The sequence below is a fragment of the Providencia sp. PROV182 genome, assembly GCF_028480325.1.
Lineage (GTDB): Bacteria > Pseudomonadota > Gammaproteobacteria > Enterobacterales > Enterobacteriaceae > Providencia > Providencia hangzhouensis.
In genome coordinates, this window is sequence record NZ_JAMPOL010000024.1 from 57672 (window position 1) to 173014 (window position 115343).

103 protein-coding genes, 1 tRNA gene and 5 pseudogenes (2 of these 109 cut by a window edge) are annotated in these 115343 nt (G+C 39.1%); 44 read left to right on the forward strand and 65 right to left on the reverse strand.

The window, feature by feature from the left end:
- The 22 genes and pseudogenes from PR834_RS16795 to PR834_RS16905 all read right to left on the reverse strand — a co-directional run.
- Positions 1–133, reverse strand: the 5' end (the start) of a protein-coding gene (locus PR834_RS16795; RefSeq protein ID WP_140171948.1) for a nucleoside hydrolase. 842 nt of this gene lie to the left of the window's left edge; only the first 133 of its 975 coding nucleotides appear in the window; its start codon is at positions 131–133; its stop codon lies off the left edge, out of view.
- Between the two features lie 24 nt (positions 134–157).
- Positions 158–1159: a LacI family DNA-binding transcriptional regulator gene (locus PR834_RS16800; RefSeq protein ID WP_272536795.1), complete on the reverse strand. Its 1002-nt coding sequence runs from the start codon at positions 1157–1159 to the stop codon at positions 158–160.
- Between the two features lie 76 nt (positions 1160–1235).
- The gene (locus tag PR834_RS16805; RefSeq protein WP_004262975.1) at positions 1236–2621 is read right to left on the reverse strand and encodes an MFS transporter; all 1386 of its coding nucleotides are present in this window, start codon (positions 2619–2621) and stop codon (positions 1236–1238) included.
- Positions 2622–2852: 231 nt separating this feature from the next.
- Positions 2853–3104: an acyl carrier protein gene (locus PR834_RS16810; protein ID WP_164454824.1), complete on the reverse strand. Its 252-nt coding sequence runs from the start codon at positions 3102–3104 to the stop codon at positions 2853–2855.
- Position 3105: 1 nt separating this feature from the next.
- On the reverse strand, positions 3106–4695 hold the full coding sequence (locus tag PR834_RS16815) for a hypothetical protein (protein WP_262960607.1): 1590 nt from the start codon (positions 4693–4695) through the stop codon (positions 3106–3108).
- 47 nt (positions 4696–4742) lie between these two features.
- The gene (locus PR834_RS16820) at positions 4743–5846 is read right to left on the reverse strand and encodes an IpaD/SipD/SspD family type III secretion system needle tip protein (RefSeq protein ID WP_272525051.1); all 1104 of its coding nucleotides are present in this window, start codon (positions 5844–5846) and stop codon (positions 4743–4745) included.
- A gap of 2 nt (positions 5847–5848) precedes the next feature.
- Positions 5849–7009: a hypothetical protein gene (locus PR834_RS16825; protein ID WP_272525052.1), complete on the reverse strand. Its 1161-nt coding sequence runs from the start codon at positions 7007–7009 to the stop codon at positions 5849–5851.
- Between the two features lie 18 nt (positions 7010–7027).
- On the reverse strand, positions 7028–9061 hold the full coding sequence (sctE, locus tag PR834_RS16830; protein WP_272525053.1) for a type III secretion system translocon subunit SctE: 2034 nt from the start codon (positions 9059–9061) through the stop codon (positions 7028–7030).
- Between the two features lie 12 nt (positions 9062–9073).
- On the reverse strand, positions 9074–9574 hold the full coding sequence (sicA, locus tag PR834_RS16835; RefSeq protein WP_272536796.1) for a type III secretion system translocator chaperone SicA: 501 nt from the start codon (positions 9572–9574) through the stop codon (positions 9074–9076).
- A gap of 92 nt (positions 9575–9666) precedes the next feature.
- A pseudogene (locus tag PR834_RS16840) lies at positions 9667–10787 on the reverse strand (EscU/YscU/HrcU family type III secretion system export apparatus switch protein).
- Between the two features lie 20 nt (positions 10788–10807).
- A complete protein-coding gene (sctT, locus tag PR834_RS16850; protein ID WP_094960861.1) occupies positions 10808–11602 on the reverse strand; it encodes a type III secretion system export apparatus subunit SctT in 795 nt (264 codons plus the stop codon).
- A complete protein-coding gene (gene sctS, locus PR834_RS16855; RefSeq protein WP_004262998.1) occupies positions 11599–11871 on the reverse strand; it encodes a type III secretion system export apparatus subunit SctS in 273 nt (90 codons plus the stop codon). Before sctS ends, sctT begins: the two co-directional genes overlap by 4 nt.
- A gap of 13 nt (positions 11872–11884) precedes the next feature.
- On the reverse strand, positions 11885–12541 hold the full coding sequence (locus PR834_RS16860; RefSeq protein WP_172412213.1) for an EscR/YscR/HrcR family type III secretion system export apparatus protein: 657 nt from the start codon (positions 12539–12541) through the stop codon (positions 11885–11887).
- A gap of 10 nt (positions 12542–12551) precedes the next feature.
- On the reverse strand, positions 12552–13484 hold the full coding sequence (locus PR834_RS16865) for a FliM/FliN family flagellar motor switch protein (RefSeq protein WP_110592719.1): 933 nt from the start codon (positions 13482–13484) through the stop codon (positions 12552–12554).
- 2 nt (positions 13485–13486) lie between these two features.
- A complete protein-coding gene (locus PR834_RS16870; protein ID WP_272536799.1) occupies positions 13487–15313 on the reverse strand; it encodes a SpaN/EivJ family type III secretion system needle length determinant in 1827 nt (608 codons plus the stop codon).
- Positions 15285–15740, reverse strand: a complete 456-nt coding sequence (locus tag PR834_RS16875; protein WP_047756416.1) for a hypothetical protein — start codon at positions 15738–15740, stop codon at positions 15285–15287. Before PR834_RS16875 ends, PR834_RS16870 begins: the two co-directional genes overlap by 29 nt.
- Entirely contained in the window at positions 15740–17032 is a 1293-nt protein-coding gene (gene sctN / locus PR834_RS16880; protein ID WP_110592721.1) for a type III secretion system ATPase SctN, read from the reverse strand. Before sctN ends, PR834_RS16875 begins: the two co-directional genes overlap by 1 nt.
- A 6-nt stretch (positions 17033–17038) precedes the next feature.
- Positions 17039–17443 carry a type III secretion system protein gene (locus PR834_RS16885; RefSeq protein WP_110592722.1) on the reverse strand — a complete coding sequence of 135 codons (405 nt, stop codon included), beginning with the start codon at positions 17441–17443 and terminating at the stop codon, positions 17039–17041.
- A gap of 95 nt (positions 17444–17538) precedes the next feature.
- On the reverse strand, positions 17539–19605 hold the full coding sequence (locus PR834_RS16890; RefSeq protein WP_196724716.1) for an EscV/YscV/HrcV family type III secretion system export apparatus protein: 2067 nt from the start codon (positions 19603–19605) through the stop codon (positions 17539–17541).
- Between the two features lie 21 nt (positions 19606–19626).
- Complete coding sequence (gene sctW, locus PR834_RS16895; RefSeq protein ID WP_110592724.1) at positions 19627–20727, reverse strand: type III secretion system gatekeeper subunit SctW; 1101 nt, start codon at positions 20725–20727, stop codon at positions 19627–19629.
- Entirely contained in the window at positions 20718–22421 is a 1704-nt protein-coding gene (gene sctC / locus PR834_RS16900) for a type III secretion system outer membrane ring subunit SctC (RefSeq protein ID WP_272525056.1), read from the reverse strand. The genes sctW and sctC overlap by 10 nt, the downstream gene beginning before the upstream one ends.
- The gene (locus PR834_RS16905) at positions 22411–23190 is read right to left on the reverse strand and encodes a helix-turn-helix domain-containing protein (RefSeq protein ID WP_112308009.1); all 780 of its coding nucleotides are present in this window, start codon (positions 23188–23190) and stop codon (positions 22411–22413) included. Before PR834_RS16905 ends, sctC begins: the two co-directional genes overlap by 11 nt.
- A 227-nt stretch (positions 23191–23417) precedes the next feature.
- Between PR834_RS16905 and PR834_RS16910 the strand changes: the two genes are divergently transcribed.
- The 9 genes from PR834_RS16910 (at position 23418) to PR834_RS16950 (ending at position 28954) form a co-directional block, all read left to right on the forward strand.
- Positions 23418–24626, forward strand: coding sequence for a PrgH/EprH family type III secretion apparatus protein (locus PR834_RS16910; protein ID WP_272525058.1), 1209 nt, complete (start codon positions 23418–23420; stop codon positions 24624–24626).
- A 46-nt stretch (positions 24627–24672) separates the two neighbouring features.
- Positions 24673–24999, forward strand: coding sequence for an EscF/YscF/HrpA family type III secretion system needle major subunit (locus tag PR834_RS16915; RefSeq protein ID WP_272525059.1), 327 nt, complete (start codon positions 24673–24675; stop codon positions 24997–24999).
- A 53-nt stretch (positions 25000–25052) separates the two neighbouring features.
- Positions 25053–25349 carry a type III secretion system inner rod subunit SctI gene (gene sctI / locus PR834_RS16920; protein ID WP_153673293.1) on the forward strand — a complete coding sequence of 99 codons (297 nt, stop codon included), beginning with the start codon at positions 25053–25055 and terminating at the stop codon, positions 25347–25349.
- Positions 25350–25352: 3 nt separating this feature from the next.
- The gene (gene sctJ, locus PR834_RS16925; protein ID WP_094960872.1) at positions 25353–26102 is read left to right on the forward strand and encodes a type III secretion system inner membrane ring lipoprotein SctJ; all 750 of its coding nucleotides are present in this window, start codon (positions 25353–25355) and stop codon (positions 26100–26102) included.
- Positions 26086–26643: a hypothetical protein gene (locus PR834_RS16930; RefSeq protein ID WP_110592728.1), complete on the forward strand. Its 558-nt coding sequence runs from the start codon at positions 26086–26088 to the stop codon at positions 26641–26643. The genes sctJ and PR834_RS16930 overlap by 17 nt, the downstream gene beginning before the upstream one ends.
- On the forward strand, positions 26615–27265 hold the full coding sequence (locus PR834_RS16935) for a hypothetical protein (protein WP_196724713.1): 651 nt from the start codon (positions 26615–26617) through the stop codon (positions 27263–27265). The genes PR834_RS16930 and PR834_RS16935 overlap by 29 nt, the downstream gene beginning before the upstream one ends.
- Positions 27255–27734: a hypothetical protein gene (locus tag PR834_RS16940; RefSeq protein ID WP_110592730.1), complete on the forward strand. Its 480-nt coding sequence runs from the start codon at positions 27255–27257 to the stop codon at positions 27732–27734. Before PR834_RS16935 ends, PR834_RS16940 begins: the two co-directional genes overlap by 11 nt.
- Before the next feature lie 318 nt (positions 27735–28052).
- Entirely contained in the window at positions 28053–28481 is a 429-nt protein-coding gene (locus PR834_RS16945) for a winged helix-turn-helix domain-containing protein (RefSeq protein ID WP_036958633.1), read from the forward strand.
- Between the two features lie 26 nt (positions 28482–28507).
- Complete coding sequence (locus tag PR834_RS16950) at positions 28508–28954, forward strand: YbaY family lipoprotein (protein WP_004263072.1); 447 nt, start codon at positions 28508–28510, stop codon at positions 28952–28954.
- A 117-nt stretch (positions 28955–29071) separates the two neighbouring features.
- Here PR834_RS16950 and PR834_RS16955 read toward each other — a convergent pair whose 3' ends face one another.
- Positions 29072–29533, reverse strand: coding sequence for a MarR family winged helix-turn-helix transcriptional regulator (locus PR834_RS16955; protein WP_196724711.1), 462 nt, complete (start codon positions 29531–29533; stop codon positions 29072–29074).
- 108 nt (positions 29534–29641) lie between these two features.
- Here PR834_RS16955 and PR834_RS16960 point away from each other — a divergent pair, with 108 nt between their 5' ends.
- Complete coding sequence (locus PR834_RS16960; protein ID WP_112308014.1) at positions 29642–31462, forward strand: FUSC family protein; 1821 nt, start codon at positions 29642–29644, stop codon at positions 31460–31462.
- Positions 31463–31512: 50 nt separating this feature from the next.
- Here the strand turns inward: PR834_RS16960 and norR are convergent, their stop codons facing one another.
- Positions 31513–33027 (reverse strand): nitric oxide reductase transcriptional regulator NorR, encoded by a 1515-nt coding sequence (gene norR, locus PR834_RS16965; RefSeq protein WP_272536800.1) that lies wholly within the window; start codon positions 33025–33027, stop codon positions 31513–31515.
- A 181-nt stretch (positions 33028–33208) separates the two neighbouring features.
- Between norR and norV the strand changes: the two are divergent.
- Together norV and ytfE are read left to right on the forward strand one after the other, a co-directional pair.
- Positions 33209–34402 (forward strand): annotated as a pseudogene (gene norV / locus PR834_RS16970) (anaerobic nitric oxide reductase flavorubredoxin); the annotation flags it as partial.
- Positions 34403–34464: 62 nt separating this feature from the next.
- Complete coding sequence (gene ytfE, locus PR834_RS16975; protein ID WP_180312277.1) at positions 34465–35127, forward strand: iron-sulfur cluster repair protein YtfE; 663 nt, start codon at positions 34465–34467, stop codon at positions 35125–35127.
- Positions 35128–35198: 71 nt separating this feature from the next.
- Here ytfE and PR834_RS16980 read toward each other — a convergent pair whose 3' ends face one another.
- From PR834_RS16980 to PR834_RS16995, 4 genes are all read right to left on the reverse strand, one after another.
- Positions 35199–36569 (reverse strand): class-II fumarase/aspartase family protein, encoded by a 1371-nt coding sequence (locus PR834_RS16980; RefSeq protein ID WP_004263087.1) that lies wholly within the window; start codon positions 36567–36569, stop codon positions 35199–35201.
- Positions 36570–36583: 14 nt separating this feature from the next.
- A complete protein-coding gene (locus PR834_RS16985; RefSeq protein ID WP_004263090.1) occupies positions 36584–38140 on the reverse strand; it encodes a PTS transporter subunit EIIC in 1557 nt (518 codons plus the stop codon).
- A 193-nt stretch (positions 38141–38333) separates the two neighbouring features.
- Positions 38334–39074 carry a MurR/RpiR family transcriptional regulator gene (locus tag PR834_RS16990; protein WP_004263096.1) on the reverse strand — a complete coding sequence of 247 codons (741 nt, stop codon included), beginning with the start codon at positions 39072–39074 and terminating at the stop codon, positions 38334–38336.
- Positions 39075–39184: 110 nt separating this feature from the next.
- Complete coding sequence (locus tag PR834_RS16995; RefSeq protein WP_004263097.1) at positions 39185–39667, reverse strand: cold-shock protein; 483 nt, start codon at positions 39665–39667, stop codon at positions 39185–39187.
- 182 nt (positions 39668–39849) lie between these two features.
- Here PR834_RS16995 and PR834_RS17000 point away from each other — a divergent pair, with 182 nt between their 5' ends.
- The gene (locus tag PR834_RS17000; protein ID WP_196724710.1) at positions 39850–40548 is read left to right on the forward strand and encodes an RluA family pseudouridine synthase; all 699 of its coding nucleotides are present in this window, start codon (positions 39850–39852) and stop codon (positions 40546–40548) included.
- A 32-nt stretch (positions 40549–40580) separates the two neighbouring features.
- Here PR834_RS17000 and PR834_RS17005 read toward each other — a convergent pair whose 3' ends face one another.
- The 10 genes from PR834_RS17005 to PR834_RS17050 form a co-directional block, all read right to left on the reverse strand.
- Positions 40581–41120 carry a DUF2058 domain-containing protein gene (locus PR834_RS17005; protein WP_004263100.1) on the reverse strand — a complete coding sequence of 180 codons (540 nt, stop codon included), beginning with the start codon at positions 41118–41120 and terminating at the stop codon, positions 40581–40583.
- A 296-nt stretch (positions 41121–41416) separates the two neighbouring features.
- The gene (locus PR834_RS17010) at positions 41417–42418 is read right to left on the reverse strand and encodes a fimbrial protein (RefSeq protein WP_228677335.1); all 1002 of its coding nucleotides are present in this window, start codon (positions 42416–42418) and stop codon (positions 41417–41419) included.
- 13 nt (positions 42419–42431) lie between these two features.
- Positions 42432–42998, reverse strand: coding sequence for a fimbrial protein (locus tag PR834_RS17015; RefSeq protein ID WP_094960885.1), 567 nt, complete (start codon positions 42996–42998; stop codon positions 42432–42434).
- A gap of 39 nt (positions 42999–43037) precedes the next feature.
- Entirely contained in the window at positions 43038–43655 is a 618-nt protein-coding gene (locus tag PR834_RS17020) for a fimbrial protein (RefSeq protein ID WP_196724709.1), read from the reverse strand.
- A gap of 8 nt (positions 43656–43663) precedes the next feature.
- Entirely contained in the window at positions 43664–44413 is a 750-nt protein-coding gene (locus PR834_RS17025; RefSeq protein WP_004263108.1) for a fimbria/pilus periplasmic chaperone, read from the reverse strand.
- Positions 44414–44426: 13 nt separating this feature from the next.
- Complete coding sequence (locus PR834_RS17030; RefSeq protein ID WP_004263112.1) at positions 44427–46958, reverse strand: outer membrane usher protein; 2532 nt, start codon at positions 46956–46958, stop codon at positions 44427–44429.
- A 29-nt stretch (positions 46959–46987) separates the two neighbouring features.
- Positions 46988–47515, reverse strand: a complete 528-nt coding sequence (locus tag PR834_RS17035; RefSeq protein WP_272536801.1) for a fimbrial protein — start codon at positions 47513–47515, stop codon at positions 46988–46990.
- An 84-nt stretch (positions 47516–47599) separates the two neighbouring features.
- Positions 47600–48163, reverse strand: coding sequence for a fimbrial protein (locus tag PR834_RS17040; protein ID WP_004263117.1), 564 nt, complete (start codon positions 48161–48163; stop codon positions 47600–47602).
- An 82-nt stretch (positions 48164–48245) separates the two neighbouring features.
- A complete protein-coding gene (locus PR834_RS17045; protein WP_004263121.1) occupies positions 48246–48635 on the reverse strand; it encodes a helix-turn-helix domain-containing protein in 390 nt (129 codons plus the stop codon).
- A 940-nt stretch (positions 48636–49575) separates the two neighbouring features.
- The gene (locus PR834_RS17050; RefSeq protein WP_004263124.1) at positions 49576–50133 is read right to left on the reverse strand and encodes a tyrosine-type DNA invertase; all 558 of its coding nucleotides are present in this window, start codon (positions 50131–50133) and stop codon (positions 49576–49578) included.
- Between the two features lie 338 nt (positions 50134–50471).
- Here PR834_RS17050 and PR834_RS17055 point away from each other — a divergent pair, with 338 nt between their 5' ends.
- Entirely contained in the window at positions 50472–50834 is a 363-nt protein-coding gene (locus tag PR834_RS17055) for a YibL family ribosome-associated protein (protein ID WP_036958636.1), read from the forward strand.
- A 95-nt stretch (positions 50835–50929) separates the two neighbouring features.
- On the opposite strand, the pseudogene rhuM (PR834_RS17060) reads toward PR834_RS17055, so the two are convergent.
- From rhuM (PR834_RS17060) to PR834_RS17075, 4 genes and pseudogenes are all read right to left on the reverse strand, one after another.
- Positions 50930–51046, reverse strand: a pseudogene (gene rhuM, locus PR834_RS17060) (RhuM family protein); the annotation flags it as partial.
- A 33-nt stretch (positions 51047–51079) separates the two neighbouring features.
- Entirely contained in the window at positions 51080–52195 is a 1116-nt protein-coding gene (locus PR834_RS17065) for an alpha/beta hydrolase (protein WP_112308020.1), read from the reverse strand.
- A 6-nt stretch (positions 52196–52201) separates the two neighbouring features.
- On the reverse strand, positions 52202–52678 hold the full coding sequence (locus PR834_RS17070) for a cyclophilin-like fold protein (protein ID WP_272536802.1): 477 nt from the start codon (positions 52676–52678) through the stop codon (positions 52202–52204).
- A 1-nt stretch (position 52679) separates the two neighbouring features.
- The gene (locus PR834_RS17075; RefSeq protein WP_272536803.1) at positions 52680–53882 is read right to left on the reverse strand and encodes an MFS transporter; all 1203 of its coding nucleotides are present in this window, start codon (positions 53880–53882) and stop codon (positions 52680–52682) included.
- Between the two features lie 111 nt (positions 53883–53993).
- Between PR834_RS17075 and PR834_RS17080 the strand changes: the two genes are divergently transcribed.
- Positions 53994–54890, forward strand: coding sequence for a LysR family transcriptional regulator (locus PR834_RS17080; RefSeq protein ID WP_153673300.1), 897 nt, complete (start codon positions 53994–53996; stop codon positions 54888–54890).
- Between the two features lie 68 nt (positions 54891–54958).
- Here the strand turns inward: PR834_RS17080 and rhuM (PR834_RS17085) are convergent.
- The 7 genes and pseudogenes from rhuM (PR834_RS17085) to PR834_RS17115 all read right to left on the reverse strand — a co-directional run.
- Positions 54959–55222: pseudogene (gene rhuM / locus PR834_RS17085) on the reverse strand (RhuM family protein); the annotation flags it as partial.
- A gap of 155 nt (positions 55223–55377) precedes the next feature.
- Positions 55378–56469 (reverse strand): nucleotidyl transferase AbiEii/AbiGii toxin family protein, encoded by a 1092-nt coding sequence (locus tag PR834_RS17090; protein WP_272536804.1) that lies wholly within the window; start codon positions 56467–56469, stop codon positions 55378–55380.
- The gene (locus PR834_RS17095; RefSeq protein WP_272525064.1) at positions 56438–56857 is read right to left on the reverse strand and encodes a DUF6088 family protein; all 420 of its coding nucleotides are present in this window, start codon (positions 56855–56857) and stop codon (positions 56438–56440) included. The genes PR834_RS17090 and PR834_RS17095 overlap by 32 nt, the downstream gene beginning before the upstream one ends.
- 204 nt (positions 56858–57061) lie before the next feature.
- Complete coding sequence (locus tag PR834_RS17100; protein ID WP_196724704.1) at positions 57062–57253, reverse strand: hypothetical protein; 192 nt, start codon at positions 57251–57253, stop codon at positions 57062–57064.
- 746 nt (positions 57254–57999) lie between these two features.
- The gene (locus PR834_RS17105; protein ID WP_272525065.1) at positions 58000–58761 is read right to left on the reverse strand and encodes a hypothetical protein; all 762 of its coding nucleotides are present in this window, start codon (positions 58759–58761) and stop codon (positions 58000–58002) included.
- Positions 58762–58764: 3 nt separating this feature from the next.
- On the reverse strand, positions 58765–59991 hold the full coding sequence (locus PR834_RS17110) for an AAA family ATPase (RefSeq protein ID WP_196724702.1): 1227 nt from the start codon (positions 59989–59991) through the stop codon (positions 58765–58767).
- Positions 59992–60548: 557 nt separating this feature from the next.
- Positions 60549–62771 (reverse strand): primase-helicase zinc-binding domain-containing protein, encoded by a 2223-nt coding sequence (locus tag PR834_RS17115; protein WP_272536805.1) that lies wholly within the window; start codon positions 62769–62771, stop codon positions 60549–60551.
- A 256-nt stretch (positions 62772–63027) separates the two neighbouring features.
- Here PR834_RS17115 and PR834_RS17120 point away from each other — a divergent pair, with 256 nt between their 5' ends.
- Together PR834_RS17120 and PR834_RS17125 are read left to right on the forward strand one after the other, a co-directional pair.
- Entirely contained in the window at positions 63028–63351 is a 324-nt protein-coding gene (locus PR834_RS17120) for a type II toxin-antitoxin system RelE/ParE family toxin (RefSeq protein ID WP_262960592.1), read from the forward strand.
- Positions 63344–63508 (forward strand): hypothetical protein, encoded by a 165-nt coding sequence (locus PR834_RS17125; RefSeq protein ID WP_272525068.1) that lies wholly within the window; start codon positions 63344–63346, stop codon positions 63506–63508. The genes PR834_RS17120 and PR834_RS17125 overlap by 8 nt, the downstream gene beginning before the upstream one ends.
- Positions 63509–63867: 359 nt before the next feature.
- Here the strand turns inward: PR834_RS17125 and PR834_RS17130 are convergent, their stop codons facing one another.
- The 4 genes from PR834_RS17130 to PR834_RS17145 all read right to left on the reverse strand — a co-directional run bounded on the left by PR834_RS17130 (position 63868) and on the right by PR834_RS17145 (position 67504).
- On the reverse strand, positions 63868–64704 hold the full coding sequence (locus PR834_RS17130; RefSeq protein ID WP_272536806.1) for a DUF932 domain-containing protein: 837 nt from the start codon (positions 64702–64704) through the stop codon (positions 63868–63870).
- 89 nt (positions 64705–64793) lie between these two features.
- Positions 64794–65222 carry an antirestriction protein gene (locus tag PR834_RS17135; RefSeq protein ID WP_272536807.1) on the reverse strand — a complete coding sequence of 143 codons (429 nt, stop codon included), beginning with the start codon at positions 65220–65222 and terminating at the stop codon, positions 64794–64796.
- A 68-nt stretch (positions 65223–65290) separates the two neighbouring features.
- Positions 65291–66178: a GTPase family protein gene (locus tag PR834_RS17140; protein ID WP_272536808.1), complete on the reverse strand. Its 888-nt coding sequence runs from the start codon at positions 66176–66178 to the stop codon at positions 65291–65293.
- Between the two features lie 117 nt (positions 66179–66295).
- A complete protein-coding gene (locus PR834_RS17145; protein WP_272536809.1) occupies positions 66296–67504 on the reverse strand; it encodes a hypothetical protein in 1209 nt (402 codons plus the stop codon).
- Positions 67505–68506: 1002 nt separating this feature from the next.
- On the opposite strand from PR834_RS17145, the gene PR834_RS17150 reads away from it, so the two are divergent.
- From PR834_RS17150 to PR834_RS17180, 7 genes are all read left to right on the forward strand, one after another.
- Positions 68507–69106, forward strand: a complete 600-nt coding sequence (locus PR834_RS17150; protein WP_272536810.1) for an inovirus-type Gp2 protein — start codon at positions 68507–68509, stop codon at positions 69104–69106.
- Positions 69107–69336: 230 nt separating this feature from the next.
- Positions 69337–69573, forward strand: a complete 237-nt coding sequence (locus tag PR834_RS17155; protein WP_272536811.1) for a helix-turn-helix transcriptional regulator — start codon at positions 69337–69339, stop codon at positions 69571–69573.
- A gap of 475 nt (positions 69574–70048) precedes the next feature.
- Positions 70049–70219 carry a ribbon-helix-helix protein, CopG family gene (locus PR834_RS17160; RefSeq protein WP_272536812.1) on the forward strand — a complete coding sequence of 57 codons (171 nt, stop codon included), beginning with the start codon at positions 70049–70051 and terminating at the stop codon, positions 70217–70219.
- 16 nt (positions 70220–70235) lie between these two features.
- Positions 70236–73361 (forward strand): anti-phage-associated DUF499 domain-containing protein, encoded by a 3126-nt coding sequence (locus tag PR834_RS17165; RefSeq protein ID WP_272536813.1) that lies wholly within the window; start codon positions 70236–70238, stop codon positions 73359–73361.
- Between the two features lie 81 nt (positions 73362–73442).
- Positions 73443–74489, forward strand: a complete 1047-nt coding sequence (locus tag PR834_RS17170; RefSeq protein WP_272536814.1) for an anti-phage-associated DUF3780 domain-containing protein — start codon at positions 73443–73445, stop codon at positions 74487–74489.
- 119 nt (positions 74490–74608) lie between these two features.
- A complete protein-coding gene (locus tag PR834_RS17175) occupies positions 74609–77629 on the forward strand; it encodes an anti-phage-associated DUF1156 domain-containing protein (protein WP_272536815.1) in 3021 nt (1006 codons plus the stop codon).
- Between the two features lie 100 nt (positions 77630–77729).
- Positions 77730–80480 carry a phospholipase D-like domain-containing anti-phage protein gene (locus PR834_RS17180; RefSeq protein WP_272536816.1) on the forward strand — a complete coding sequence of 917 codons (2751 nt, stop codon included), beginning with the start codon at positions 77730–77732 and terminating at the stop codon, positions 80478–80480.
- A gap of 186 nt (positions 80481–80666) precedes the next feature.
- On the opposite strand, the pseudogene PR834_RS17185 reads toward PR834_RS17180, so the two are convergent.
- Together PR834_RS17185 and PR834_RS17190 are read right to left on the reverse strand one after the other, a co-directional pair.
- Positions 80667–80831: pseudogene (locus tag PR834_RS17185) on the reverse strand (Arm DNA-binding domain-containing protein); the annotation flags it as partial.
- A gap of 209 nt (positions 80832–81040) precedes the next feature.
- Positions 81041–81135, reverse strand: a tRNA-Sec gene (locus PR834_RS17190).
- Between the two features lie 309 nt (positions 81136–81444).
- Here PR834_RS17190 and prlC point away from each other — a divergent pair.
- Together prlC and rsmJ are read left to right on the forward strand one after the other, a co-directional pair.
- Positions 81445–83487: an oligopeptidase A gene (gene prlC, locus PR834_RS17195; RefSeq protein ID WP_196724700.1), complete on the forward strand. Its 2043-nt coding sequence runs from the start codon at positions 81445–81447 to the stop codon at positions 83485–83487.
- Complete coding sequence (gene rsmJ, locus PR834_RS17200) at positions 83480–84250, forward strand: 16S rRNA (guanine(1516)-N(2))-methyltransferase RsmJ (RefSeq protein WP_196724699.1); 771 nt, start codon at positions 83480–83482, stop codon at positions 84248–84250. Before prlC ends, rsmJ begins: the two co-directional genes overlap by 8 nt.
- 83 nt (positions 84251–84333) lie before the next feature.
- Here rsmJ and gdhA read toward each other — a convergent pair whose 3' ends face one another.
- Together gdhA and uspA are read right to left on the reverse strand one after the other, a co-directional pair.
- The gene (gene gdhA / locus PR834_RS17205; protein ID WP_004263145.1) at positions 84334–85668 is read right to left on the reverse strand and encodes an NADP-specific glutamate dehydrogenase; all 1335 of its coding nucleotides are present in this window, start codon (positions 85666–85668) and stop codon (positions 84334–84336) included.
- Positions 85669–85934: 266 nt separating this feature from the next.
- The gene (gene uspA, locus PR834_RS17210) at positions 85935–86369 is read right to left on the reverse strand and encodes a universal stress protein UspA (RefSeq protein WP_004263149.1); all 435 of its coding nucleotides are present in this window, start codon (positions 86367–86369) and stop codon (positions 85935–85937) included.
- A gap of 450 nt (positions 86370–86819) precedes the next feature.
- Between uspA and uspB the strand changes: the two genes are divergently transcribed.
- Positions 86820–87155 carry a universal stress protein UspB gene (uspB, locus tag PR834_RS17215; protein WP_004263154.1) on the forward strand — a complete coding sequence of 112 codons (336 nt, stop codon included), beginning with the start codon at positions 86820–86822 and terminating at the stop codon, positions 87153–87155.
- 132 nt (positions 87156–87287) lie between these two features.
- On the opposite strand, the gene pitA is transcribed toward uspB, so the two are convergent.
- Positions 87288–88778 carry an inorganic phosphate transporter PitA gene (gene pitA / locus PR834_RS17220; protein ID WP_004263157.1) on the reverse strand — a complete coding sequence of 497 codons (1491 nt, stop codon included), beginning with the start codon at positions 88776–88778 and terminating at the stop codon, positions 87288–87290.
- Between the two features lie 375 nt (positions 88779–89153).
- Between pitA and PR834_RS17225 the strand changes: the two genes are divergently transcribed.
- Together PR834_RS17225 and PR834_RS17230 are read left to right on the forward strand one after the other, a co-directional pair.
- Positions 89154–90362, forward strand: a complete 1209-nt coding sequence (locus PR834_RS17225; protein ID WP_272536817.1) for an NAD(P)/FAD-dependent oxidoreductase — start codon at positions 89154–89156, stop codon at positions 90360–90362.
- A gap of 478 nt (positions 90363–90840) precedes the next feature.
- Positions 90841–91539 (forward strand): pirin family protein, encoded by a 699-nt coding sequence (locus tag PR834_RS17230; RefSeq protein WP_094962883.1) that lies wholly within the window; start codon positions 90841–90843, stop codon positions 91537–91539.
- Between the two features lie 67 nt (positions 91540–91606).
- On the opposite strand, the gene pckA is transcribed toward PR834_RS17230, so the two are convergent.
- The 4 genes from pckA to PR834_RS17250 all read right to left on the reverse strand — a co-directional run bounded on the left by pckA (position 91607) and on the right by PR834_RS17250 (position 96910).
- Entirely contained in the window at positions 91607–93226 is a 1620-nt protein-coding gene (gene pckA, locus PR834_RS17235; protein ID WP_004263163.1) for a phosphoenolpyruvate carboxykinase (ATP), read from the reverse strand.
- A gap of 203 nt (positions 93227–93429) precedes the next feature.
- The gene (hslO, locus tag PR834_RS17240) at positions 93430–94302 is read right to left on the reverse strand and encodes an Hsp33 family molecular chaperone HslO (protein ID WP_272536818.1); all 873 of its coding nucleotides are present in this window, start codon (positions 94300–94302) and stop codon (positions 93430–93432) included.
- Between the two features lie 39 nt (positions 94303–94341).
- Positions 94342–94752, reverse strand: a complete 411-nt coding sequence (gene hslR, locus PR834_RS17245) for a ribosome-associated heat shock protein Hsp15 (protein ID WP_004263168.1) — start codon at positions 94750–94752, stop codon at positions 94342–94344.
- A gap of 64 nt (positions 94753–94816) precedes the next feature.
- Entirely contained in the window at positions 94817–96910 is a 2094-nt protein-coding gene (locus tag PR834_RS17250) for an IgaA/UmoB family intracellular growth attenuator (RefSeq protein ID WP_004263171.1), read from the reverse strand.
- A gap of 325 nt (positions 96911–97235) precedes the next feature.
- Between PR834_RS17250 and nudE the strand changes: the two genes are divergently transcribed.
- The gene (gene nudE, locus PR834_RS17255) at positions 97236–97787 is read left to right on the forward strand and encodes an ADP compounds hydrolase NudE (RefSeq protein WP_094962884.1); all 552 of its coding nucleotides are present in this window, start codon (positions 97236–97238) and stop codon (positions 97785–97787) included.
- A 156-nt stretch (positions 97788–97943) separates the two neighbouring features.
- Here nudE and mrcA read toward each other — a convergent pair whose 3' ends face one another.
- Positions 97944–100460 (reverse strand): peptidoglycan glycosyltransferase/peptidoglycan DD-transpeptidase MrcA, encoded by a 2517-nt coding sequence (gene mrcA / locus PR834_RS17260; protein ID WP_140171901.1) that lies wholly within the window; start codon positions 100458–100460, stop codon positions 97944–97946.
- Between the two features lie 116 nt (positions 100461–100576).
- Here mrcA and PR834_RS17265 point away from each other — a divergent pair, with 116 nt between their 5' ends.
- The 11 genes from PR834_RS17265 (at position 100577) to trpS (ending at position 110305) form a co-directional block, all read left to right on the forward strand.
- The gene (locus tag PR834_RS17265; protein WP_036958620.1) at positions 100577–101407 is read left to right on the forward strand and encodes a hypothetical protein; all 831 of its coding nucleotides are present in this window, start codon (positions 100577–100579) and stop codon (positions 101405–101407) included.
- A 3-nt stretch (positions 101408–101410) separates the two neighbouring features.
- On the forward strand, positions 101411–101956 hold the full coding sequence (locus PR834_RS17270) for a PilN domain-containing protein (RefSeq protein ID WP_004263186.1): 546 nt from the start codon (positions 101411–101413) through the stop codon (positions 101954–101956).
- The gene (locus tag PR834_RS17275) at positions 101949–102497 is read left to right on the forward strand and encodes a hypothetical protein (protein WP_110592746.1); all 549 of its coding nucleotides are present in this window, start codon (positions 101949–101951) and stop codon (positions 102495–102497) included. Before PR834_RS17270 ends, PR834_RS17275 begins: the two co-directional genes overlap by 8 nt.
- The gene (locus PR834_RS17280; protein ID WP_442959649.1) at positions 102490–103554 is read left to right on the forward strand and encodes a transporter; all 1065 of its coding nucleotides are present in this window, start codon (positions 102490–102492) and stop codon (positions 103552–103554) included. Before PR834_RS17275 ends, PR834_RS17280 begins: the two co-directional genes overlap by 8 nt.
- A 507-nt stretch (positions 103555–104061) precedes the next feature.
- Positions 104062–104583: a shikimate kinase AroK gene (gene aroK / locus PR834_RS17285; RefSeq protein ID WP_004263200.1), complete on the forward strand. Its 522-nt coding sequence runs from the start codon at positions 104062–104064 to the stop codon at positions 104581–104583.
- 45 nt (positions 104584–104628) lie between these two features.
- Positions 104629–105717 carry a 3-dehydroquinate synthase gene (gene aroB, locus PR834_RS17290; protein ID WP_004263201.1) on the forward strand — a complete coding sequence of 363 codons (1089 nt, stop codon included), beginning with the start codon at positions 104629–104631 and terminating at the stop codon, positions 105715–105717.
- A 261-nt stretch (positions 105718–105978) separates the two neighbouring features.
- Positions 105979–106884 carry an SPOR domain-containing protein gene (locus PR834_RS17295; RefSeq protein WP_096863477.1) on the forward strand — a complete coding sequence of 302 codons (906 nt, stop codon included), beginning with the start codon at positions 105979–105981 and terminating at the stop codon, positions 106882–106884.
- An 82-nt stretch (positions 106885–106966) separates the two neighbouring features.
- Positions 106967–107869: an adenine-specific DNA-methyltransferase gene (gene dam, locus PR834_RS17300; protein WP_004263205.1), complete on the forward strand. Its 903-nt coding sequence runs from the start codon at positions 106967–106969 to the stop codon at positions 107867–107869.
- 15 nt (positions 107870–107884) lie between these two features.
- The gene (gene rpe / locus PR834_RS17305; RefSeq protein ID WP_004263207.1) at positions 107885–108559 is read left to right on the forward strand and encodes a ribulose-phosphate 3-epimerase; all 675 of its coding nucleotides are present in this window, start codon (positions 107885–107887) and stop codon (positions 108557–108559) included.
- Positions 108556–109248: a phosphoglycolate phosphatase gene (locus PR834_RS17310; RefSeq protein WP_140171897.1), complete on the forward strand. Its 693-nt coding sequence runs from the start codon at positions 108556–108558 to the stop codon at positions 109246–109248. Before rpe ends, PR834_RS17310 begins: the two co-directional genes overlap by 4 nt.
- Before the next feature lie 16 nt (positions 109249–109264).
- Positions 109265–110305, forward strand: coding sequence for a tryptophan--tRNA ligase (gene trpS, locus PR834_RS17315; RefSeq protein ID WP_272536819.1), 1041 nt, complete (start codon positions 109265–109267; stop codon positions 110303–110305).
- Positions 110306–110401: 96 nt separating this feature from the next.
- Here the strand turns inward: trpS and PR834_RS17320 are convergent, their stop codons facing one another.
- Positions 110402–111079 carry a hydrolase gene (locus tag PR834_RS17320; protein WP_004263214.1) on the reverse strand — a complete coding sequence of 226 codons (678 nt, stop codon included), beginning with the start codon at positions 111077–111079 and terminating at the stop codon, positions 110402–110404.
- Between the two features lie 266 nt (positions 111080–111345).
- Between PR834_RS17320 and PR834_RS17325 the strand changes: the two genes are divergently transcribed.
- Entirely contained in the window at positions 111346–112221 is an 876-nt protein-coding gene (locus PR834_RS17325; RefSeq protein ID WP_272536820.1) for a pirin family protein, read from the forward strand.
- A 44-nt stretch (positions 112222–112265) separates the two neighbouring features.
- Here PR834_RS17325 and PR834_RS17330 read toward each other — a convergent pair whose 3' ends face one another.
- On the reverse strand, positions 112266–113171 hold the full coding sequence (locus tag PR834_RS17330) for a LysR substrate-binding domain-containing protein (RefSeq protein WP_004263222.1): 906 nt from the start codon (positions 113169–113171) through the stop codon (positions 112266–112268).
- Between the two features lie 186 nt (positions 113172–113357).
- Between PR834_RS17330 and PR834_RS17335 the strand changes: the two genes are divergently transcribed.
- Together PR834_RS17335 and PR834_RS17340 are read left to right on the forward strand one after the other, a co-directional pair.
- Positions 113358–115043, forward strand: coding sequence for an ABC transporter ATP-binding protein (locus PR834_RS17335; protein ID WP_272536821.1), 1686 nt, complete (start codon positions 113358–113360; stop codon positions 115041–115043).
- Positions 115036–115343: the 5' portion of an ATP-binding cassette domain-containing protein gene (locus PR834_RS17340; RefSeq protein ID WP_272536822.1), read on the forward strand. 1327 nt of this gene lie beyond the right edge of the window; the window shows 308 of its 1635 coding nt (coding positions 1–308); it begins with the start codon at positions 115036–115038; its stop codon lies beyond the right edge, outside the window. The genes PR834_RS17335 and PR834_RS17340 overlap by 8 nt, the downstream gene beginning before the upstream one ends.

Genomic DNA, 115343 nt, shown 5'->3' on the forward strand with positions numbered 1-115343 from the left:
TATTACCCGAAACTGTGGTGATCATTTCCAATTTGATTTCAGGTGCAGCGATAGCCAGCGCAAGTGCTAGGCCATCATCAACATTCGCACCAACGACCCCATTACCGGGGTCGCAATCTATAATCACACGCATAAATTTCCCTGAAACAATAAATAATCAGCACCCACATGAGTGCCCGATTTGTAATTCAAATTCCACTTCACAAATGGCTTCTTTTTGCGGCCAATTTTGTAAGATGTGTATCGCTTTTTGCGCTATTTTATCAACAGGCTGGCGAACAGTTGTGAGAGTTGGAACAGTATATTCTGATTGCACTGTACCGTTAAAACATACCAGTGCAATGTCTTCTGGTACGCGTAATTTTAATTCTGCTAAGGCTTTTAAACAGCCAAAAGCTTGCAATTCATTCGTGGCAAAAATAGCTTCGGGGAATCCCTCTTCCCGCATCTGATAGATAGCTTGGTAACCCCAATCACGGGTGTATTCCCCTGATAAAATCCATTTTTGTTGTATCGTTAAGTCAGCTTCTGTGAGTGCAGCTTTCCAACCATTTAAGCGGTCTTGGGTATTGAGCATCTCATTCGGGCCACAAATAATGCCAATATTTTGATAGCCATGCTTAATGAGATGACGAGTAATTTTATAGGCTGCGAGCTTCTCATTCACTTGAATGGTACTGATCCCTTCTGTGGCTTCAATCCTATCAAGCATCACACAAGGCGTGCCTGATGACTGAATTAAATCAACATAGGGATGCCGGTCAACACTGGTATAAATTAACCCTTCCACCTGCCTTAACAGCAGGTTATTAATCAGCTCTTTTTCACGAACCCGAGAATCCCCCGCATCCCCCAGTAACAAAACATGCCCATGTTTAAACGCTTCACGCTGCAAAGCATGCGCAATAGAGGCTAAAAAGGGGTTAGAAATATCGGGGATCACTAGCCCATAAGTTTGCGTGCTCCCCGAAGCTAGGGCTTTTGCAATACCATTTGGCCGATACCCCGTTTTTTTGATTGCTGCTAACACCTTTTGCCGCGTTGCCTCTGCAACAGGACGAGGGCCATTGTTAATCACATAACTGACTACCGCAACCGAGGTTCCGGCTTCGCGGGCAACATCTACCCGCGTCACTTTACGGTCATTTGTATCTGACACCCAGCAATTCCTTTTTCTAACATGACGTTGCCAAAGAATAGCAGCCACTCTGACTTTTATATACAGCCATGCTTACTTATATCGCATCTTCTGGCAGATTTAGGTCACGGCCTCGCGTTTCTGGTGCAAAGAATGTGGTTACTAAACCAATACATGCCATCGCAATAAAATAAACGGCTATCGGCCACCAATGCCCTGTCCATGATAGTAATGCAGATGCCACCAGCGGCGCAGTGCCACCAGATAAAATAGAACCAAGCTCTTTAGCGAAAGCCATTTTAGTATAACGATTACGTACACCAAATAACTCCACGCCCCAAGCTGCTTGTACGCCAAAAATCCCTAGTGATGCTAACCCCATCCCAATAACAATGGTTGGAATAACAATCATTGGCTCTCGGGAGTCTAATAACATGAAAGCGGGCACGGCATACAACATCAGTAAAAAACAGAACCAGCGATAAACAATCCGACGCCCAAATTTATCTGATAACCACCCGGCAAATGGAATGATGGCAAAACCAAGAATTGACGCTATCAAAACCGCCGTTGTTGGCACAGATTTATCAACCAACAATATTTTGGTGACATAACCGATAATAAAGCCTTGAGCAAGATAAGATGGGCCGTTTTCACCAATACGTAACCCGACCATGGTCCAAAACGCACGCGTTTTTTGCCAAAATGAACGGTTATCTACAGGGTGAGCGACAGCATCAGATTCCAATGCGAGGCGGCGTTCTTCAGCAAGCTGTTCTTTTTGCCGCTCAAAAACTGGCGTCTCACGCATATGTTGACGAATAAATAATGCCGCCAATGCAATCAAAATACTGCCAAGGAAAGGAATCCGCCATCCCCATGACATCAAACTTTCTTTGTCCATTTGTAACACTATCAGCCAAATCATTGAGGCCAGTAATGTTCCACTGTTGGAGCCTAATGCAATAATCGAAGAAACTAAACCACGGCGTTTTACTGGCGCATATTCACCTAGCATCACAGTACCACCGGATAGCTCAGCTCCCGCCCCTAAGCCTTGAGCAAACCTTAGGATCACCAAACAAACAGGCGCCCAAACACCAATTTGTGCATGGCTGGGTATCGCACCAATGAGTGTGGTGGATAGCCCCATCAATGCAATCGTGATGACCATAACCATTTTTCGGCCATGTTTATCACCTAGCCAACCAAAAAATAACGCGCCAATCGGACGTGCAATAAACCCGACTGAATAGGCTGCAAAACTGGATAACAGCGCCATAATAGGCGTTGCATCAGGGAAGAAAACATCACCGAAAATAATACCTGCCGCTAAACCATAGAGAGCAAAGTCTGCATATTCCATGGTTGTGCCCAACCAACAAGAAAAAATCGCACGCCGAAAATCTTTCTTTCCTTCTGGTGTACTTAACCGTTCTTGCGCAGCTTGTTGGTTCGCCTCGATGTTTAATTGTGTAGCCATAGTGATAAACCCTTGGTGTTGGCGCGAAGCCTATTAATCAAAAAATCTAACTGGCGTTTTTTATTTACTTAAAGGATAGTCTACGCGCGTAGAATTAAGCAAACGAGGGTATGCTATTTTGTGAGCGTTATCACTTGATGACAAAAATATGAATTTTAGATGACTGAAATAACACGATAGGAAATAAATAAACAAAAGCCATGCTCGAATAAATACCATGGCTTTCTGTTTTTATTTGACACTCAATAGATACTCGACAATATCCTGTAAATTATACCATTTCATCCAAATTTCATCCTGAATAGGGACTTTAGTATATTGCTCAATGGCTGCTATCAACTCTAACATTTCCAAAGAATCAATATGCACATCCGCAATTAATGCCGAATCAAGAGTAAAATCATTTGTAATGCCGGAATAGGTTCGAATTAAATGAATTTGGTCGAATAACCACTGCCAATGAATTTCTGTCGATGAAGTCATTTTATTCACCTTGAGACTGCTTCGCATAATCTAATTTTTCATTTAAATTACGTGTCATTAGCCCTTCTGCAGACAATACAACTTTAGCACTACCATCAATATAAGATGTTCTATAGTGAGAGGCATTTTTAATGGCCAAAAACGATTCTGTCTCTGCCGGTTTGGTTGATTTCTCCTTTACTAGCTCTCTATTATTGCTGAGTTTCACACCTTCAGGAACTTTTTTGTCGATTAAGTAACTACCGTAGTGACTACCCAGTTTAGGCGTGATATTCAGTGGTTGCTTACTCTGACTCGCTAATTTAACAGAAGATTCAAACTGGTCTTCAATCGATTTCAATATTTGCTTTTTCTTCTCAGCTAAAGAGCCTTCGTTGCTTGGTTCGATAAAGAGTTCCGGTTCAATAGTTGCAACCTCTTGGTCATTTTTAGCATCACGATTAAGAGACTCATGATCTGGTAAAGGTTCTTTCTCTGTTGTATTTAATATCCCCTGTAATACTACGCTTTTTTGTGATATAGGCTCATTGTCATCTAATGGTTTATCACTTTCATGGGCATTTGATAAATTAATTTCTTGATCTGTCTTACTCTCATGCTTTTGATGAGAAATATACTCAGAATTTGCACTTAATGGTGAATTAGCATAATTACTTAATAAAGTTGTTTTATAATTATTTGAAATAATCCCAGGTAAATCCGTTCCTAATTGGCTGGCCAAACCATCAACCTCATCGCTCGATGATTCATTGTCAGGGTTTTCTTGTTTCACAGATTCCGTTAAATTCATTTTGACTTTTAACGGCATAATGATGCCTATTTTTTTTTCTATACTACGGAATATATTATTCAATTGCTGATACTTATCGCCATACTGATTAGCGGGAACTTTATTATATTCCATTATTAATTTAGAAATATCACTGTCTAACTGATCATTTGCTTCCGTGACTAAAAATTTATCTACTGAGTGGCTTTGAATTTCATTATCAGGGAAATATGCAGTTAATTGCTGTTTAATAGCTGGGGAAACATACTTCTCTTGGTAACGCATTACCAAGTCATTATTCCCTTTAGTTAATAAAAAATTAGCGAGTTGCGTATCTACCTTTTCTTGTTGACCATTTAAAATATCTTTAACATTTTTTTCTTTACTTAAATTTGTTGTATTTATACTTTTAACTAACTCTGTCGCTGCAGAAAGTAAAGCTCGTGGTATTTCTTGGGGCTCAAATAACGTCAATACTACCAGTGCACTTTCAGGTCTATGATTTATCTCCTGCTGCACAGTACAGCCATGATCCCCTGCATTTAATACCTTTTTAACCATCTCATGAGTAATATGACTGTCAGAAGAACTAAGTAGTTGTGTAATTTTTTCTATTTGTTGTAGATGGTTACTAGCATGTAATTCATTGACATCGCCAGAAATGTTAATTTCATTTTTAATATTATTCTTAGGTAATAAACTTTCTGTTCCCGAGGGGATAATTTTATTTATTTGATTAACAAATTCACCACGACTTTTTTGGTTATGGTTAATATTATTAATGCTAGCCTTGTATGAACTACCAATGGGTGATGTTGGCATCAAAGGTTATCCTTATAATAAAAAATTATTAATTTCTTTCATACATGTTAAATATTAACTAAACCGTTATTATATTGGTTGAGTTCTTGAATTAACTTTATCAGTAATTGAGTTAGCGTATCAAAATGACTATTATCTTGGCGGAAAGTCTCTAATAAACGAGAAACCGAACTATTAACTGCATTTTTTTGAGCATCAATTGCCGTTTGCAAGCTTTGTACAGTCTGAGCCATTAAATCCACGCCTGCAGTTTTCCAGCCGTCGTCCGTATCCTCAACATCATAAATTGTCTTCATAATTTCCCGAAGTGGGTTAAGGTCTGGGTAAATACGAATAACTTTTTTACCGTTTGGTGTTCTTGTGTCTACAACAAACCCTTGACCATCAAGTTTTTTTTTCCAAAATGCAAAAGCGGAATCACTATATTCCATTTCATATAAGTCCCAGGCACTATTTTCAGCTTTAGACCAATTCTTATAGTAATCTCTATTATTATCATTAGGCTCTGTGGTCAGAGGTTTATTTTTTCTTAGCTCTTTTTCTCTTACCTCTTTATGGTCTGTGTAATTGACAAAAAGTTCATCGAGTCGATGTAATAACTTGACCCGTTCAAAATTTATTTTTCCATCATTCCCTGCCTTAATATATTCGGATATTTTACCAAGAGCAGTATTAACATCCTGCATATATTTTGTTGCCGATTTTATGATGTTACCGAAATCTTTTTGGTATCCAGAATTAATATTATCTATTATTTTAGAAATTTCGCCAATATGACTTCGACCGTCATCAATCGGCTGAGAACGAAAAAAATGAGTTGCCGCACCACTGGGTAATGTCGCGAACTCTTCAGATAACTTTATTAATACTCTAGAGGTGTTGTCCCCTGATATTTTCAATTCTCGGATTAAAGCGTTTGCCTGTTCAGAAATATCATTTAGCTGATCAAAAACAATATTAGTTCGTTCTATAGGTTTGGCTATTTCATCACATAATTGCTCATAATAACTGACGACTTGTTGATAGATATCCAAATTAGGATCAATCAAAACACCTTCCCCGACAGGGGAAGGATTGTTATCAATTAAACCGACATTATTTACGCGTGAAAGCTGAATATTTGCTAATAGGTTCAATGATGTTGTACTCATTATTACCCTCGTATTGCAGCTTGGAATGTGCGCGTTTTAGAATCACAAATATCCCTTAAAGCTTCATCCATTTTCTTCAACAACTCAGTACTTTCACTCATCGTTTTCTCTGTATTTTCAGAGACTTTACGTGCTGCTGATGACGTTTCCTGCTCTATCATCCCTCTAGCACTTTCTGCTTTAGCCTCAGCTTGTGATGCCGACCCTGCCATATTCCCTGCGCTATCGGATAAGCGAGCCCCTTGTTCTGCTACACCACGTTTCACACTCTCTTTGGTGACGATATTGTTATGATCATTAAGCTGATTTTGGCCGTGAGCTTTCGTGCTATCCGCTGCATTTTGCATATTTTTCGCAACTAACGTTTTCTGCCCCGCAGTTGCTTGGTCAACCAACTCAATAGTACTACCGTCCTTACCTTTTAGTACGGTACTTCCGTTATTTTTTCCTGTTAACTCAGAGGTATGACTATTAAGTTTATTACCTGCATTAATATTATTAGTTCCCGTTTTTAAGTTAGTGTTTATCGATTTATTTTGCGTATGTAACGATTTCGCTTGGAATGCAGCACCTAAACCACTTACGCCTAATGAGACGCCAAAATTAATCATGGCGCTCTCCATCATTTTTTTTCCTTCTTTAATGGTAGATGTGGCGGCTGCCGCCACCATTTTGCCACTTAAGATATTAAATGCTGCATTAAGTTGGCGGTCTGAGATTTTAATTTCGGATGCAACTTTGCGGATAAGCTTTGATATTTCAACAATAATATCATTGCTGATAATACCAATATATTCACTCGTCTTCACGGAGCTAATGCTTTCAATCGCTTTTTGTTCTGCATTTTTAAAAATATGATGCAACTCATTAGCAAGTTTAGGAGGACATGCACTTAACCGTATTGCCGCCTTTTCTATTTCGTCTGAATCAAGCTCTGATAGGGCGCCCATTAATTGTTCTGGCATTATTTCTCCACTCGATGGTGACTTTAATACCGGCTTATCTGAAAATTCTGCGAGTGTTAATTGTGGCAAACTTACTAAATTAATTTCTTGTCGAGCAGATGGATGAGTTGAAACAGATATCTCTTTTTTATTTCCTAATGCTTCAGCATTGAAAACAGCTTTATTGGCTATAACGGGTTGTGTCATAATGGGTGTCATATAAAATTACTCCTTAGTTTACGCAAAGCGTGCGGTATTCATCATATCGACTTTACTTTGACCCGATTTTTGAAGGCCATTAAGCATTGATACAAACATTTCATCAAACTGCTCATAGTTTTTCGACATAGCTTGAATTAATTGATTAAGTAACTCGGTAATAGCTTCGATAGCAGAGTTATTTAACATCATACCTGCGAGCATCTCTTTCATTTTGGCTCCCATTGATGCCGCGTGTACATTTAACCCTCCTGTTGTCGCTGCATTTGCAACTGTAAGCCCTGCATTCATGCCTCTTGCAGTAACTTCTAATTTGGCCATTGCTACACTTGGATTTTTCACCGTGTCGACTTTTTTGATTTTAGCTATCGTGTTTTCGGTCGTTTTCACGCTATCTTTTGCATCATCAAATTTGTCTGCCAGCTTGGTGAATTTCGTTAACTTCACCATATCATCGGTGCTGTCAGCCACTGAATCACTCACTTTTGCAGTTTTGGTTGCCATATTACCCAATGCATTAGTTAAATTTTTTGGCATGGCTTTAATTGTACTTTTGAGTAAAGAACCCGTATTTTTGAGCAATAATTGAGCCGCGCTCTTCACCGTATTCACGATATTTTTAGCCATTGAACCCATAGAAATTAACGAAAGAGCTAAAAATGCAATCGCAGCGACAATCATTCCCACGATGCTACCAATCTGCTTAGCTTTATCTTCATCAACACCAAATTTAATCAATACATCCGTTACTACTGAAGAAATTTCATTAGCAAGCATCTGCATTAAGCTACCGTGCCCTGTTTCTTCCAATACAATGTCCGCAACCGCCATAGAAATACCAATAGCTGCAATCGCAAGTGTTAACGGTGCTGCTGTTCCAAAAGAAGCTACGGTAGCAACCACTGAAACAGCTAAAAGTACATAACTAAAAATTTTACTGGCACAAGATGCCGCTTTATTTGCTTCAGCCGCTTTACGTTCAGATTCCGCGGCCTCTTTGGCTTTTTTGTCTGAGTTTTTACGAGAGGCTTCATTGATTTTCATCATCACTGCTTCTTGCTCTTTCATGTTACGAATAGAGTCTTCATTCATAACTTTTTTAAGCTGAGCCGTCAGCATCGTTAAGAGAGATAATGTGTTCTCCCATTTCTCACCGTCAACCTCAACAGACCTAGGTACTGTTTCCATAAATACATTCAGTTTTTGGCTGGCGTCGTCAGAAATTTTTACAAGCTCATATTCCTTATTTATTAGAACTTCATAATTATTTTGAAGTTTATCGACATTTTCAGTTAACGTTCCAACATTAGCTTTAAATAAAGTTGTTGTGCTTTCTAAAGCATCACGTTTATTTGTCAACTCTTCGAGTTTATTGGTAAGCACTTCTATTTTATTTTTAATATTAACTTCTTGGTTATAAACTTCTTCTGTAATAGGTTTATCAAAAGTATTTATTTTCTCTAATCGTTGTTCACAATTGCTTAATTCTTCCTTTGTATTCGTAATATCATTTATATTATCTGCTACAGAAAATTGATGTTCCTCTAGTAAATTTAGGGTATTCGCCAACTTATTTTTACCTAAATCTAAATTACCTTTGGCCTCATCTAATTGATGTTTAATATTAAGTGCTTTTTCTGTCGAATTTGCGAAAGAATCAAGTAACTCCTTCCCTTTCTCTCGTAAAGAAGCTGATTCAAGGTTTAAAAGCTGTAACCGATTACTTAGTTCACCAATATTACCTTCATGTAACAACCGACGAATTGTCGCAAATGTTTCAACCAGTATGGCCATTGCATTAGATGTTTTATCTTGCGAAGATGATTGTGCACTTAGCATAGCTTTTGCCATCATCGGCTTATTCAGGCGAGGCGAGCCTTCTATCTTAGCTCGTTTTGCTTGTTCTCCCGATATGGACTCCCTACATACATCCTCTAAAGCTAAAACTGATTTTGTAATATCCTCACTTAGTGCTAAAGGATTACTACCTTGTAAATAGGCATTAATATTATTTATTCGCTCACTATTTCCTAAAACTTTAATATCTATCATGCCATTTCCTCGTTATATATTAGAATCTCTTTCTGAGTTTTTCTTTAATGCATTTAAATAAGCTTGAGATTTATTTTTTAAATCAATATCTGTACTGCTTTTTACAACGCTTTCAAAACAATGAATTGCGGCACTGTTTTTTTTCATCATTAAATTGCACTGTCCTGCATGGAATAGCGGGCGGTAATCATTTTTTGCCAATACAAATGCGAGAGCATATAATTCAGTTGCTTTGTCATACCGTTTCGTTAATTGATAGACAGCAGCAAGTCCCATCACATAATCTGTATTATAGAAATCATAAATACTTAGAAATCGGAAAAAAGTTTCTGCTTCTTTTAATTTACCTTGTTGATAGAACTCGTATGCATAGGAATAAATGCCATCCATTGTACTTTGTGGGATCCCGTGAATATCTTTATAAGTTGCACCATCCATTAGTGCAGTTGTAATATTGTCAAGTAATTCTTCCATATCAGATTGTTGAAAACTCTCTGTTTCCGCATTATTCATATATTTACCTTATTGTTGATATGCAATGCATAACATATACTTTATGCCTGCATCATAATTAACCGATTTGATTCTTTCTTTAAAAAAACGATTTAAGTAATAAATAAATTATTAAGTTCGCTATTATTTTTCGAATATGCCTCGTTCTCTGATATTTTTTCTAATGCTTTATCAATATCGACTCCCATTTTTACTAATTCTATACGGATTAACCATGATATTATTTGCATAACATCTTCTAATCCTTTTTCATCGATAAAACTATCATTTTTATATGACCGCCATATTTGCCTTGCTAAAACGATATCCCTAATAACTGGAACACCTTGTTGTTCCGCGTATTTAATAATTGCTTTTGCTTGTGCGCCTTTACTTTTAGAGAATAAAAAGGGTAATGGTGCAATATTCGAATCATAATAAATAAGCAATGCAATATGCGTTGGATTTGCCATTACAAATGTTGAATTACGAACATTTGATTTAACCTCTTCAGACAGTAATTCCTGATGCATTCCTCGACGTGCACTTTTGATATGAGGATCACCTTCATTATCTTTGTATTCCTTTTTAACCTCTTGCTTTTCCATTTTTAAGTTTTTAATATACAAAAAGAATTCAGCTATTGCGTCAACCAAGATAATAATAAGAGCAACTGCAAGAAAGACGACAATAAATGTTACGCACAAACTAACCCATTGGCTAATCATCCCATTAATCATTGTTCGGTAGAGCATAAAAATATCTTTACGCCAAACAATAAAAAAGACTAATGTTGATATAATAAAAACAATTAAATACAAAATCGCCTTAATTAACTCTTTCAATGAATTCAATGAAAATATTTTTTAAACCCTGCAATAGGATTTAACTTAGTAAAATCAAGCTTTATTGCTTCACTGGCCAATCTAAATCGACTTTGTAATAAAGAAATAATTGTACCGGATAAAAAACAAGTAAATAGAACAGGTAAAACAATACTTAAAAATATCGTGAAGAATTGCCAAAGTAGTGCATCAATTTTTATCTCCGTTGGAGATAAAAATATTTTTCGCATTAACCCACCCAGTTCATATAAACTAGATACGCCTTCAATAACAAATGCACTTACGACTAATACAATTGCCGCAACGCTATCTTTACTCTTAAAACTTTGCCCTTTTTTAGCTGAATCTCTAATTTTTTTATCAGTAGGTTTTTCTGTTTTTTCAGCCATATTTATTTACATCCATAAAATCAAGAAGAAAGGAATATGTCTCGCAATGGTGAAATTGAAATCATATTGACTAATATCTCTGGGACCTCATTATGGAAATAAAGTAAAAAGACACAGAAAGCGATGATTGATTTTATTGCTAAAGATAATGAAAATGCATTTAATTGAGGGCAAAAACGGGAATATAGCCCTAAGGCAACCTCTGTAATAAATAATGTCACTAATATTGGGGCAGTTAAAACAACTCCACTGACGACCATTTTATTTAACCATTCCCCCAAAGGAAGGCTATTAAATGACGTAAATCCATGGGCAAAGGGTAATAACTGATAGCTCTGTGCGAATAGATTAGCAAGTTGATACATTCCATTTTGTGCTAAGAATATCATACACGTAATATGGTTTAATAATACAGCAAGCTCCGAAGCTTCGGTTCCACTCGCAGGGTCAACAATACTACTAATCGTCTCGCCACGCTGCGCATCAATTAATTCGCCAACAATATTGGCTATCATAAAAGGCAGCGCTAACATCAGTGCTAATACGAGTCCAATCGAAATTTCATAAATAAATACATCAACAAAATTAATTTCATCCCATTGTATTTCATAGGATGAAAAAAAAGGCCATAAACCTAATGCAATATAAGCCACCACACAGTTTTTAATAATCCCACCATTAAGTAATTTGTTACTTAAAAAAGGTAATAAAAACATCACTGGTGCAATTCTCAACCAAGCTAACGCTATTTTTATCAATCCTTCTTGAAAGATAAAATAGAGCGAGGACATCAGCGATAGTATTTCCTGATTCATCCGAATAACCCGATAGCAGGGATAGCAGCGCTTAAGGTTTCTAATGCGAAATTCATTACCTTATCGGATAACCAACCAGAGATCATAAAAAGTGAGCCAAAAACAGCTAATAATTTAATACCAAAAGGTAATGTTTGCTCTTGAAGTTGCGTGACAGTTTGTAGTAACCCTACCAATAATCCTACTGCAGTAGCCACTATTACTGGTATTGCAGATAATATAACGATTAATAGCATCGTTTTATTACTTAAATAAACGATTTGATCCATAGTATCATTCGCTTTAATGCTGTGCTAATTCAATGTATTGCATCACTAACCCCTTAGAAATCAGTGACCAGCCATCAATTGCAACAAATAGAATTAATTTAACTGGAATCGAAATTGTTACTGGGCTCATCATCATCATACCCAGTGCCAATAAAATGCTGGAAATAACTAAATCAACTACAACAAAAGGTAAATAGATATAAAAACCAATTTCAAAAGCTGATTTTATTTCACTTAATGCATAAGCAGGTAATAAAGAAAATAATGTAGCTTCGCCTTCATCAGCGGTCACTTCTTCTTCACTTCGACCTTGTTGTATTGACTCAAAGAACGTCACTAGTTGTGGATCTGAATATTTTTTCAAATACGCTTTATATCCCCCCAGCCCATTTTCAACAAAACTATCGATTGATTCGGCATTACTAAAATCAACCTGTTCTTGTCGCATATGATTATTCACATCCTGTAAAACTGGCATCATAACGAAAATAGAAAGTAACAATGCAATACCATTTAATACCATGGTAGAAGGAACTTGTTGAACGCCCATCGCGTTGCGTACCATAATTAATACAATAGATATTTTTAAATAGCAGGTGCCTGCAGCAATAACAAATGGCAATAATGTCGAGAATGCGATAATCGCTAATAATGGGATCCCATCAGGTATCGTTGGCATATTAAACTCTTTTATCACCCAAACTGACAACATGTGTGATTTCCAAACCTAATTCATCACTATTGCCAATATAAATAAGCTCCCCTTCTGCAATAAGTTGCTTATTAGCATAGACTTTAACTTCACGTTCTTTATTTTCACCAATAGAATAAATATAACCGGGCTCCATTTTTGAAAGCTCATCGACCGTAATATCACTATGACCTAAAACAAAGGTTAATTTAATATTCATTTCTTTTATATTAAAGGGGCGTACAATTTCTTGCATTTCATCTTCTTCAGGAAATACGAATTCCTCTTCACTCTCTGGCGCCACTAATTCTTCAATCATAAGTAGTCCTTCATCTTGCTTTTGAAATCGAGCTAATACCTGTCCTGCCACAGACATATTTAACTGTAATTGTTGGATACTCAGCACATCACGTAATTCTATAGTTTGCAAAAGTTTGGCACTAATATAGCTATACCCTAATATCCAATCCGCTCGCAGTTTTAAATGGTCGAATATCTGATTAGTTCCCTGCTTTTTTTCGAGGCTTTCTATTGGTTCTGCTAATAATACTTCCCCGAGGCTAGCTTCTTTAACAATTAGCCATGGCTGGTAATTAATACGCATATCATCAACTATCTCGACAGATTCACAACGGAAATTCTGGGAGAAAAATGTAATTCCAATATATTCAGAAGCAAACAATTCACATAGCTGGCTGTTTGATAATGAACTCCATGCATAATGAACCAGTTCAGGCCAACGATAATGACACCAACTTTCAACAACAACGAATGCATTTATTTTCTGTGTTTCACTCACTAGTGATAATTGAAAATAACCAATACTGCGGTTAGCTAGCTTTATTTGTGGATTAACTAAATAATATTGCTGCCAAATTTTAAGTTGTTTTTCTTGAGAGCTGATCCGTCGAATCTTCAACATAATTAATCTTCTTCTTGCTGTTGGTCATGCTGCTGTCGGTTTCGATGCTGCTGACGTTCATCTTCACGTCGAATATGCACACTCGTTTCATGAGCCAATAAATGCTTATTCTCATTTAATGCCAATTGAACTTCTGGACTCGCTGTTGAGGCAACGAACTCTCCTTTAGAGGCCAATTCAAACGTCACTGATGGGCTACTTTGCCACTGGTTAAAGGTATAAGTGAAACTACGTTCTGCAGTTTTCGGCTGTTGGTTTTCACCTAAAAATGGGGGGATTTCCACTAGCTCTGGCATTTTGTGCATCTCTGGCTTTTGCTGTGTGGCTTGTAGTGGCACAGACACCCGCATAACCTCATTCGCAGTCGTTGCTATCATATTGCTAGGTGGGCTCATATCTTCTGCAGGTGAGATTTGTGCAGAAATTGTCGTCTCTTGCACTTTATCAGGGAGATTATTTGTCTCATTTTCAGATAATAAAATACTTTTATTATCATATAGATAAGAAGTTCTCAGTGAGGTAACTGGCTGTGTAGGTGGCTCATTTTTTGTAAAAGCAAGTTCAAGCTGCCCAACAACATGATGATGGATGTTCTCTTTAATACCTTGATAGGTGTTCTCTTTAATACCTTGATAGGTGTTCTCTTTAATACCTTGATAGGTGCTCTCTTTAATACCTTGATGAGTGTTCTCTTTAATGCCTTGATAGGTGCTCTCTTTAATACCTTGATGAGTGTTCTCTTTAATACCTTGATGAGTGTTCTCTTTAATACCTTGATGGGTGCCCTGTTGGTCATGCAAATGATGGGTAGCTAACTGCATTCCCAGAAGAGAAGGGGGATTTCTTAGTGAGTCATCTTTTGCTGGGTTATTTTTTCGTGGATATGTATTTAACAAAATGGTATCGAGTGAATCAATTTGTCGAATATTAACTGGCTTGGATTGTTCTCCAACTATTTTCCTTTGGATAGCGGGCTCAAGCTCTACTTTGACTGAAGATCTAATATACTGTTTCCCCGTTTTAACCTCTGGTTTCAACTCTTTTGATGTCGGTTCTAAAGTACTCCTAAGCGCCAAATTTGCCAGTGGACTTTCCATATTGAGCTGATTCTTCTCACTTAATTGCGGTTTATTTTCCCCGTATGGAACTGAATTATCGTTAGCTTTTCCCCTTACTCGCTGTGGGATATTCGGTAATGGAAAGCTAGCCATCATAGAGTTGAACAACGGGATCTCATCTTCGTCAGCAATATTTTGTTCAACGTGAATATCCGGACTCTCTGACAGATTATTATCAATTAATTCAGGGACGGTTTCGACTTTCCCAGTAGTCGTCAAATCAGCCAATAGATTCATATCTGGCTGATTATCCACCATCAATTTATTTGTAATATTGACCTGATGAGTCTTTGGTAAGTTATCCTGAAAATGATGAACAACAGGTATACAACTTTCCGTAAATATATAATTATTTATTAGCGGCTCAATCGCTTTGGCCTTTAATTCTTTATTTTCCCCGGCTATTTGGATACCTTCACCAATATATACATTTTCTTTCCATGTAATAAACCCCTTCGCTAAGTCGCTCAATTGCGATATTTTTTGCATAAAAGGAAGGGATACGGATAGAAAAGCAGATATATCCTTTGGCTGACTTTTATTTTTATGGCCGAATAGATGCATCATATTTTTGTCATTCACTACTTTTGCCATTTTTGGAGTTATATTTTGGTGGCTAAATTCAGTGGTGTTATATGTTGATGATATTGCTTCTCTGTCGATAGCTACACAGGGTACTTTTTCATTTGAGCTCGTTTTTATTGCTGACATGTACGAATAACTCCTCAATTTCATTTTGTTGCTGCAGCTCTGATTTTAACCTTCTGGCTATACGTTGTTGCTTGAGATAATTTCTGAATTTCTCGCACTTATTACGTAATATGAATATTCGTTTAGCAATTTCAGACTGTAGTATTTTATTTTTTGATATTTCGGCTGCTAGAGTTTCTATTTGAAATTCAAGTTGAGCTATTTCCGCTAGAACCGCTGCCTTTAATCGCTGCCTTTCCCAAAAAGCAGTTCGGCTTAATTCTTCTGATTTTTCATAAGATGCAGTTTGTGTTGATAGAACTAAAATACGCTGGCGAATATCCCTGCATTGCTGTTGCTGTTGCTTTATTATTGAATTTAATTGCGATTGTTCTTGTAATGTCCGGTCAAAACGTCTCTCCGTTAAAGCCAACAAGTTAGAAATCATTAAGATGCCAATTCATTGAGATTGCTTAATATATTGTCGAAACTCATTGGCTCATCCATGGCTTGTTTTAAGAAAGCTTCAATTTGCTCTTTTTTATCTAAAGCTCGATCATTTTCATGGCTTTCACCACGTTGATATTCACCGAGTTCAAGGTAAAGCTGAATTTGTTCAAGCCTTGAGATCATGTCACGTAGATCAATTGCGCACCGGCGATGCTCTGGAGTCGTTACCTTTTGGAATACGCGGCTAATACTGTGTAAGATATCAATCGCTGGGTAATGCCCACGTCCCGCTAATTTGTGGCTTAAATAAATATGACCATCTAGAATGGAGCGAATCTCATCACCAATCGGGTCAGCCTCTTCTTCACTTTCTAATAACACCGTATAAAAAGCAGTAATCGAGCCATGCTTTAGTTGCCCTGGACGCTCCAACAACATAGGAAGCTGTTCAAAAACAGAGGCAGGATAACCGCGTCTAGCCGGCAGTTCTCCGGTAGCTAAAGCCACATCTCGCAACGCTCTCGCATATCGGGTCATGGAATCAACGTACAGCAATACATTACGACCACAGTCACGAAAATATTCAGCAATCGTAGTCGCAAGCAACGCAGCATTACACCGCTCAATCGGTGGGCTGTCTGAAGTTGCATAAATTAATATCGTCTGTGCCGCATGAGGCGACTCTTTCAACTCCTCAATAAATTCAATAACTTCTCGGCCTCGCTCACCAATTAAAGCAACGACATGAATATCCGCATGAGCGTGGTTGATGATCATGTTCATTAATGAAGTTTTACCACTACCTGCGGCGGCAAAAATACCAATACGCTGCCCTAAGCCACATGTTAGTAGGCTATCAATTGCACGTACCCCTGTGACCATCGGCTCAGAAACCGGCCGCCTTTGTGTCACGCTCACCGGAGGGCTATCAATACGTAATAATTTTGTATTGAGCAACATTGGCTCAGCAAGGTCTTCACTCAACGCACCAACTTGTTCTCCTGCCGCATTAAAAATTTTACCCGCTAAATATTCGCCAACTTCAAATACAAATGGGTAGCCACTCGGGCGAATAACCACTTCTCGCGTTAAACCTTGTGTGCGACCTATTAAACTCAATACCGTGAGCCCTTCTTTAAAACCAACAACCTGCGCTTTCGCAATAATGTCGGGCTGCATAAGAGAACGCTCAATAAAACAAATTTCACCAATAAAAACACCGTGTAAAGGCGCTTCTATTAGGCATCCATGAATGCGCGCAGGATGCGCGCAGAAATCAAATAACTTCATAATGAATTACGATAGCTGAGCGCTAAGCTCATTTGCACGCTCAAAGAACTCTTCAAAACTATCTGCAAATAATTGCATATCATTTAACGCTGATTCTTTTAAAACTGCAGAAAGAACATAGGCATTATCCACAAGATTCAATGCCGGTTGCCCCGGATAAAAATTATTTGGCGGGTATTCTAATAATGATTTCAATAAAGTAGCACTAACTAAATCTAAATGACTGTAATTGCAATCTACTAATTGACACCAAATAATAATATCATCCGTTGATAAATCGATATTAATCGCAGAGAACTCATTCATTTCTAATTGGACATTAGAGTGGCAATCCAGCTGAGAGTTAACTAGGTCACTACGTCCCATAGAATTTAAATACTCATTTAACACTTCTATAAATCTATATTTCATTGATACTCCTCATATTTTAAATATATTTTAATCATCCAATATTTTTAGTTATATTGAATTCAGTCGCTTTATTTGTTAATAAAGCCAATTTTTGACTATATGGTTTTAACTACATTAACCTTCACCATTTCAGAAACTTCATTAAAAGAAAGCACTTCTAATTCTGGGAAGCGGCCTTCTAAGATTTTTTTGACAAAACGACGAATATCAACCGGTACTAAAACATTCACATCCCTAACTGACAAATAACTATTTTCTAAAGCAAATTCCGCAGCCTGTATCAATTCATTGGTTTTTTCAGGTTCAAGATGTAAGTACACTCCACCGGAAGCCTGCCTAATCCCTTGACGTATCGTGTCTTCTAGCCCTGAGTTAATCATGAGGACATTCAAACGCCCATCCACAGAGAAACAGGATGAAATATAACGTGCCATTGAGCTTCTTACGTGCTCAACTAACATTAAACTATCTTTTTCTTTTGGTACCCACTGCACTAAGGTTTCAATAATTAGTTTCATATTACGAACTGAAATTTTTTCCATTAATAAACGTTGAAAAACTTCAGTAACTTTTTGTACTGTCGTATGTCGATAACACTCCTTTAATAATTCAGGGTATTTACTTTCAAGGTCATCAAGTAAGTTTTTCGTTTCTTGAATACCAAAAAATTCATTAATAAATCTCAGTAGCAAAGTACTGGCACAATCAATCGCTTCTGTTACATCATCACGAACCATTAAACCGAGTTGTTCAATATTAGATAGATCATTTTTTTCAAACCACGTGCTCACTGAACCGTATTCATCCGTAAACTTTGTCAATGCCATACCTAGATATTCAGGTTCATCATTAACAGTCAGTAAGCGATACCCATGAAAATAGATATCATATTCCCCTGCTTTAATTTCATTAATGAGTATCACCATTTTATTTTCAGGAATAATCGGTGAGTAGTTGACAGCAATATCTGGGATCCTATATCCGTATCGAATAAAAATATCTTTTTTCATTCTAGACAAAAATCTATTATCTTCTAAATGTTCTTTATATTTTTGGTTAACAGATATGATAATCGGTAATGTTTCTGGAATATATTCTTCTTCAATATCACTGATTTCTCTTTGTGTTTCACCTTCCGTTACATCTGAATTAATCGTTTCTGCTTCACCTTTAACTATTTTTTGCTTGTTTTTTTGTTTTTTAAAATATCGGAAAGCAAATAGTCCAATAAGAAGCCCTGATAACAGTAAAAATATAATCGTTGGAAAACCAGGTAAAAAACCCATTGAAAGTACAACTAATGCTGTAATTAAAATCGTAAAGTCATTTGCAAATAACTCCGAAACAATGTTTTCACCTAAGTTTTTATCATTACCGCCTACTCGAGTGACAATAAAACCCGCACTGATAGAAATGAGTAGTGCAGGGATTTGAGCAACTAAACCATCACCAATCGTTAATAAAGAAAACGTATTTAATGCAGTTGAAACATCCATTCCCTGTTGAGCTGTGCCAACAGATATTCCGCCAATTAAGTTAACAAAAATGATGACAATACCCGCTATCGCATCCCCTTTAATAAATTTCATCGCGCCATCAAAAGACCCAAATAATTGGCTCTCTTTTTCAAGGTCGCCACGCTTCTCTTTAACTGTCGCCTCATCAATCACACCTGCACGTAGATCAGCATCGATACTCATTTGTTTGCCCGGCATCGCATCAAGGGAAAAGCGTGCAGCCACTTCAGCAATACGTTCAGAACCTTTAGTGATAACAATAAACTGTACAATGGTAACTATCGCAAATACCACCATACCAACAACTAAGTTATCTTGAATAACAAATTCACCAAACGTTGCGATAATATCCCCTGCATCTGCTTCTAATAAAATTAGACGACTAGTACTAATTGATAAAGCAAGTCGAAATAACGTACTAATTAGCAAGATAGATGGAAATGACTGAAAATTAAGTACCCGAGTAATATAAAAAGAACTCATAAAAATAAGTACTGAGATCATAATATTTAAGCCGATCAATAAATCGACCAATATTGTGGGTAATGGAATAATCAACATCGCAATAACCATAACCATGATAACTAATACCATTAGCTCTGGGCGATTACGGATTTGTAATAAAAATCCGGTTATATTTTTCATGAAATTACTTTTCCTATCAAACTACGAATGTCGGTGTAAAAACGGCTCTTTCACCATAACTTGGTCCATGAGTTTCTTTAATTGATCAATGAGTTCCTCTCGTGCTTCCAATGAAGGAAATACAGCAACTGGAATGATAGAAAACGCCAGTAAGAGTAATTGTAAAAATTGGCCTCGAATATCGGAGCTCATTATGTTCAATATGTTATTAATAAAAGTGATGACCACTTCTTCAAAGCCAACGTGATTACGTATCCCTCGGGTAAATAATTGGCTTAACTCTTTTTCAAGCTTTGATTGATTTGATTTTCCATTGTGGCGAAAAAACCCGGATTGAAAGAATTGCTGACAAAATACATAGTCTAATGATTGCAATTCTCGGAGCCGGCCAACACGGCTAAAAAAACTACCGAACGCAGTGATATTTAGATCGCCTAATGGCAACGCCTGTAAATCACAAGCAAGCGCCCGACCAAGATAACGCATCATATTTTCACGCTCTTGGATTTCCATTTCCTCAACCCATTGCTCATATAAATAAACAATCGGCCCGTCATAACTAATAAATTCACGATATAATGTACGTAAATTCCCAGCACTGAAATGTAATTTTTTTGCAAATGCCTTTGCAATGAGTGCAACATTAATGCCTGCTTGAGCGCTCCGTTCAGTGTCTTCTGCTTGCAGTAATTCCGCTAAAGCTTCAAGGTTATCAATTTGTTCTTTTTTTAATTTTTTTCGATTAAGTAATGCTGCAAGAAGCATTAATAAGTCACTAGGATCAGTAAAAAATTGCAATAAAAATTCTCGTAACTGTTTCGGGGTCATTAACTGCTTATTAAGTAACCCTTCTATATGTAACACTTTGTCATCCGCATCTTTATCTAAAATGCGTTCAGAAAATTGCAACCAGTCTTCTTCGCTGCCCTTTTTAGAACTTCCTCGGCGCACATGACTTGCCGCTAGCATCGACATCGATGCATATTCACTAGAGCTATCAATGACACCTGCGCCACGAGCAACTTCATCGGAGTCGTCACTACTGCTACTCACTGGTGCACGACTTTTGTTTTGAGTATTAACCGAAAAGCGGGTATTAAAGCTCAGTGGTGTTATTGCCATGACTCACTCATGTATTGTTGAAGAAATTGAACCGTACCGTGTAACTGACTGTCATGGTTGGTAATCCGCGTTTTTTCGGAAAATTGTCGCCCATCCCAACCTTCATTTTCATCCAATAAACGCGGTTGGATTAAAAATAAACGCACCATCTTTTGCTGATTCGTAGATGAATGGCTAAATAACCCTCCCACATAAGGAAGATCGCCTAAAAAAGGAATTTTGCTTTCATTTTCAACATATTGTTCACGCGTATAACCACCAATAAGTAAACTACTGTCTTTTGCAATACGCGCAACGGTGTTAATACTGGTTCGATTAACGGCTGGTAGCCCTTCTACGCTGGATGTTTTACCCATGCTATCGCGGTTTTCTGCACCATCTTCAATATTGACTTCCATTTCAACGTTATTACCTGCGGAAATACGCGGCATCACACTCACCATGGTGCCATATGTGACTTGCTCAAGAGTCGCAATACGTTCACCTTGTAATTTGGCGTAAAAACTAGTGTTGTTATCAAATAAAGCAGGAATGTTTTCTTGGGTTAATAGCACTGGCCGAGAAACTATGTGCCCATTACCCGTCTTATTCAATGCATCAATCTGTAATAGAAATTGCTGGCTGTTCGATAATGTACTGCGATTAAAAGATACTGAGCCCGTTCCCGTATTAAATGTGCCAACTTCCCAATTGACACCTAAATTATCTAATTCAGAACGAGTAATATCGATAATCCATAATGACAGCTCCACTTGGCGACGACGCATATCCAATGTATTCACAAGTTGACGAACATAACGAATTTGCTCTTGGCTGCCTTTAACAATCAAACTATTACTGTCAGGATGCGCCACTAGAGAAAAAGCACTGTTAGAAGGCTTTCTTGTTACCAACTGGGGCTTACTCGTAGAAGATGATGAGTCCCCAATAGGCGCATCCATTAATTCATCGATTGAGTCTCCTGTTGAGTTAATCGCTACAGATGGAGGCTGAATAATTAATGTTTCATCGCTTGTAGCACCGTTTTGAAATAAGTTATTAATGACATTCAGCAAACCAGGGATTGTGATATTTTGTCCGCGTAATGAATAACTTCTATCTGTTACTGAGGCATGTTTTAACGGAATAACCGCAACTTCACCGCTGGATAATTCCTCTTTCCTAATTTGCTCTGCAAGGTATAAAGAAGCCGCTTTAATTAATTCAATATATAGAGGCGGGCCAGAGACAAATAATAGTCTTTCCCCCTCTTGTGAACGTACCGGGAAACGTGAATCATAGATGCCATTTCGTTGAATATAATTAAGCAACTGGTTACTACTGACGTTATTCGTTGGAATAATTGCGCTGCGCATTTCACTATTATCATAAACATAAATACTTGCACCATCGTCATACCACACTAGCGCAATTCGTCGAGATAATGCTTTAAACATTTCATCTGCATGGGCCAAATTAAAATTACCGGTTACTTTTTTTTGAGCAGCTAATTTACTGAGAATAATTGGTTTATTTAGACGCTCTGCGACCGCATCAAACACCTTACCCACCGCAATATTATTTGCAACGAATGTATCGTGGTTTTTTGACTGCGTAACGGGCTCTGCAACAATAATTTCTGCTTGCGCCGAATAAAAACTCATACTCAGTAAAAAGAGTGTTAACCCAAACACTCGATTTTTTTTACTGCTCATATAGTGTTGCTCCAATATGCCTAATTTCTGATGGCGTTAGGCCTAACTCTTTTTTAATATCATTAGTAAAATGAGATGCTGAACAATAACCCGCTTCCAGACCTACATCTAATATTGAATCATCACTTTCAATTAGCTGTAGAATGGCATTAGCCATACGCACACTCATAATTTTTCGTTTTGCCGTTTTATTAAAGTTTTCTCGATAAAGCTGCCTAAAATAAGAAGCTGATATACCATAACGTGCACATAGCTGATTAATATTGGCATTCTTATCATCTTGAGCGGAAGTAAGAATAAATCGCATCATACCGTAGGCTTCATATCGCCTTAATATTTCACACCAGCTATCAAATATAGGATGATTTCTAATGATTAAATCAATCACTACATTTTTAATCGAAACGGTTGGTGGAAACTCTTCAGGTAATACAATAAATTCGTCTTGACTCTTTTCATCAACCTTTAGTTTCTCTTTTTTAGCGAGAAATGCTTGCCTTGTCGCGGTGTCAATAACTGCTAAAATTTCAACTAATTCTGATAAATCCATTGAATATAAATTCCAGTTTGATTTATCTATCAACTCCCATTCATTTTCTTGGCAAATAAATATAGCCTGAATTTCTATCGAAATATTTAAATTTGAATATAGAGATCTATAAGAAAAAGGCGTTGCATTCTTATTAGGTATAGCCAAGACCAATTTATCCTGCAAAGAAAAGCAACAGCCCCTACTTTCTAATAATATAGCAATATCTTTTTTTGACATGATATAAGCCTTATTAAAGTAACTTGGTGTATACAGAATGAGCGATAGATGAAAAATCCTCAAGGGAATACTCTGGAATCCTTCACACTTTCCATTCCAAATTAAAAGTAAAAATGAATAAGAACAATTCAACTGACAGAAAAAATATTTCTTGTTTTACTTTCTGCCAATAACGAGACCCAATAAATACATAACTAAAATGAAATTAATTCCATGAGATTATTTTTATGAGTAACACAAATAGCCAAACATGCATAATAAAAATTGCTAGTGGTCCTATGACCGGCCAAGAGTTAATGGTTAATACAGATAATAATCTTATTATCATTAGTAACGGCCTAGATTACAAAACTGACATCAATGATGATGGATTTACAACTTACCAGATCCCTAGTGATGGTATTACCTGTGAGTTTTCAATTGTTACGGCAAGTCAATCTACTGAAAGTGGTTTGGCAATTAGACTAAATGATAGTGGACTAAGTACCGAAATTCCTATCGTTCTTCAGCAATTGCTTTTGGCTGATATATTTCCTATCGCAATAAAAATGCAAGATACTGATTGGCAAAGCTTCCAAACGTTTGAGGATGCATTGAGCTCGGAAGTGGAAAATCCATTACCTGCCATTCAATCTAAAGTAAAAAAGTCAACCAAGGAAAAAGCAAGTATTTTTAATAAACAAACTATGCTGGTCTTTTTCTTTACTTTATTTTCAATATTTATTGCTTACGTTATTTTTCAATATATTCCAGAACAAAGTGCTGAGAAAAAAGTAAAAACACTAGAGCGCATACTTCAAGGCAACCACGACCCTATTACTGTAACTCAAAGTGCAAATGACGAAAGCCTCATTTTAGTTAAAACCCAAAGAGATGCCGACTGGAGTATGCAACGCCTAGTCAAAGCTAAATATAATGAAAAGTTTTCAATTAAAATAATAAATAAACTCGAAAATGAAATTGAAAATAAGATTATTGACGTATTTCCAGATACATTAAAGATAGAGCTTAGTAATCCATGTAACCCAAAAATAACAGCGATAGATGACAAAACATCCATTAATGTAAACAATAAAATAGACAAAATATTATCTAGCTATTTCAGTTGTTATATTAAGAGTGATATAAAACAGGTTAACCTTGGTGAATTATTACAAAAAGCAGAGTTAGGATTAACAGAAAGTAATGTTCAATGGCGTAAAATCACTAAAGATAATAAAGTCATATTTATAATAAAAGACAGCTTAAATGACGACCAGACGGCTTCACTGATTAATTTTACAAATTTATTTTACAAACAATGGGGAGAAAATCACATTCAATTTTCTATTTCCCTTGCAAATAACAAGCTCGAAGGAAAATCATTTGTCACCAATGCAAATGGTTATATTCTATTAGGTAATAATCATTGGTTTTTTAATTCAATCAGTTTTTAACTTAACAGATATTTAATATATATAGTTTAAAATAAAGAGGAAAAAAATGGCAGATCAAAATGCAACTCTAGTTGTTATTCCCGGTTTAGAAACTAATGGCCGTTGGGGAAGCTCTAAATTAGAAACCGAGGGAACAGGTCAAAATAATCTGGGTATGATCTATCGTACCTCGGCAAGTATTAGTGCTAAAGCTACAAAATTTGGCGATGAATTAAACACCTTACTTGCTAGCACCAATTTAGAAGTCGATAACCCACTAGTGTTGGCAAAAATCACCGCTATGAGTGGTAACTATAATATGGCACGCCAATTGCAGAGTAATTTTATGAAATCCATTAAAGATACTGACCAAGCCATTATTCGTAACGTTTAATTTTAAAGAGCATTATTAATTATAATGCTCTATTTTATTTAGGATAATTATTTATGTTAGCTATTACACCACATTTACTACTCACTGCCCCAACAGAGACCACATCAGTTCTCTCACCATCTCTTCCGATTGAAGACAAGGTCAAAAAGCTATTTGCTGAATACACAGCAACCGTCAGTCAAGAACGGAAAGCCTTAACTGAGAATGTCAATAATATTGACCCAAGTAACCCAGCCCAACTACTGCAATTTCAAAATCGTGTCGGTAATTATAGCCTGACAATGAATATGATTAGCACATTGACACATAAAAGCGTCTCTGCAATTGATGCCGTCTTAAAAGCACAGTAAACCATGAATATTTTAAAGAAGTTTATCTTGATTGGATTTATTAGCTTCTTAGCGGGCTGTGATAACCAATTATTACTCAGTCAGTTAAGCCAAAGGCAAAGTAATGAAGTGTTGGCCATACTGCAAGAGCATGGTGTTGAGGCTACGCGTAAACAAGATAATAAAAACGGGGATTCTATTCGTGTTCAACCTAGTGATTTTGTTATCGCGGTAGATTTATTGCGCCAATATAACTTACCATCAAAAGAGCCAATAGAAATTATTCAAGCATTCCCTGGAGATTCTTTGGTGGCATCACCACAAGCAGAACGTACCCGTTTACTTTCTTTAATCGAACAACGGCTTGAACAATCACTGCTCACCATCCCCGACATTATTAATGCTCGAGTGCATGTCAGCTACCCATTAAATGGCAATAATCCGACCAAGCAAATACAAAATGTGTCTAGCTTAGTTACTTATTCCGGAAGTGAAGATCCTCAGATGATGATGCATAAAATTAAACTGTTTCTAACGAACAGTTTTGCTGAAGCAAATTACGATAATGTCTCAGTCGTCGTCGTCAACCGGCCACCATTACAATACCAAATTAAATCTGAACCAGAAAATACATTCAATCCAATTATAATCAGCTCAATTATCGCAGCAATTATCATTCTATTTACTATTTTACTATTACTGTGGCGCCAGCTAAGTAACAAAAAATCAGCAACTCATCTGATGGAGAAACCTGTTGATGGCAACGCTGACTAACCTACTAATTGAACAAGGAAATATTTTACTCGCGCCAGGTTGCTATTTCCATAGTGAATTTAATGGGGTCGGATATAACGACTTTCCACCTTTACTGCAACGTAAACACAATCAGCAATTGATTCATCAATACTCATTGCCTTTACCCAATGAGAAAACTCCCTTATTGCCAAAAGTATTATCTGAACATTGGGCTTTACTACCGGAGGTAGCGTTAGGCTTAGGGGTTCTGCTACACGCCGAACCACTCCCTTGGTGGGTTGAACTTTCCAAATACCGTGTATTACATACACGCTTAAGCCGCTCACTTTGGCAGTCGGAAAATCAACCCACGACGTCACCACAGGTACTAACTGCCCTTGGAGCACAACAGTTATTAATGTGTTTAGCTCCCTTTGGCACCACTTACACCCTTCGGGCAAAATATATGTTCAGTCTTGAAACTCAGCAACTTATACCGTCATCCGTAAAAACGATGCTACCTTGGAATACTATTGAAGAAACATGTCGATATGTCAGAGAAAACACCCCCAAATGTTAAACAGACGATGTCTGAAAAAGTTTTGATCAAATACCAAGCATTGAGTGCCGATAGATACCACACAATTATCACTCAACATGCTCAAAAAAAGGCGAGTGAGCTATACAAACAAGCAAAACAACAGCAAGAAGCTATCTACCAAACCGCTTATCAACAAGGCTATAACGATGGAATTAAACAATTATTAACTGATTTTATTCATGCGGTAGAAACCAGTGAAATTCAATACCAAGAAAATATCAGTCAAAGCAAAGAACAGCTGATGAAAATATTGAATGATATTTTTGGTGATAACCATCTACAAGAGACGGTTGCAACCTATTTTGAGAGGCAATGTGCAAAAACAACCAATACAACATTACACTTACCTGAAAAAATGCAAACTCGTATTACGATAGGTGGTTCTGATATGAAGTTTTCAACCACGGCTGATAATACAATTGCCTTAGAAGTCGATAATAGAATCACCTACTTTTCCCCTGTCATTGCCTCTAAAAATATTTTTCCTCATGTATTTTCTGTTCCGACACAATGCCAAATTTTAAAAATGCATAAAAATGCCTATCAAAACTTGATAACAACAATAAATTCAATACCGGAAGAACACAAATATGCAGACTAATCTACAAACTAAGGTTATCAATCCTCAATATAACGGTTCTCAAATTCATGCAGAAAATATTCAAAGTAAAATGACCTCAATATGGCAGGAGAAAAATATGGAGACCACAAATAAGTATCAATACAGCGAAAAAATAGATTTATCCCCTATAGAAAAAAATAAAGTTAACAACTTTATTGATGAGCTTAAATCAAAGGGAGATGACAAAATATTCTTCTCTCATGTATTTAAAACTATGATTGCATTGGGTAAAGATGAAAAACAAAACTTTATCGCCGGTGTTAGCCAAGCATTACAATCATCGAATGACCCAGAGCTAGTATCACTAAATAAAAAATTTAATCGTTCACTCAACCATTATATGTCTATCAGTTTGATGAGCGCCCCTCTTAGCAACCAACTTCGTCATAATATGACTAATATTAATTTAGAGGGTAGCGACGATGAGGATGATGAACTAGTAATCTAGCATTAATTGCCTCTATTACCCTCATCTTGAATTTATTATCTATCGACTAATACTTATAGGTTTAGTGTATTTTTTTAATACCCTAAGCCTATTTATTTATAAAAATATAAAAAACATAAAAAATTTAAATAAAAATTGATATATACAACCTCTGAATATCGTTTAAATTCACTTTATCAAAACACATTAGCTCAATATCAAAAAGCGATTTTATTTTTTATAACATCTTATCTAGTCTCGTTTTTTGTATTGAAATATATTCATAAATGATCAGGACAGATATAAATTATGACCGATTTACCTACAGTACAAAACCTTATGGATAACATTGACTATAATGAAAAAGAATCAATGATCCTCTTATCTGGGAATGTCGTCTATGACCCACTCAAACGCACACTTTCCCGTGAAAAAAATGTCGTTAATCTTTCCGAAAATGAATCATGTCTGCTTAAATTATTATTAATAAAAACAAATAGTAAAAGAGAAGTTATGTATGAAATTTGGGAAAAAAGAGGCACTATCGTAACTGAAAGTAGTTATTACAAGCTAGTCAGGCAATTACGACAATCCTTTAAAAAAGTCGATCTCGATGAAAATTTAATTATGACCTTACCTCGAATTGGTATTTTATATACAGGAGAGAAATCAGAAATGCCAACACTCTCAAAATATGACACAAAAAAAAGCCTTTACACCTATATACGATATTTTCTTCAGAGAATGTTTATTCGTTCATCACTATAATCAGATTTCATCAAAGAGAAAATTTAATGCTAAATATTAACCCAAATTTTTCAAAGAAATACTTTTTTTTATTATTTATACTTTTTATAACCTTCATGCTATCTGCTTGTAATAGTACTTTAATGAGTTATTTTACTCATACTCCCGCTTATAATATTAATGGTAATATTTATTCCCACTCTTATGATATTCCCGAAAATTCCACAATTACACTGTCATTGACCTCAATACAACAAAATGAAAACAACGCAAAGTCTAATCTGGATTACAGTTTAAAAACAAAAAGTGCAGGACGTAGTATCGCATTTACAGTCGCTCTTCCTGAAGAATTTCAATCCAAACGGTATACCTTAGGAATGAGTGCAAGAATTGAAAAAGATGGCGAATTAATCATGATGAGTAATAAACTAAGCCCAATACCTGAGAATATGTCTGAAGTAGTATTACTTCCTATGACCGCTATTTCGCAATAACAACGTTCATTTCGCCAAAATAAATTTAAAGAATTCTCCTCCTCTTAATGAAGAATGTCATAACCCGCTCTCAAACCAGCCCTAAATACATAACATTGCTAGGTTGGTTATTGAGCCTCACTCATTTGGTTTTTCTAATAAACTCGGAAAATCTGCCGTCGAGCTTTCAATAGCTCGTTTCGCTAAGCTTTCTAGTGCACTAAATAGCTGATCAGCCTCTTGTTCTGGCAAATCCGCCGCTAAATAATCATTCCATTTATCTAGTTTAAAATTTAACTCATTCACAATCGTTTTGCCGAGCGCTGTCAACGAAACATGATAAACCCGTTTATCGACTAAGCTATTCGTTTTAGCAACCCAGCCCTTAGCTAAAAATTTGCTCACACCTCGAGTCGTCACTGATTTATCCACAACCATCGCTTTCGTAATCTGCTCTAGGGTTGATGCATCATATTGATGAATATGTAAAATCATCAAACACTCAATTGCATTGATACCATAAGGCTCTCCCATCCATTTCATATAATGGTGAGCTGCTCGGCTAATCACTCCAAATACTCGAGCCTGTTCTGTACGCATAATCCCTCTTTAGTTGATTTTATCAACCAATTAGTTAATAATCACGCTGATTTTAGTTGATATTATCAACTAAATACTTTTTTAACACCCCAAATTTACTCATATTCTATGTCAAAAATAATAACTTTACTGAATTCATTGGGATTCAACCCAGCACGCTTTCGTTTTGCCGCCATTACCGCTTGTGCATCAATTGCTGCGCTCTTTATTGCTCAATATTTAGAGCTAGTTCACCCCCAATGGGCAGCCATGACCGTCTGGGCTTCAGCGCAACCTTGGCGCGAAAATTTACTGGAAAAAAGTTGGTGGCGTTTTGCTGGAACAGTTTGTGGTGTGCTTGCCGGTGTCGTCTTAATTCAGCTTCACCTTATTCACCCGTTACTTTTCATTATTGGGCTAGCGAGTTGGTTAGGCATTTGCAGTGGTATCGGCCAATTACAAAAGGGCTTTGTCGCTTATGGCACATTTTTAGCAGGTTACTCCGCCGTGATGGTGAGTATGTTGAGCGTTCATATTACTGATAACTTATTTATAGTCGCTTGGGATCGGCTATGGACCATTTTGGTTGGCGTGCTTTCAGCGGTAGTATTCAATTTCCTTTTTACCCCTAAGCGTGAACAAGATAATATCATTACCCTTAAAAATCAAATTGATACACTATTCTTCCAAATACTACATGACTCACTTGAGAAAAAGCACCCAATTAAGCAACACGATATCGACTATCTTTGGCAAACCATGGCTAGCTATGACGAAATTTTAGAGACTCATCGTATTGGCTGGCGTTATCACCGCAAACAAGTTGCTAAAGCGCGTCAAAAACTCATGTTTCAAAGCCAAATATTATTACACTTAGATAAATATCAATCTATTGCACCTTTTTATTTTCCTGCTCTAGAGCCAACTGAGACTCAATGGAAACATATTTTATCATTATGCCCCGCTGGAGTACTGAAAACACTATTGATCCCACTTTACTATGCTATTTTTGGTAAATCAGCGAAACACTTTGAAAAAGTGGATAAACTGAAGCTTCATCAAGATAAAATTTCAGCATGGCACGCCTTTGCTCGTTCTTTTATGACTATCGCTGCAGTTGGTTTGTTATGGTTGTGGACACAGTGGCAAGTACTGGCTTATCTTACTCTCGGTCTTTCAGTGATGTTGGCTCTATTCGCATCCCTCGATTACCCCGCTAGGTTTATGAAAAATATTTTTACTGGGCAATTGTTTGGCGCTATTACAGCGTTAATCTGCACATGGTACTTATGGCCTTTTGCCTCTTCATCATGGCAGATGACCTTTTTCATTATTCCAGTGATTATTAGTGGCGTTATCATTTTTTCCCATAACCGCCTAATTTTAATTGCTTTTGATTACATTATGGTTTCTTTAATTTTGCTCCAACCGAGCTATCCTTTTTCTCTTTCACTCCCTCAAAGTATCGGTAATGCCATTGCGATAGTTTCAGGCCCATTAGTTGCAATGGCTGCTTTCGCATGGATTTATCCAACCAACCCGACCAAGCGTTACCAGCAATTAATCTATCTCTCTGAGCAGCAATTTAAACAAGGAGTAGCGGCTCTAATTCAGGGCAATAAGCCTTCCACATCCCAATTCATGCACCGTTTATTTAGTGGATTATTGCTAGCAAAAAAAGCAAATCTTCCTCACCCTCCTATATTTGATTTTTTTATAACTCGACAAAGTATTTGGTTGTATCTACTTATTTTGCATAAGCAATTTGCGCACCACGCATCAAAGAAAAGAGCCCTTATTGCGCTTGAAAAACGCATTCAACAAAATCGCTTTGACTTAAAGAAAATTTCCACACTATTTCAGCATTTACAGCGTAACGAAAATGATAATAAAGAACTTGAACAGCTTAAGAAATATGTAAAACACTATATGGAAAAAGAATATTGCTAATAATAAAATAAGTTCTTATGAGTACCCCGACTAAAGCAGGCATTAATACTTTATTTCAGACCTAGTCGTTTAGCTAATCGATGTAAATTAGCGATATCGACAGACAATTCTCTGGCACATGCAGACCAATTATAATGGCTTTGTTCTAATACTTGTGAAATGACTTTACGCTGAAAATCATCCGTTACCTCACGTAAATTTTTAGTTAGTGGTAAGGCTTTCTGTGATGTTTCTGTAAACTCATACTTATTATTATCAAAGGTAAAATATTGAGGCTGTAAGATAATTTCATCAGTATCACTTGAAGCTCGAGCAAGAACAACGGCACGATGAATCGCATGTTCCAATTCACGTACATTACCTGGCCATGAATAATTGAGTAAATACCGTTGTAATGAAGGACTCAGTACCACACTGGATAAGCCAAAACGCTGACGATATTGTTCACAGAAGAACCCCGCTAATAAAATAATATCTTCGCCACGTTCCTTTAATGGGGGAACAAATAGCGGAAATACACTTAAACGATGAAATAAATCGGCCCTAAACCGACCTTCTAACACTTCTTCGCGTAGATCACGGTTAGTTGCCGCCAATATACGAACATTAACGCGTAAACTACGGTCATCACCAACACGTTGAATATCGCCATATTGCAATACTCGCAGTAATTTAGCCTGTAACGCTAATGAAAGCTCCCCTATTTCATCTAAAAATAAGGTACCATTATCCGCCATTTCGAATTTACCACTACGGTGGCTAATTGCCCCAGTAAAGGCACCTTTAACATGACCGAATAATTCACTTTCCGCCACACTCTCAGGCAGCGCAGCACAGTTTAAATAAATAAGAGGGTGATCTGCTCGAAGGGATTTTTCATGGATAGATTTAACGACTAGCTCTTTTCCTGTTCCCGTTTCTCCGCCGACCAGAACATTTAATTCAGACGCGGCAACAATATCAATTTCCTTTTTTAATTGTTGCATACGAAGAGATAAACCAATAATCTCGGTTTCTCCAGAAGGTTTAAATAGTATGGGTTTATTCGGTAATATATTTTGCTTTTCAAGCTGTTCAATAAGTAATGCATTATTTAGTGCTCCCGCAGCTAACGCGGCAATTAACCTCAGTGACTCATTGCTAAATGCATCGAATTGATCAGGTTCCATACCATCTAATGTTAATGCACCAATAAGATTTTGCCCCGCATACAAGGGTAAGCCGACACAAGCATGAACTTTTAGGTGTTGATGATGAGGAATTAACCCATCATATGGGTCAGGGAGCTGGCTATCAGCAGGAAAACGCACTACATCACCGGCTCTTGCAATTGCTTCTAGCCGAGGGTGCCCTGACAAAAAGAATCGACGACCTAAAACATCAGCCATTAACCCATCGATTGCTAAAGGAATAAATTGGCCTGATTCATAACGTAATAACGCACATGCATCACACCTTAATGATTGCCTTAACGTGGTAATCAAACGCTGAAATCGATCTGAATGCTCCATACCACTTTGTAATTCGATTGCAATCTTTGCCAGTGCCTCGACAGAAAAACCCATGATTCATTCCCCATTGTCAATTTGACAACAATTATAGTCATAATGACAACACTTAGCATAGTCATTTTGACTATAAACTAAAACAAATTATTTTAATTTAGTTAAAAATCAAAATGTTAAATATTGGCATGAATATTGATTATGTCTTCTTATACTCTAAAAGCTACAGGACAAAATTAATATGGCGATTCATGTAAAAAATAACATCCATTGGGTAGGTCAGCGTGATTGGGAAGTACGTGATTTTCATGGAACCGAATACAAAACATTAAAGGGAAGTAGTTATAATAGCTATTTAATCCGCGAAGAAAAAAATGTTCTTATTGATACTGTCGATCATAAATTTAGCCGTGAGTTTGTTCAAAATTTGCGCTCGCAAATTGATTTAAATGATATTGACTACATCGTCATTAACCATGCAGAAGAAGATCACGCAGGTGCATTAACCGAATTAATGAGCTTTATTCCTAATACCCCGATCTATTGCACAGCCAATGCCATTGATTCAATAAATGGTCATCACCATCATCCTGAATGGAATTTCAAAATCGTTAAAACAGGTGACACGCTCGATATAGGTAACAATAAACAATTGATTTTCATTGAGACTCCAATGCTACATTGGCCTGACAGCATGATGACTTATTTTACTGAAGATGCCGTACTTTTTAGTAATGATGCTTTCGGGCAGCACTATTGTGATGAGCGATTATTTAATGACGAAGTCGACCAAAATGAATTATTCGAACAGTGCCAGCGTTACTACGCCAATATTCTTACTCCATTTAGCCGCTTAGTGACGCCAAAAATAAATGAAATTTTAGGCTTCAATCTACCTGTCGATATGATAGCGACATCTCACGGAGTAGTATGGCGTGATAATCCAAATCAAATCATTGAATTGTATTTGAAATGGGCAGCAGATTATCAAGAAGATCGTATCACTATTTTCTACGATACCATGTCAAATAATACTCGTTTAATGGCGGATGCAATCGCTCAAGGCATCAATGAAGCCGACCCTAATGTCGCGGTTAAAATATTTAACGTTGCACGCAGTGATAAAAACGACATTATTACTCATGTTTTTCGCTCCAAAGCGGCACTGGTCGGTACCTCAACCATGAATAATGTCATGATGCCTAAAATAGCAGGTATGCTTGAAGAAATTACAGGCTTACGTTTTTTAAATAAAAAAGCCGCTGCTTTCGGTAGTTTTGGTTGGAATGGCGGCGCCGTTGACCGTGTTCAAACACGTTTGATGGATGCCGGTTTTGATACCGCATTATCTTTAAAAGCAAAATGGAAACCAGACACAAAAACATTAGATGACTGCCGTGAGTATGGGCGTAATATTGCTCGCCAATGGGCATTACCTGCATAAATTAAATAACAAAGTAGCATCAGAATTTTATGATTTTTTAAAGGATACCTCATATGCAATTTAGAGATAAAACACTCGGACAGCTCGCATTATCCATTCCTAGAGCTTCTTCTTTATTTCGCCAATATAATATGGATTACTGTTGTGGTGGCAAACAGACGCTGAATCGCAGCGCAGAAAAATTAAAGTTAGATATTGACCTATTAGAAAGCCAATTAGCTAAATTAGCCACAGAAACGTTAGAACAGGATTGGCGCAAAGCCCCACTCAGTGAGATTATCGATTTTATCATTGTTCGCTATCATGATAGGCACAGAGAACAATTACCTGAACTAATACTACAGGCACAAAAAGTTGAACGCGTTCATATAAATAAGCCAAGCGTGCCAAAAGGTTTATCAAAATACTTAGAAGCATTACTGGAAGAACTAGCTAGCCATATGATGAAAGAAGAACGCGTTTTATTCCCTATGATAAAAAACGGAATGGGCAGAAACGCAGCAGGTCCAATTAGTGTCATGGAACAAGAACATGATGATGCTAGTGATATCTTAGAAGCAATTAAAGATATTACCAATAATGTCACACCACCGCCAGAAGCCTGTACTACCTGGCGTGTGTTGTATAATGGTATCAATGAACTGATTGATGATTTAATGAATCACATTAACCTAGAAAATAACTTATTATTCCCAAGAGCACTCGCTGGCGAATAAATAAGTAAGGGGCTATCTATATAATAGACAGCCCCTTATTTAAAATAATTTTTAGTAAATACTAAAAATACCTATTTGTACTGTTGCTTAATTTCTTGCGAAACGACTAATCCACGTTTTGCTTCTTTTTCTGCAATTTCAACGGATAACCCAACATAAGATCTCGGGTCAAGCATTGCTTTAATTTCTTCATTACTGAATGCTGCTGATATCACACTATTTTTGGTCAAATTAGTATAAAAATCTTCCCCATCCGCCGCAGTTTTAATTGCTTCTTCATACAGAAGGGAGTGAGCTTTATCTTTACCTAATTTTTCCGCCATCTTCATCATGACATACTCAGTATTATCCAGCCCTTTGTTTCTCAAAACATTATGAAGCATTCTCTCTTCATGTGGCACAATCGTCCTAGAAAGCTCTTCAGTTCTTAGTAAAATTTCCGTGGTCAATTCCAAAGCTTCTTCGATTAACCCATCAAATAACATATAAGAACTACTATCACCTTCATAAGGCCTTACCGCAGAATACATACCAACACCCGGTAAAGAATATAATTTCTGTGAGTTAGCAATAATTCCCTTAGCAAGTTTTGGGTTTATTTTATGCGGCATAGTACTACTGCCCACTGTTCCTTTAGTAAAGCCTTCTGAAACCTCTGCAATTTCTTCTAACGTTGTGCTATAAACTTCTTCACCGATTTTATGACAAATATTGGCCATTAACGCTAAATTTGCCATATATTCAAGCTTATGCGTACTTAAGTTTCTGGATGGTACTTCCATGGCTTCCATACCCACCAGCTCAGCGACACGTTTTTGTACCGCCATACCAACATCAGGCATTGAGTTAAATGCACCAACAGCACCACCCATCATGATAGTGAAAACCCGTTTTTCACACTCTTTCATACGTTGGTAGCAATCAATAAAATCGCTGATCCATACCGAAACTTTATAGCCATAGGTGATAGGGATCGCATGACGTCCATGAGTTCTTCCCGGCATCACCATATGTTTGGTTCTTTCGGCCAAATCTGCTAAGTTTTCGATGATTTCACCGAGTAACAACATAAATTTATGATGTACGGTTTTCATCATATAGAGCTGTGAACTTTGCTGAATATTTTGCGTGGTAATTCCATAATGGATATATTTACCACTTTCCTCAGAGCAAGCATTCACTAAAACTTTCAAGAAAGGTACAAAGCCATGGCCTATTTTTTGGTAAATACGGCTCATTTCTTCAAAATCGATATTTTCGATAACAGCCTTTTCTTTAATTTCATCTGCCGCTGATTGTGGAATAAATCCCAGTTCCGCTTGGGCTTGGGCCAGCATGGATTCAAACATTAACCAAGTAGAATATTTTGCTTCATCAGACAATAAGTCTTTAATTCCACGGTCATCAATAGTTTTACTTTTAGAATCGTATAATGCTCTCATTTCGTATCCTTTCTTTATTTCTTCATTGCTTCATCAACAGCATTGCGAACAAACTCAACCTTTGGTCCATACACGACATGGACGTGGTTTGCCGATGGAAAGAAGAATGCGGTACATCCTGATTCCAACATTAAATCTTTATCTATTTGGTTCACTTCTCCAACATCAATACGCATACGAGTAATACAGTTATCTACGTTACGAATATTTTGTTTTCCACCTAATGCTTGGATTAAAATTTCTGCGATTTCGCCATATCGTTTTTCTTTAATTAAGGTATTTTTCAGATTACTCGATTCTTCACGACCAGGAGTTTTAATATCAAATTTAATAATTGCCCAGTAGAAAATAAAGTAAGTGACGACGGCTAAACAGCTACCGATAATAACAAGGAAGATCCAGTTAGTGTGCTCGTACAGAAGACCAAAGATAGTAAAATCAAAGACGGTTCCACGAATATAACCGATACCGACCTCAGCCAATGAAAGCAACACCGCACCGATACCGACAATAATGGCGTAAATTAAGTACAATAATGGCGCAATAAATACGAAGGTAAATTCGAGTGGCTCCGTGACGTTACCAAGCATGGCTGTTAATACCATGGTAACCAGCATGGATTTCACTTCTGCGCGGTTTTCTTTCTTCGATGTTTTGTAAATAGCAAGAGCAATTGCAGGGAATAGGAATAGTGTGACTAGCATTTGTTGCTGCGCCATAAAGCGAGTCAAACTTGGCATCATCGACCAATATTCACTATCTGGGCCTTGGTTAAATAGCACCTCAGTTAATGCAGGAACAACACCAACAAAGGTTTGTCCGTCAATAACATAAGTACCACCCGCCTCAGTAAATCTAAATAAAACGTTCCATACATGGTGTAAACCAAATGGAATAAATAAACGTTCACCACCCGCGGTAAAAAATGGCCCTACAGGACTTAAAAATACCGCAGAGAGTTTCATCAAACCTTGGACTAATACTTCCCAAATAAACGGTAATAACGCACCCACTCCAATCATTAAACCGATCATAATAATAGAAACGGATTTTTTACCAGAAAAGAAAGCAAATGCGGTTGGCAATTCAAGGTTATAGAACTTATCAGTCGCCCAAGCGGCAATCAAACCAGTAATAATCCCTCCTGCGGCACTGATATTTAAAGTTTGTATACCAAGAACTTTAATTTGCCCTACTTGCCCCATCATTGCAGGGTCTGCAAGCTTACCAGTAAGCACTAGCCAAATATTCATGGTTATGATCAGCGATAAGTAGCCGACAACCGATGCAAAGACGGCGATCCCCTTATCTCGATGGCTCATACCATAGGCCACTCCCATAGCAAACAATAGGGGAATATTATCAAAAATAACACCCGCGATTGAACGAATGCTGACAAGTAATGCATTAACCGTTTCATTTCCGAGAAAAGGAAAACGTGCAATCATATAAGTTTGCACTAATGCACCACTGATACCCAATATCATACCAATAGGTGCTAAAACACCTATTGGAAGGAGTAATGTTCTCCCAAAGCGTTGAATAGATTCACCAAACTTTTTTCTGGCCATACTGTTTCCTTATGACTTCTATTATTAGAATTAAAGGCATACTAGCTTGGAGGGATTATAAAAGAAATGATGTCACGGTTTTAAAAGTTATCTTAGGTCATAACTAATGACCTAGGTCATATTAATAAAAACTATCTACCAAAGACAAGAATGAAAAACGAGTGAAGTTTTCTTAGAAAATAAAAAAGAAAATTTAAAGTAGATTTTCTAATTCATTGATAAGTAAATCAACTAAAATAAAAAAGCCAATTCTGGATTTTGTGTCATCTCTTTTAGTATCAAAATTATCGGCAAAACAAAACAAAGTGTTATCAGTATAAGTGGTTAGTTCATTAGTATTAAAAGCGGTCATACTAATGATATTTGCCCCTTTTAATTGCACAATTTTTGCTGTTTCAATAATTTTTTTGGTTCCCCCTGATAGTGAGATAAAAATGACCGTGTCATCTTTGCTAACTAATCGAGTGAAAGAATCAGATAAATTGTAGTCATTAATAAAAAAACAGTGTAAACCTAACGCAAATAGTAAGTGTTCAAGATAATAGCCAACAGCTTTACTTGTCCCTCTGGCAACAATAAAAATATTTCTCGATTTATGTAGTATTTTAGCGCAATCGCTAATTTGCTCTTCGTTAATTAATGTAAAACTTTTATTAATATTTTTTTCGAGTTGTTTTTTATAAGACGAAGATGTGATTTTTTCAGTTTTATTTTTTGTTAAAATATAATTATTAATCTGAAACTTAAGTTCTTTAAATCCACTAAACCCTAATTTTTGCGACAAATTAATAATAACTGTTTTAGAAACAAAGGTTTTAGCAACTAGTTCATTAATATTTAAGTAAGGGATATCTGTAATATTATCAGTCAGGTATTTTAAGACTTTTTTTTCGCTAATGGTTAAATTATCGTAATTTTTTAAGAAATCTAACATATCCCCTCTCCGATAAGCCTAGCTAGCTTTCAAATGACTCTATTGTATAAGAATAAAGTAATAAACAAGTAAACAGCACTCAAGAGTGGTGCTGTTTACCTGACAAGAAATCACTTAAACTTAAGTTGTTTCACAGCCTCATCAATATCAATTTCATCTTCCGAAAATGTTAATGATGTCCCATGTAACGTACTAATTTCTAATTTTTTCAATGAACGCATTTGACCAGGTTTATCTGATTTTGGTTTGATACTATTCATTAATGCGCCAATTGATAACACGGTATTTTCTTTATCGATACGCGTATCTGCAGGTACTTCTACTGAATAAACACGATAGGATTTAATTGATGTAATCTTAATCCGTTCTCCTGCGATATAAATATATTTACTTTCAGGTATGACTTTGACCGCAAAAGCAGATAACCCTTTATTATTTGTCGTCGGTTCGAAAGTGACTGCAGCATTTTTTTTAATCAAATCTGGGTTGGCAACCTTAACCACATGAAAATAACGGTTATCGCCATTCTCATCTTTGATAAATCCAAAACCTTTATCTTCGAACCATGTTGTGATCGTTCCATTCATTGCCATTACCGCCTAATTAATCTTTTATTGACTCAGTTTTTACAACGCGCAGTATAGAGCACAATGCGTGTGCAGACTACGGCTTTGCTTTTAGTCTGAGTGATAAATTTACGTGATGCAAGTGACAGCGTTCGCCTACCTACTAAAAATTGGTTATTATCAACAACCATTTTTTGCTGGAAAGGCTAATGACTGAAATCATCGACACCTTTATTGCTCCGCCCTGTCACGATGAGATAGAAATTATCTATCAGGATGAGCATCTGGTTCTTATTAATAAGCCAAGTGGCCTACTCAGCCTTTCTGGAAAAAACCCACAAAACTTAGACTCCGTCCATCACCGATTAGTACAAATATTCCCAGACTGTACTCTTGTTCACCGTCTCGATTTTGGCACATCTGGGTTAATGGTGGTTGCTCGCAATAAAGCCATCAATGCAGCTCTAAGCCAGCAATTTAGCCAACGCTCCATCATTAAAATATACCAAGCTCTACTTTGTGGCCACTTAGCTAATGATGAGGGTGTCATTGATGCGGCAATAGCAAAAGACCCTGCACAGTTTCCCCGCATGTCGCTTTGCGAGGTGAATGGCAAACCTGCCCGCTCCCACTATCAAGTAATAGAGCGTCTGTATCACCCTGTAGAAAATGGGATATCGTTACCTGTAACCCGTGTCCAATTAACCCCTGAGACAGGGCGCACCCACCAGTTACGCATCCACTGCCAAAAATTAGGCCACCCAATCTTAGGTTGCGATCTATATGGTGGGCGATTATTACAAGGGACTGAGCAGACTCCACGTTTACTTTTGCACGCTAGTGAATTGCATTTTGTTCACCCTGCGAGTCAGAAGAACGTTAAAATGTTTAGCGCCAGCCCGTTTTAACGCCAAAGCTACGACTTAAAATTTGACGAGTATTACCACATCAGGTCGTCAGGGATCTTAAAGTCCGCATACGGGTCATCTTCATCCTGTTCTTCTTGGCTGAGTGCATTGTTGAGTACGATACTATCCGCATCTCTTTGCGTTATTTTATCCGCTACGCTTGCTGGAATAATCACATACTCGTTAACATCACTGTTATCAATCGCTAAACGTGCAATCGCCAGACGCCCACTGATCAGTTGCGTTTGCGTTATTTTGTCTACAACAACTTGCTTGATAACGTTGTTATCTGTGAAATTAAAACTAATATCTCCCTTTGAAATATCAACTTTATTCATTTCAATAAGTTGTTTAACTTGCGCTTTAAACTCTTTGGATTGCACCATTTGTTTATGCTGCTCACTCAATTGTTTGTCACGCTCAAGCTGTGCTTTTTTATTTTCTTCTACGGCTTCCCTTGCTTCACGCGCCTGAACACGTGATTTTTTAGCCGTTCTTTGCACTTTTGCCATTTTCTTGCTGGTAACTAATCCTGCTTTTAGCATTTGCTCTTGTAAGGTGAGTTTCGCCATCTTCGCCTCTAAATCTATCGGATAATTATGTGATTATACCTGTAGCTACTGAGACCTGATAGGTTTTGAGCTTTATTGATAGAGAAATTATGTGATGTTATTTAAGAAAAGATGCTAACGATGATAATTCAAAATTTGGTGTGTTTAACTTATTTTGTCTAATCCAAAATATGTTTATAAAAAATCATCGATATATTGTGATTTTGTTATAAACACGATTTGCTCAGTAACCATAGAGAGCTGACGAGAAAAAAATGGAGGCTTTCATCCATATAAAAACCTCTCTATTTCAATAGCTACGGAGTGGACATAATAATGGTAGCTGCTGAACTAAACTGGCCTTCTATCAATTCATTTGGCGATAAATTAGGTTTTTTAACTAGCGTGAACATTAATGTATCTCTACCATGCCCATTTTCTATTTTTGAATCGAAATGCCCATTCATAGGGGAAACTCTTTGCCCTTGATGATAAACCTCAACACCTAATCCAGACATAATAGAACCTTGACTACCAATATCTCCTGTTCTAACAAGTAAAGCATCAGATGAGAAAGTCGAAGTTTCTCCGCTAATAATCATCTTTATTGGCGCCGTCAGGTTATTATCTTCACAACTATAAGTGATTTCTGCGTTACGTTGAAAACGGCTTGCACTTCCCACCGTTGAAATACCCGATGCATTTACTGTTTCAAAATCAACAATGATGATTTGGTTATCATTGATATCACACGTACCCGTTCCAACAACTACGTCATTACCTGCATAGAAATTCCATTTAAAATAAGCATGGTCAATATGCTGATTACTATTTACAAATGTCGCATATTTATGGAGATCTAATGTCATCAGCAAATCGCCTTTTCTTACCAAGACTGATGGCGTTGGTTTAACATTTACTTGCAAATATAATTTAATTTGTAAAGGTTCACTAGCTGTAGTTAAACGAAATACTTGAATTTCTTTACCACTAAATGGTGCTAAATAATAAGCGCCACGCACGACCACACCCGCTTTTAATTCTGGGTTATTCTTAAATGTTGGACCAAGGTCAGCACCAGTCACATTTAAATAATCAACATAAGCACTGGGGGCTTCATTACGGCAGGTCATAAAATCACTCACATCCGCAAATTCATTTATACGATTTGGTACAGCAAAAATATCATTATCGAGAGGAACATCATAAATACTTTGTGTTCCCCCGCCAACTTCCTGCCCTCCATTAGTTTTACACTGGAACGCAAAAATAGTTGGGGAAAATAATAAGGTTGCGAGAAGTAATATTAATATCTTCATTGTTACTGATACCTTAATCATAAATTAAACTAAAAATAGCGGTTGCAGTAAAATGGCCAAACGCAATACTTTTATTTTTTATTGCATCGGGTTCCCCTTGCACATTCGCATTAAAACTTAAAATATTTGTACCATTCTCTAAATTGTATGCAGGCGTCGTACTATTAATGGGAATTTTTTTACCGCTATATTCTAAGATTTCAATTCCGATGCCCGAAGCCATGCTGCCAGAATCTAATGCAAGAAGGCCTGGTAAATTGATATTTTCGTTTCCTGTAAACTTAACGGTCACCGTTCTAAAGATACTATTATCACAGTCATCTAAATGAATATTAAAATTTTCAATTGGCGTTTTTTGATTAATATAGAGGTACTTATTAACGATAGTACCAAAGTCCACAATAATATTTTCATCACCGGGCCTTACTGTACAAGCTTCAGCGACAAGCTGGCCTCGTATCTTAATTTCACCAATTTGACCATTTTTTGCATGACTCTGTAACGAAAAAAATAACAAACTTAATAGCATGGAGAGTATTATTTTTTTAAATTTATAAAAATTGAAATTTAAGTTATTCATATAAATACCTTCAATGCTATATCAGACAATCTATTAAGATTATTCATACGTTATTTGAAAAGAAATAACACTTCGATAAGCTCCAGCCTGTAATTTCTCTGCAATTCTTACGGGAGCTACATAATAAGTTAAAATATTTTGCCCCGTAGAAATAAGCTCAGGTTCACTATACTCACCAAAAGCAATTTCTTTTCCTTTAGGATTAGTTATCTGCAATCCAAGCCCATTCACACCTTCAACTCTCGCGATGTCCGGTCTAAAAGGCACAACAGGCGTGATAAACCTAATTTTCATGCCAGGCTGAGAAATACTCCATGTAGCATTACCTGATTTATTGTTTCTCAGAACTGTTGGAGTTTCGATACAATCCAATAACTCGATGTTGATCGGTATCTTGTGGCCTTGGGCGCCAATTGTTTTTAATGATGCAGTTTCAATATTTCCTAAATCAACGGATTGAAATGCAGAATTCATCGATAAATGGCAAGCACTCTCCGTTAATGAGCCATAAACGAAAATTTTGCCATTTGCACCTTCAACATCCCAATTTCCTGTCGTGTTATAAAAGGCATTATTTGATGCCGCATATATCACAACTGAATGAAATATGAGAGATAATCCAAAGAGTAAGGAAAAGCTTTTTTGATTAATCATCATTTTCCTCTCTATTTACTTTCAGGAACAACCTGACATGTATTTGCTTGACATTTAAATTGAAGTTTTGGCCGGCCACCATAGTCATTTATATAGGTCAATACCGGGTTTGCCCCCACAGTAGAACTTGGAACTCCTAATTTTTCTTCACTAAATGGTGCAACCATAACTGCCTTAAAATTCTGATTTACGGGTGAATTTTTTCGCTCAGCCGCACCAATAATCGTGATATAAAAGGGAGTTGGGTTTTTAATGATATATTGGTCACCTTGCTTAATAAGCTGTGTTTTTTCTTGCCAAGGGTTATTCAGCATTTCTGTTTCGCTTAGCATGATACTTTTAGGACGATAAAATAATTTAATTTTGCTCTGTAACGCTAATTGCAAAACATTCGGTTTATCACTTTTTGGCGGGATCTCCCTTAAATTAAAGTAATAAACACTTTCTCTATCCTGAGGTAACTGACTAATTTCAGGAAGCGCCTCAATACGGACTTGGCTTGATTTTTCGGGTTCAACTCTCTGCACCGGAGGTAATACAGCAAACGGTGAAGTAATTTTTACCCCTTGAATATTTTCAACCCACCCTTGGGCCAAATAAGGTAGCTGGTTATTTTTATTAGTAATAGTAATTGAAACGCTTTTTTGATCACCATTAAAAATAACTCGGGTTCTATCTAAAGCAATTGCCGAGAATGCGCTTCCGCTAACTAAACTGCTTAATAAAATAGTACTGATATATAAATTAGTTAATTTTTTCATAGCAATCACTCATTTACAGATTATTATCTGCTTCATTACGTTTATTTGATAATGGTTTACAAGGAATGAATAATCCTTGGTTAATTGTTTCTAAGTTTTCAGGAAAATTAATTTCACATTGTGCTTCCCCACCCCAATGAATAATCATGACTTCATTTGGGTTGATACCACTAACATAGGCATATCCATTATCAGTAACTATTCCCGTTTCTTTTCCTTTCAGATTCGTGATCTGGGCACCAAATGGCGGTGCAGAACCGTCAGACATACGCATTGAAAGCATCATCTTTTCACCAGACAGTACATTAAATTTGCGATAGCCAATCGCGCCTTCTGTTAATGTCGCTTGAACAATAGAATCCGTTACTTCGGCATTATTCGGTAATGCATTTAAATCGACTTTAACTTTACTGCGGTAGTAGCTATTTAAGTCAGGGACAATCACTTTACCAAATGCATTTGATGCAATAGGGATCCCTCGGTCTGATACGGGAATTTTAGCCACACCATCAGTGTCGATCAGCAAACGAGTTCCGCCAATATTTGAAACTCGATGAGCATCCGCACCATTTAAAGTCATGGTAAATCCGCCTTGTGCCCCTACCCCAAATGACGTGTAATTATTATGAATATAGCTGGCATTCGCAGTTAACTTAGTATTATCACCATAATGGGTAATATAGGTACTTGCGGTTCCACCTTTGTTGGTCGAGCCTGCACTGACTTGATAATTGGTTCTATCTGACAATTTGTCATAATAGGTTGCTCGATTAACGGTATCATCCCGTGTTGCTTGTAATGAATAGCCAATATTTGCACCATTTCCCCAAGGCATTGAAGCTGAAATATACAGGCCATCATCATTTGTTTCGTTATATTTATTGCGATAGGCCGATAACGAAATATTAATATTCTTCAGGCTTCCCCAATCTAAGGTTTTTGTCACCATTAAATTGTAGCGATTACTTTCTGGCTTATCCCAATAGGTTTGGTGCGAGTAGTTTAAATAAGCTGTAATTCTCGATTCCCTAAAGTTTTTATTTAAAGAAATCACATACATTTCTTTATTACTACCTTGACGCTCACCTGAGTCTTTAGCCGTTAAAAAATCGGTTACAGTCATAAAACTGCGTTCTGAGAATCGGTAACCTGCGAACTGTACTTGGCTATCATAGTCATCAAAACGTTTTGAATAGTTTATTCGATAAGAATTACCTGTGAGTTTTTTATCATTAGGAATATTTGCAATAGAATGCGTAATATCGAAAGATAAGGCACCAAATGCCAATAAGTCACGACCGACACCCACGTTGAATGCATTATAGTCTTGACTATTTAATGAGCCTGCAAGCAATGACCAACCATTAGTGACACCCCACGACATTTCACCACTCGCAAATGTATCTCCATTAACATGATGATCCATATCCGTTGGGCGACCCATCGCTAATTTATATCGAATACTACCTGGTCGAGTTAAATAAGGGATATTGGCTGTTTCAACCTGATATTCTTGAACTGAACCATCCTGCTCTTCGATTCGGACATCCAGTTTTCCCGTCGTCGCATCACTTAAATTTTGGATACGGAAAGGACCCGCAGCGACTTGTTCTTGATAAATAATCCGCCCTTGTTGGCTAACAATCACCGTCGCATTTGTCGTCGCAACACCCGTTATTTCAGGTGCATACCCACGTAAATTAGGTGGTAACATTAAGATATCAGAGCGTAAGCCAACACCTGTAAATCGAAAACTATCGAATAAATCAGTGTTAAAATAGTCCTCGCCCAAGGTCAATTTCGCTTTAATGCTGGTTAACGCTTTATAAGCGTATAGTCGGCTCCATTGAAAGTCATGCTCATTTTTACTATCCGAGCCAGTTTCTCGTTGAGCACGCCCCTGCCAATCTCCCCTAAAGCGCCATGCACCAAGGTTCACACCTGCGACACCATTTGCTGTCACATTATAGTTGCTATTATTATCATGAGGCTTATTCGCTCTTGCGTTTATATTGTAGTCTAAAATAACCCCTGAAATTCCTTCATCCCACAGAGAAGGCGGATCCCAGTTAGCTGTTCTATATTCAAGGTAGGCTTGAGGTATACTCAGATACAACGTTGAGTCAGATAAATCCCCCCGTGCTTGAAAGCCGGGCAAACTGCGTAAATCAAGACACTCATTATTATGCCACCACGTAATTTGCTTCAACGAACTGGCTGTTAGTCCTAGCTGCTGGACTTGTTCTGGTGTGATACAAACGAGGCTATCTTCAGGGTCGTTTTCTGGCGCATAGAATGAAAACCGTTGCTCGGGTAAAGTTTCTTTATTTACTTGTACTTTGAGGGGATAAATACCAGGCATAATATAGCCTGCACGTGAGAATTGCTTAATATCAATGTTTTTTTTGTCTTCTAAATCAAATAATGCCGTATTAAATTGTATGGTATCGGCAGCATATAACTGAGCGGATAATGACCCAAATGTAATCATTATCGTTGTCGTTATTATATTTATTTTGTGTTGTTTAAAAAACATAAAAAACATCCCTAAAACACCAATATAATTTCTTAGAATTAATAATAATCGACCTTGAACCTTAATAAGGTTTGGTAATTACCCGCTTTAACAGGATGATAATTGGTGACTAATTGCATTTGATATTTAAGGATCATTGTCCCTGGCGTAATTCCTAATGCAGGAAATGGCTTTCCTGGTGTAATGGAATATCCCGATATATCATGCAATGCCAATTGCACTCCTTTTGCTTCACCCGAGAGTGTGAAAAAATCACCTTCTGATGGACCATCAAAAGTGACTTCGAGTGAATTCCATTCGTTATTATCTTTCGAATATTTTTCCCAACGGCAATCAATGAGCTTAATATTGAATTCTTTTATGGGGCCTTTCCCAACTTCACGAATATAGCTTGTTGGAAGTACCCCCATATTAATGGTCTGATCCCTAGACCCAATATCTATTGCGCAGGCAGTATCGACTATTTCACCATTCATCGTGACTTTACCCCATCCATGAGATGATGCAGCCATTTGTGGCGAAAGAAATAATGTTAGAAGAAATAGGGAAGATACTTTGCTTCGCAAATAGATAAATCCTTTCACTTTAACCTCTGACTTAATTTGGTGATTAATAGAGGAACACAAAGGTATTCCTCTTAAACTAATCAATTAGTTATAAGTTAAGGTAAAGTTAGTTACGCCTTCGAATTTACCTAATGGAATTTTATCAACCGCAACGTTTGCACCTTGTACATAAGCGCTATAACGTAATGTATTATCACCCGCTTGTAATTGATGTTCTTGAGCTGTTGCAACTCCCATATCTAACGCTGCGCCATTAGTATCCGTTAATTGAATACCCACGTTGCCAGCAATAGTTGGGTCTGTTGCATCTAAGCCTGTTACACCGAGTAATTTAGAATTGAAAGCAGCGCTAGAACCAGAGAATGTGATACTCACTTTATCGTTGTACACTTTATCATTTGTATCTTTCGGGAATACACAGTCTTCCAATTCAATATTGAATTGCTTCGCGCTAGAAGTACCGCCATTCGCTAAAACAGAGTTAGCGATTTGGCCTAACCATACTGTTTGGTCAATAGAATCTGAACTAATTGAGCAAGGTGCATCGATGATTTCACCTTTAAATGTGACTTTACCATGCCCTTGATCAGCGAGTGCTGGAGATGCAATAGCGGCAGAAACTAGTGCGGCTAAAAATACTTTTTTCATTTGAACCTCATTTATATATAACAACGTGATGATTACCCAACATGATGTAGGGCATAGTTAGAATTTATTATTTTTAAAATAACTATTTGCTGTATAAAGAATTTAAAATAATTTCTGTTTGTCGATTAAAAATATAATGGTAGTTATCCTTTTCATCGGATAAACATTCACTATTATGAATAAATGAATTAGCACTAGGATTTTTTTCATTTATTTTCAATGATACACTTTCAAAAAATGCACTCGGGCTAATTTCTAGATAAAATAAAATTGAAAATAGCATTCCACAGTTAATGCTACATATTCCTCTTTCATAACGAGATATTTGTTGTTGTGATATCTTTAATTTTTTAGCTAGATCACTACCACTAAGCCCTTTCTCTTTTCTAAGATGCGATAATTCCATGCCAATTTGTTCAGTTAGTATTTTCTGAAAGCTATCTATACTGGTCTTTAATTTATTACTTTTCATATCTCACCAATTAAAGCCTTGTGTAATGAGGCAAAACAATCAGAACCACTCATAAAGTGAACAATTTATTTTTTGAAATGCAAAAAAACGCAACAAAATAAATCAAAATGTTGCGTTAAATGAGTTTTAGGTAAATTGTTTTACATATAAGAATCGTCAGAATTAAAATCTTTAATTTATACCTTAAACTAGAAAAATCAGATGATTTGACTGGTGAGTTTTATTGCAAAAAAAATCATGAAAGATAACTTTTTGTTGTTAATGACAAATTTTTACATTAATTGATAATTACCTCTAAAATGCATTGCTGCAACAGAGTTTTATGCTATTTGATTTTAGTTAGTCTGATAATTATACTTATTAGGTAATTTGAACATTTTGATTTATTATGTTGCGTTACGAATTGATTTTTATAGATATTTTATTTTATCCGATTGATTGTTATTGATAATTAATTAATTTTTTTATTGTATATTAAATTAATGTGTTTTAAATCATCAATAAGATGTTTTTAACTCACAAAAACCAAAAATATGAACTTATCATCTAAATGATTTCACTTATATGGTGACCTTTCACAGAATAACTTTATTTGATAGTCAAAAATAGACCATTACTGTAAAAAAAATGATTGAAATATGATAATAATTAGTTAACTGAGAAAGCGAACCATCCATACTCGTAATTAGAGTAATTAAATTATGATGATTCAAAAAAAAAGAATAAATAAAATTATAAACCAATCTTATTTTTAAAGGCTGGAAAATAAATTACTTGAGTATGTTGTTTATGGCTTTAAAAATAATTACTACCCTTAATATGCATAAGAATACCTCAGTTTTATAAAATCAATTACCTAAATAACTGAGGTATTCTTGGTGTTTAGTTCATATTATTATGTTTAGTGCTAGCTTTATATTGACACAACTCATTAAATTACTTATTGATTCGACCAAATACCACTAAATCTTTTTTCATTACTAGCAGTATAAATTACAGTATGGGCGATATTTCGATGCCCTAAATAGTCTTGGATTAATCGAGTGTCCCTACCCAAATCAGCTAAAGCATAACCGCATGCATGCCTTAGCATATGAGGATGAAGCTTTACAGGAAGCCCTGCTATTTTGCCATACTGCTCAAATAAGCGATAAATTTGATAACGAGAAATTTGGCTTCCCTTTTGTGAAATAAATAAACAATCTGACCCTGCTGTTTTCCAAGAATCTCTTTCAACTAACCATTTTTCAATCGCATTAAACTCTTCGGGAATTATAGGCTGTACGGTAGACAGCCCTCCTTTTAGTCTCCTAATAAATATCACTTTCTGCACCAAATCAATATCAGACATTGTGATATGAGTGAGCTCACTAACTCTTAATCCATGCAAAAAGCTCATTAATAACAAGCAATAGTCTCGATTAGGATAGCGACCTTGCTTTGTAGCATCCAATAAAGAATTAACTTCTGTACGTGTAATAAATTTACGTTTAGTCATTATGATCTCATCTATACCTCATTATATTTCGCTATATACCAACGATAAATCAACTAAAAATAATAATTTTTCAGAAAATTAAATATAATATGTCAGAAAGGTCAGTGATGATACCGAAATGCAACAACTTAATCATGATGTTACTAGGATACAAAAGACGAAATATGATGAATAGTTGAATGGAAATTGATTTATAAGGTAGTTATGTTGTTTTCATTCCATGAATGATGGACAATAAAGGTAGCCTCACATGGGTATTAGCCTGTATCCCTTTTCCCCCCTTATCTAGAATAGTGTATACTTGCCAACAAGAAATTTATTCACGGTTAATTAATATAATGAAAGAAATCGAAAAAGCACAAATTAAGCTTCTTAGCGACCGTTTAGATCTTATTCGTCGCCAGATGGCAAGTATGCAACTGACGAGTGAAGTAGAAAAACACGCAGAACTAGAGAAAGAAAAAGCGACACTGGAAATTGAAATCGCTCGTCTGAAGGCGGTGCGTAACAAAAAACTAAGCAAAGAAGCGCAAAAACTAGTAGATATGCCGTTCAAGCGTCCCATCACTAAGAAAGAACAAGCCGACCTTGGCAAGCTGAAAAAATCCGTGCGGGGCTTGACCATTGTCCATCCAATGACGGCATTAGGCCGCGAAATGGAGCTGGATGTTATGACCGGTTTTTCTAAGGCTGATTTCTAGTTAGAAAGTCAACCCAACTAAAATCTGTAATGCCCAACGAATACGGTGAGGTTCTTAATACACTTTTTATAGTTATGAACCGCTAGTAAGTAATTCAGCCGCTCATCATCCATCACAAACCCTTTGATCAGATACCGTTCTAGCGTTTGCGTTGCCTACTGGCGAAATTGAGTGCCACCAACAGATGGAACGCAGTAACTGACAGCAAGCACATTATTTTACTAAAAAATAATGTGCTACTATATTTATAAATTCTGTTGAAAGAAAACAGTGAGTTTATCGAAAGGGATCTTGCTTAGATTATCATATAAATCAACATGATCAGCATTTGGAATAATCAAGAGTTCTTTAGGATCTGAAGCTACTTTGTACACATCTTCAGAATAATAACGAGAATGTGCATTTTCCCCTGCAATCAGCAAAATTGGTCTTGGTGATATCATTTCAATATTGGTATGCATAGGAAAATTAAAAAAAGATATAGGCGTTGTTGCTGTCCACGCGGTTGTTGAATTAATTGAACGAGGATGAAAACCTCGAGGAGTACGGTAATAATCAAAAAATGCGGCTAATACAGGCGGTGCATTCTCTGGCAGAGTCTCCGGTAAAACACGTTGTCCCTCGATAATATTGCCATCTTCATCGAATGGCACCTCATGGTAACCTAAAGCATAGTGTCCGTTTTTTGCATCTTTCCAGCGCTGCTGGCTAAGATAATCAATCACTTTATGTCGTTCTTCAATGGTGTAACTATCTTGGTATCCGCGGCTAATACTGCGAGACATATCGTACATTGATGCTGTTGCTACGGCTTTAATACGTGAATCGCTACTCGCTGCAGTTAAAGCCATACCACTTAATCCGCAGATAGCTAACGCACCAATACGCTCGCGATCCACATTTGGCTGTAGCCCTAAAAAATCGACAGCAGCACTAAAGTCTTCCGTATTGATATCCGCAGAAGCAACATTTCGAGGCTCACCCTCACTTTCTCCAGTAAAAGAGGGATCAAATGCTAGAGTAATAAAACCACGCTCTGCTAATGTTTGCGCATACAACCCCGAAGACTGCTCTTTTACTGCGCCAAATGGGCCACTCAATACAATCGCAGCAAATAACCCACTAGTATGTTTAGGTTGATATAAATCTCCGACTAAGGCTAAACCATAGCGATTTTTGAATGTGACTTTTCTATGTTCAACCTTATCACTTTTTACAAAGGTTTTATCCCATAGCTCACTGAAATTTGTATTTGGTTGCGCTAATACTGGTGATGTCATTATTGATGCCATACTCGCAACAGCAATACTTGCCCCCGTTAATTTCAATAAATCTCTACGTTCATGATTCATAATATGCATCCTCTTTTAGTTATTTCTTTGGATAAGCTCTATCACAGCTTGTTTTGGTGATGTAAATTGTAGATATTCCAGCCCATCGGTTATTTTTCCTAATTTAAATAACCCTGAGGAGTAACTAAATGGTTGATAAAAAATAGCAATATTTCCCCAAGGGGCATAATAAGTAATATCCCCAATCTCTGGCACGATCCCACTAGATGAATTGCGAGTTAGTAGTTTTCGGGGAAGATAAGTGATTTTTTCTGTGGATGAATAATCTGCTAACTCAACAGTGAGCGGTAATAAACTGATAAAATCACGCGTCATTTCTGAATCTTTTAATTCTGCCTTGATTATTTGCGTATCAAGACGAATTTCGATTAAATACACTTTAGGTTCTATTGGTAAACTACGTGCCAATAATGGCTGGCTGATGCAGGCAAATACCAACAGAAAATAAAAATTTAATGGGGTAAGCCTATTTTTAAATAATAGATTCAACATATTATTTTTCCTTTTCAGCCTTTGCTGTGCATTGAACAAGTATTGCTGCGACTACAAGAAATAACGCACTGACTGCAAAGGTACTTTCATAGCCCATCAAATCAAATATTATGCCTCCCACCGAAGCGCCGCAGGCAATGGAAAGTTGGATCACAGCAACCATCAATCCCCCTCCTGCTTCTGCACTATTTGAAAATATTCGAGGTATCCAACTCCACCAACCAACAGGCGCCGCAGTCGCGATAAAACCCCAAATACTCAATAATACGATGGAAGTAAGACTGGAATAGCCAAAGAAAATAAGTGATACCGCAATACTGGCCATCAATAGTGGAATGGCGATTAATGTTTGATAGAACCCTATTTTTAATACACGATTAATCAGTAGAGTTCCGATAAATCCCGTAATACCAATAAGTAACAAACTAAATGTCACCATCGAAATATCGACTTTTACGACGGTCTCAAGAAAAGGGCGTACATAGGTAAATAAGGTAAATTGCCCCATAAAAAATAACCCGATAGCAAGCATACCCAGTGTGATAACGCGGTATTTAAAGAAGCTAAAAATACTGAAAATCTGAGGCGTATTTTGATGAATGTTCGGATCAGTTGGCATTGAGGGTAAACTCACCCACAACCACAAAATAGTTGCAATCGCGATAGGCACCAAGCCTAAAAATGCCCCTCTCCATCCAATAGTTGAGCCCAGATAAGCTCCTAAAGGTGCAGCAATAACCGTTGCTAGCGCATTGCCGCTATTGAAAATAGCCAGTGCCTTAGGAACTTGATCTATCGGCACAAGGCGCATTGCTATCGCAGCAGACATAGACCAAAAACCACCAACAACAACACCGATTAGCGCACGGCCAACCATATAAATATAATAATTAGAGGCCAAGGCAATCATTACACCTGACACTCCCATTAAGACAGTAAGCCCTAGTAATAAGGTTTTACGATTTAAATTATGAGTAAGTGCAGAAATAAATAAGCTCGTTATGACAGCAAATATTCCTGAGATAGTAATACCTTGTCCCGCCATTCCTTCTGTCACCTGAAAATCAAGCGCTAACGGTGTTAACAAGCTCACAGGCATAAATTCTGAGGCTATCAATACAAAAACACATAGCGTCATGGCAAAAACTGCACTCCAGTTCGCTCTTTCAGGAAAATTTCGCTCTTGAAAAATGGCATTATCCATCGGTTATATTCGCCTATGTACCTACGATATTTAATGGACATCATCATGGCATACAGGTAATAATTTAATTAGTGGGTATAATCTTTATGAACTTGTGAGAAAAATTCATTAATGATGAAAGGTAAAATGAATGACTTGCACGCTTTTCTTATCGTTGCTCAAGAGCAAAGTTTTACAAAAGCGGCCGCAAGACTCGGTGTGACGCCTTCGGCATTAAGCCATACAATACGACTTTTGGAAGAACGCTTAGGGATTCGACTTCTCGCAAGAACAACCCGAAATGTTTCAGTAACAGAGGCTGGCGCACAGCTAATGAATGCCATCCGACCATTATTTGAACAGATTGATATTGAACTTAATGCATTAAGTGAGTTAAGAGACAGCCCTAGAGGGACTATTCGCTTAAGTTGTACCGATGACCAAATAGAAATTTATATTCGACCAATATTGAATAACTTTTTACAAAAATACCCTGATATCACAATAGAAATATATGTGGATTATGGTTTTACAAATATTGTTGAAGAGCGTTTCGATGCTGGAATTCGAATTGGCGATGATATCAATAAAGACATGATAGCAGTTCGCATAGGACCAGATTGGCGCTTAATTGCTGTCGCTTCACCAGAATATTTTAAGCGATACCCTAAGCCTTTATTTCCTAAAGACTTATCTGATCATCAATGTATCAATATTCGCCATCGTGCAGCAGGGGCTATTTATGCGTGGGAATTTAAACAAGATGGTCATATAACAAGTATAAAGGTGGATGGGCAACTCGTTTTCAATAGTACATTGCACCAGTTAAATGCAGCGCTGGACGGAATGGGAATAGCCTATATTCCAGAACATTTAGCCGAGCCTTATATTGCCAAGGGGAAGTTACAGGCTGTATTAATCGATTATAGCCCTTACTTTGAAGGTTTTCACCTGTATTACCCAAACCGTCGACAGTCCTCACCCGCTTTTATGGCTTTTGTAGAAGCGATACGGTATCGAACAAAGTAGTCGCATTTGCTGAGTTGGATAAATAGCAGTGCCCCCATTAATGCCCCCAGATTGGTTTTTTAGTGGTAGGCTTTTTTGCTAATCCCACCAGCACATTGCAAAACTTCACGGCCGTTGAAACTTAAAAACTGATCCAGCTTGGTATCCCAATCCTGTAAGAAAACTTGCTTACGACGCAGTGCTTGGTCTTCTGCAAAATCTAACCACATATTGACGATACGGTTTAATTCTTTCAGTTCATTTTCTCGAAGATAGTTCTTCGCGATCGTAACATCGGTTTTATACACCTCATCAAATTTATAGCTGGTTAAGCCCATATCCAGCTGACTGGCTTTGAGCTTCACTGTGGGGGCATCCAAAAAATAGGGAAAAATTATGCCCCCAATTTTGCCCCCAAATTTTTTTGGTTGGTTTTACTGTGCAAAATAGGAGGCAAACACTGGTGGAAAATAGCAATGAAATAATTAACCTTATAACTATCAAAAGTTTATTTACTAGCTAATTGCTGTAATAAATGTTCTGCAACCTCAATAAAACTTTTAGATGCCTCTTCATATGAATGTGGCTCTTGAGAATAGACCAGTGGGCTTAATTTTGTTTTATATAATTGGCTTAGCAACTGCCCTTTATCATCCTCACTGTCTTTGATCACTTTTAAGCATTTACTTAATACTCTGTGAGGGCTATCTACAAACGCTTTAAATTGCCAAGCGTATTCTTCTAAGTCAGTATTAACTGTATATTCAAACATGCCTGCTGCTGTATGGATAGCGTTTGGATGGATAGTATGAATACGCCAAACATCATAAATATGCCTTACTAACGCCTCATCGAATTCAGATTGTTTGACACCCTCACAATACATTGCAAATCGTCTTAAAAGTGATAACACTTTTTCAGCAAGCGTTTCTGCAATATTAATACACTCGATATCAAAATCAGGGTAATTATTGCCTTTTATTAATTGCTGATAGAGATAATTAATCTTTAATTTTTTAGTCTCTAAATTAATGGGGCGATTTATCAGTTCAACCTTAATGCAGCTACGCAAAGGGTTAGCTCCCCCGCTACTGAAGTGCCCTTTATAGCTTAAATCAACATTATAATGGCGATGTTTATCATTAATTTCTGGATTTCCACCTGCTTTATCTGTGAGGTAGAAGCCAAGAACCTCAAGGTTTTTAGTAAGTTGATGATGGATATCTTTTAGCCGTGCTTTATCTGAAGGGAATTCTCTTTTTAATTTATAATTAGAAGGGACACCTTGAAGAATAACTTTTATATCAATATCTTCTGACATTCGGTTAATTAAATTATAAGCCTTCGATAAGCAAGTACCACCAGCAAAAACAAACCTAACAGGTAATTTTATATTGATAGGGTCATTTGGCACTTTTTTGCTTCTAGGATCATGCCCTTTCAACTGAGCTTCATGCACAATATGCAAGCTTGCCAAAACACGCAGAGCATCTGTTACATGGACATCTTTTTCTGCAACAAATGCAGGTAGCCCATTCAATAACCCTGCAGCCTCTGCATCTTGAATATCAGCAATTTGGTCTTCCGTAATTTTTTTCATATTGAACATTTCTACCTGAAACAGTGATGTTTCGAGATATTTTCCTTCCTGGAGTTCGAATTTGTAGCTGCATTGGGATTTGAGTCGTTTTACCTGCGTTATAATCCTTTAAAGCCTGTCCTTGAGTTACTTGAATATTAAGCTTTTGAAAGGTTTCTTCCACAACTGACTCAAATGGTGCTGCTACCGTCCTTTTACCTGCAAATCGATTAAAACGAGTTTTCGCATAAACACCTAAACTCACTCGAATGATAATACCCTCTTCAACAAGCGCCGCTAGCACTTTGCCAATTTGTGATTTACTGCCTAGATGCTCTAATTCTGAACGTAAAATCACAGTACCTTTTCTGTTGGCAATGGAGCGCAACAGCTTCTGTTTTAAAAACATAGTCGACTCCTTTTAAAAATAGGTAAATATATTCTTATATTATCAAATTTTCCATTAAAAACAACACATTATTTTTATATAATAAGATAATAAATGAGCCTTAATATCCATGTATTTATCAGTTAGCTAGCCAGCGTCTTATCTGATTTTATTCAGCAAAAATACAACTGCTTAAGGCACCTTTCGATGCCTTAAAGTATATTTTCAGTTAACAATCTCTGTGGTTAGTGTGCTGTTTTCTTGTGAATAAGTTTGATGTAATAGGTCCAGCTGCTGCCATAACACAAAATTGAGAAGTTCTCTCACTTCTTGTGATTCAAGAGTAACAATGGCATAAATCAACGCTCGGCACTGGTCGATGATTTCTTCTAGAGTAAGAGGGGAATTATCGTACATTTCGCACCTCCTGATTAGATAGAAGTGCAGTGGTAGAACCTTTGAATGGGCTAAAAATTGTTATTGGTAAGGAGCAATTAGTCGTCGAGTCCATGATGACAACCTCTCTGTTGATGATTTAAGGGTCACCACCAAGAGACGCTAACCTAAAAGGGTGGTGAACTGAACGAGGTTAGCGTAACCGGTCAACAGAGAATCCGGTGCATCTTTCGATGCCCTCGTCCAGCCCACCATTGCTTTTCACAGGGTATAGCTGTACTCGCACATAATAACCGTTTTACGGTTGTGCCTCTATTGAATTTCGGGACGCTAATCCACGACAACGGATTTTGCCGCCGCAGAATTACTATATCTGGAGGGGGACTACTGTTCAATTGAACAGTAGTATATTCGGACAAACTTTGGCTATTGAAATATAAGATAAAACTATATTGTTTCACAGAGCTCCTCAAACCCTTTATTTACATAATATAATCCTGATTTATCATGTAACTCTTTAAATATATTGCATGCATTCCTATGGCAATTAATTGCACTTTCTTTATCCCTACTAATAATAATAGTTTCTTTACTTTGGTTATTGGAGTCTAAAAAAGATTTTAACAAGAATTGGATAATAAAATCCTCAGATGGAAAAGAGTAACCAATAAAAATAAGAATATCTGCAGATCTCAATTGATTTGAAGATTTAACAAAGGCATTTTTAAAATATTTATCACTATAATCTTGTTCATTAGATGGCAATATTATATTTGGTGCTTTTTTTCATTTTTAATAGATTCATAATCTATTTTAAAAATATCTCCATCTGCAATGACCTCAAAGCCACCATTTAATTTGTATAAACCAATACCGCCAGCCTTAGGGCATTGTAATACATCATCAATCATAACAGGCATACCGCGTAAAATAGACCTTTTAGGTGATATTTTATTCAAAACTTTGTCTATGACAATATCATAATTAGTTGTTATTACATCCAAACCATTAAAAGAGCTTATTTCATTGAAAAAACTTACGATACCAGTCTTATTTTTATTTAATCTTCCCGTACCATTTAGCTTTAGTTCATTAGGTTTAACGATTCTTTTAAATTTATTTTTGATATAACTTTTTATCTCATTTTCCAAGAGAGAAACAGTATGTTTATCTAAATGTGATGGAAGTAAGCTTGGATACCTTTTATAAACATCAATCATGTATTTAAAACTTTTAAATACCTTTGCTTTATCCTCATCTTTTGCACTATTTTCTGCCCACTTTAAATTCAAACTATCAAACAAAGAAAAAAAATTATATTCGTCTTTATTTTCTTCCGCTTCTTCATCTGAAATAGAAAACAATTGGTTACTTAATGGATAGTCGTTATCCCAAGCTTTAGAAAAGCCAGCCCCTAAAAATACACAAACCCTTTTTTCCTGACATTTTAACCTGATATCCTCAAAAGAAGATAATTCAAGATTTACTGTAGTACTAGGCGTGCCATCAAAATCAAAATCTTCTGACATAACTTAACCCTTTAAATTATCGTCTAAAAATGTAGGTAGTGATCCAAACTCACCTCTGAAATATTTAGCTGAAATCTTTGCATCTTTTCTGACTGAAAATTTAGAGGCATTTATAATTTCAGATGATTTATCTTCATTTTTATAGATAATATTTAGCTCATCTCTACGGATACAGTCATCTAAAAGCGAAAGATTATGGGTTGAAAAAACAAATTGAACATTATCAAGTTGGCAAACATCATGGATAACTTTTTTTAATATACTATTTGCTAATAAATGATGAATGGATGAATCTATTTCATCGATATATAGTGTAAACTTATTGCTATGACTCCACAATAAAACAGCCATGAAACCCAATATATTTAGGGTGCCACGAGAAAAAAAACTACTTCTTCGGTCAAGACCAACAGAAACAAATTTAGAGCTGTCATGATGATTATTTATTCTGTATACAAAACGACATTTACCTTCATCGCCTTGCGGCTGAAAACTGACAGAGTCAATATAAATAGGGCAAAGTTTTATATACTTATTATATTCATTTAAAAATTGATTAAACCTACTTTCACTTCCATTTTCTAGCTCATCTTGCAATCGTTCTTCAATAAAATTAATTGCCTGATTTGAATAATCATTAGGAATATATGGTAGTTGACGAATTGCCCATAAACTAATTGCTATCAATTCAAAAACTTCTAACGACTTACTAAATGTGATAATAGCCCCACTATCTTTTAGTATTGGATTAATAAGACCTTCTTGCTTTTTATACTCTTGCTTAACAAACTCAACATTATTTAATTCTCGTTTAAATACACAAGATTCTTTAGCCCCTTTTCTTACAGGCCTAGAATATAAGTATTCTGAAGTTACTTTGGAATTTAATACTGAAATTCCATATCTTAAAAATAAAGTTTTCTCTTCATTAATGATAATTACTTCATAAGATGTAGGCTTTTCTCGTGACTCTTGACTAAAAATGTATGGCTGATGTAATTCATTCAGTTTATCCTGACGAATTGCATTAGCAAAACTAGTAATAGCTGTTAATAATTGGCTTTTACCTGTTCCATTTCCACCAATGATTGCAGCAACTTTATTAATTCTTAAGCCATTATCAAGTTCCACAACATGCTCTGGATACTCATCACCTTGAGATGAAACAAAACTAAGGCTTTGCTTATCCCTAAAACTTTTATAGTTTTCTATCGTAAACTGTATAAGCATATGAAACCTCTATTTTTGTGAAAAAAATGCAAAAATCGCATAGTTAGATGCTAAACCAGCTTCTAACTAGATTCAAGTGATTACAGCTTGTTCAAGCGAAAATTGATATATTTAAGAGTGTTTATTTATATTAGATTTAGACATACTTTAACGATTAAGATTAAAACCAGTTGCTTTGTTATTATATAAGTCCATCATATTCTATTGTTTACCACCTCTTAACGCCTCACTCTCCCCACACTATTCATCCTCTCCACCACCTCAGCAAAACACACTCACAACCCCCACCAGCACTGACATTCGCAGCTCTGAATATTTGCCCCACAACTCTTCATCAACTATTCAAGTGTTCAGTCTTAGCCACCAGCCCTAGTGAATGAACCACCATGAATACTTACTGAACAGTTAAAGGAAAACTATTCAGTAAATATTTTCATTAAATTTCAAACAATTAAATTAATTCTGAACACAATGAACAGAGAAAATCTAGATAACCGTTACTTAGGTAATGGAGAATGAGATAATGCCAACGCAGGCAACCAATCATTGGCCGTCTCTCATAAATCCATGTTGTAACGAAATCCTTTATCTGTCTTCGCCTTTTTATATTCCGCGCCAAATTCTTTCATCACTTTGGGAAAATCTTTACCAAACCTTGTGAGAGAAAGTGAATATTGATGACCGTAAGCTTCCATATATGCTAAATAAGCATGATAAAGATAAACGCGAGGGGCTCGAGGGGAAATGGCTAAAGTCCCCATATACATGCCTACAGCTTCCCCCAGCTCAACAATATGCGCACAAAAACCATAAAGTGGGTCAGCCTCCCGCTTCACGCCCATTGCTTCGACCGAATCACGCTGATCAATCAATAGCTGTTTTGCTTGTTCCTGGTCATGAAACTCCGCTAATAAGGCGCGAATAATTACAGGTAACTCGTTAGCAATTTTCTCTCCAATAAGCGGAGCTTTTTCTGATTCTTTTACTGGATGGTTAAATGCAAAAATTACACGTCGTCGTGCTATACCACCTTGGCGTTCACTAAAATTCATCGGCTCATTATTTGTTGCCAGTACAACAGCCGTCAGCACTGTACTAAATTGCTTCTCATATTTACCATCAATTTCGACAAGGTCACCACCTGTAATTGCTTTGATGCCAGCGCCTTCCCCCACATATTTAACCTGATCGGGCAGTGTAATTAAGCTCTTACCGACAAACTGTGCTCGTCCTCTAGCTTGATCCAGCGTAGCCATATTTCCTGATGCTGTATTTTGCTGGCCAGCTAATAAAGTTGCTATATGCGTAAAAATTGATTTTCCGCTACCACCTTCCCCAGTGACTTCGATAAATAGCTGCCAATCAAAACGATTAGACAAAATCATAAATAATGCTGCTTTGATACGAGATGCTTTTAACTCATCATGGTTTGCTACATGGTTTAACCAGCGAGTAAAATGAGGAGCATGCGGTGTAAGGTTTTCATTGGAGTTTGGGTTAGTAAAATAAATACCATTATGGTTTTGAAGCCAATCAGCTGCTTGATGAGCTCTAAATACTTTTAAACTTAAATCATAAACTCCATTCTTAAAACCAATCAAGTATCTAGGCTGCTCAGACATCATTGGTATTTGCAATTTCATCGCTTCAATCGCATTTCTGATCCCTGATGGCGAGTATGGCGTTTCATTTTGATTGAAAATCATCACCAGCTCCCGTCTTAACATATTATCTGGTAGTTTTTGCCAGCACTCACCATCATAGTGATACACCATCTCACTCTCTGGCTGAATTGCTATTTCTCCATAATGTTCCGCAAGTAATTGTCCCCTCTGGCTGGCAGCCATTTGGGATAATGCAGGGTGCAATGCTTTAGATTTGGAGACGTTAGCTTGTTCTTGTGGTTGATAAAGGCCTTGATAAAAATTGTTTTGTACCTGGTCAATACTCACTTGTTGGCGGTAATCATCCCAATCGGCTTTATAGACAGTAGGTGCTAACGTAACCCACCCATTTACCGCTCTCGCCGCTTTTTCTGCAGCAAGTAATCCAGTATTAGCTTTACCCGTTGAGCTTACATCGTTATCTGCAGCAATAATGATTTTTGCTGCAGGCCACTGCGCTCGAAATCCACTAGCAACTGATAACAAATTACCTGCATCAATCGCTGCGATAACCACAACATCGCCTAAAAATAATGACAAACTTTTTGCTGTTGCATACCCTTCAGTTAACACAACAGTGTCCGCTTTATCAGGTAGAACCGCTAAAGAAATAAAAGACCCTTTTTTCTTGGTACCTGACAATAATTTTTTTGTACCATCCGGTTGGATGATCTGAGCTCCAGTGATCATACCAATTGTATTTCGTAGTGTTAGTAATACAGACCCATCCGGCAGAACCGGCAGTTTATGACCGAGTAGCCCTTTATCAATAAGGTAACGTGATTCCGCTTGGATTGTCTTTGTAATCAATCGAGAGAGATTTGTTTCTACCGGTGTGCTTGATATGCCTAAAATCTTAGCGACTAGTTCCGCTGATTCCCTTAACGAGCAATGCCGAACATTTTTAACAAGGTCTAACCCATCGCCAGATTGAGGCTCGCATTGATTACAGAACCACGTTCCAGCGCCTTTAAGGTCATCAAAGCGAAATCTATCTTTTCCACCACAAGCAGGACAAGGTGAATGCCGTTTACTGTGATGAATCCCTAATGTATCTAATATAAAACCCCATTTCCCACGAGCTTGAGCTGCAACATCCCCAATAAAATGACTCATAAACATTCCTTTTGCGCTCAAAATTGGCCAATAAATTCCATTTTCTCTTTTAACTGCATACCAAATAATTAAATGCAGATAATCTGAATTTGCCAGTCGGCTATTGATACAAGTAAAAATACTTATACACTCAGAATATCCACCTGTTCTCTACTCCTCGGTGGCCAAACGTCCCCGATACCATCAAAATTATCGGGGCGTTCTTATAAAGCTTCTATTAATGGAGGAAAATAACGCTCCTGTTATTTTTTAGCCTATGACATATAGCATTGAATATTACGATAATGATGTAATTTCCTTTCTTCTTGCTCAGCCAGCTCACTTGCAAGCTAACTTTATCCATATAACGAATCGTATGATGCGTTACGGAATCACGATGGCAGACACATCCCATAGGCATTATGACGAAGTTTTCGAACTTCATTTCTTTGAACCTAAAGGCTTGAATAGAGTCATCTTTATGGCTCAAATAGATAAAAAAATCATAATGTTGCATATCGTAGTACAAAAAACGCTTTTTATGCCTTGGAAAGAAAAAGGAAAAGCAGCCCAGCGAATGAAGGAGCTTAAATTTGGATAATGAACATAAACTGACAGACCTTACACATGAGCAACTTATTGAGCTCATGCTACAAAACCCTTCAGTACAAGAAGAATATGAACGGTTAACCCCCCTCCATCGGTCATTTTATAGGGGGTTACCATTGGCCTTAAGGCCGCTACCTGACTGGCTTTGAGCTTCATTGTGGGGGCATCCAAAAAATAGGGAAAAATTATGCCCCCAATTTTGCCCCCAAACAGGGGTATAAACCAGTAAACAAGGGGAGAATCAGACAGACTTCGAAGTGATTAATCTTGTTGATTTAAAAGGAAAATATAGACTTTGAGAGAAATTCAGAAACTGCGTTTGGCGGAGATCACAGGAATCGCATATAGATATAAAAAACATGATTTAAAAGGAAATTATTAATATGGATAAATAACTAACCCCCAAATGCACCCCCAAGACAAAAATCATACCTAAATTCATAATCTGATTAAGAGGCTAATGAGTGGGTTATTAACGAGATAATTATACCCCCTAATGACCCTTCTGTTAAATAGTTTGCCGTCCATCAAAATGCTCATACATCTTTTCAGTCATCACCCACAGCGCCTTATTCAATTTAATATCCCCATCAATACCATTCACTGAACGAGTGCGAGCTCGCTTACCTTTAGAGTTCCGACCAGACAATCCTCCCTTAATTAAATTCTCCTGCAACCGTTGATATACTGTCCATAGATCATCTTTCTTATCTTCCCAACGACGAGGCTGCAATACTTGTTCTTCGGTAATAGGTTGATGTTCCTCACCAAAGCGATACGTCAACGCCGCATGTGCTAAAGCTTGCTGTGCTGGTGGAGGTAACATGAGAGATTGCATCTGTTCGCGTTTTTCAGCTACCGTATCAAAGGTTTCTAGCACCTCATAAGCTCCTTCAATTACCTTCCCAACGACATCACCTTTGTGCGGCACACGCACTTCACCAAACGTATCTCCGCAAACTAAACCATTTTGGCATACTGCTCTAAATAACCCCGGCAACATTTGATAACTGCTTGAGCCATCATGGCTATTCAAGAGAATAATTTCAGGAACTTGTATTCCAGTAATTTGGTCATGGCGTCGAAGCCGTAACATATGCTTGGTGTGCTCTCGACGACTGGTATCACGTACACGAGTCTGACAAGCAAAGAACGGATAAAAACCTTCTTTTTGAAGGCTATCGAGTAAGGTAATGGTTGGAATGTAAGTATATCGCTCACTTCTAGATTCGTGTTTTTCTTCAGAGAAAACACTCGGTACAGTACAAAACAGTTCTTCAATAGTTAACGGGCGGTCGCGACGAATGCTATTCGCTGCACCAAAGCGAGACGCTAAACGAGTCATAATGAATTTCCTTTGATATCAATGATCAATAGAATGAGTTAATAGATTGGCTGGTGGAACTCATAGTTGGGAATGATGGATGGATTTATTTAGTCGATAAGATGAAATATTTCTGCACTTTCAGCATGTTGCATAGCATAGTCACGAAGTTGATAAAATCGTTCAACCATCACTTCACTTTCGGTTTTAAATGACCAAAGACTGAAAACAATCAAGCAAATAGCGACCCCAGCAGCTTCAGGGCTCATGGTGGCTTCATTCCCATTGTGTGGGTTAAACAGGGTTAATTCCTTTTCTGCCAACATAGGGTAGATAAATGCCCCTTGATTGGATAACTGACAAAACTCCCAGAATGCACCTTGATAGTCATCACAAAAGGTATCCATTAAATGAAATATCTGACCTTCTAACTTTATCCATAACGGTACGGTATGAAAATGTTGATACCAAAAGTTATCACGATGAGATGAGGGAACCGTTTTGTATGTGATAGGTGAAGCTTGGTGTAATGTAGGCATAATTCAATTCCTGATAGTGGGAACAAAAAACGCGAGACAAAGCTCGCGTCTGTAAAAGGTGAGTAACATTAGAATAACCACCGCCAAAGAGAAACCGCTACCGAAACGAGCCGCTCTCTGACGTGATTCATGACCTGCTTAATGGGCTTTGGGACAGGTAAAACCTCGATCAATTCTTCTATCAAGCCACCGACGGTATGACCAAAGTCTTGTTTAGCTGAAGAAATCACCGTTTCAGAGCAATAGTCTGTTTTCAATTGCCTTGCAATGGCACTACTTGCCTGTGCGGGGAGTGCATTTATTAATATTTCAGCCAATTTATCCAACTGGTAGTTTTCATTAGCTGAAATGATCGCAACAGGATGGATAGGATTAAAGGCTTGTTGCACCTGACTGACTTTTTCCATTAGATGTTGCTGCTGTTTCTCTGATGGCTGTTGCTGGTGGATATCCCACTCACGGCAAGGCTCTATTTTGTCCGCTTGGTTCAGAACAAAGAGAAATCGTTCAGGGGAATAATGACAATGCTCGACCAAGTATTGATAGAAGGCTTCATCCGCTGACCATGCTCTATCATCGGCTTTAAGGATCCAAAGAATAAAATCTAACTCCGGTAGCACAGCCTGATAAAGTTGTTGATATTCCTTGTCGTAATCGCGTGATTCCCCCACACCGGGAAAATCAATAAAGGTAATATCACGGCCTGACAATGAAAGCGTATACCGCTGGGCTGAACGGGTACACCCACTCACAGCACTGACAGGGCATAAGGTTGATTGGAACAAGGCATTACACAGACTGGATTTACCGACACCTGTTTTTCCCATTAAACCAATGCTGGGCGAGTAGTGGATAAGTTCAGTGAGTTTGTGTTGTAGTTGGTGTTTTATGGTGGTCGGGAGGGGAGCAAGCACAGCCTCAAACGGTGAGGCTGTAAAGGGTTGGTTCTTGTTCATAATGACTTCCTTTTGCAAGTTAAAGGATAAATACCTTTGTGTTTCAAGGAAGTAATATATATCTGATTTTATTTACATTTTTAAATGCAGATAATTTATTAGTGTTAATTTACGATGTTAGACCTTTTCGGTTGTACCCTTTTTCTCTTTTGATGATAGATAATAAACTTTTCCTTTAGTAAAATGGTTGACTTCAGGTACTTTAATGAACTGTTTAGCAACACTGAGTAAATAATTTTTATGGCACTCCATTGAATGCATAATTTTTTTGACTCGTTTAAGTTGTTCATTGAATTGTGCAACGAGTTCAGGCCGGTCAGCATACTGTCTTTTATTTCTAGAAAGTTCTCTTTCGAGTCTTGAGTAATCAAATTTACTGCTTATTTGTGCAAAAGGAGTGATCGCATTTCGATAGTTTAATTCAAAATGGTATTCAATATTTTTAGCTTCATCATACACACAACGATCATGCCAATCATCCTCCATCATCGTATCGTCTTCCCCCGGCATTTCAGATAAACTATCTTGAAATAGGATATAATCGACTCGACAATCATATTCCGTTAGCAAACACCACTCACGTACTATATCTCGTAAGTAAAAATCAGAAAAATCATTATCTTCAAAGTAAAAATTAACATGCAAATATGGTGTGATGTCATCACGTAATAAAACCAAACGATCGAAAGCGACAACATGCTGATAAGCACTACGCTTTCCTATTTTTTTTATGAGCTCACTAAATTTTTCTGTTAAATAAGAAATAGCCTCTCTTAATATAGAATATGATAACTGATACTTGTTTTCTTGATTATCAAAAAAAACATCACGAGAGAATGTTAAATGCAGTGGAAGTATAGCAACACTTTTTTCTTGTGCTTTGACTTCATCATAGTGCGTGCAGAATTTCTTATAAATTTCTTCTTTTTCTTTTAAGGCTCTTTTCATCTCGGTTCGGACATCACCTGTTATTGGACGATGAAATTGGTGAGCATTTTGAGTAGAATTACACCATTCCAACTGATTAATATAATCAATTCTCCTTTGCTTATCAGAGATACGAAACCTTTTATCCATTCTTGGCGTAGTCTTTTCTATAATGTATTTTAAAGGGACATCCTTAGCGTCTTGTAACATTGCCTCGAACAACCAATCTTTCGGTTTTAACGATTCATTATCACTATTCTGTGATCCCTCATCTATGGGAACAAAACCAATAAAAGAATAATTATTTTTAATTTCACCATAAGTGGCGGAATCAGATGATTTCCATCCATCACTATCTCGTAATTTCAGTGCTCGAATATCCTTAAATATTTTACTCATCGCTTACCCCTTTTTGAAAACAGTTTATGGTCAAAATGATAACTCTTTCTGTTTGTCCTTAAGGTAAATATACAAAAAGGTACAGGTAAAAAGTAGGTTTTTTTTATGGGAGTGAACGCTAAGTTTGATGGATTTAAAGTGTTAAAACAAAGAGAATCAATGAGATAAATCATGGGGGTGAACTCCCCCTAAAAACACGAGACGTAACTAAAAAACATCTAATAACACGACAATAGATAACGTTCATGGGGTAGGAATTCTATCATGATGTCACTTCATCAAACAATGTATCGACAGAGAGTTAAACGATACAACATGCAATCCCAATTAAATTTCGACTTAACGGTATGCTTTAAATTACATGAAGTACATGAACACGACTACTTATAAAACATTGTTGATGATAATGACAATGCGCTTATCATACATCGAAAAAAACGATAAATTCAAGTAACCTCAATCATCGTTCACAAATGGCAAGGTGAATAGAAAACAATAGGAGAGCGCATTTACTCTGTAGCCCCCACAGTTCATTTTTTTATTGTAAAATCACCGATATTCAATGGTAAAAAATGATACTGACAGTAGTCACATCGGCAGACTATCAACATTTTTTATAAAGCGTTTAGGTTATTAATATTATTATAAAGAAGAATATTACAATGACTAAACAATCTATTGCGTGATACATCCTTTAATTGTGACCCTTTAGTGTTACTTAATCATATTTTCTCACCGAAGAGCCTTGTTAAATTATCGTGATGTCGATAGGCATACACGAAGTGAATAATTCAACATTGAACACCCCATCAACCACGCCCCGAATAATCGTACTCCTAACCCTTCCCCTTTAGGGTTAAAAATAGAAACCAACCTAGGGGCGTATTCTCCATAACGATATCCCAACAATGAATATAGATAAAATCTTTATCCCATTCTGATACTGAAAAATTTACAGCTAGCACTTATCCGTTGAACCTACTTAACAACGGAGTTAATCAGATGAACACAGTATCTCGCTATACCCCTATCCCACATTTACAACAGGCCTTGTACCAACACCAATCCGACTTATTCCAACGCTATTCCAAAATACTGATGATACGTACCGATTTCCACTGGCGAGAAAAAACCGATCGTTATCGCTACGGCGATATTCACCAATTAGCCACAGACATGACCCTTCTCATGTTACAACTCTCAGAAGTCTCTGGCATCATTGGTCATGCATGGGTGATTGAAAATGGCCTAGATAGAGGATTACATTCCCATGCGGTGATTTATGTGAATGGTCAGCAGCATCGTAAGAAATGGGCATTCTATGAACGAATGAATCAACTCTGGAAGATAATCACTGAGGGTGAAGGCTATCTCTACCATTGCCCCGATAAACAAGACTATCAGGCATCAATTCGTTTTCCTGTGGATTATCGTCATGAGGCAGGTAGAGCAGACATGCGATACGTAGTGAATTATTTAGCCAAATCAGAACAAAAGGGAGATAAACCGGTTTACGCCCTCTCAACGTTATCATCCTACAAACCAACAGGGCGTTCTCGTCACCGTAAACGCCGCTCATCCCGTTCTAAACAAACGGAGTAGAAAATATCAGTTAGATAAGTTAAACCTCGTAGAATGGCTATCGTGAGCTTTAAAGGGGGATCATGAATGTTGGTATTATAATGTTGCTTGCACGATGAACGCTCAACAACTGAAACAAACCTAATGGGAAAAAATAATTTACAGCCCCGCGTTATCGTTTGAAGGATTCATACCGCATTCATTAACCCTTTTCGAATCCTTCTCCTTTTCACTTTTAGGAGAAACAAACGATGACCAACACCATTACTAATACTAATCAAACCAATGACTCAATCTTCAATGACTTACTGATTGACATGAAATTTATCACCCAATACACAGGGTTAACCGATAAATGGTTTTATAAGCTGATACAGAAAGGTGAGTTTCCCAAACCCATTAAGTTAGGACGTAGCTCTCGTTGGTTGAAGAGTGAGGTTGAGACTTGGATGCTCGCGCGTATTGATGAGTCAAGAGGTGTACAATAGGCCATCATGCTCATTAGCTTCTTTCATGCGTTATATTCCCTTCAGTTTAATCATACCCATCAATGTCCATTGGCTCATCGGTATCAATAACATCATAGCCATCACATTCCTTTTCTGAATAGCGATAAATGCTTTTGGCATCATTCGGACATTATGTAACAATCAAATCATCTAATGCCTCCTATTATCGATGGATGAATCGAGGCAGACCTCTTTGAATTGATACAGGATATATACCCTTTCTACTTGAACCTGCAGCGGTGTTGGCTGCATTCGTTCACCCCAATCACATAGCATGTCTATGCTCATGGGGATTCACTCATTTGCCGCCTACCTGCAACTTCAAGTGGTTTGGGTATAACTATGACAAGCTGTCCCTATATCGTGAATGTTATCCTTATTGATTACAATGCTATAATGCTATAATGCTATAATGCTATATGCAGTACATTTGCAAACATTCTGAGGGAGTGTAATGGCTACGACCAAAACGACGACACTTACCATCCGAGTCACTCCAGACTTAAAGAGTGCGTTGAGAGCTGCTGCACAAGCAGAACATCGTTCTATAGCGAACATGATAGAAGTTCTTATACGCAAGTATTGTGAGAAAAATGGTATAGCTATAGAGCAAGATTCAGAATAACGCGGGGACGTGAAGTATGATCAAGACAGTTAAACAGGCGTGTCGTTTTAATCCTATTATTCAGGATTACCGAATGAGCCAGGGAATTGAGAACCTAGCCGATCTCATTAACGACGCCGGTGATGGTAAAGAGTTCTTCTCTCGCAATTATGTGACTCACGGCATGGAGCAGCTCTTCCGAGAGGGTATGCTTCGCCTATCGGGCAAATCAGATCAGGCAGTGTTTGAACTAACACAAGCCATGGGCGGTGGTAAAACCCACATGATGATTGCACTAGGCTTGCTAGCAAAACATGCCCACTTACGTCCGAATGTATTACCTGATGATTTGAGCGAACGACTCGATTTTGGCAATGCTCGAATTGCTGCTTTTAATGGTCGTAATAACCCCGACAACTACATCTGGGGCGAAATTGCTACTCAACTAGGTGAAGCAGAGAAAATAAAACCTCATTGGATCAACGGACCTAAATCAGTTGACCAGCAAAAATGGAAAGAGATCATCGGTGATACTCCCACGCTGATTATGATCGACGAGTTGCCACCTTACCTCGATAACGCCAGCACCCAGGTCTATGGTTCAGGCACCTTGGCTAATATGGTGGTTTACAGTCTAAGCACGCTGATGAGTGCAGCACTTGAGCTGCCTAACTGCTGTATCGTCATTGCCAACCTATCTGGCAGCTATGGTGCGCAAACCAAAACACTAAAAGAAGCTATTTCTAATCTGCAGCAAGAAACCCGCAGGCAGTCGATGACCATTACCCCGGTGCAACTGTCAGGTAATGAAATTTATGAAATTTTAAAAAAGCGTCTTATTGATGAACTTCCGGATGAGCAAACCATCAGCGATGTCGCTGAGGAATATGCGCAGCAAGTAAAGAAAGCGGAAGACGGTGGCTACATCATTGCATCCAGCATCGAGCAAATTGCCGAACAGGTGAGAGAGACCTATCCCTTCCACCCGTCGTTCAAGCACTTGGTTGCGCTCTTTAAAGAAAATGAAGGCTTCCGTCAAACACGCGGCTTGATGCAGTTTACCGCTCGCCTGCTGAAAAGCGTCGAGCAACGCCAAACAGATGACGTATTCCTAGTAGGCACTCAGCATCTAGACCTAAATGACGAACAAGTTAAAGACGAGATTGAACGTATCTCGCCAAAACTGATTCCAGCTGTTACTCGAGATATTGCAGATAAAGGTGATTCCATTGCGGAAAGCATCGATGCCGAACAAAGCAACGATGCCGCCAGTCAATTAATGACACTGCTATTGGCATCTTCACTATCACGTGCTGTGGGAGGGCGCATTGGCCTGTCAGAAAGTGAAGTAATTGAATTCTTGGCTGCGCCTAACCGTAAAGCTGATGAATTCTTAGAAGCCCTTCAAAAGCTGCGTGAGCAAGCTTGGTACTTACACCGTGAAGACCAGCGTTTCTTTATTAAAGAAACCGAAAACCTCTCTCGCCAAATAGAGCGTAACGCTAAGGAAATTCCCCAGCCCAAAATTGATCAAGCTCTGATTAACCGGCTCAAGGGAATTCTTCAACCTAATCGGCGCAACGTTTATCAGGAAGTGCAGATTCTTCCGCGTATGGACGAACTCAAGTTGAGTGGTCCTCGTGTACTGATTGTGATAAAGCCAGATGGCAAAGTACCACCTAATGAACTCATCAACTTCTTCGAGTTCCAGCAAGAAAAAAACAATCTATTGGTGCTTACTGGCCAAGACAGCATCATGGCCGATGCGGTGGAAGAACGCTTGCGCGAGCTCTATGCTATTGAGCAGATAGAGAAACGTCTCAAGTCTGGCGACACTTTATTTGAAGAAGCTCGAGACCGACTCGAAGAAGCGGAAGGCCGCTTTACCAAGGCACTTTCCGCCGCTTACAACACCATTCTTTTCCCTGGTATAGATGAGATCGATGGCTCTGAACGACTGCTCAAAGTTACCATAGACAATGGTTTGAAAGTGGGTGAAGGTGATCAATCAGCTGAAGTGCAAATCGAAAACCTGATGGCTAACCCACGGGCTAACTACAAACTGGCCGCTGATCTGAAAGATGACTTCGGGCAGTACTTCGCTATGGCCGAATCTGAACTGTGGCCTTCTGGTGCGAACAACCGTCGCACCCCATGGAAAGATGTCGTCAACCGCGCCAAATGCAATCCGGGCTGGCCTTGGATGCCGGGTAGCGGTGGCATGGATACTTTAAAAACCGAGGCCCTGAAACAAGGTCGCTGGCGCTTGGGCGAAGACGGATATATTGAAAAAGGCCCATTCCCGAAAGAGAAAACCAGTGTCAACGTCTCGCTGTTGGGAACCAGCCCAGATACGGGAGAGTCGCTAATCAGCCTAACACCGCGTAATGCGGGTGAGAGTCCGGTTATCTATTACTCAACCAAACCTGAAGTTCTCGAGACCGACCCTAAGATTGACGATCTGGAAAACTTCAGCACTGCGGAAGGCACGCTGTATTTCAAGGTCGCCGATCCGACAGGAAAATACGAGACTGGACCAGCCATCCGCTGGGTGGCAGACCTTAAGGTGCGACACCAGATTGAACCATCCGCCGATAAGCGTAAGGTCACCCTACAGTGCACACCGAAAGCCGACATGTTCTACACGTTGGATGGTTCAAACCCCAAAGACGGGCAACACTACACCGCTCCGTTCGAAGTGGGTTCGGAAGCGGCCCGATTGCTGGTTTATGCAAAGTCAGGTGAAGCAACCAAAACAGCCGACTTCCAGATCCCACATAGCGGCGATAAAACAGTCCAGATTGATGACTCTAAGCCCGCGCGCCTGAACAGCGGCAAGCGTGTTCCACTGGATACAACGGACAAAGTCTTCACGGTTATTAACCGCTTTAAAGACCAGGCCAACACCCGTTTCAAAGGTGTACGTATCGAGATTGGCGAAGGTGAAAACACTGTGGGTATTCGCTTTGGCGAACGGCAGATCACCGCCGCTATGATCGAGGCGACCGTTAATAGCCTGCGCGATGTACTGAATGAAGCAGATGCCAATGTCTCAATTGCAGTCAGAGACGGTATCGATTTTGAGAACGGCTTTGAAGCAAAAGAGTTCGCCAAATTAGTTGGTATTGAGTTAAAACCTGGAGACATTGCTCAGGACGAGTAAGCGTCGCATTTGAGCGACACGTTTGAAGAAATAGAGGCAATAAATATGGCAAAGGCACCATCAAAGACAGGCAATACAGCGATGAAGCATGCGACGCTGGGCTTTGGTGTGCCCGCTACAAGCGATCCACATCACTTTAAAGTTATCATTCCCAAATCAAATAACGGTCAAGTGCAAATTAATGAATACTTAGGCTTACAAGCTCAAAGTGACGAGTTTGCCATGATTGAAAGGGTATTGCTTGATCGTTCCCGTTGGACAGCAATACGCTCAGAAGTCCAGCGTACATTTAATGTTAGGCTGAAAAGCTATGGCTTAAACACAAGCTCATGGCAAGTAGGAGAAAACGTCGTTGATCGCCTTTTGGGCAAAGAGCTATGTGTTCTAGCATGGGCCATTGAAGGAATGGATGTTGAAAATATTCCAGTTGCTGTGCGTAACTGGTTGGCATTAGTACCGGAAGAGCGCTGGTGGTTATTCGGTATGACAGCAAGAAGCACAGGATCTGCAGAAGACCGTGACGTCGGTTGGCGTATTGCACTGCGTCATGCCCTAGGTGATATTGTTCAGGCTGAACAGGTAGAATTTTCCCAAAGCAAAGGCACTAATTATTCTCGTGAAGTGACACAAGCAAAAGATATTAAAGAAACATCAGAAACCTATGGCAAGAAGCAACTCAATAATGGTTCTGACTTATTGCTTCATATCTCGTCTGAGAATGGCAACCCTTTGCTGCCATTAGCTCATGCAAGCACCAAACTTGACCAAGATGATTTAGCGATAGGCGAAGAAAACTTATTTCTGTTTGAAGCAAAGCATGCCAAAGCGATCGGACTTCCTGTTGGCAATAAGAGTAGCCCTGGATTTTTAGTGAAAAAGGGGTCTACCGCAAACATCGCAATGGCCAAATCATTACGTCCTGCTATTAGAGATTTACGTCAACAGATGCTTGAACAAGGAATATTGCTTCAACAAGGGGAAGTTTATTCTTTCTCACAAGATTATTTGTTCAAAAGCCCCAGCGCTGCCGCTTGTGTAATAGCTGGTAATCCGCGCAGCGGCATGGATGCATGGAAAGATTTGCAAGGCCATAGCCTAAAAGATTTAGGCTATGGCAAAAAGGCCTGAATAACCGCCGTTGCAATAGCTAGAAAACACTTTTGGCTTTTGAAGAATATAAAATTAAACGAAAAACAGCGGGAGCAAAAAATCAGCATTTGCTCAGTATGTTTGGAGACGAATATTAAATGACAGAACTAACACCATTCGCACTCAAGGATGCGCCCGCACTCATTGAAGCGGTCTATCCCGCGCAGAAAATATCATTCGAAGCGCAAAAAGAACGCAAAGCCAATCTTGGTCAAACGCTAACAGGTTTGGGGTCCTACTGGAAAGGTAGAAAACCGCTGATCCTTGTTCGCTCCGTGGTGCTCGGCACGCTGCTGCCTCAAACCGAAGACACTGAAAAAGATCTCGAAATATTCGAGATGCTAATGGGCTTTGATATCGAAAGCCTCGCTAAGCGCGCGCTCATTCAAAATGACATTAAACCCGCAGAATTCGCTGCACGAATTCAGCTGCACAATCCTTGGGATTATTTTAGTCACAACGTCAAAGTTACCGACGATAGTTTCAACGAAATCGATACTCTGCAATTTCCCATCAATAGTGATGCGCTCGGTTTAAAGCTGCGCTGGCGTCGCGACATTGAAGAGAACGAAAAGCTTGCACTTTATCGTGACTATTTAGAAACGATCGAAGGCTACGAGGTAAAGGCAAGTCTTTGTAAAAGACCGGAAGAAGTAGATCAGGAGTGGCTCTATGGACACATTTGGTCCAGCGTCAATCGACATTATCAAAGCCTCAGGATTAAGGCCAGATCACATCAAGAACTGATAGAGCAGCTTGGTCAACTTCGCTATGGGCACCGTCCCAAAGTAGCCGATACTTTTAGTGGTGGTGGCTCTATTCCGTTTGAAGCAGCCAGATTGGGATGCGATGTATATGCATCTGATTTAAATCCAGTTGCATTGATGCTGACATGGGGTGCGTTGGAGGTAATCGGAGGCTCGCCATCTCAGAAAGAAGAAATAGAAAAGCTACAAGCTGAAATTGCAAAAGAGGTAGATGAGAAAATCCAGGCTTTAGGAATAGAAACCGATGAGGAAGGGAATCGTGCTAAAGCCTATTTGTATTGCTTAGAGGCAAAATGTCCTGAAACAGGTTGGATGATCCCCCTTTCTCCGAGTTGGGTGGTCTCAAAAAATCGAAAAGTTGTCGCAATATTAAAGCCTAATTATGGGCAACAAAGATTCGATATTGAGCTACAGGAAGCTTCATCAGCGGCAGAGCTAGATGAACTTGACAATCCAACCATCATTGATGGTGTCATGACTTACAAGCTCGATGGAAAGACCTATAAGACACCGATCAAGACTCTTAGAGGTGACTATAGGGATGCAGGAATAACAAAAAACAACCTCAGGCAGTGGATTAAAGAAGATTTCAAACCAAGCGCAGATGACATATTGCAAGAAAGGCTGTACGCGATCCACTGGATAACGAAAGAAAGTGTTCACAGCCCACGCCAAACAACTTATTTTAAAGCTGTTACAGATCAAGATTTAGAAAGGGAACAGCAAGTCGAGAAAATTATTTCAGAAAATATCTCTACTTGGCAATTGAATGGCCTAATTCCGGATATGGAGATTGAGCCAGGTGATAAAACAGCTGAGCCAATCCGAACCAGAGGTTGGACTCACTGGCATCACATGTATATGCCACGGCACTTGCTCATCAACGCAATATACCGCGAAGTGATCAAAGGAAGAAATGAGGCATATTTCAGCATATTGTTATGCAGAATACTGAACGTAGAGTCAAAAATGTCCAGGTGGTCACCTGCAATCGGCCACGACCTAGCGTTGGACGTCTTCTACAATATGGCTTTGAATACTTTTTATAACTATGGTTGCCGAGCATCTATTTCAGCTTTCAGAGATTTATTCGAGGCGAGCATAGCCAAGGAAGAAAATATAAAGTCACATTTTGAAATACAGAGCCATGAGGCAAAAGATATCGATGTAAATAACGATATTTATATCACTGACCCCCCTTATGCAGATGCCGTTCATTATCACGAAATCACCGAATATTTCATCGCATGGCTACGTAAGAATCCACCCAAACCATTTGATGAATGGACTTGGGATTCACGTCGCGCCTTAGCCATTAAAGGCTCTGGTGACGACTTCCGCAAAGGCATGGTCAAGGCTTATAAGGCCATGGCTGACCATATGCCCGACAACGGCATGCAATGCGTGATGTTCACCCACCAGGATACCGGCGTTTGGTCGGACATGATCGGTATTTTCTGGGCATCCGGATTGCAGGTTGTTGGTGCATGGTATATCGCCACTGAAACCAGTACCGAGCTGAAAAAAGGCGGTTATGTACAAGGTACAGTGATACTGATGCTGCGTAAGCGTCCTGCCGGCGAAAACGCGGGCTTTAAACAGCGACTTCTCCCCGCTGTGCGCGCGGAAGTAAAGCGCCAGATCGAAACAATGATGCACCTGAACGACGAGGTGAAAGACAAGCTGGGCGAGCCAGTCTTTAACGATTCTGACCTGCAAATGGCCGGTTATGCGGCGGCTCTCAAAGTGCTGACATCCTATACCCATATTGGCGGTGAAGATGTCACCAGCTTTGCCCTGCGGCCACGCACCAAAGGTGAAGTGACGGTTGTCGATGAGATCGTGCAACAAGCCGCTGAAGCCGCAAACAGCTTGCTGGTTCCAGAAGGCTTGTCGGCCGATACCTGGCAAAAGATCAACGGTATTCAGCGCTTCTATTTGCGCATGATGGACATTGAAACCACCGGTGCCTCCAAACTCGACAACTACCAGAACTTTGCCAAAGCCTTCCGCGTTGAAGATTACAACCGGGTGATGGGCAATATGACCGCCAACAAGGCGCAGTTGAAGCGGATCCCTGAGTTTGCCTCACGCGACCTGACGGATAGCACAGAAATCGGCTCAACTTGGCTGGGTCATCTGATTATTGGGTTGCAACAAGTGCTCAATGAAAAAGAGGTACAGACGGTTATCAGTCAGTTACAAGCTGACTTGCCAGACTTTATGGAGGTCCGACCAATACTGATCGACATGTTGATATTTATTGAGAAAAAGGCTCCCGAAAAAGCCACCCGCGATGCCGCAGAAGTGTTAGGTGCGCGTTTGAAGAATATGCGTGCCTTAGGTCAGTAATAAATTGGCCTGCAAAAGGTGTCAGCAAAGATGAGAAGCAAATGAAACGATTAGTTGAGTAACTACTGGGTATAAAGAAAAGTATGGAGATTCTACATCAATGAGCATTCGTCGATTTTCATCGCGTACCCATAAGCTCGATAGTAGCTTCTTGCTGGAGCAACTCAAAGGTGCTCGCAGCTATAAGCGTATTGCCGGTTACTTTACTAGTTCGCTGTTTGAAGTGGCCAACGAGCTGATTGAGTCCATCCCCGATGTAAAAATCGTCTGTAATGTCGATATCCATCCCGACGACCTGAAGGTAGCTCAACTGCGAGAGTCTAAGATGCTCGGCCGCTGGAATGAGCGGGATATTGAGGCCGAAAGCTTGCTCAACCGTGACCGCTATCGCCGCCTTGATAGCTTCCTTGCTAAGCATGGCCAGGCCATCCGAGTTGCCCCCGATAGTATTTGCGGTTTTCTGCATGGTAAAGCGGGCGTTATTGAGTTGGCCGACGGCAAAAAAATTGGCTTTATTGGCTCGATGAACGAAACCAGCAGTGGCTGGCAGCGTCACTATGAAATCCTGTGGGAAGACGAATCACCGGAAGGTGTACAGTGGATTGAACAGGAATTTGAGTATTTGTGGAATGCTGCGCGTCCATTGCCTGAAGCTGTGATCCGAGAGGTGAAACGCCGTGGCTATCGCAGAGAGGTGATATTTGAAGATATTGTTGAAGACGATGATATTGCACCCGCTGCACTGATTGAGTCTCCATTGTATCGCCAAGGTTTTTCTTTGCAACCCTGGCAACAAGGCTTTGTCAGTGAGTGCATTCGCCATTATCACAACCACGGTATTGTGCGTTTACTGATTGCTGACGAGGTTGGCCTAGGTAAAACCCTATCCATGGCGACTGCTGCGCTTTCTCTTTGTTTACTAAGTGATAGAGAGAATAAGAAACGTAAACCGGTTATCATTTTTTCCCCAGCCACGCTCTGCGAACAGTGGCAGGTAGAAATGATTGATAAGCTGGGCATTCCTTGTGCTCGCTGGCAAACACAAAAGAAAGCATGGTTGGACCCTGAAGAACGAATTATTTCTCCTTCAGGGCAAGAGCATATTGCCAAGTGCCCACTGCGCGTTGGCATTGTATCCACTGGGTTAATGATGCGCGACTCGTTGGAAAAGCAGCATTTACTGGGATTGCGCTTTGGTGTTGCTATATTAGATGAAGCCCATAAGGCGCGTAGTCGGCAGGGTTTCGGTAAAGACGCCGGCACCCCCAACGAATTACTCGCCTTTATGCGCGAGATTGCAGCGCGATCAGATCATGTCATTCTTGGTACAGCAACACCTATTCAAACTCGCCCCGAAGATTTGTGGGACTTGATAGGTATTCTGCATCAAGGTAGTGGTAATTTCGTACTTGGCAACGACTTTGCTAAATGGCACCGTCCACCTGAGGTACTGCCCATTCTATCTGGTAAGCAACGCGTTACCGAGCCGGGCTTCGCTTGGGAGCTGCTTCGATCACCACTGCCCGTTGTCGATTCTACCAATGAGCAGTATGCTCGCCGCTTATTCAGCTCTCTTCGTCAGGATCTTAGACTAATTAATCAGAACGATAAGTGGGACATTAAAAGCTCGCTTTCTGACCTATCAGATGACTCGCTGGAATATCTTGAAGATGAACTGGATAGAAATATTTCGGGTGCCAGCTTTTTTCAGCGGGAAAATCCATTTATTCGTCACGTTGTCTTACGGAAACGTGTAACACTTGAAGATGCCGGGCTTTTACCACGCATAGGCGTCGATCTGCATCCCGACCGAAAATTATCGAAAGAAGTTCACCAATTTAACAGCCTGTTCGAGGGTAAAGCACTACGAACAAGCGAAGACTTCAGGCAAGCCTACGCCGAAGCGAGACACTTTGGAAAAACCCTTTCTCAAAGTGGTAGAGGAAGTGGTTTTATGAAAAACCTGATGGAGCAACGGATTTGCTCAAGTATCGCAGCTGGGTTGAACACAGCACGAATGCTACTGGAAGGACGAACTATTCGTGAGGAAAATGACGAAGAGGTGATTGAGGTTAAAGCCGAAAATCCGGACGAAATTGCCGTTCTTGAGCGAATGATCACTCGACTTGAGCGTATTAAAGAAGATCCAAAGCTCAACGCAGTAATTCATTATCTCGAAAAAGAAAAGTGGCTTAAGTTTGGTGTCATTATTTTTAGCCAGTACTATGATACCGCCAAGTGGGTTGCAGACTCTCTCGCGGAACGCTATCCAGATCAAGCTTTAGGTCTTTACGCAGGTGCTGGCCGAAGTCGGCTATACCAAAATACTGACAGTGTGAACATTGCACGGGAAACGCTAAAACGCATGGTTACTGAACATCAGCTAGAAATTATGGTCGCTACCGATGCCGCCTGCGAAGGCCTTAACCTTCAAACCCTTGGCACTTTGATCAATATAGACCTACCATGGAACCCTACTCGCTTAGAGCAACGAATTGGCCGCATAAAACGCTTTGGCCAAGTACGTGAAAAAGTTGACATGCTAAACCTTGTCAACGAACAAACTGTCGATGAAAAGGTTTATGAGAAACTATCCGAGCGAATGCAAGACCGCTATAACTTGTTTGGTTCACTGCCTGATACCATTCGAGATGAATGGATTGAGGATATCGAAACAATGGGTGAAAAAATGGATGAGTACATCAATGCACAGAAGCAAGCGAATGGGTTTGATCTACGTTATACCGAGACAATGTCCTCATCAAAAAAAGATTGGCGAGATTGCTCTAACGTTCTATCGCGACGTGACTTTACTGAACTGATGACTTCCGGATGGAGTGAAAATAAGTGAGTATAGAAAAATGCTGTTTTTAACAAAACTGAAGTGAACATAAGCTAGAAATATTTTTGTCAAATAAGTCGAAATGTTGATGAGTTAAAGAATTAGATCTCACATTTCCGGATAACGCTGACTGTCCGGTGGCCAAGCATCAATTCATAACCATAAATTGGCACACTTTAATCAAGCGAGGCTCTAAACGCCAATGGAAAGCATTTTTTCTTTGCCTGCAAAGCGATACTTCATTCTCCAATATTTAGAACCATTGCGATTAACTATCAGATATAACCCACCTGAATCAGAAAGTTTGTAGGGCTTATCTAGCGGCTTTGCCGTTTTAATTTTTATATCACTCAGAGCCATAACAAAACCTCCGTAAGCCCTATCTGTTACAAAGAAAATGAGAATTTGGGGGTGCAAGATATACCATACCTAAATGCACCCCCGATTAACACCCCCAACTGGGGGTTGATGTGGGGTAACTCCAGTTGAACTGAGTTGACTATGAATTGCTTTTATATGTTGAATTTAAAGGGTTTAATTGACTTCAATGGAGGTATGTTGAACTTGAGTGGCGGAAGATCACAGGAGTCGAACCTGCCCGGGACTGCTGGCAGCCCCAACTGGATTTGAAATCCAGCCGCCTCACCGGAGACGACGATCTTCCTCTATAGATTGGAAAGTGATTATAGACTGAATTCATTATTTTCCAAAGCATTGAAACTACAACTATTGCCTTTATTGATAAAAACCAACAAAAACCCCATTTATTGATAAGCGTTAATAAGAAAAAACGTTAGATTGATATTGAGGTTTGTACATCTGCCCCCATATACTTTCTTATATTCGCAATGGCGTGCTGGTTCTATCACCCATAACATTTATCCTATTTGGGTATAAGTTCGCCATTTAACTTTTATTGTCAACACAGTAAGCCTTGGCCTACGAGCACAAGCCTGCAATCACAGGATGTTTTATGACAAATTCATTATTAGCCGATTCCGCACTACCCCGTTTTTCTACTATAGAGCCTGCGGATATTTTTCCCGCGGTCCAACACGTACTCAATGAATATCGCCAAACAGTAGAAAACCTGTTGAGTGCAACAGAGCAATACACTTGGGGCAACCTGTGCCAACCTTTAGAAGAAGCCAGTGATAAGCTGTCTCGTGTTTGGTCGCCAGTGAGTCATTTACACTCCGTGAAAAACAGCCCAGAACTGCGCGAAGAGTATGAAAAATGTTTACCATTACTGTCTGAATTCAGTACCTGGATGGGGCAGCATGAGCCTTTATATCAAGCATATAAATCATTAAAAGAAGGGGCTGAATTTAATTCCCTTAGCCAAGCTCAACGTAAGTCTATCGAAAATACCTTACGCGATTTTGAGTTATCCGGTATTGGCTTACCTGCTGAAAAACAGCAACGTTATGGTGAAATTGTGGCACGTTTGTCGGAGATAGCGTCTAAGTTTAGCAATAACGTCCTTGATGCGACCATGGGGTGGAGTAAGCTCATTAAAGACGAAAAAGAATTAGCGGGTATGCCAGAAAGCGCCATTGCTGCAGCAAAAGCCATGGCTGAATCAAAAGGTGAAGAAGGCTACTTACTCACTCTCGATATGCCAAGCTATTTACCTGTTATGACCTATGCTGATAACGCAGAATTACGTCGTGAGATGAGCCATGCATATAGCACCCGTGCGTCTGACCAAGGCCCAAATGCGGGTAAATGGGATAACAGCGAATTAATTGATGAACTGATGGCTTTACGCCACGAGCTAGCGCAATTATTAGGTTTTAAAAACTACGCAGAAAAATCCCTAGCGACCAAAATGGCCGAATCACCAGAACAAGTGCTGAATTTCCTCAATGATTTAGCTGACCGTGCTCATCAGCAAGGGGAAAATGAACTGGCTGAACTGACGGCTTTTGCTAAAGAACATTATGGTGTCGATACGCTTGAATCTTGGGATTTAGCCTATTACAGCGAAAAACAAAAACAGCATAAATTCTCATTAAATGATGAACAATTGCGCCCATATTTCCCTGAACAACGCGTCCTGAATGGCTTGTTCGAAGTTGTTCATCGCATTTATGGTTTAACTGCCAAAGAACGCAATGATGTAGAAACATGGCATAAAGATGTGCGTTTCTTTGAACTCTATGATGAAACCAATACCTTACGCGGCAGCTTCTACCTAGACCTCTATGCTCGCGAACATAAACGCGGTGGAGCTTGGATGGACGATTGTGTTGGCCGTATGGTGCATAAAGACGGCTCATTACAAAATCCTGTAGCCTATTTAACCTGTAACTTCAATAAACCACTTGGCGATAAACCCGCACTGTTTACTCATAATGAAGTCACTACCTTATTCCACGAATTTGGTCACGGCTTACATCATATGTTAACGCAAATTGATGTTGCAGATGTCGCAGGGATTAACGGTGTACCATGGGATGCTGTCGAGTTACCAAGTCAGTTTATGGAAAACTGGTGCTGGGAGCCTGAAGCCCTCGAATTTATTTCCGGCCATTATGAGACAGGCGAACCATTACCAACAGAAATGCTTAATAGCATGTTAGCAGCAAAGAACTACCAATCAGCCATGTTTGTTCTGCGCCAGTTAGAGTTTGGCCTGTTTGATTTCACCTTACATGCTGAGTATGACCCAGCCAAAGGTGCGCAAGTCATGCCAACGCTATATGCGATTAAAGATAAAGTCGCTGTGGTTCCTTCACCAAAATGGTCGCGCTTTCCACATGCTTTTAGCCATATTTTCGCAGGTGGCTATGCAGCTGGCTATTACAGCTACTTATGGGCAGATGTGCTTGCAGCAGATGCATACTCACGTTTCAGTGAAGAAGGCATCTTTAACCGTCAAACAGGTCAGTCTTTCCTCGACAATATCTTAAGTCGTGGTGGCTCAGAAGAGCCAATGGCGCTGTTTGAACGCTTCCGTGGTCGCAAACCAGAATTAGATGCCATGTTGAAGAGCTATGGTATTCATGGCTAATCGTATTGAGATCCAATTGATCTGCGAAGAGGGTGCCGATCCCGGCACTCTTTCTCAACTTTCTGAAAAATGGCAACTTTCTCATACCCCTGATGCCATTATGGCGGTTGTACTTACGCCTGAAAACTTACAACTGCGCAAACTAGATGAGCCTAAATTAGGTGGGATTTTTGTTGATTTCGTCTCTGGGGCGATGGCCCATCGTCGCAAATTTGGTGGAGGTCGCGGTGAAGCTGTTGCCAAAGCCGTCGGGATCAAAAAAGATTATCTTCCCGATGTCATTGATGCCACTGCTGGCCTAGGGCGTGATGCCTTTGTTCTAGCCGCTCTCGGTTGCCATGTCCGTATGTTGGAGCGCCACCCTGTAGTTGCTGCTCTATTGGATGATGGTTTACAACGAGGCTACCAAGATGCAGAAATTGGCCCATGGTTACAAGAGCGAATGTCATTGATTCATGCATCCAGTATTACAGCACTGAGTGAGATAACCCATGCCCCTGATGTTATCTATCTTGATCCGATGTACCCTCATCGGCAAAAAAGTGCTTTAGTGAAGAAAGAAATGCGAGTATTTCAGTCATTGGTGGGAGCAGATGATGATGCAGATTCATTATTAGCCCCTGCGATTGCTTTGGCTAAACGTAGAGTGGTTGTTAAGCGCCCTGACTACGCGGAGCCCCTTGCGGGACAAAAAGCGCCATCAGCAGTTATCACTAAAAACCATCGGTTTGATATCTATCCATGCATTAAAAATAGCGAATAAACGTAACGGCGAAGGGCGTATGTACAGGTGAATTTATCAGTATGATACAGCCGCCCTTTCGCGTACGTTTTGAGGTCAGAGGATTACAACACACCCTGCCCAAGCATTGCATCTGCGACTTTTACAAAGCCCGCGATGTTAGCGCCTTGAACATAGTTAGTTTGTTTCTCTTCACCACCGAACTCCACACAATGCTGGTGGATATCCAACATGATGTGATGCAGACGGGCGTCAACTTTCTCTGCTTTCCAACCTAGACGAGCCGCATTTTGAGCCATCTCAAGACCTGAGGTTGCCACACCACCTGCGTTAGCCGCTTTACCTGGCGCAAACAGCACTCCTGCTTCAAGGAACAGCTCAGTTGCAGGAATAGTCGTTGGCATATTAGCCCCTTCAGCGACCGCTTTAACGCCATTTTTGATTAACACTTTTGCTGCATCAACATCTAGCTCATTTTGTGTTGCACATGGCAGAGCGATATCGACAGGAACATTCCATGGTTGCTGACCCGCTAAGTAAGTTAAGCCAAACTCTTTTGCATATTCTTCAATACGACCATAGTTGTTTTTGATTTCTTCCAAACGTGCGAGTTTTTCTGTTGTAAAGCCGTCTTCATCAACTACAGTACCGCTTGAATCGGAAGCTGTAACCACTTTGGCACCTAGCTCCATGCATTTTTCAATGGTGTACTGCGCAACGTTACCAGAACCAGAAACCGCGACACGCATCCCTTCAAAGCCTAGGCCATGACGTTTTAGCATCGCATTTGTGAAGTAAACCAAACCGTAACCGGTTGCTTCAGGGCGAATTAAACTACCACCAAAAGACAAGCCTTTACCGGTAAATACACAAGAAGTGTCATTAGACAGCTTTTTCATCATACCTGTCATAAAGCCCACTTCACGGCCACCAACACCAATATCCCCTGCTGGGACGTCAGTATTTGAACCAATATGGCGATAGAGTTCTGTCATCAATGCTTGGCAGAAACGCATCACTTCACCATGACTTTTACCTTTAGGATCAAAGTCAGAGCCACCTTTACCACCACCCATTGGCAATGTGGTCAAAGCATTTTTCAGTGTTTGTTCGAAGCCTAAGAATTTCAGGATAGATAAATTCACAGATGGGTGAAAACGCATACCACCTTTGAATGGGCCGATTGCAGAGCTAAATTGCACACGCCATGCACGGTTAACTTGAACTTTACCTTGGTCGTCTACCCAACATACTCGAAATTGAATTACACGCTCAGGTTCAACAAAACGTTCAAGTAATGCTTGGTCACGATACTTAGCATTTTGCTCTAAGAACGGCCAAAGGGAAGTGAATACTTCACGCACGGCTTGTAGAAATTCAGGTTGAGAAGGGTCTCTTTTTTGGACAGACTCCAAGAACGAAGATAGTGATTGTGTCATCTATGTCTTCCTTTTTAACATGTAGTTGTTGTGATGTGCCTCACTCTTTCTTATCATTATTTTTAGGAAATGTGAGGTTGATTTGTGTTTGCCTATTGAATATATCATTAGTTTGTATTCTAAATTCAAGGTTTTTTTTCACTCTATAGCAAAATAAATTGCTTGACCTGCCAATAACTCCCTCAAAATACATATTTTGAAACAAAAAAAACGCCTGCATAAGCAAGCGTTTTCAGTGAATAATATTTCAAATTGAGTGATATGGATTATTCTTCATCATCATTTAGTGGCACAATCAACATATCCACATGAACAGTATTGATTAACTGGCGAGCAGATGACATCAGCTTGCTCCAGAAATCTTGGTGATGCCCACAGACCACTAAATCCATATTGTATTTCTTAATCGCGTCCACAAGTACTTGGCCTAGGTCGCCACTACCACTGAGTGTTTCTTGGATTTCATAACCTGCGCCCGCAGACAAATCCTTCAGAGCATTACGTGTTTCATCAGTAATACGTTGCTGCATGTCACCAAGATTGACATCAATAAGACCGGTATAGAGGTCTGAATAGTTAACATCAACATGGATCATAGATACTTTGGCCCCGTAAGGTTTTGCCATAGAGACAGCCTTATCCAGTAATACTTTACTTTCAGGTGATAAATCTACCGCAACGAGAATATGTTTGTAAGCCATAAGTAAACTCCTTCCGAATGCTGATTATCTGGTGGTTATGCCTTCACCACATCTTTATGAATACTATACCTGCTAATTGTGATTATTAAGTGTTGCTTTGATCACATCTAAGCAGATTAACCTTAAAATCATCACTTCATATAACATTTTATAAAACAATAACATCATTCATTCAATATTAATATATTGCCCTAAAAAATTCGAGTTATGGCGACTCTTTAGTTTAGAAATGCAACAAAGTTGCACAGCAAACTGTGATAATAAAGTTCAGTAACTCAGATTTATTTTCTTCAATAGAAACAAGAGGTCATCACAAATTTGCGCTAACTGCACTTTTTTTAAACAGTAATTTATCCTACAATAAAATAACTGAGTATAAGTACAATTTTTCTGCTGTATTTCCTTTGCGACAATTGCTGTGAGCTTGAGCTAGGTTCTAAGGAGAGGATTATGTTCAGTATGATTGCATTATTTTGGGCATTATGCATTTTGTGCATCTTAAATATGATGCGGTACTTTTCTTCCGTTCGTGTTTTATTGTCTATTCTAAGGGATTCAGATCCCCTGCTTTATCAATCCGTTGATGGTAATGGTTTTTTTACTACACACGGCCAACTGAACAAACAACTGCGGTTAGTTCGATACATAAATAATAAACAATATCTGGAACATTACGACCCAGAAGTTATTTTGCGTTGTGAGCGGATCCGTAAGCAATTCATGATGATAAGCAGACTCAGTATTCTTGTTGTCGTGAGCTTAGCCTATTTATTGATAACCGGTTAATTGTGATTAGTAACTTGCTAGCGAGAAAATAGTGATGACCTTCCGATCATCACTATTTTATATATGTAGATTACTGTGTTCATGTAACTGTTAAAGGCTCCATACTCATGTATGAAGCCAAAATTAGTGCGACTAGATAAACAACAGCGATAGCCAGTACAAACCGCCCGATAACACAATGGACACCGGTAAAGTCAATAACCATGCTAATGCAATGCTTTTAATGGTTTTTGTTTGTACACCACCACCATCGACAACCATCGTCCCCGCAACCGCAGAAGATAAAACCTGCGTTGTTGAAACTGGCATACCAGTATAACTTGCCACGCCGATAGAAACTGCTGCAGTCACCTGGGCAGATACACCTTGCGCATAAGTCATGCCTTTCTTACCAATTTTCTCACCAATGGTCACAGCAACACGCTGCCAACCAAACATGGTGCCTAATGATAATGCTAAAGCAACCGCAATAATGATCCACAGTGGCGCATATTCAACGGTATACAGTAAATCATTACTGAGTTTTTTCAGTAAGCTGGCATCTTTCGAACTGGTTTCTGGCAATTTCGCAACCGCATTCGCAGTATCAGAGATACACATCAGCAAACGGCGTGCGTGGTTACGTTGGTCTGGAGTCAGCTCTTCATAGCTTTGAATGCCATCAAGCATCTTTTGCGCTTGATTTAAAATAGCGCTAGTACGCGTGCTATCACAATGGAATTCACCGCCAGGCTCATCACTACTTTCTGCAACGGCTGGGGCATTTTCTATTGCATGGTTTAACGCTGGTTTATGTGTTTCATAGTATTGTTGCAGGTGGACAACCGCATCATGTGTTTTTGCGATGTCATAACCGTTAGAATTCATATTCATAACGAAACCTGCTGGAGCAACACCAATTAACACCAGCATGATAAGACCGATGCCTTTCTGGCCATCGTTCGCACCATGGGAGAAACTCACCCCAACTGCTGACAAAATCAATGCAGTACGGGTCCAGAATGGTGGCTTACGCTTACCATCTTTTTTCTCACGTTCCGCTGGTGTTAAGTGAATACGACGACGTTTCTTTGTGCCACTCCAATAACGGCGCAAAAAGAAAATCATCAAACCAGCAATCACAAAACCGATAGCGGGAGACAAAATTAATGACATGAAAATACTGATCATTTTCGGTATATTCAAGGCATCAACAACAGACGAATCAGTCACAATCGCGTTGGTTAAACCCACTCCGATTATTGCCCCGATCAGTGTGTGTGAACTGGAAGCAGGGATACCGAAGTACCAAGTTCCAAGGTTCCAAATAATTGCAGCCAAGAGCAATGAAAAAACCATTGCAAGGCCGTGAGCTGAGCTCACATTAAGCAAGAGGTCTGTTGGTAAGAGATGGACAATGGCATATGCAACGCTCAACCCTCCCAGCAAGACACCAAAAAAGTTAAAAACCCCTGCCATGACAACTGCGAACTGAGCCCGCATTGCTCTGGTATAAATAACCGTTGCTACCGCGTTAGCGGTGTCATGGAAGCCATTTATAGCCTCATAGATCAGCACAAATAACAGTGCCAGAACTAATAATAGACCTGTATGAAATTCTAAACCTGTAAAAAGATGTAGCATAGACGTTAAGCCATTATATGTTGGACATGAACGCGGCGCATTATCAGTGACAAACGCTGGCGGTGGAAGCAAAATCTAACCTTTTTTTGATTTAACTACCCATCAAAAAAGCACCTCATAGCAATTACCCCATATTTTTCAATACATTAAAGCAATCAAACTTATTCTGAATTTTTGAAACTTTTTAACGATATTTCCAGAAAATAATCGTTGTTTGCTTTTTTTAGACGAATTTTTCTAATTATAATACGTCCTGTATAGTTTTCATCAGTTCTTCCTCAAAGCTTTACATTACAATCCCGGTGAGATGACGTAAAATATCCCGGTTATCAATGTAATTACGCTTAAAATCAAACATATATAGAGACACTTATTGTGAAAAATTTCGACGTTATTATTTTAGGTGCTGGTGCAGCGGGTTTATTCTGTGCCTCACACTCTGGCAAACGCGGTTTGAAGACGCTAGTGGTTGATAACGGGAAAAAATTAGGCAGAAAAATATTGATGTCCGGTGGCGGGCGCTGCAATTTCACTAATATGTATGCAGAACACAGCAATTACATTTCAACAAACCCACACTTTTGTAAGTCAGCACTTGCTCGCTATACACAGTGGGATTTTATTGCCTTAGTGGCCAAATATAATATTCCCTATCATGAAAAAACCTTAGGGCAGCTTTTTTGTGATAATAGTGCACAAGATATCGTCAATATGCTGCAAAGTGAGTGTAATCTACCTAATATCACTATCAAGTTACGCAGTGAGGTGACTGCCGTTGACAGAGCAGATGATGGTTTTTTAGTCACGATCAACGGCTCTCAAGTAAGCACCCACTCACTTGTCATTGCAACAGGCGGTCTATCTATGCCAGGTTTAGGTGCGACCCCTTTTGGCTATCGTCTTGCGGAACAGTTTGGGCATACTATTATTCCAACACGAGCAGCACTGGTGCCCTTCACCTTACATAAACCCCTTTTAGAAACCTTACAGGTACTTTCAGGTATCTCTGTCCCTGCAACGGTAACAGCGGCAAGCGGCACCGTATTTAAAGAAAATATTTTATTCACCCATCGGGGGCTTTCTGGTCCAGCTATTTTACAAATATCCAGCTACTGGAACCCTGGCGAGTACGTGAGTATTAACTTACTTCCAGATATCTCCATCAATGATTTTATCGTTTCAGAGAGACAACAGCACCCAAATCAATCATTGAAAAATACCTTAGCTAAATTATTACCAAAACGGCTAATTGAGGTATTACAAGCCCAAGGACAAATCCCTGAGTGTGCTCTAAAACAGCTTAATCATCCTCAAATTGAAGCGTTACACACCACATTACACCAATGGCAGGTGCAACCTAATGGAACGGAAGGTTACCGTACCGCCGAAGTGACATTGGGTGGCGTTGATACTCACGAAATATCATCTAAAACCATGCAATCACTTAAAGTACCAGACCTGTATTTTATTGGTGAAGTGATGGATGTGACCGGCTGGCTCGGAGGTTACAATTTCCAATGGGCATGGAGCTCCGCGGCTGCATGCGCGGAAAGCTTACCTCTCCCTTTTGCAAAAAACGACTAAAAAACACTCGGCCTTAACCAGACTCTTAACAGGATTGCTCTGTTAAAGTTATCGGCCTTTATTTATGGCCAAATAATCTTAATCCATTGAAAAATAATGGTTAATATTTAATTTCATATAAATCATATAATTGCAGTTTTAATTATAAGATATATTATTTTGGTTAAAAATAATGCTTTACAAACGATAGTGATAACTATTATCATTATCATCACTTCCTCAACAGGGTTACTTAGTCACCCTTTGCAGGGAGTACGACATTGCTCACATTGCTTCCAGTGTTTACTTTAGCCAGCCTTGCGCTGGCTATTTTTTTATTCACACCACATTCTCTGCAATCACCTTGTATCTTATTCAAATTTTTTGGATCCTATGGTTAATGGGAGCTACTTTTCTCTGTGTATAAATTGGTTAAACTGTCATCAATACATTTAGAGCGAGTTCAACCAAGGTTGAAATCCGTACAGGAGAGAACACGATGATCTATTTACGCAAAGCGAACGAACGTGGTCATGCAAATCATGGGTGGCTCGACAGTTGGCATACCTTTTCATTCTCTAGCTACTATGATGAGCAATTTATGGGCTTTTCTGCGCTGAGAGTGATTAACGAAGACTTTATTGCTGCTGGCCAAGGGTTTGGAACACATCCCCATAAAGATATGGAAATATTAACCTACGTGCTCAATGGTACTGTGGAACATAAAGACAGCATGGGCAATATGGAGCAAATCCCTGCGGGTGAATTTCAAATAATGAGTGCGGGTACGGGTATTCGTCACTCTGAGTACAACCCAAGCAATGAAGAAGAGCTACATCTGTACCAAATTTGGATCATTCCTGAAAGAACAGGCATTGAGCCACGTTATGAGCAAAAACGGTTCGACTCCAAAGACGGTAAGCAATTGGTGCTATCACCGGATGCACGTGATGGCTCCTTAAAAATTTATCAAGATATGGAACTGTGGCGCTGGGCATTACCTGCTAATGAAACACACACCCATGCTATCGCTGATAAACGTGTCGTGTGGATCCAGATCGTTAAAGGGAATGTTGAAGTGAATGGCCAAAAAGCAACCACCAGCGATGGTTTAGCCATTTGGCAAGAAACAGCGCTCACCATCAAAGCAAGTGAAGATAGTGAAATCCTGTTGTTTGACTTACCATCAGCAGAATAATCATTTTCACAACAAAAAAGGCTCTACTTTGGTAGAGCCTTTATTATTTATTGATTCACAAAACCAATTACAGTTTTGGCCCTGCTTTCACCAGTGCAGCGCCTGCTGGGGTGTCCGTGTACTTATCAAAGTTGTTCACGAAACGTTCCGCTAAGTCTTGCGCTTTTTCATCCCACTGTGCTTTGTCTGCATAAGTATTACGTGGGTCAAGGATATTGGTATCCACACCCGGTAATGCTGTTGGGATTTCTAAATCGAACACTGGCAGTTTAATCATGTCTGCTTTTTCGATGTCACCACTTAAAATAGCGTCAATGATGGCACGTGTATCTTTGATGGAAATACGTTTACCTGTACCGTTCCAGCCTGTATTCACTAAGTAAGCTTTCGCGCCCGCTGCTTCCATACGTTTAACTAATACTTCAGCGTATTGTGTTGGATGCAGTGATAAGAATGCCGCACCAAAGCAAGCGGAGAAGGTTGGAGTTGGTTCCGTGACACCACGCTCTGTACCTGCTAATTTCGCGGTAAAACCTGATAGGAAGTGGTACTGCGTTTGCTCAGGCGTTAAACGAGAAACAGGAGGTAACACACCAAATGCATCTGCGGTTAAGAAGATAACTTTTGTTGCATGACCCGCTTTAGAAACAGGTTTTACAATATTTTCAATGTGGTAGATTGGGTAAGAAACACGGGTGTTTTCTGTTTTTGAACCATCATTGAAGTCAACTGAACCATCTGCCAACACCATCACGTTTTCCAATAACGCATCACGTTTGATAGCGCCATAGATGTCTGGCTCAGCTTCTTTAGATAAGTTGATAGTTTTTGCGTAGCAACCACCTTCAAAGTTGAATACGCCGTCATCATCCCAACCGTGTTCATCGTCACCAATTAACTTACGTTTTGGATCGGTAGAGAGTGTGGTTTTACCTGTTCCAGATAAACCAAAGAAAATGGCTACATCACCTTTTTCGCCGACGTTAGCAGAACAGTGCATAGATGCAATGCCTTTTAATGGCAGCAGGTAGTTCATCATAGAGAACATACCTTTCTTCATTTCGCCGCCATACCAAGAGCCGCCGATCAGTTGCATGCGTTCGGTTAAGTTGAACGCAACAAAGTTTTCTGAATTCAAACCTTGTGCTTTCCAATTCGGGTTAGTACATTTTGCGCCATTCATGACGATGAAATCAGGTTCGAAACCCACTAATTCTTCATCAGATGGGCGAATGAACATGTTTTTAACGAAATGCGCCTGCCATGCAACTTCGGTGATAAAACGTACTTTTAGACGAGTGTCAGCGTTCGCACCACAGAATGCATCAATGATAAACAAACGTTTACCTGACAGTTGTTCAGTCACTAAATGTTTGAGATCCGCCCAAACTTCTTGTGACATAGGTTTGTTGTCATTTTTACCTTTACCTTGGTCTGCCCACCAAACTGTATCGCGAGTCACGTCATCACGTACAATATATTTATCTTTTGGTGAACGACCAGTAAAGATACCTGTATCAACCGCAACAGCTCCTAAAGTGGTTACTGTTCCACGCTCATAACCTTCAAGTCCAGGCTTAGTTTCTTCCGTGAATAATAGCTCGTAACTTGGGTTATAAACCACTTCAGTTACATCATGAATACCGTACTTTTCAAGTTCCTTCAGGGTAATGCTTTTAGCGCTCATTATATTGCTCCTGGTAAACATAACTAATCTGCGGATGATCATAATTCTTTACGACTAATTAACAGCGATTGCTATCAAAGAATTGAAAATGTATGATTTTTTTTAATTCATAATGAGACTTAGAGCACGTAATAATGCTTTAAAATTATAAGAAAAAGGTGCAGAATTGCACCCTTGTCACATAATTAGGTTGCTAAATCGTATCAGTGAAGTTGCTGATTTAGCTCATTATTTAACCCCTGAAGATCGGATTCAATAAATACATAATGTGAGCCACAAAATTCACATTCCATATCAATTTTCCCATCTTTGTGCAAAATATCGATAACATCTTCCTTAGGTAAGGTGGCTAACGTACTTTCGCAACGCTCCCTTGAACAAGTACAACGAAACTCGACAGATTGAGGGTCATATAAAGTGACATCTTCTTCATGATAAAGACGATGTAAAACCTCTTTCACATCCAATGTGCTCAGCTCTTGGCCTTTAATCGTGGCAGTCAGTTGCACTAAGTGGTCAAAAAAGTCATGGCTTGTTTCATTTGCTGCTGGCAAAACTTGCAATAACATACCACCTGCACTTGGTTTCCCATCTACTTCACCCACACGGATAAATAAACGGGTTGGTAATTGCTCTGATTGGCGGAAATAGGCATCAATGCTTTCTTCGATAGAATCCCCTTCGATCGCCACAATCCCTTGATAACGTTCACCTTGGTTCGGTGTGATGGTAATAACCATAAAACCGTTACCAATCATTTGCTTGAGAGTGCTACCCGCCACAACTGGGCCATCTACACGTGCAACACCACGCATCTGTTGTAAATTATTACCGTTGATAACCGCCAAATTAACAGGCCCATCACCTTGAATTTGCACAGTAATATCGCCATCGAACTTCAACATTGCCGTCAATAAACTGGTAGCAACAAGTAACTCACCCAACAACCCTTTTACCGCTGTTGGGTAGTCATGGTTTTCTAAAATATGTTCAAAGGTTTCATCAACACTGATCATTTCTCCACGAACGGAATGTTGTTCAAATAAAAAACGGTGGAGTAAGTCTTGGTTTGCCATAATATCTCTCTATTGCTCGGGCTGTTGCTCAGGCCGTCATTAAGACGACTCATGAGAATTTGTTTGTTTAAACTTTAACAGGGTACGCCGTTCTTTCTTATCCGGGCGTCGCTCTGGATGTGGCATCGTCAGTGCATTCATCTTACGCGCTTGTGCCATTTTCTCGCGTTGATTAATACTTTCTATCGTTTCACAGTACAGCAACTGAGCTTCCGGTGCACCTTTGCGCTGGCTACTGATTTGCATGATTTCAACCGTTCGTTCATCATTACCTTGCCGAAGCTTAACGATTCCATGCAGTTCAACAATTTTCCCTGGCTTAGTTCTTTGCCCATTGTAATGGACTTTACCGCCTTCAATCATTTCACGGGCGACCGCACGCGTTTTATAAAATCGCGCAGCCCACAGCCACTTATCAAGGCGAACAGGTTCTATAATGGATTGATTCATGGGGCCTCCTCAACATAAGTCTGAATCAAACTAAGAAGAGGCTCCCTCTACTTCCGGGATGATGCTATCGACGATAGGAAGGGGGATTAGCCTCAAAGCATTTATCATAATATTCTGTGATATTACGCAAACGCTTCTTATTATTCAAAACACGTAGCACAATCAACGAACCATTTAACAACGCACACACCAACAAAAATAGGATAAAAAGCGCACTACATATATACTGAGATACCACTTTTTCATTGGGTTCTTCATGCAACACAATTTGCAATGTCCCATTGGCATCTACTGATAAATCCGTAATTACACCTTCAATATTGAACGGTGTATTGATCAGAAGATTTGATAACCTTTGCAACTCTTGCCAACGCTGTAATGGCGATAGCTCATTAAAAGAAGCTCCCTGTATCGAATCAACTAAAGGCTTGTTTTCATCACTAATTAATAAAACACCACCAGGAGGCGGACTATTAATTTTGCGCACTTCTCTATCTATTTCTGTCCTGATAAAATCATATATGGTGTCTTCCACGATGTTTTCCAAGGCCTCAGCGCTACCAGCACGCAATAAAACATGAGCCCCTTTTAGTTTTCCCGTAGACGCTTTCTTTACTAAAGAAGGCCAATCATCTGTACTCCCTAGGTTAGTCAGTGCATTTTTTAATTTTAGGCAGTTATCAGAATTATGGCACAGTTGTTCTGTCCCCATGATGATAGCCGAAAAATCAAAGATAATATTCATCCCTGATTTCATAATATCCCGCTGTAATCTTGGGTTAACTCCTGTCGAGTTTTTATCTGGATGCAATTGGCTTTTGACGGTATCAAGCAATGATATTGAGTGTTCAACAACCTCTGATTGAGGTTCAGTCTGTAAACTAACATCATTCCAATAAATACCAGAGCAATCAAACGGCACAAATTGAGCTTGGTTTTCTTTATTCAAATTCGGTGATCGGTAACACATCCCTTTTCCTTGGGCAACTAATGTATCCCCAACTTTGAGCTGACGGGAAGCGAGCTCATTAGGACTCTCAGCCTTGATTTTCTCTGTGCCACCTAGCCACGCAAAACCCAGTTTTATTGGCAAATCTATCGGTTGATATGCAAATATCAGGGCCATCGTTAATAAAGCCCCAACTAACATCAATACATTCTTTTTGAACCGTTTGTACGGGTAATAGCGCTCTTCTTCATGCAAAGAAAGATACTTACCGTGCCTGACCACCTCACCCGTCGTATAAAAATCAATATTTACAGCTTGGTTTTCTTCGTATTTTAAATAATTCGTCCAATGATTAGGGTAGTGCAAGTCAATACCAGCAATAGACGTATTGGTGGAATATTTTTTATCCAGTTCGCCATAGAGTTCCCAGCGCTTTGGTTGGCCATGAATGCATTGAATATCTTGATATTGTCGGGGAAACATCCTAGAACGAAAGAGAATAAGTAACCCAATAATAAACGTAATCGTTGTGATCACTAATCCTGATTCCTGTAATAAAGGAATCGAAACAAGGGTTAAATAACCAAATAAAAAACTCAGGCAGATAATCGCAGCACCAAGCCAACCTGTAGAATGGTGTAGCCGATGTTCTTCATTCGTCTCTTTACGAACTTTCAATCGCTCAATACTATGCTGGCCACGTTCTTGAATTGCCGCATCAGGCCATGTTGAATCGATAGGCATACCCGTTTGCCATTCACTACTGAAATCTTTCAGCGAATGGCTATTCATTGAAATAATTAACGGCAAGTGGTCTGTTTCCACTATTTCCATAACATTTTGGCGTTGCAAAAAAGGCTCAAGCTGTGAAGGGAGCTGAACCTCAATTGTATCAATAAAATAGCGCCAACTATTTCCTTGCTCTTGGCGTAAGTTAAAACGTGTCAATGAATGGCAAACTGTCGCTATGATTGAGTTTTTTTTGATTTGCCATGGATGCTGAGATGTATTTGTTGATATAGCAGCGCAATAATTTAAATACTGGGAGATGGTTTGGTAATCTGAATCAATCATTTTCCTAAATGATGGTGACGCTACAGAAGGTATTTGATAGACGCCAGAATGCCGCCCCCGCCTAAAATATAGGAAGGAAGCCATTATAGTCAGGCTAATAACAATTATAGCCGTTATAATGACATGGTTCAGCATTGTTTCCCCAATGAAAAATGAATAAGAAAAGCATATCAGCCCTCACACTTCCTAAAAATAAGCCGATTCCTATTCTATTTGTAGTTTTTATTTTAAATTACAACATCTTGTAAAAAATGTTTTATTTGTTTACCCGTATTATTTGTTTGAGTCAATTATACTAACAGCATTTTATCTACTCGATAATATCTATCATTTTATTTTGATATAGGTCATAGTTGTATGATGATTTCGAAATACGGGCAGTGCTAGGTAAAACGCGTCTCGTAAATCAATGAAATATGCTTTTAGCAATAGATTTCACTCATCCTGTTCGGAAATCGTTATGACAGAGTTAAAAAAACCTAAAATCTTGAATATTCAAGATGTTGCTCAATCAAAATTATTCAGCATTCAATCAGTTGACCTCGAATTTAGTAATGGTGAAAAACGAGTCTATGAAAGAATGCGGCCCGCAAAACGCGAAGCGGTTCTTATTGTTCCTATCATGGGTGATAACCTCATCCTCATTCGCGAATACGCTGTCGGGATTGAAAGCTATGAATTAGGCTTTCCCAAAGGTGCTATCGACCCCGGTGAAATTGCCATTGAAGCAGCCCAGCGTGAACTCAAAGAAGAAATTGGTTATGGCGCTAATCACATGGTTCAGCTCGCCAAACTGACGATGTCGCCATCATACTTTTCAAGTAAAATGAATATTCTTATCGCTCAAGACTTATACAGGGAAAAACTCAAAGGAGATGAGCCTGAACCTCTACAACAAGAGCTATGGCCAATATCTCGAATGATGGAATTACTGGAACACCCTGATTTCAACGAAGCTCGGAATATTAGCGCACTTTTCTATCTAGAACGTTACCTAAAAAGTGTTAGGTAATAACACTTAACATTACATCTGCTGTATGTTATTTCTATAACTAATCATTAATATAGGTATATAACCTACTGATATATTAAACGTCTCTATAGAAAACACCCCATGTTTTAAACCAACAATGGGGTGCTAATTATAGGTATTTAACCAACAATAATTTTAAAATAGCTCTTGGCTGGCCCCGCCTTCCGTAGAAATTGTCGTACCTACCTCTTGTACCGCATGTTCTTTCGGTTCAGTTCCTTCAATAAAATACTCACGACGGGAGGAACCTAATTTACCTGTTCTGCTATCAATGGAGACCGAAATAACACCTTTAGGCGGTTTCATTGTTTTCACTGGTACCCCTGCCAAAATAGACTTCATAAAGTCGTTCCACATGGGTTGTGCACTTTTAGCCCCGGCTTCACCACGACCTAATGTTCGCCTATTATCATCGAAACCAATCCATGCAGAAGCAACAACATCTGGGCCATAGCCAGAGAACCAAGCATCCTTAGAGCTGTTAGTTGTCCCTGTTTTCCCACCAATATCACGGCGACCACCTAAGTCTCTCGCTGCACGCCAACCTGTACCTGACCAACCAGGCTCGCCATAAATATTGGTCATCATCGCATCCCTAATTAAGAATGCAAGTGGGGTATTAATTACATGAGGTGCATATTGGTCACCAGAGTTCCCGTCTAAGTTAGCTGCCGTCGTTAATTCCATTGTTGGCTCTTTTATGACGGTATTATCGCCTGATTGTGTCACTTCTTCGGTAGACTCATCATCAATACCGTTGCTCACAATAGTGCGTTCCGTATCACCATAAATTACCGGAATATTCGTGCAATCAGGGCATGCTATTTTAGGGTTGGCTTCGAAAATAACCTCATCATTATGATTTTCGATCTTCGAAATGTAGTATGGGTCAATCAAATACCCACCATTGGACATGACAGCATATCCACGAACCATTTGCATTGGTGTGAATGATGGCGCACCTAGCGCTAACGCCTCAGTGCGGTTAATATTTTCCGCTGGAAAACCAAAGCGAGTCAGATAATCAGCCGCATAATCCACCCCCATGGCTCTCATTGCACGAACCATCACAACGTTTTTTGATTGGCCTAAACCTTGACGTAAACGAATAGGCCCATCATAGCGAGGAGGTGAATTCTTAGGACGCCAATCAGAACCTGCACCTGCATCCCAACGGCTAATTGGTACATCATTAAGTAATGATGATAATGTCAGGCCTTTATCCATTGCCGCTGTATATAGGAAAGGTTTAATATTCGAACCAACTTGGCGTAATGATTGGGTGACTCGGTTAAACTCACTCATATTGAAGTCAAACCCACCAACTAGCGCAATAATCGCCCCATCATTTGGATTTAAAGCAACAAATGCCGCATTCGCATCAGGTACTTGCCCTAACCACCAGTTATCTTTAACTTTTCGAACCCAAATTTGCTCACCCACTTGCATGACTGCATTTACAGCTCTTGGCGCGGCACCTTGTTGAGTATCTGAAATAAATTTACGCGCCCAACGCACACCGGTCATTGTAATAGGAATTTGCGAACCATCAGCTAACATCACTTGCGCTTCTGAAGCTGTTGCAGATGTCACAACTGCAGGCATTAAAGGCCCATAAACCGGCATTTTTTTCAATTTTTCGACTATCTGCTCTGCTGTCCAAGCCGTTTCATTCTGTTTCCATAAAACCTCGGCAGGACCGCGATAACCGTGGCGAGTATCGTAGTCGATCAAATTATTACGGACTGCGGTTGTTGCAGCTTCCTGATCTTTACGGATCACCGTAGTGTAGACTTTATACCCATCGGTATACGCATCTTCACCATATTTATCAAACAAGGTTTGACGTGCCATTTCGGCTAAATACGGCGCAGAAAAATCAATTTTCGGCGCATGATACGAAGCAACTATTTTTTCATTTTTTGCTTGTTCATACTGGTCTTGAGTAATGTATTTCTCCTCAAACATGCGAGAAAGAACCACATTACGACGACTTACCGCACGGTCATAAGAATACAGAGGGTTAAATGTAGAAGGTGCTTTTGGTAAACCTGCAATCATCGCAATTTCACTAAGCGTCAACTCATCCACTGTCTTACCAAAATAAACGTACGCAGCTGCTCCGACGCCATAAGCACGGTTACCTAAATAAATTTTATTCAGGTACAACTCCATAATTTCATCTTTAGTAAAAAGCTGCTCAATGCGAATAGCCAAAAATGCCTCTTTAGCTTTACGCATGAGGGTTTTTTCAGGGCTTAAATAAAAATTTCTCGCGAGCTGCTGAGTGATTGTACTGGCCCCTTGAGATGCATGGCCAGAAGACGCCATTACGGTAACCGCACGGAAAATACCAATAGGGTCAATCCCATGGTGCTCATAAAAACGGCTATCTTCAGTGGCGATAAACGCTTTGATCATTAAAGGAGGAATTTCTGCCAGAGGTAAAGGAATACGACGCTTTTCCCCATATTGGGCAATCAATTCGTTATCCGCACTGTATACCTGCATTGGAATTTGCAGACGAATGTCTTTCATTGTTGCTACATCAGGTAACTCACCTTCCACATATTTATACATGCCATAAATCGAGGCGGTTCCCAAAAAAATGCAACAGAAAACAAGAATAAAAAAATATTTTACGAACTTCACCGGAAAATTCCCATGCTCGGCTAACAAGAGGGTTTAGATATCACTAACACACAGTATAAAGCTTATACAGCACAATAGAAATCGTAATTTATTTGTTAATGATAAGGAAATTAACTATGTATACATCAAAATGGAACATTGGGATCGACCTCTATCGAGATAGAATACAGCTAGTCGCTGCAAAGCGGCGCAGACAATACTGGCATTTATGTGAATGTTGGCAACAACAATTACCATTCGAGCTAACTGATAATTCTAGCCATGAACAATATCAAATTTTACTGAATATTTTATTACAATGGCGTCAGAAATTACCTAAAAAGTGTTCCGTATCCTTCGCATTACCCGCTGTCCGTACAATAAAACAACAAATTTCATTACCCAGTGAAATCAAATTGCCACAACCAGAATTAGGGTGGTATTTACAATCTCAAGCTGAAAAACGTTTTTCTATGCACGCCCAAGAGCTGGTTATCGACTATCGCGTCATCAAACAACAGGTTTATTTTAATGGGGCCCGCCAGTCAGATATTACTTTTTGGCAAAATCTATTTACAGAAAGCGGGTTCAATCTGCTTGCTATTGATGTCGCCCCCATAGCTTTACGTTATGTGGCAAGAAACGCGGGTTTACCCGATGAATGCTGGGTTATTCATTATCGACAAGGTGAATGGCTTTGGTCAGGGCCAATTAGCCAACCAGCTAATTATAACCATTTGCAAGATACCGATATACCGACACTTTCCCACTTGCTGCCCTTTATTGATCAAGAAAAAGCCTCACCTATTTACCTCATTACAGATCATGAACAGATTTCTCGTACTGATGAGGTAGCTCACCACTGGGAATTACGCCAAGCTTTTCAACAGCATAATATTAAATTACCACAGTTACTGGGGGATTTTGTGATTGCTGCCGGTCTTGCTTTACGTCATGGAGATATTTAATTGATGGAAATATACCAAGTTAACTTTCTCCCTTGGCGCCAACAGCAAATAAAAAAGAAGATACGAGAGTTTTTACTCTTTTGTTCTGTGGTTTGCTGCTCAGTGATTATAGCGTGTGTTTTTTTATTTATTTTTCAACAAATTGAAATGAAAGACCTAAAAAATAGAAAGCACAATAACCAACTACAATATGAACAGATACAACAATTAGTATTGCAAATCGCGACTCAACAAACACAGATTAATAGCTTAATGAGCAAAAAAAGAAAGATAGATAGCATCATAGTAAATAACCAATTTTTACTTAAGTTACTACAAAACCTTCCAACTCTAACTCCACCCAAAAGTTGGCTAACAAATCTACAGTTAATGAATAACAAAATAGAGATCAAAGCTAACAGTTATGATTTTCAAGATATCAATTCGCTTGGCTTACAACTTAAAAATCACCCAGGTTTGAGTGATATTCAATTGAAAAAAATCAGCCGAGTGAATCAATTAAACCGTTTACACCTCACAGCCAAATATCAAGGAGTGCTCGATGAATGAGTCCATACATTCTTTTTGGTATCGCCCATTTTGGCAACAAACCCTACCTGTTTGGTTCTTAATTGTGCTTTGTATCACTGCGGGGTATTTTTTATACTGGAAAAAAAATCAAAATCAGATCATGGAATTAACCATTGAGAACCTGAATTTAATTGAAGCAATTACAAGAGAAAAGAAAGCTCTCTATCACTCACCTTCGTTACAACAACTTGAAAAACAAGCTCAATCACTAAAGCAATCCGTTGATATTAAAGAAGCTCCTCTTGAATTACTGACACAGTTAAATACCTTGCTCTCACATTCATCTGTGACACTTAATCAATTGCAACCAACAGATACCAATACCTATTTTATGGAGTTCCAAGGTCACTTCATTCCTATTTATCACGTTATAGAACAGCTTCTTACCCTTCCTCAAACCCAGAGATGGCATTTTCATGACATAAAAATATATTTAAAACAAGGAATTATCATCACCTCCATCTCATTTTCATTGTTCAACGACACTCTCGCTATCAAGGATGAAAACCGCAATGAATAGCTCACGAACTAACATCCTCATGCTGATTGCTGGGGGACTCTTCTTTTTATCTTCATTTTTAATCTCTGCCGAAGAGGTTAGAGATCCTTTTGCACCACTGATACCTCCCTTAGTAATAGAAAACCAGCCTACTCCGGAAACAGCAGTAGCGCAGGTAACGCCAAGTAAAACATCATTAACCCAAAAGATATTTAAATTAATCTCAACCAATGTCCAAGAGGTTCGTCATCTATTAGAACATCCAGATACTTCGTTATTATCAAAAAATGCCTCTATCCATCACGATATCACGACAAACAGCCTCATTATTAAAGAGGATCCAGATCGATTAGCACTGATTGATGAATGGATAAAACATCAAGATAAGCCAAATAAACAAGTACAGATCACTGCACATATCATTAGTAGCAGCCGAACTGCATTACAGGAGTTGGGCTTAGAATGGGGAATGATGGCAGGTGGAAATCTAAACGCTAATCACTTATATCGCTACAATCGTTACTCTTCAATATCAGGACAATTTGCCTTCAATGTTCTTAGTCTTGGTGATGGTTTACTTGAAATGAAACTGAAAGCATTAGAAAAAGAAAATCTGCTTTCTATTATTGCGAGTCCTCGTTTAGTTGCTTCGCATCAACAACCCGCAAGTATTCAGCAAGGTACAGAGATCCCCTATGTCACCAGTAATGACAAGAAAACACACGTACAATTTAAAGATGCCGTTCTGGGTATGGATGTTACCCCCTCGATTGTGCGTGATGAAAAAATTGAGTTAAACCTTAAAATTAGTCATAACTCACCCGATACTGCACTCACTAGCAGCCAACATCATCACTTAGCCATCAATAAACAAGAAATCGCAACTAACGTAACCATCAAAAATAATGAAACCCTTATCCTTGGGGGAATTTTTCAGCAAAAACAAGAAAAAACAGAGATGGGCTTACCCTTTTTATCTCATATCCCTTTTCTAGGTACATTATTCACAAATACGGCAAAGCATACAGATAAGCGTGTCCTTATTATTTTTATAACACCAAAACTTATCAATATTTAACATGGAAAAAATAACGCATATACTTCAAATAGTTGAATACACAATAAGTCAAAGATGACAAAAAAAAATATTTTTTATGGCATAAACCTACCGGATAAATTTGACGCTGGCGTCGTTTTAGCATACAAGGTTATCCATTGAGTGTTCTAACTATCCGTAGATTAAAGAACAAGCTGTCAGTCGCTTATAAAACAGCCACAATTAATGTTGCTCTATTCTTAACAGAAATAACTTGCTGATACCAATAGCTAGAAACTGTTAAAAAGCATGATAAACAAGGCATTAGACAACATAGACGGCTCAAGTATCGAAACCTGTAATTTTAAATATGGCACTTTGCTTGCTTAGTGCCATATTTATATAGTTGCAATTCAGGTTGATGTATTGAGATAATTTTCTTATCTGATCTCACATCATCACTTATGAGGTTTCAGTTTAGGTCCCGCCGCTAATCTGATTGGCGGGGCGGGTAATCATTAACGAATAATCGTAGTAATACCAAAAAACATGGCAGAGAAACGCAATATCTTTCTGGTTGGACCAATGGGTGCTGGCAAAAGTACTATTGGCCGTCAGTTGGCTCAACAGCTTAATATGGAGTTTTTCGACTCTGATCACGAGATAGAAAAACGCACTGGCGCAGATGTAGGCTGGGTATTCGACCTTGAAGGTGAAGAAGGCTTTCGCGATCGCGAAGAAAAAATCATCAATGAGCTTACAGAGAAACAAGGCATTGTATTAGCAACAGGTGGTGGCTCTGTTAAGTCCAAAGAGACCCGTAATCGCCTATCCGCTCGCGGTGTCGTTGTTTATCTTGAGACCACAATTGAGAAACAATTATCTCGTACACAACGTGACAAAAAACGTCCACTGCTACAAGTTGACGAACCCGCACGTGAGGTTCTTGAGAAACTGGCTGACGAACGTAATCCTATGTATGAAGAAATTGCTGATATTACCATTCATACTGATGAGCAAAGTGCAAAAGTTGTTGCCAACCAAATCATTGAACTATTAGAAAAAAACTAATTGTTCATGGTGTTATTTTCAAAAATGAACTCAAGGTAAAGCAAGATGGAAAAAGTCACCGTCACTCTAGGCGAACGTAGCTATCCAATCAATATTGCACCCGGCTTATATCAACAAACCGGGGCATTTGAGCCATTAACTGCGGGTCAACGAGCAATGATCGTGACAAATGAAACTCTTGCCCCTATTTATCTCGATAAGATAAAGAATGCCCTTGAAACTTCAGGCGTAAAAGTTGATACCATCATTCTACCGGATGGTGAACAATACAAATCATTATTCATTATGAATGATGTATTTACCGCATTACTTGAAAAACACCATAACCGTGACACCACCCTCATCGCTCTTGGTGGGGGCGTCATTGGTGACCTAACAGGTTTCGCAGCAGCAAGCTATCAGCGTGGAGTACGTTTTATTCAAGTACCTACGACCTTATTATCTCAAGTGGACTCTTCTGTCGGTGGTAAAACCGCCGTCAATCACCCACTAGGGAAAAATATGATCGGCGCATTTTATCAGCCCGCTTCTGTTGTGGTTGATCTCAACTGCTTAAAAACTCTCCCACCAAGAGAACTTGCCTCCGGCTTAGCAGAAGTCATTAAATATGGCATTATCCTCGATAGTGAATTTTTTAGCTGGCTAGAAGAGAATATTGATGCCCTCGTCTCTCTTGATGACCAAGCGATGGCTTACTGTATTCGCCGTTGTTGTGAACTAAAAGCACAAGTGGTTGCTGCGGATGAAAAAGAAACCAGTGGGTTACGTGCATTATTGAACTTAGGCCATACCTTTGGTCATGCTATCGAAGCGCATATGGGCTATGGCGTCTGGTTACATGGTGAAGCTGTCGCGGCTGGCATGGTTATGGCAGCAAAAACAGCAGAATTACTTGGTCAATTTACTCCTGAACAAACTCAGCGGGTGGTCACACTTTTAGAGCGTGCATCACTTCCCGTCAAAGGCCCTTCACAAATGAAGCCCGATGATTATCTCCCACATATGATGCGAGATAAAAAAGTGATGGGTGGAAAACTGCATTTAATTTTGCCTACCACTATCGGCCATTCGGAAATGCGTTCAGATGTTGATACGCAGACTGTCATTGCGGCAATATCATCCTGTATGTCATAAAACGAAGAAAAAGCTGAATTTTTACTGGCGTTTTAAAATGTTACTGGTAGATGTTCACTAAAGTCGTTAAATTATACGGTGTGCCTACGCCTATATACGAAACCCTGAAAAAGCGTATTATCAATACCACTTTGGCTAGCGTGGTATTACGAAAGGATATATGCTTTAAATAAGCAGCGATGTCCTGCTTGGTCGTTAGAGGTTGTACTGATAAGAGACATTTTATCTCTACTATAGGCAAATTTTATTCGGGAGAGGAAAATGGACGAATTTAAACCAGATAACCAGTCTCAAGGTCAAAATGATCTTAGGCCTGATACATCAGATAGACCGACAGGGCGCTCACGCCAATCATCATCTGCTGCAAAACCTAAAATTGCACTTTCACGTCAACATATTATGATTGGTGTGGGTGTACTGGTCTTATTGCTGCTCATTATTGCTATCAGCTCAGCGCTGAAAGCCCCTACAGAGCATGAAAAGCAACAAACAACGGGTGCCAATAATTCACAGAATATCGATTTATCGGGTTCCTCATCGTTGACAAATTCACAAGGTCAAACGCTATCAGGGCAACCGCAAGAAATCACTGGTTCACAAATTACGCCAACGCCAACCCAAGGCGAACCTCAAACTCAACCAAATGGTCTGGGTGAGCGAATCGAAATACCTGGCGATGTAGTTGATGCCTTAAACCAAGGCCAAGTTTCTGTGCCAGGCACTAGCCAGCCACAAAATACGACACCGTTAACGCCACCAACCGTTAAACCTGTGGAACAACAACCCGTAGTCAAACCAGTAACGCCAGAAAAAACACCTGTAAAACCCGTTGAGCCAAAACACCCTGTGCAAACTAAACAGCCAGCAAAATCAACGGCAAGTAGCCAAGGTAGCAATATCATGTCTGCACCAGCAGGTAGCTACACATTGCAACTCAGCAGTGCAAGCCGCTCTGATACACTGGAAGCTTTCGCAAAAGAAAACAAATTGGCCAATTACAAAGTTTATAAAACCATACGTAATGGGCAAACTTGGTATGTTCTTATTCACGGAAATTATAGTTCAGTGACCGACGCAAAAAATGCAATAGGGACCTTACCTGCTGCAGTACAAGCGAAAAAACCGTGGGTTAGAAATATGAAACAAGTCAAACAGGATCAAAAATAACAACGTTTTTCCCCGGGCGCATTATGTTGTCCTGACAGAGTATAAATGCAGTTACTCTAAACGATTGTAATAATAAGACGGCATGAAAAAAAAACGCGCTTTTTTAAAATGGGCTGGGGGTAAATACCCCCTTGTGGAAGAAATCAAAAAACACCTTCCACAAGGTGATTGCTTAATTGAGCCTTTTGTTGGTGCTGGGTCAGTGTTTTTAAACACCAGTTATGATTCATACATACTGGCAGATATCAACAGTGACCTCATCAACCTTTACAATACGGTTAAAGACCGCGCTGATGCTTTTATTGAAGAAGCCCAGCAAATCTTCACACCTGAATATAATACTTCCGAACAATATTATTTAATGCGTGAAGCCTTTAACCAATCGACCGATACTGAGAAACGCAGTGTCCTTTTTTTATACTTAAACCGCCACTGCTATAATGGGTTATGCCGCTATAATTCTCGTGGTGAATTTAACGTTCCTTTTGGCCGCTATAAAAAGCCCTATTTTCCTAAAGAAGAATTACTGTGGTTTGCTGAAAAATCACAAAATGCCACGTTTATGACTCAGCATTATGGTGAAACTTTGCTCAACGCAAAAGAGGGGTCTGTTGTCTACTGTGACCCACCATATGCACCTTTATCAGATACAGCTAACTTCACGGCGTATCACACGAATGCATTTAATTCGCTCGAACAACAAAACTTAGCTATTTTGGCTCAAAAGTTATCAACAGAAAGTAAAATTCCTGTCTTGATCTCAAATCATGATACCCCGATGACGAGAGAGTGGTATTATCAAGCTCAATTGCATATTGTAAAAGTACGTCGCACCATTAGTAGAAATATATTAAACCGGACAAAAGTCAATGAGTTACTGGCATTATATCCGGGTATACCTAATAGCCTTTCTCCTAGAAAAACGGATAAGAAAAAAACGCAGCGCCTTGTACCTAGCGATGAATGGCTCTCAGATAACGATTAATAATCGGAGACAATAATGAAAAACTTTCTCATTGCCCCATCTATTTTATCTGCTGACTTTGCACGTTTAGGCGAAGATACCGCCAATGTTCTTGCAGCTGGTGCCGATATTGTGCATTTTGACGTTATGGACAACCACTACGTACCCAACTTAACGTTTGGCGCACCTATATGTAAAGCACTGCGAGACTACGGAATTACTGCACCTATCGATGTTCATTTAATGGTGAAGCCAGTTGACCGCATTATCCCAGATTTTGCTAAGGCCGGTGCAACCCATATTAGTTTCCATCCTGAAGCCAGCGAACATGTTGACCGCTCACTACAGTTAATTCGCGAACATGGCTGTACCGCGGGGTTAGTATTTAACCCAGCAACACCACTTAGCTACCTTGATTACGTCATGGATAAAGTTGATATGATCCTACTCATGTCTGTGAACCCAGGGTTTGGAGGCCAATCGTTTATCCCACAAACACTCAATAAATTGCGCCAAGTCCGTAAATTAATTGATGAAAGTGGCTATGATATTCGTTTGGAAGTCGACGGCGGTGTCAAAGTGAATAATATCGCAGAGATTGCAGCGGCAGGTGCCGATACCTTCGTTGCGGGTTCTGCTATTTTCGACCAACCGGACTATAAAACCGTCATCGACGCGATGCGTAACGAATTACAAAAGGTATCTCAATGACTGAAGTGGTATTAGAGAATATCAAAGCGATCGCTTTCGATTTAGACGGCACACTCGTAGACAGTGCAGCTGGCTTAGCTGAAGCCATCGACAACATGCTCAAAGAATTTAATTTTGCCCCTGCAGGTAAAGAACGCGTTTCTATTTGGGTAGGCAATGGTGTTGATGTGTTAGTTGAACGCGCACTTTCATGGGCAGGTGCCGAAATCACACCTGAGCGACAAAAAAAAGCTCGAGCCAGTTTTGATAAATTCTATGCAACGTCCGTCACAACAGGCAGCCAACTGTTTCCTGGAGTAAAAGACACTTTAGAGCAATTAGCAAAACATGGCTTACCTATGGGGATTGTTACTAATAAAGCGACCCCATTTATTGCGCCATTATTAAAGAAATTAGGTATTGAACACTACTTTTCTCTAGTCTTGGGTAGCGATGACGTCAAAGCTTTAAAACCGCATCCTGCTCCCCTCTACCTAACGATGGGAACATTCGGTTTACGTAAAGAAGAATTGCTTTTTGTCGGCGATTCTCGTAATGATATTATTGCAGCGAAAAGCGCTGAATGCCCGTGTGTCGGTCTGACCTACGGTTATAACTATGGTGAATCTATTGCACTGAGTGAACCGAACTGTGTATTAACACATTTTTCTGATTTATTACCTGCAATCGGGTTATCTGAAATAAAATAAGCAAGGACATAACTAAATGAGCACTCCCACTGAAAAATTAAAGCAACCCCAAAAACCAATCGTATTCAGCGGCGCACAGCCTTCCGGTGAATTAACCATCGGTAACTACATGGGTGCATTACGTCAGTGGGTACAAATGCAAGATGACTACGACTGCATTTACTGTATCGTTGACCAGCACGCCATCACCGTTCGCCAAGACCCTGTTGAACTGCGTAAAAGAACCCTCGATACACTTGCGCTCTATTTAGCATGTGGTATTGACCCGAAAAAAAGCACCATTTTTGTGCAGTCACACGTACCACAACACGCTCAACTGAGCTGGGCGCTTAACTGCTACACCTATTTCGGTGAGTTGAGCCGTATGACTCAGTTTAAAGATAAATCTGCCCGTCACGCAGAAAATATCAATGCGGGACTCTTTGATTACCCAGTACTAATGGCAGCAGATATTTTGATTTATCAAACGAATCAAGTACCTGTTGGTATTGACCAGAAACAACACCTTGAATTGAGCCGTGATATTGCTCAACGCTTCAATGCCATTTATGGTGATATTTTCACTGTACCCGATCCATTCATTCCGACTGGTGGTGGTGCCCGTGTTATGGCTCTGCAAGATCCAACCAAGAAAATGTCTAAGTCCGATGATAACCGTAACAACGTTATCGCCTTATTAGAAGACCCGAAATCTGTCGTGAAAAAAATCAAACGCGCAATGACTGACTCCGAAGAGCCACCTCGTATTCGTTATGATTTAGAAAACAAACCAGGGGTTTCTAACTTATTAGATATCATGTCGGGTGTGACAGGTAAGAAAATTGCTGAACTTGAAGCCGAATTTGAAGGGCAAATGTACGGTCATCTTAAAGGGGCCGTGGCAGAAGCCGTTTCCGGTATGTTAACCACACTTCAAACTCGTTATCATGAATTCCGTAATAACGAAGCGCTGCTCAACCAAATTATGGATGAAGGCGCAACCAAAGCCGCTGCTCGCGCACAAGAAACGTTAGATAAAGTTTACGAAGCTATTGGCTTCGTTAAACGCCCTCAGTAACAATCATTGTATTAACTCAGTAAAAATGGGGTTTTTCCCCCATTTTTACTCTAATCAATTTTCACCAATTAATTCATTGATGCTGTTTATTTCACCTTAACGCTCTGAATCTAATTGTTCATTATTTTTCAGAACATCTTGCGCCTTGCTGTAGCTCTCAATTAATAATTGATAAGCAGGGAAGATTTGTGTGTAAGCCATTGCCCACTCCTCCGCATCTTCGCGGTTCCAAGTCCCTTGTAGTTCTGAAGCAACCGCAGCAGTATCCATCGGCACCACACCCGCTTGAACAACACGCGCTAAAGTAATTTCTTGCGCCATTTTGCTGTAAGTGCCTGAAGCGTCAATCACCACAAATACTTGGTAGCCATCCATCACCGCACTAATTGCAGGGAACGCCATACAAACACTGGTAATAGTTCCGGCAATAATCAGTTGCTTTTTACCTGTTGCTTTCACGGCCGCCACAAACTCTGGGTTATCCCATGCATTAATTTCACCGCGGCGTGCAATATATTGTGCATGTGGTGCATTTTGATGAATTTCTGGTATCAACGGGCCATTTGGGCCTTGAGGTACAGAAGCAGTTGTTATTACTGGAATTTTAGCTAGGGAAGCCATTTTAGCCAGAACAGCGGCGCGAGCACGTAATTCCGTCATTGGCATATCACCTACAGTTTGAAATAAACCACTCTGGTGATCGATTAATAACATCACCGCATCTTCTGGGTTAATAGCAGGACGTTGACCATTAAAATTAGCTGGGCTACTCATGATGAAACCTCTCAATCGATAAAATATGAAACCTGTTTTTGATTTAAAAATAGAACGATAGCCGCTCCGTTTTCGTGTTATTTAGATTAATTCATCGATTTAAGGCTGAGTAGTCCAGTTTTTAGTAAACACTGTTCTATAAATAGAATAATTAGACTTTATTCTATTGTTCTATCACTGCAACAATGAAACCTATTTTTGCCACTACTGCCAAATGATTTGCTCCTTTATTATTCAGTCATCAAAACAATTTTAGGAGCAAAACCATGAAAAAAATTATTGGTATCTATCAATCTCCTCGTAGCCATTGGGTAGGAGACGGCTTCCCTGTCCGTTCAATGTTTAGCTATAACGATCATGGGAAATACCTCAACCCATTCCTTTTGCTCGACAGAGCGGGGCCTTTTGATTTCCCAAGCTCAAATTCAGCAAACAGAGGCGTTGGAGAGCACCCACACCGTGGGTTTGAAACAGTCACGATTGTGTATGATGGCGAAGTCGCCCACCATGACTCTACGGGTGAAGGTGGTGTAATAGGTCCAGGTGATGTTCAGTGGATGACTGCAGCATCGGGTATTTTGCATCAAGAGTATCAGTCTGATGCCTTCATGAAAAAAGGTGGCACACTTGATATGGTGCAACTGTGGGTCAATTTGCCAGCAAAAGACAAATCAGCGGCCCCCGGCTACCAGCTGTTAGAAAGCCAAAGCATGCCAAAAGTCGCATTACCCAATGATGCAGGTACATTGCGAGTGATTGCCGGTGACTATTTGGGCAATAAGGGTGCAGCACAAACCTTTAGTCCATTGGATGTATGGGATTTGCAGCTTAACAAAGGTAAAACTGTGGGTATCCCAACTAAAGCGGGACGCCATGTCGGTTTAGTCATGCTACGTGGTTCAATATTTGTTGATGACCGTTCTGCTTTAAACGAAGGGGAACTGATGATCCTCGACGATACAGACAGCAATATTCTGTTAGAAGCCACAGAAGATGCCTTAGTGCTGTTACTCAGTGGTGATCCCATTAACGAGCCAGTTGTTGGCTACGGCCCCTTTGTGATGAATACTGTTCAAGAAATCAATGAAGCCATAAATGATTTCAACAGTGGGAAATTTGGCCGCATTCCTGAAACACAATAAATGACGAATATTTCCCTGATAGCCTAATGTGCTATCGGGGAAATTTATTTCACTGACGGCGAAATATTATCTGCTAAATAATTTAACAGTAATTGGATTGATGGCAACAACCCTTTACGTGATGGATATACTGCATGAATGATATCTTCAGGAAACTGCCATTGTGGTAATACCTCTATCAAATTCCCTGATTCAATGTCTTTTTCTACCACACCATAAGGTAGCCTTGCGATCCCGACACCTTTTAGCGCCGCGCGATATAACGTTAAGATATCTGTTGTCGCTAACTTAGGGGTAAAATGCTGTGTAAAGCTAAGGTCGTCACTGTTTTTGAGGGTTAACGTGTAATTTTGTGAATGCTCTGTATTCGCTAACATCGGGTAATCCACCAGCTTTTCTGGTTCTATGAGTTCACCCTGCTCTGCGAATAATTGTGGGCTAGCCACTAATATACGCCGTGAATACCCTAGTACTTTCATCATTAAGCCTGAATCATCTAAGGGCAATGAACGCACGCGAATAGCTAAATCCAACCCTTCACTAATAACATCAACAGGGCGGTTAACCGCTAAGATTTGGATATCGATATCAGGGTATTTCATCATAAAATCTACAAGTAATTCATTGAGATATACTTGTAATAGTGCAACTGGGCACGATAGTTTGATCGTTCCTTTAGGATGTGACTGAACGGAACAAATCAATTCGTGAGCAACTTCAGCTTCATCAACTACATTTTTACACTGCTGATAAAAAACTTGTCCCACTTCCGTGACATGAAACTGGCGGGTAGAACGGTAAATCAATGAAACATTAAGTTTTTTTTCTAAATCTGCAATGCGACGACTTAATTTAGATTTAGGGATCCCTAGAGCCAAACCCGCTTGTGAAAAACCACCATATTCGACAACTTTCACAAAATAGTAGAGATCATTTAAATCATATTGCATCTCATTCCCCCAATATTCCCAATCGCAATATCACATCTTACTAAAAACCCTAAAAAAGCGCTTTAAAAATGAATACTGCCACTTAAGGCCTGCAAACAAAACAAATAGTCTGGTGAGCAAAACAACTAATTCACGATAACAAAGCGAAATAAATTAAAGTGACAGATTCGCTATTGGAGGTTTCGCATGTACCGCGCACTCAGGGAATTACTTCACCCCTATCGTTTCACATTATTATTTGCACTTATTTTACAAGCTATTGCAGGCCTCTGTTCACTCATTCCATTAATAGCAATTAGCCAAGTTGCAGTTGCTCCCGTTCATCAATATTATGAGTGGGTTATTATTGCTTGTACCGGTGGTGTAAGTTGGCTAATTTGCCAAACTCTTGCTCTGTATTTAACACATCAAACGGATAACCATCTCTGCCATCAAGTCAGACTACAACTTCTGAATAAAGTAGAAAAACTTCCATTAAACCACTTTGCCCAACATGGTAGAGACGGCTTTTTACAAATTGCAGATCGCGATGTGCGAGGGTTACATCAATTAACCGCTCATGCCCCCGCTGATATTACAAAATTGATTATCCTCCCCACAACAGCAACTCTCATTCTATTATGGCAAAATGCCCTACTCACCGTTTTTTGCTTAATACCGTTAATTGTCTCTGTTTTTTTATTTAGACAAATGCGTTCTGTGCGTTATCAGGCGCTATACACCGCACGTAACCAAGCAATGGGCTCTCTATATCAACAATACGCCGAACTCGCAGATAACCCGCTGCAAGCAAGGCAATATCCTAATCAATCCATTCAAAAGAAAGCATCACAAGCTCTATATCAATTTGAAATCGCCTTTAAACGATGGATAAGAAAAATAGGTGCCTTGAGCTCACTGACCCAAGTCGGTATCAGCAGCACATTGCTGTCATTATGGGTTATTTTTGGGGTCTCATTGCTGCCAGCGCCCGCGCCTCTCGATCAAATCATTTTGTTCATTCTATTAATCAGCAGTATCGCCGCACCGGTTGCTGCAATGGGGCATGGCGCAGACGCCTTAAACCTTGCCGTCAGCGCATCAGAACGTATTCGCCAGTTTCTAACTGAACCAGACATGCATTACGGAGAAAAGGACGTTATCCCATCCCAAGGTGAGCTCAAACTTGTCCAAGTTGACGTTAAAATAGGTGATAATCCAATATTATCAAATATTAATATCACCGTAGAGCCTAACGAATTTATCGCTATTGTCGGGGCATCTGGTGCAGGGAAAAGTACTTTATTACAGCTTATGGCGCGCTATTTAGACCCAACTGAAGGAAATGTGCTCTTTAACTCAGCGCCATTACCATCTCTATCATTGACAAGTTTGAACCGTACAGTTTCCATCGTCATGCAAAACTCCCCTCCTTTGCCTTGTTCTATTCGTGAAAATCTACAGCTATTTGCCCCCAACACCACTGAAGATAATATGTACCGTTATCTTAATGAACTCAACTTATTATCGATTGTAAAACAACAGCCTAAAGGGCTAGATGCCGTAATAGGGCAAGATATGGTGTTATCCGGTGGAGAAGCTCAACGCCTCGCAATTGCGCGTGCACTCCTATCGTCAGCGCCTTTATTGCTGCTTGATGAACCAACATCAGCGCTTGACCCACAAAATGCACAACGGGTTCTCAATTTATTACACTCCGAGCCGCGAACCTGTGTATTAATTACCCATGACTTAAGCAGTTTGAATCTAGCAGACCGCATATTATTGTTAGACAACGGAAAATTAATCGCACAAGGCTCGCATCAATACCTTTCAATACATTCAGAACCCTATCAGCAACTTTTACGTGCCTTGGAGGATAACTGTGCTTAAACGCTTATTGTACACCGTACGTAATGCTATATTTTGGATGACGCTAAGCGCTGTTTTAGAGGGAATTAGCGGGTTATTTTTATTTGTTGTTATTTTAGATTGGCACCTTGATACCACAATGCCATTAACATTATTCGCTCTTTCTAGTTTAACGACATTAGCCGTAACATTTATAGCCACTCAAAAAGGCTATTTTGCTGGGGGGTTAGTGATGCGCTATCTTGCTACAGCACTTATTCGCCATCTGCCTCTTTCATTACAACCCATATCAAACAGCAGCCAACTAATTTCAGGGCCGGT

What these genes read in the sequence shown, in the direction of transcription:
- PR834_RS16805 (WP_004262975.1), bottom strand. Translation starts at nt 2,621, where the DNA reads ATGGCTACACAATTAAACATCGAGGCGAACCAACAAGCTGCGCAAGAA.
- PR834_RS16810 (WP_164454824.1), bottom strand. Translation starts at nt 3,104, where the DNA reads ATGACTTCATCGACAGAAATTCATTGGCAGTGGTTATTCGACCAAATT.
- PR834_RS16815 (WP_262960607.1), bottom strand. Translation starts at nt 4,695, where the DNA reads ATGCCAACATCACCCATTGGTAGTTCATACAAGGCTAGCATTAATAAT.
- PR834_RS16820 (WP_272525051.1), bottom strand. Translation starts at nt 5,846, where the DNA reads ATGAGTACAACATCATTGAACCTATTAGCAAATATTCAGCTTTCACGC.
- PR834_RS16825 (WP_272525052.1), bottom strand. Translation starts at nt 7,009, where the DNA reads ATGACACCCATTATGACACAACCCGTTATAGCCAATAAAGCTGTTTTC.
- sctE (WP_272525053.1), bottom strand. Translation starts at nt 9,061, where the DNA reads ATGATAGATATTAAAGTTTTAGGAAATAGTGAGCGAATAAATAATATT.
- sicA (WP_272536796.1), bottom strand. Translation starts at nt 9,574, where the DNA reads ATGAATAATGCGGAAACAGAGAGTTTTCAACAATCTGATATGGAAGAA.
- sctT (WP_094960861.1), bottom strand. Translation starts at nt 11,602, where the DNA reads ATGAATCAGGAAATACTATCGCTGATGTCCTCGCTCTATTTTATCTTT.
- sctS (WP_004262998.1), bottom strand. Translation starts at nt 11,871, where the DNA reads ATGGATCAAATCGTTTATTTAAGTAATAAAACGATGCTATTAATCGTT.
- PR834_RS16865 (WP_110592719.1), bottom strand. Translation starts at nt 13,484, where the DNA reads ATGTTGAAGATTCGACGGATCAGCTCTCAAGAAAAACAACTTAAAATT.
- PR834_RS16870 (WP_272536799.1), bottom strand. Translation starts at nt 15,313, where the DNA reads ATGTCAGCAATAAAAACGAGCTCAAATGAAAAAGTACCCTGTGTAGCT.
- PR834_RS16875 (WP_047756416.1), bottom strand. Translation starts at nt 15,740, where the DNA reads ATGATTTCTAACTTGTTGGCTTTAACGGAGAGACGTTTTGACCGGACA.
- sctN (WP_110592721.1), bottom strand. Translation starts at nt 17,032, where the DNA reads ATGAAGTTATTTGATTTCTGCGCGCATCCTGCGCGCATTCATGGATGC.
- PR834_RS16885 (WP_110592722.1), bottom strand. Translation starts at nt 17,443, where the DNA reads ATGAAATATAGATTTATAGAAGTGTTAAATGAGTATTTAAATTCTATG.
- PR834_RS16890 (WP_196724716.1), bottom strand. Translation starts at nt 19,605, where the DNA reads ATGAAAAATATAACCGGATTTTTATTACAAATCCGTAATCGCCCAGAG.
- sctW (WP_110592724.1), bottom strand. Translation starts at nt 20,727, where the DNA reads ATGGCAATAACACCACTGAGCTTTAATACCCGCTTTTCGGTTAATACT.
- sctC (WP_272525056.1), bottom strand. Translation starts at nt 22,421, where the DNA reads ATGAGCAGTAAAAAAAATCGAGTGTTTGGGTTAACACTCTTTTTACTG.
- PR834_RS16905 (WP_112308009.1), bottom strand. Translation starts at nt 23,190, where the DNA reads ATGTCAAAAAAAGATATTGCTATATTATTAGAAAGTAGGGGCTGTTGC.
- PR834_RS16910 (WP_272525058.1), top strand. Translation starts at nt 23,418, where the DNA reads ATGAGTAACACAAATAGCCAAACATGCATAATAAAAATTGCTAGTGGT.
- PR834_RS16915 (WP_272525059.1), top strand. Translation starts at nt 24,673, where the DNA reads ATGGCAGATCAAAATGCAACTCTAGTTGTTATTCCCGGTTTAGAAACT.
- sctI (WP_153673293.1), top strand. Translation starts at nt 25,053, where the DNA reads ATGTTAGCTATTACACCACATTTACTACTCACTGCCCCAACAGAGACC.
- sctJ (WP_094960872.1), top strand. Translation starts at nt 25,353, where the DNA reads ATGAATATTTTAAAGAAGTTTATCTTGATTGGATTTATTAGCTTCTTA.
- PR834_RS16930 (WP_110592728.1), top strand. Translation starts at nt 26,086, where the DNA reads ATGGCAACGCTGACTAACCTACTAATTGAACAAGGAAATATTTTACTC.
- PR834_RS16935 (WP_196724713.1), top strand. Translation starts at nt 26,615, where the DNA reads ATGTCAGAGAAAACACCCCCAAATGTTAAACAGACGATGTCTGAAAAA.
- PR834_RS16940 (WP_110592730.1), top strand. Translation starts at nt 27,255, where the DNA reads ATGCAGACTAATCTACAAACTAAGGTTATCAATCCTCAATATAACGGT.
- PR834_RS16945 (WP_036958633.1), top strand. Translation starts at nt 28,053, where the DNA reads ATGGATAACATTGACTATAATGAAAAAGAATCAATGATCCTCTTATCT.
- PR834_RS16950 (WP_004263072.1), top strand. Translation starts at nt 28,508, where the DNA reads ATGCTAAATATTAACCCAAATTTTTCAAAGAAATACTTTTTTTTATTA.
- PR834_RS16955 (WP_196724711.1), bottom strand. Translation starts at nt 29,533, where the DNA reads ATGCGTACAGAACAGGCTCGAGTATTTGGAGTGATTAGCCGAGCAGCT.
- PR834_RS16960 (WP_112308014.1), top strand. Translation starts at nt 29,642, where the DNA reads ATGTCAAAAATAATAACTTTACTGAATTCATTGGGATTCAACCCAGCA.
- norR (WP_272536800.1), bottom strand. Translation starts at nt 33,027, where the DNA reads ATGGGTTTTTCTGTCGAGGCACTGGCAAAGATTGCAATCGAATTACAA.
- ytfE (WP_180312277.1), top strand. Translation starts at nt 34,465, where the DNA reads ATGCAATTTAGAGATAAAACACTCGGACAGCTCGCATTATCCATTCCT.
- PR834_RS16980 (WP_004263087.1), bottom strand. Translation starts at nt 36,569, where the DNA reads ATGAGAGCATTATACGATTCTAAAAGTAAAACTATTGATGACCGTGGA.
- PR834_RS16985 (WP_004263090.1), bottom strand. Translation starts at nt 38,140, where the DNA reads ATGGCCAGAAAAAAGTTTGGTGAATCTATTCAACGCTTTGGGAGAACA.
- PR834_RS16990 (WP_004263096.1), bottom strand. Translation starts at nt 39,074, where the DNA reads ATGTTAGATTTCTTAAAAAATTACGATAATTTAACCATTAGCGAAAAA.
- PR834_RS16995 (WP_004263097.1), bottom strand. Translation starts at nt 39,667, where the DNA reads ATGGCAATGAATGGAACGATCACAACATGGTTCGAAGATAAAGGTTTT.
- PR834_RS17000 (WP_196724710.1), top strand. Translation starts at nt 39,850, where the DNA reads ATGACTGAAATCATCGACACCTTTATTGCTCCGCCCTGTCACGATGAG.
- PR834_RS17005 (WP_004263100.1), bottom strand. Translation starts at nt 41,120, where the DNA reads ATGGCGAAACTCACCTTACAAGAGCAAATGCTAAAAGCAGGATTAGTT.
- PR834_RS17010 (WP_228677335.1), bottom strand. Translation starts at nt 42,418, where the DNA reads ATGAAGATATTAATATTACTTCTCGCAACCTTATTATTTTCCCCAACT.
- PR834_RS17015 (WP_094960885.1), bottom strand. Translation starts at nt 42,998, where the DNA reads ATGAATAACTTAAATTTCAATTTTTATAAATTTAAAAAAATAATACTC.
- PR834_RS17020 (WP_196724709.1), bottom strand. Translation starts at nt 43,655, where the DNA reads ATGATGATTAATCAAAAAAGCTTTTCCTTACTCTTTGGATTATCTCTC.
- PR834_RS17025 (WP_004263108.1), bottom strand. Translation starts at nt 44,413, where the DNA reads ATGAAAAAATTAACTAATTTATATATCAGTACTATTTTATTAAGCAGT.
- PR834_RS17030 (WP_004263112.1), bottom strand. Translation starts at nt 46,958, where the DNA reads ATGTTTTTTATGTTTTTTAAACAACACAAAATAAATATAATAACGACA.
- PR834_RS17040 (WP_004263117.1), bottom strand. Translation starts at nt 48,163, where the DNA reads ATGAAAAAAGTATTTTTAGCCGCACTAGTTTCTGCCGCTATTGCATCT.
- PR834_RS17045 (WP_004263121.1), bottom strand. Translation starts at nt 48,635, where the DNA reads ATGAAAAGTAATAAATTAAAGACCAGTATAGATAGCTTTCAGAAAATA.
- PR834_RS17050 (WP_004263124.1), bottom strand. Translation starts at nt 50,133, where the DNA reads ATGACTAAACGTAAATTTATTACACGTACAGAAGTTAATTCTTTATTG.
- PR834_RS17055 (WP_036958636.1), top strand. Translation starts at nt 50,472, where the DNA reads ATGAAAGAAATCGAAAAAGCACAAATTAAGCTTCTTAGCGACCGTTTA.
- PR834_RS17065 (WP_112308020.1), bottom strand. Translation starts at nt 52,195, where the DNA reads ATGCATATTATGAATCATGAACGTAGAGATTTATTGAAATTAACGGGG.
- PR834_RS17070 (WP_272536802.1), bottom strand. Translation starts at nt 52,678, where the DNA reads ATGTTGAATCTATTATTTAAAAATAGGCTTACCCCATTAAATTTTTAT.
- PR834_RS17075 (WP_272536803.1), bottom strand. Translation starts at nt 53,882, where the DNA reads ATGGATAATGCCATTTTTCAAGAGCGAAATTTTCCTGAAAGAGCGAAC.
- PR834_RS17080 (WP_153673300.1), top strand. Translation starts at nt 53,994, where the DNA reads ATGATGAAAGGTAAAATGAATGACTTGCACGCTTTTCTTATCGTTGCT.
- PR834_RS17090 (WP_272536804.1), bottom strand. Translation starts at nt 56,469, where the DNA reads ATGAAAAAAATTACGGAAGACCAAATTGCTGATATTCAAGATGCAGAG.
- PR834_RS17095 (WP_272525064.1), bottom strand. Translation starts at nt 56,857, where the DNA reads ATGTTTTTAAAACAGAAGCTGTTGCGCTCCATTGCCAACAGAAAAGGT.
- PR834_RS17100 (WP_196724704.1), bottom strand. Translation starts at nt 57,253, where the DNA reads ATGTACGATAATTCCCCTCTTACTCTAGAAGAAATCATCGACCAGTGC.
- PR834_RS17105 (WP_272525065.1), bottom strand. Translation starts at nt 58,761, where the DNA reads ATGTCAGAAGATTTTGATTTTGATGGCACGCCTAGTACTACAGTAAAT.
- PR834_RS17110 (WP_196724702.1), bottom strand. Translation starts at nt 59,991, where the DNA reads ATGCTTATACAGTTTACGATAGAAAACTATAAAAGTTTTAGGGATAAG.
- PR834_RS17115 (WP_272536805.1), bottom strand. Translation starts at nt 62,771, where the DNA reads ATGAGTCATTTTATTGGGGATGTTGCAGCTCAAGCTCGTGGGAAATGG.
- PR834_RS17120 (WP_262960592.1), top strand. Translation starts at nt 63,028, where the DNA reads ATGACATATAGCATTGAATATTACGATAATGATGTAATTTCCTTTCTT.
- PR834_RS17130 (WP_272536806.1), bottom strand. Translation starts at nt 64,704, where the DNA reads ATGACTCGTTTAGCGTCTCGCTTTGGTGCAGCGAATAGCATTCGTCGC.
- PR834_RS17135 (WP_272536807.1), bottom strand. Translation starts at nt 65,222, where the DNA reads ATGCCTACATTACACCAAGCTTCACCTATCACATACAAAACGGTTCCC.
- PR834_RS17140 (WP_272536808.1), bottom strand. Translation starts at nt 66,178, where the DNA reads ATGAACAAGAACCAACCCTTTACAGCCTCACCGTTTGAGGCTGTGCTT.
- PR834_RS17145 (WP_272536809.1), bottom strand. Translation starts at nt 67,504, where the DNA reads ATGAGTAAAATATTTAAGGATATTCGAGCACTGAAATTACGAGATAGT.
- PR834_RS17150 (WP_272536810.1), top strand. Translation starts at nt 68,507, where the DNA reads ATGAACACAGTATCTCGCTATACCCCTATCCCACATTTACAACAGGCC.
- PR834_RS17155 (WP_272536811.1), top strand. Translation starts at nt 69,337, where the DNA reads ATGACCAACACCATTACTAATACTAATCAAACCAATGACTCAATCTTC.
- PR834_RS17160 (WP_272536812.1), top strand. Translation starts at nt 70,049, where the DNA reads ATGGCTACGACCAAAACGACGACACTTACCATCCGAGTCACTCCAGAC.
- PR834_RS17165 (WP_272536813.1), top strand. Translation starts at nt 70,236, where the DNA reads ATGATCAAGACAGTTAAACAGGCGTGTCGTTTTAATCCTATTATTCAG.
- PR834_RS17170 (WP_272536814.1), top strand. Translation starts at nt 73,443, where the DNA reads ATGAAGCATGCGACGCTGGGCTTTGGTGTGCCCGCTACAAGCGATCCA.
- PR834_RS17175 (WP_272536815.1), top strand. Translation starts at nt 74,609, where the DNA reads ATGACAGAACTAACACCATTCGCACTCAAGGATGCGCCCGCACTCATT.
- PR834_RS17180 (WP_272536816.1), top strand. Translation starts at nt 77,730, where the DNA reads ATGAGCATTCGTCGATTTTCATCGCGTACCCATAAGCTCGATAGTAGC.
- prlC (WP_196724700.1), top strand. Translation starts at nt 81,445, where the DNA reads ATGACAAATTCATTATTAGCCGATTCCGCACTACCCCGTTTTTCTACT.
- rsmJ (WP_196724699.1), top strand. Translation starts at nt 83,480, where the DNA reads ATGGCTAATCGTATTGAGATCCAATTGATCTGCGAAGAGGGTGCCGAT.
- gdhA (WP_004263145.1), bottom strand. Translation starts at nt 85,668, where the DNA reads ATGACACAATCACTATCTTCGTTCTTGGAGTCTGTCCAAAAAAGAGAC.
- uspA (WP_004263149.1), bottom strand. Translation starts at nt 86,369, where the DNA reads ATGGCTTACAAACATATTCTCGTTGCGGTAGATTTATCACCTGAAAGT.
- uspB (WP_004263154.1), top strand. Translation starts at nt 86,820, where the DNA reads ATGTTCAGTATGATTGCATTATTTTGGGCATTATGCATTTTGTGCATC.
- pitA (WP_004263157.1), bottom strand. Translation starts at nt 88,778, where the DNA reads ATGCTACATCTTTTTACAGGTTTAGAATTTCATACAGGTCTATTATTA.
- PR834_RS17230 (WP_094962883.1), top strand. Translation starts at nt 90,841, where the DNA reads ATGATCTATTTACGCAAAGCGAACGAACGTGGTCATGCAAATCATGGG.
- pckA (WP_004263163.1), bottom strand. Translation starts at nt 93,226, where the DNA reads ATGAGCGCTAAAAGCATTACCCTGAAGGAACTTGAAAAGTACGGTATT.
- hslO (WP_272536818.1), bottom strand. Translation starts at nt 94,302, where the DNA reads ATGGCAAACCAAGACTTACTCCACCGTTTTTTATTTGAACAACATTCC.
- hslR (WP_004263168.1), bottom strand. Translation starts at nt 94,752, where the DNA reads ATGAATCAATCCATTATAGAACCTGTTCGCCTTGATAAGTGGCTGTGG.
- PR834_RS17250 (WP_004263171.1), bottom strand. Translation starts at nt 96,910, where the DNA reads ATGCTGAACCATGTCATTATAACGGCTATAATTGTTATTAGCCTGACT.
- nudE (WP_094962884.1), top strand. Translation starts at nt 97,236, where the DNA reads ATGACAGAGTTAAAAAAACCTAAAATCTTGAATATTCAAGATGTTGCT.
- PR834_RS17265 (WP_036958620.1), top strand. Translation starts at nt 100,577, where the DNA reads ATGTATACATCAAAATGGAACATTGGGATCGACCTCTATCGAGATAGA.
- PR834_RS17270 (WP_004263186.1), top strand. Translation starts at nt 101,411, where the DNA reads ATGGAAATATACCAAGTTAACTTTCTCCCTTGGCGCCAACAGCAAATA.
- PR834_RS17275 (WP_110592746.1), top strand. Translation starts at nt 101,949, where the DNA reads ATGAATGAGTCCATACATTCTTTTTGGTATCGCCCATTTTGGCAACAA.
- PR834_RS17280 (WP_442959649.1), top strand. Translation starts at nt 102,490, where the DNA reads ATGAATAGCTCACGAACTAACATCCTCATGCTGATTGCTGGGGGACTC.
- aroK (WP_004263200.1), top strand. Translation starts at nt 104,062, where the DNA reads ATGGCAGAGAAACGCAATATCTTTCTGGTTGGACCAATGGGTGCTGGC.
- aroB (WP_004263201.1), top strand. Translation starts at nt 104,629, where the DNA reads ATGGAAAAAGTCACCGTCACTCTAGGCGAACGTAGCTATCCAATCAAT.
- PR834_RS17295 (WP_096863477.1), top strand. Translation starts at nt 105,979, where the DNA reads ATGGACGAATTTAAACCAGATAACCAGTCTCAAGGTCAAAATGATCTT.
- dam (WP_004263205.1), top strand. Translation starts at nt 106,967, where the DNA reads ATGAAAAAAAAACGCGCTTTTTTAAAATGGGCTGGGGGTAAATACCCC.
- rpe (WP_004263207.1), top strand. Translation starts at nt 107,885, where the DNA reads ATGAAAAACTTTCTCATTGCCCCATCTATTTTATCTGCTGACTTTGCA.
- PR834_RS17310 (WP_140171897.1), top strand. Translation starts at nt 108,556, where the DNA reads ATGACTGAAGTGGTATTAGAGAATATCAAAGCGATCGCTTTCGATTTA.
- trpS (WP_272536819.1), top strand. Translation starts at nt 109,265, where the DNA reads ATGAGCACTCCCACTGAAAAATTAAAGCAACCCCAAAAACCAATCGTA.
- PR834_RS17320 (WP_004263214.1), bottom strand. Translation starts at nt 111,079, where the DNA reads ATGAGTAGCCCAGCTAATTTTAATGGTCAACGTCCTGCTATTAACCCA.
- PR834_RS17325 (WP_272536820.1), top strand. Translation starts at nt 111,346, where the DNA reads ATGAAAAAAATTATTGGTATCTATCAATCTCCTCGTAGCCATTGGGTA.
- PR834_RS17330 (WP_004263222.1), bottom strand. Translation starts at nt 113,171, where the DNA reads ATGCAATATGATTTAAATGATCTCTACTATTTTGTGAAAGTTGTCGAA.
- PR834_RS17335 (WP_272536821.1), top strand. Translation starts at nt 113,358, where the DNA reads ATGTACCGCGCACTCAGGGAATTACTTCACCCCTATCGTTTCACATTA.